The organism is Streptomyces rimosus subsp. rimosus (assembly GCF_000720725.1).
Classification (GTDB): domain Bacteria; phylum Actinomycetota; class Actinomycetes; order Streptomycetales; family Streptomycetaceae; genus Streptomyces; species Streptomyces rimosus_A.
The window spans coordinates 56428-144960 of sequence record NZ_JOCQ01000009.1 but is presented as its reverse complement, the minus strand read 5'-3'; the positions used below and the strand labels follow the sequence as shown (position 1 = coordinate 144960).

Here is an 88533-nt window from a genome sequence, read left to right as displayed (position 1 = left end):
CCGGCTCGGCGGGTCCGCGGGCTGGGGCAGGGCGGGTCCGGTCCGTGGGCTCGCCGTAGCGGCGCCCGGCGTCCGGTGTACCGCTGCCGAAGCCGCGGATTCCCGGAAGACACCCGGTTCCCGTGGTTCCCGCCGCCCCCTCCGGGTATCCCCCCACCGGGGGGACGATCACGTTCGATTTGACCAATAGGGCCGCGCTTCCGCTCACCCGGCCGGGAGCGGGCGGTGGCCCGCGCCGGGAGTGTCCGGCCCCTCCGCCGGGAGTGTCCGGCCGCCCCCCCCGCCGCGAGCGTCCCGCGGTCCCCGCCAGGAGTCTCCGGCCGCCCCCGCCGGGAGCGTCCCGCGACCCCCGCCAGGAGCGTCCGGCCGTACCCGCCAGGAGTGTCCGGCCGTACCCGCCGGGAGCCTCCCGCGCCCCCGCCGACAGCGTCCCGCAACCCCCGCCGGAAGCCTCCCGCGATCCCCCGCCCGGACCCGCCCGACCGGCCGGGGGAGACCGGGGCCCGTACGCTCGGTGCATGTCCGAGCTGTACTCGGCCCGGCGTACGCGGCTGCGCGACCGCTGCGCCGCAGCCGGAAGCGCCGCGGCGCTGATCTCGCGTCCCGCCAACGTCCGCTACCTCACCGGTTGCGCGCCGCCCGGCGCGGCCCTGCTGCTCGGCCCGGCCGACGACCTGCTGCTGACCGGGGGGCCGCTGAGCGGGGACCCGTCGGAGGGGCGTCCGACGGAGGAACTGCGGATCTCCGAGCTGCCGACCCGGGACGGCGACCCGGTCGTGGCCGCCGCGGACGAGGCCGCGCGGGCCGGGGCCGGCTCGCTCGCCGTCGAGGAGCACCATCTGACCGTCGCCCGGCACCGCGCGCTCGCCCAGGTCGCCCCGGGGCTGCGGCTCGCCGACCTCGCCCGCGCCGTCGAGGCGCAGCGGGTCGTCAAGGACGACGAGGAGATCTCCTGCCTGCGGATCGCCGCCGAGATCACCGACCAGGCCCTCGGCGAGCTGCTGGAATCGATCCTGGTGGGCCGTACGGAACGGCACCTGGCGCTGGAACTGGAGCGCCGCCTCGTGGACCACGGCGCGGACGGCCCCGCCTTCCCCACCTCGGTCGGCACCGGCCCGAACGCGGGCCGCACCGGGCATCCGCCCACCGACCGGCGCGTCGAGGAGGGCGACTTCCTCTCCGTCAACCTGGGTGCGAATTACCGGGGTTACCGCTGCGAGATCGGCCGTACGTTCGTCATCGGCACCACGCCGGCGGACTGGCAGATCGAGCTGTACGATCTCGTTTTCGCAGCCCAGCGGGCCGGGCGGGAGGCGCTGGCGCCCGGTGTGGAGTGCCGTGAGGTGGACCGCGCGGCGCGCCAGGTCCTGGTCGGCGCGGGGCACGGGGAGCGGCTCGGGCCGGGCACCGGACACGGTGTGGGCCTGGAAATCGACGAGGACCCTCGGCTGTCACCTGCGGCCATGGGTAAACTGGACGCTTGCGTGCCGGTCACCGTCGATCCGGGGGTTCACATCCCGGGCCGCGGCGGCGTCCGGATCGACGACACACTCGTCGTCCGCCCCGAGGCGGACGGCGGGCCCGAGCTACTCACGATCACGACCAAGGAGCTGCTCGCCCTTTGAGCCTTGACAGGCTCGGAGCGTGCTCTTCCGGGTCCCACCACCTGCAGTCCAGGAGATTCCGCAACCGTGGCTTCCACGAACGACCTCAAGAACGGCCTGGTGCTCAAGCTCGAAGGCGGCCAGCTCTGGTCCGTCGTCGAGTTCCAGCACGTCAAGCCCGGCAAGGGCCCGGCCTTCGTCCGCACCAAGCTCAAGAACGTGCTGTCCGGCAAGGTGGTGGACAAGACCTTCAACGCCGGTGTGAAGGTCGAGACGGCCAACGTCGACAAGCGCGGCATGCAGTTCTCGTACATGGACGGCGAGTACTTCGTCTTCATGGACATGGACACCTACGACCAGCTGCACATCGACCGCAAGACCGTCGGTGACGCCGCCAACTACCTGCTCGAAGGCTTCGAGGCCGTGGTGGCGCAGCACGACGGCTCGGTGCTCTACGTCGAGCTGCCGGCCGCGGTCGAGCTGACCATCAAGGAGACCGAGCCCGGCGTCCAGGGCGACCGCTCCACCGGTGGCACCAAGCCCGCCACGCTGGAGACCGACCACCAGATCCAGGTCCCGCTGTTCATCACGACCGGCGAGAAGATCAAGGTCGACACCCGCTCCGGTGAGTACCTCGGCCGGGTGAACAGCTAACCGTGGCCGCCCGCAACAAGGCCCGCAAGCGCGCCTTCCAGATCCTCTTCGAGGCCGACCAGCGCGGTGCCGACGTGCAGTCCGTGCTGGCGGACTGGATGCGTCACGCCCGGACCGACCCGCGGCAGCCGCCGGTCAACGAGTACACCCTGCAACTGGTCGAGGGGTACGCGGAGCACGTCGAGCGCATCGACGAACTGCTCGGCACCTACTCCGTCGGCTGGACGCTGGACCGGATGCCGACGGTGGACCGCAACGTCCTGCGGCTCGGCGCCTACGAGCTGATCTGGGTGGACGAGACCCCGGACGCCGTGGCCATCGACGAAGCGGTGCAGCTGGCCAAGGAATTCTCCACGGACGAGTCGCCGGCCTTCGTCAACGGCCTGCTCGCCCGTCTGAAGGAACTGAAGCCGAGCCTGCGGCGCGAGGCGCGCTGAGGCGGCGGTGGATCGTGAAAGGGCCCGGAGCGGGACGCTCCGGGCCCTTCGCATGCCGCCCCGCACTTGAGGTGGCGCAGACAGAAAACCGCCGCTCCGGAAGCCTCCGGAGCGGCGGTACGTTTCTGCAGGTGACGCCGGTGCCGTCAGATGTCCTCGTGCTGCACCGCGCGGCGCGCATCGGCGTCCAGCACGCCCCAGCTGATGAGCTGCTCGGTCAGCACGGAGGGCGACTGGTCGTAGATCACCGCGAGGGTCCGCAGGTCGTCCTGGCGGATCGAGAGGACCTTGCCGTTGTAGTCGCCGCGCTGGCTCTGGATCGTGGCGGCGTAGCGCTGCAGGGGGCCGGCCTTCTCGGCGGGGACGTGGGCCAGCCGCTCCAGGTCGAGGACCAGCTTCGGCGGCGGCTCGGCGGCGCCGCCCGGGGTCGTGCCCGGGAGCAGTTCCTGCACCGGCACTCCGTAGAAGTCGGCCAGCTCGGCCAGGCGCTGCACGGTCACGGCACGGTCGCCGCGCTCGTACGAGCCCACCACCACGGCCTTCCAGCGGCCCTGGGACTTCTCCTCGACACCGTGGAGAGAGAGGCCCTGCTGGGTGCGGATGGCGCGGAGCTTGGCCCCGAGCTGTTTGGCGTATTCGCTGGACATAAAGCTCCCCGGACGCTGTGTAGGCGTGCGGCGCGGCCGCGCGCTGGTAACTCACTGTGAGGTTACGCAGCGTAATTCGGCATCGTCAAGCCGAATGAGTCACACGGTGGTCCCGAAGGGGTGTTGTCGGACCACGCCGCGGGTGCTGATACCGTGGACGGCGTAATTCCGACGTCCTTTAAAGTCCGTCCTGTGAGGCGGAGAAGGAGGTCCGTTCGTCATGGACGCCCCCAGCTCCAACGCTGCGCGTCCGGTCCTCGAAGGCCCGGACATCACGCGCATGCTCACCCGCATCGCCCACGAGATCGTCGAACGCGCCAAGGGCGCCGGCGACGTGGTGCTGCTCGGCATCCCCACCCGCGGCGTCTTCCTCGCCCGCCGGCTGGCCGCCAAGCTCGAAGAGATCACCGGCCGCCCGGTCCCGGTCGGCTCGCTCGACATCACCATGTACCGCGACGACCTGCGCCTGGGCCCGGCCCGCGCGCTCGCCCGCACCGAGATCCCCGGTGACGGCATCGAGGGCCGGGTGGTCCTCCTCGTCGACGACGTGCTCTTCTCCGGCCGTACGATCCGTGCCGCCCTCGACGCCCTGAACGACATCGGCCGCCCACGCGCCGTGCAGCTCGCCGTCCTGGTCGACCGCGGCCACCGCGAGCTGCCGATCCGTGCCGACTATGTGGGCAAGAACCTCCCCACGTCGTTGCGGGAGACGGTCAAGGTCCAGCTCACCGAGGAGGACGGCCGGGACGCCGTGCTGCTCGGCGTCAAGCCGACCGCCCCGGCCGGCGAGCAGTAGCACACCCCCGTACGGACCCGGTGCCGCCGGGCCCGTACCCGTGCCTGCTCGACGGACATACCCGTACACCTCCATCACTCACGGAGAAAACCGGATGAAGCGTCATCTCATCTCGGCCGCCGACCTCACCCGCGACGATGCCGTCCTGATCCTCGACACCGCCGAGGAGATGGCCCGGGTGGCGGACCGGCCGATCAAGAAGCTCCCCACGCTGCGCGGACGCACCGTCGTCAACCTCTTCTTCGAGGACTCCACGCGCACCCGCATCTCCTTCGAGGCCGCCGCGAAGCGGCTCTCGGCGGACGTCATCAACTTCTCCGCGAAGGGCTCGTCCGTCTCCAAGGGCGAGTCACTGAAGGACACCGCGCTGACCCTGGAGGCGATGGGCGCGGACGCCGTCGTCATCCGGCACGGCGACTCCGGCGCCCCGCACCGCCTGGCCACCTCCGGCTGGATCGGCGGCTCGGTCGTCAACGCCGGCGACGGTACGCACGAGCACCCCACCCAGGCCCTGCTGGACGCCTTCACCATGCGCCGGCACCTGACCGACGGCGCCGGCCAGGACCTCTCCGGCCGCCACATCACCATCGTCGGCGACATCCTGCACAGCCGGGTGGCCCGCTCCAACGTCCACCTGCTGACCACGCTGGGCGCCGAGGTGACGCTGGTCGCGCCGCCCACGCTGGTGCCGATCGGCGTCGAGCGGTGGCCCTGCGAGGTCAGCTACGACCTCGACGCGGTGCTGACCAAGTCGGATGCGGTCATGATGCTGCGCGTCCAGCGCGAGCGCATGAACGCCGCCTTCTTCCCCACCGAGCGGGAGTACGCCCGGCGCTACGGCCTCGACGGCGACCGTATGGGCCGGATGCCCGACCACGCCATCGTGATGCACCCCGGCCCGATGAACCGCGGCATGGAGATCACCGCCGAGGTCGCCGACTCGCCGCGCTGCACCGCCGTCGAGCAGGTCGCCAACGGGGTCAGCATCCGGATGGCCGTCCTGTACCTGCTGCTGGGCGGGAACGAACCCGCCGTCACGACCACTGCCGCCCCTGCCGCGCGTATTGAGGAGAGCAAGTAATGAGCAAGACCCTGATCCGCGGGGCGAAGGTCCTGGGCGGCGAGGCGCAGGACGTCCTGATCACCGACGGCACCATCATCGCCGTCGGCACGGACGTGACCGTGTCCAGTGCCGAGGGCGCCACCGTCGTCGAGGCCGCGGGCCAGGTCCTGCTGCCCGGCCTGGTCGACCTGCACACCCACCTGCGCGAGCCGGGCCGCGAGGACTCCGAGACGGTCCTGACCGGCACCAAGGCCGCCGCCGTCGGCGGATTCACCGCCGTACACGCCATGGCCAACACCTTCCCCGTCGCGGACACCGCCGGCGTGGTCGAGCAGGTCTGGCGCCTGGGCAAGGAGTCCGGCTACTGCGACGTGCAGCCGGTCGGCGCCGTGACGGTCGGCCTGGAGGGCAAGCAGCTCGCCGAGCTGGGCGCCATGCACGACTCCGCGGCGGGCGTACGGGTCTTCTCCGACGACGGCAAGTGCGTGGACGACGCGGTGATCATGCGGCGCGCGCTGGAGTACGTGAAGGCCTTCGACGGCGTGATCGCCCAGCACGCCCAGGAGCCGCGGCTGACCGCCGGCGCCCAGATGAACGAGGGCATCGTCTCCGCCGAGCTGGGCCTGGCCGGCTGGCCCGCGGTGGCCGAGGAGTCGATCATCGCGCGGGACGTGCTGCTCGCCGCCCACGTCGGTTCGCGGGTGCACATCTGCCACCTGTCCACCGCGGGCTCCGTCGAGATCGTCCGCTGGGCCAAGTCCAAGGGCTGGAACGTCACCGCCGAGGTCACGCCGCACCACCTGCTGCTGACCGACGAGCTCGTACGTTCCTACAACCCCGTCTACAAGGTGAACCCGCCGCTGCGTACGGAGGCCGACGTGCTCGCGCTGCGCGAGGCGCTGGCCGACGGCACGATCGACTGTGTCGCCACCGACCACGCCCCGCACCCGCACGAGGACAAGGACTGCGAGTGGGGCGCGGCCGCCATGGGCATGGTCGGCCTGGAGACGGCGCTGTCCGTCGTCCAGCACACCATGGTCGACACCGGCCTGCTCGACTGGGCGGGTGTCGCGGACCGGATGTCGTTCCGCCCCGCCGAGATCGGCCGTCTCAAGGGCCACGGCCGCCCCGTCTCGCCTGGCGAGCCCGCCAACCTCACGCTGGTCGATCCGGCATACCGTGGACCCGTGGACCCCGCGGGCTTCGCCTCCCGCAGCCGCAACACGCCCTACGAGGGCCGTGAGCTGCCGGGTCGCGTGACCCACACCTTCCTGCGGGGCCGGGCAACGGTCGTGGACGGGACTCTGGCGTGACACCTTCATTCATCCAACTGGCCGCGGAACAGAAGTCCGCCGAGGTCACCGACTGGGCCGCGCGCATCGGCTGGGTCGTCGGGCTGCTCCTGTTCATCGCGCTCCTCTACTGGCTGATGCGCGAGGGCTGGAAGTGGCGCGGCACGCTCCAGGGCGGCCTGCCCGAGCTGCCCACCGCCCCCGAGGCCCCCGGCGAGCCGCGGCTGACGATGACCGGCCGCTACCACGGCTCCACCACCGCCGGGCAGTGGCTGGACCGCGTCGTCGCGCGCGGTCTGGGCACCCGCAGCCGTGCCGAGCTGACCCTGACCGACGCCGGCGTGGACGTCGTACGGCCCGGCGCCGAGGACTTCTTCGTCCCGGCCGCGGCGCTGCGCGGCGCCCGCCTGGACAAGGGCATCGCCGGCAAGGTCCTCCCGGAGGGCGGCCTGCTGGTGATCACCTGGGCGCACGGCGAGACGGAGATCGACTCCGGCTTCCGGTCCGACCGGGCCGCCGAGCACACCGCCTGGGTCGCCGCTCTGACCGACCTGACCAGCAAGAACAGCAAGACCACCGAAACGGAAGGCGCACGATGACGACCTCCACCGGGGCAGCCGTGAAGGCTCCCGCCATACTCGTCCTGGAGGACGGCCGCACCTTCCGCGGCCGTGCTTACGGGGCCGTGGGGGAGACCTTCGGCGAAGCGGTGTTCTCCACCGGCATGACCGGCTACCAGGAGACCCTGACCGACCCCTCGTACCACCGCCAGGTGGTCGTCATGACCGCCCCGCACATCGGCAACACGGGCGTCAACGACGAGGACCCCGAATCCGCCCGCATCTGGGTCTCCGGCTTCGTCGTACGCGACCCCGCCCGCACCCCGTCCAACTGGCGCTCGGCCCGCACCCTCGACGACGAGCTGGCCGCCCAGGGTGTCGTCGGCATCAGCGGCATCGACACCCGCGCGCTCACCCGCCACCTGCGCGAGCGCGGCGCGATGCGCGTCGGCATCTTCTCCGGCCCGGCGCTCGACGGCCCGGCCGGCACCGGCCTCGCCGACGAGGCGGCGCTGCTCGCCAAGGTGCAGTCGGCCCCGCAGATGAAGGGCGCCGACCTGTCCGCCGAGGTGGCCACCAAGGAGGCGTACGTGGTTCCCGCGCAGGGCACCAAGCGCTTCACCGTCGCCGCGGTCGACCTGGGCATCAAGGGCATGACCCCGTACCGCATGGCCGAGCGCGGCATCGAGGTGCACGTGCTGCCCGCCACGGCGAGCGCCGAGGACGTGTACGCCGTCAACCCGGACGGGGTGTTCTTCTCCAACGGCCCGGGCGACCCGGCCACCGCCGACCACCCGGTCTCCGTCATGCGGGCGGTGCTGGAGCGCGGTACGCCGCTGTTCGGCATCTGCTTCGGCAACCAGATCCTCGGCCGCGCGCTGGGCTTCGGCACGTACAAGCTCAAGTACGGGCACCGCGGCATCAACCAGCCGGTGCAGGACCGTACGACCGGCAAGGTCGAGGTCACCGCGCACAACCACGGCTTCGCCGTGGACGCGCCGCTCGACAAGATCTCCGAGACCCCTTACGGACGCGCCGAGGTCTCCCACGTCTGCCTGAACGACAACGTGGTGGAGGGGCTCCAGCTCCTCGACCGGCCGGCCTTCAGCGTCCAGTACCACCCCGAGGCCGCCGCGGGCCCGCACGACGCGGCCTACCTGTTCGACCGCTTCGTCCAGCTCATGGAGGGCCAGCGTGCCTAAGCGCACCGATATCCAGTCCGTCCTGGTCATCGGCTCCGGCCCGATCGTCATCGGCCAGGCAGCCGAGTTCGACTACTCCGGCACCCAGGCGTGCCGGGTCCTGAAGGCCGAGGGCCTGCGGGTCATCCTGGTCAACTCCAACCCGGCCACGATCATGACCGACCCGGAGATCGCCGACGCCACCTACGTCGAGCCGATCACCCCGGAATTCGTCGAGAAGATCATCGCCAAGGAGCGCCCGGACGCCCTGCTGCCCACCCTGGGCGGCCAGACCGCGCTGAACACCGCGATCTCGCTGCACGAGGCGGGCACGCTGGAGCAGTACGGCGTCGAGCTGATCGGCGCCAACGTCGAGGCGATCAACAAGGGCGAGGACCGCGACCTGTTCAAGGAGGTCGTCGAGGCGGTCCGCCGCAAGATCGGCCACGGCGAGTCCGCGCGCTCCTACATCTGCCACTCCATGGACGACGTCCTGAAGGGCGTCGAGGAGCTGGGCGGCTACCCGGTCGTCGTGCGCCCCTCCTTCACCATGGGCGGCGCCGGCTCCGGCTTTGCCCACAACGAGGAGGAACTGCGCCGTATCGCCGGCCAGGGCCTGACCCTGTCGCCGACCACCGAGGTGCTCCTGGAGGAGTCCATCCTCGGCTGGAAGGAGTACGAGCTGGAGCTGATGCGCGACCGGAACGACAACGTCGTGGTCGTCTGCTCCATCGAGAACTTCGACCCGATGGGCGTGCACACCGGTGACTCGATCACGGTGGCCCCGGCGATGACGCTCACCGACCGCGAGTACCAGACCCTGCGCGACATCGGCATCGCCGTGATCCGCGAGGTCGGCGTGGACACCGGCGGCTGCAACATCCAGTTCGCCGTCAACCCCGTCGACGGCCGGGTCATCGTCATCGAGATGAACCCGCGCGTCTCGCGCTCCTCGGCGCTCGCCTCCAAGGCCACCGGCTTCCCGATCGCGAAGATCGCCGCCCGGCTGGCCGTCGGCTACACGCTCGACGAGATCCCCAACGACATCACCGAGCAGACCCCGGCGTCCTTCGAGCCGACCCTCGACTACGTCGTGGTCAAGGTCCCGCGCTTCGCCTTCGAGAAGTTCCCGGCGGCGGACGCCCGGCTGACCACCACCATGAAGTCGGTCGGCGAGGCGATGGCCATCGGCCGCAACTTCACCGAGGCGCTCAACAAGGCGCTGCGCTCCCTGGAGAAGAAGGGCAGCCAGTTCGACTTCACCGGCGACCCGGGCGACAAGGCGGAGCTGCTGGTCAAGGCCGAGATCCCCACCGACGGCCGGATCAACACCGTCATGCAGGCGATCCGGGCCGGCGCCACCCAGGAGGAGGTCTTCGACGCCACGAAGATCGACCCGTGGTTCGTCGACCAGCTCTTCCTGGTCAAGGAGATCGCCGACGAGATCGCGGCCGCCGACCAGCTCGGCCCCGAGGTCCTGGCGTACGCCAAGCGGCACGGCTTCTCCGACAGCCAGATCGCCGCGATCCGCGGCCTGACCGAGGACGTCGTCCGCGAGGTCCGGCACGCCCTCGGCGTCCGCCCGGTCTACAAGACGGTCGACACCTGCGCCGCCGAGTTCGCCGCGAAGACCCCGTACTTCTACTCGTCCTACGACGAGGAGAGCGAGGTCGCGCCGCGCGAGAAGCCCGCGGTGATCATCCTGGGCTCCGGCCCGAACCGCATCGGCCAGGGCATCGAGTTCGACTACTCCTGCGTCCACGCCTCCTTCGCGCTGTCCGACGCGGGCTACGAGACCGTCATGGTCAACTGCAACCCGGAGACCGTCTCCACCGACTACGACACCTCCGACCGGCTCTACTTCGAGCCGCTCACCCTGGAGGACGTGCTGGAGATCGTGCACGCCGAGCAGCAGGCGGGCCCGGTCGCCGGCGTCGTCGTCCAGCTCGGCGGCCAGACCCCGCTGGGCCTGGCGCAGGCGCTCAAGGACAACGGCGTACCGATCGTCGGCACCTCGCCGGAGGCCATCGACCTGGCCGAGGAGCGCGGCGCGTTCGGCCAGGTGCTGACCGAGGCGGGCCTGCCCGCCCCCAAGTACGGCACCGCCTACTCCTTCGACGAGGCCAAGGGCATCGCCGCCGAGATCGGCTACCCGGTCATGGTCCGGCCGTCCTACGTCCTCGGCGGCCGCGGCATGGAGATCGTCTACGACGAGCCCTCGCTCGCCGCCTACCTGGAGCGGCACGCCGGCCTGATCGACCAGCACCCGGTCCTCATCGACCGCTTCCTGGACGACGCCATCGAGATCGACGTGGACGCCCTCTACGACGGCCACGAGCTCTACCTCGGCGGCGTCATGGAGCACATCGAGGAAGCCGGCATCCACTCCGGCGACTCCGCCTGCGCGCTGCCGCCCATCACCCTCGGCGGCTATGACATCAAGCGGCTGCGCGCCTCCACCGAGGCCATCGCCAAGGGCGTCGGCGTCCGCGGACTGATCAACATCCAGTTCGCGATGGCGGGCGACATCCTGTACGTGCTGGAGGCCAACCCGCGCGCCTCCCGTACGGTCCCCTTCACCTCGAAGGCGACCGCGGTACCGCTGGCCAAGGCCGCCGCCCGGATCTCGCTGGGCGCCACCGTCGCCGAGCTGCGCGCCGAGGGCATGCTGCCGAAGAGCGGCGACGGCGGCACGCTGCCGCTGGACTCGCCGATCTCCGTCAAGGAGGCCGTCATGCCCTGGTCGCGGTTCCGCGACGTCTCCGGGCAGGGCGTGGACACCGTGCTGGGCCCCGAGATGCGCTCCACCGGCGAGGTCATGGGCATCGACTCGGTCTTCGGCACGGCGTACGCCAAGTCGCAGTCCGGCGCGTACGGCGCGCTGCCCACCAAGGGCCGGGCGTTCGTCTCGGTCGCCAACCGCGACAAGCGCGCGATGATCTTCCCGGCGCGGGAGCTGGTCGCCCACGGCTTCGAGCTGCTGGCCACCTCCGGCACCGCCGAGGTCCTCAAGCGCAACGGCATCAACGCCACCGTCGTACGCAAGAAGAGCGAGGGCGAGGGCCCCAACGGCGAGAAGACCATCGTCCAGCTCATCCACGACGGCGAGGTCGACCTCATCGTCAACACGCCGTACGGCACCGGCGGCCGGCTCGACGGCTACGACATCCGCACCGCCGCCGTCGCCCGCGCCGTGCCCTGCCTGACCACGGTCCAGGCGCTGGCCGCCGCGGTCCAGGGCATCGAGGCGATGTCCCGCGGCGACGTGGGCGTGCGCTCCCTCCAGGAACACGCGCGGCAGCTGACCGCGGCCCGCGAGGAGTAAGGGCCCCGAGGGGGACACCGTCCGCGGTGTCCCCCTCTTCATGAGCCCGTTCCCCCCGACCTCCTCGACCCGCGGAAGGCCCCGCCCGCTCGTGTACTCCCTGTTCTTCAACCTGATCTTCCGGCGCATGGACCCCGAGAAGGCCCACCACCTGGCCTTCCGCTGGATCCGGCTGGCCGCGCGCATCCCGGTGCTGCGCACCTTCGCCGCGGCCGTCCTGGCCCCCCGCTACGAGGAGCTGCGCGTCGAGGCCCTGGGCCGCCGCATGCATGGCCCCTTCGGGCTGGCCGCCGGCTTCGACAAGAACGCCGTCGCCATCGACGGCATGGCCATGCTCGGCTTCGACCACGTCGAGATCGGCACGGTCACCGCCGAGCCGCAGCCCGGCAACCCCAAGAAGCGCCTCTTCCGCCTCGTACCGGACCGCGCGCTGATCAACCGCATGGGCTTCAACAACGACGGCTCGGCGGCCGTGGCGGCCCGCCTGGCCGCCCGCAACCCGGTCTTCCGCACGACGCTGGGCGTCAACATCGGCAAGACCAAGGTCGTCCCCGAGGACCGGGCGATCGCCGACTACGTGTCCTCCACGGAGCGGCTGGCCGCGCACGCCGACTACCTGGTCGTCAACGTCTCCTCGCCGAACACCCCCGGCCTGCGCAACCTCCAGGCCGTCGACCACCTGCGCCCGCTGCTCAGTGCGGTCCGCGAGGCCGCCGACCGCACCGTCACCGGGCGGCGCGTCCCGCTGCTGGTCAAGATCGCGCCGGACCTCGCCGACGAGGACGTGGACGCGGTCGCCGACCTCGCCGTGGAACTGGACCTGGACGGCATCATCGCCACCAACACCACCATCGCCCGGGAGAGCCTGGGCCTGGTCTCCGACCCGGCCCTGGTCCAGGAGACCGGCGGCCTGTCCGGAGCACCGGTCAAGGAACGCTCCCTGGAGGTGCTGCGGCGCCTGTACGCCCGCGTCGGCGACCGGGTCACCCTGATCGGCGTGGGCGGCATCGCGACCGCCGAGGACGCCTGGCAGCGCATTCTCGCCGGCGCCACCCTGGTGCAGGGCTACAGCGCCTTCATCTACGAGGGCCCGTTCTACGCCCGCGCCATCCACAAGGGCCTCGCCGCACGCCTGCGCAACAGCCCGTACGCCACCCTCGCCGACGCGGTCGGCGCCGAGCACCGGAAGGTGACCTCCCGATGAGCCCCCTCGTGAGCCCCGAACCCTTCGGCGCCCGCCTGCGGGCCGCCATGGACGCCCGCGGCCCGCTCTGCGTCGGCATCGACCCGCACGCCTCGCTGCTGGCCGACTGGGGCCTGAGCGACGACGTGGCGGGCCTGGCGGCCTTCTCGCGCACCGTCGTCGAGGCGCTGGCCGACCGCGTCGCCGTCCTCAAGCCGCAGTCGGCCTTCTTCGAGCGCTTCGGCTCGCGCGGCATCGCCGTCCTGGAGGAGACCGTCGCGGCGGCCCGGGAGGCCGGTGCCCTGGTCCTGATGGACGCCAAGCGCGGCGACATCGGTTCCACCATGGCCGCGTACGCCGCCACCTACCTGGACCCGGCCTCGCCGCTGTTCTCGGACGCGGTCACGGTCAGCCCGTACCTGGGCTTCGGGTCGCTCGCCCCGGCCGTCGACCTGGCCCGGGAGAACGGCTGCGGCCTGTTCGTCCTCGCGCTGACCTCGAACCCCGAGGGGCAGGAGGTCCAGCACGCAGTACGGGCCGACGGCCGCAGCGTCGCCGCGACCGTGCTCGGCCACCTGAAGGCCGCGAATGCCGAGGCCGCCGCCCGGGGCGGGCTGGGCTCGTACGGGGCCGTCGTCGGCGCCACGCTCGGCGACCTGTCCGCGTACGACCTGAACATCGGCGGGCCGTTGCTCGCACCCGGCATCGGAGCCCAGGGCGCCACCCCCGCGGACCTCCCGCGGGTCTTCGGGGACGCGGTCCGGGACGTCGTGCCGAACGTCAGCCGGGGGGTGCTGCGGCACGGTCCGGACGTCGCCGCACTTCGCGAGGCAGCCCTCCGATGTGCCGACGAGGTGCGGACAGCGGTCGAACGGCGGGGACTTTAGTCCCGATATGTCCTGGTCAGCAGAGTCTGACCAGGACTTTTCGCTTGTTCTCGCTGACTCCGGGCGCCTTGGCCGCTAGTCTCCGACGAGAGCAGTGCACGTAAGCGCGTTGCTCGTTGCCCCGCAGGTGCGGGGCGACTAGGTTCCACACCGGTCCGTATCCGACAGTTCGACATCCGAGGTGACGTAGGCGTGGCTCTTCCGCCCCTTACCCCTGAACAGCGCGCAGCCGCGCTCGAGAAGGCCGCCGCGGCTCGCCGGGAGCGCGCCGAGGTCAAGAATCGGCTCAAAAATGCCGGCGCCTCCCTTCATGACGTCATCAAGCAGGGCCAGGAGAACGACGTCATCGGCAAGATGAAGGTCTCCGCCCTCCTTGAGTCCCTGCCCGGCGTCGGCAAGGTCCGCGCCAAGCAGCTCATGGAGCGGCTGGGCATCTCCGAGAGCCGCCGGGTCCGCGGTCTGGGCACGAACCAGATCGCCGCCCTGGAGCGCGAGTTCGGCGAGAAAGCCGGCTGAGTTTCCTGGCAGCGCCGGGGAACTGGAATAATCGCCATATGGCTGCAACACCCCGGGGGACGTCCCCCGTATCCCCGGACGCCCGTCCGCGGCTGACCGTGCTCTCCGGCCCCTCCGGGGTCGGCAAGAGCACGGTCGTCGCCCATATGCGCAAGGTCCACCCCGAGGTCTGGCTCTCGGTGTCGGCCACCACGCGCAAGCCGCGCCCCGGGGAGCGGCACGGCGTCCAGTACTTCTTCGTGGACGACGAGGAATTCGACAAGCTCGTCGCCAACGGCGAACTGCTGGAATGGGCCGAATTCGCGGGCAACCGCTACGGCACCCCCCGCAAGGCCGTCCAGGACCGCCTGGAGGCCGGGGAGCCGGTCCTGCTGGAGATCGACCTCCAGGGCGCCCGGCAGGTGCGCGAGTCCATGAAGGAAGCCCAGCTGGTCTTCCTGGCCCCGCCGAGCTGGGAGGAGCTGGTCCGCCGGCTCACCGGCCGCGGCACCGAGGCGCCCGAGGTCATCGAGCGCCGCCTGACGGCCGCCAAGGTCGAGCTGGCCGCCGAGGCCGAGTTCGACGAAACCCTGGTCAACACCTCCGTCGAGGACGTCAGCCGTGAGCTGCTAGCCTTGATGAAGGTTCTTTGATCTTTACACCTGTTTACACCCCCCTTCGGAAGGCAGAGAGTGTCCTCTTCCATCACCGCGCCCGAGGGCATCATCAACCCGCCGATTGATGAGCTTCTCGAGGCCACCGACTCGAAGTACAGCCTCGTGATCTACGCCGCCAAGCGCGCCCGTCAGATCAACGCGTACTACTCGCAGCTCGGCGAGGGCCTGCTGGAGTACGTCGGCCCGCTGGTCGACACCCACGTCCACGAGAAGCCCCTGTCGATCGCGCTCCGCGAGATCAACGCGGGCCTGCTGACCTCCGAGGCCGTCGAGGGCCCGGCTCAGTGAGCAACCGGGCGTCCCGGTGTCCCGAGGACCCCGGCACGGCGCCTTGACCAAGGGCCCGGCAGCGCCGCTGCCGGGCCCTTGGTGTGTCATGGGGGAGTAACGACCGGGCCGACCTGGCCGACCGGGTCCGCACCCCACCAGGGGCGGAACCCACGGAGTGGGGAGAGAACGCGATGGGCAAGCCGACACAGCCGCAGCGGGCCGCCGGGACGGCGGACGGAGCCGAGGCCGCGGTACGGGCCGGGACGGCAGTCCGGGCCGAGGCGGCGGACAGCGGTCCGGCGCGCCGGCCCCGGGTCGTCCTCGGGGTCAGCGGCGGCATCGCCGCGTACAAGGCGTGCGAGCTGCTGCGCCGGCTCACCGAGTCCGGGCACGACGTCCGGGTCGTGCCGACCGCGGCGTCCCTGCACTTCGTCGGCGAGGCCACCTGGGCCGCGCTGTCCGGCAACCCGGCCTCCACCGAGGTGTGGGAGTCGGTCCACGAGGTCCCGCACGTCCGCATCGGCCAGTCCGCCGACCTGGTCGTGGTGGCCCCCTGTACGGCCGACATGCTGGCCAAGGCCGCCCACGGCCTCGCCGACGACCTGCTGACCAACACCCTCCTCACCGCGCGCTGTCCGGTGATCTTCGCCCCGGCGATGCACACCGAGATGTGGGAGCACCCCGCCACCCAGGAGAACGTCGCCACGCTGCGCCGCCGCGGCGCCGTCGTCATCGAGCCCGCCGTCGGGCGGCTGACCGGCGTGGACACCGGCAAGGGCCGCTTCCCCGACCCCGCCGAGATCTTCGAGACCTGCCGCCGCGTCCTGGCCCGCGGCCCGCTGGGGCTCGTCCAGGACCTCGCCGGGCGGCACGTCGTCATCAGCGCCGGCGGCACCCGCGAGCCCCTCGACCCGGTCCGCTTCCTGGGCAACCGCTCCTCCGGCAAACAGGGGTACGCGCTCGCCCGCACCGCCGTGGCCCGCGGCGCCCGCGTCACCCTCGTCGCCGGCAACAGCGAGCTGCCCGATCCGGCCGGGGTGGACGTGGTGCACATCGGTACGGCCGTCCAGCTGCGCGAGGCCGTGCTGAAGGCGGCGGCGGACGCCGACGCGGTGGTGATGGCGGCCGCCGTGGCCGACTTCCGCCCCGCCGCGTACGCCACCGGCAAGATCAAGAAAAAGGACGGCCAGGAGCCCGAGCCGGTGGCCCTCGTCCGTAATCCGGACATTCTCGCCGAGATCTCCGCGGACCGCCCCCGCCCCGGCCAGGTGATCGTCGGTTTCGCCGCCGAGACCGACGACGTCCTCGCCAACGGACGCTCGAAACTCACTCGAAAGGGTTGTGATCTGCTGGTCGTCAACGAGGTCGGCGACCACAAGGCGTTCGGCTCGGCACAGAACGAGGCGGTGATCCTGGCCGCCGACGGCGCCGAGACACCCGTACCGTACGGACCGAAGGAGGCCCTCGCCGACACGGTCTGGGACCTCGTGGCCCCTCGCCTGACCGCCCCGCAGTTCCCTTCCACCCCTCCTACCTCTTGATCGAGACCCGCCGCCCTGGCTTCCGCCGGAACGAGATCTTCCTCTCCCCGGCACGGTGTCCCAGGTCACGGCGGGTCCATAAATCGAGACTGCGTGCCCGAACGCCTCTCATGACCGATAAACTGGCCGCGGATCGTGCCGAGCGCAGCTCTCGGCCCTTCCGCCAATGATCAGCCAGCAGCCGCTGCAACCCCAGGGAGCGATGTGTCCCGCCGCCTGTTCACCTCGGAGTCCGTGACCGAGGGTCACCCCGACAAGATCGCTGACCAGATCAGCGACACCATTCTCGACGCCCTCCTGAAGGAGGACCCGGCCTCCCGGGTCGCCGTCGAGACGTTGATCACCACCGGCCTGGTCCACGTGGCCGGCGAGGTGACGACGAAGGCGTACGCCGACATCCCCAACCTCGTGCGCAACAAGATCCTCGAAATCGGCTACGACTCGTCGAAGAAGGGCTTCGACGGCGCCTCCTGCGGCGTCTCGGTCTCCATCGGCGCGCAGTCCCCGGACATCGCCCAGGGCGTCGACACCGCCTACGAGAAGCGCGTCGAGGGCGACGAGGACGAGCTGGACAAGCAGGGCGCCGGCGACCAGGGCCTGATGTTCGGCTACGCCTGCGACGAGACCCCGGAGCTGATGCCGCTCCCGATCCACCTCGCGCACCGCCTGTCGAAGCGCCTGTCCGAGGTCCGCAAGAACGGCACCATCCCGTACCTGCGCCCCGACGGCAAGACCCAGGTCACCATCGAGTACGACGGCCACAAGGCCGTCCGCCTCGACACGGTCGTCGTCTCCTCGCAGCACGCGTCGGACATCGACCTGGACTCCCTCCTGGCGCCCGACATCCGCGAATTCGTCGTCGAGCACGTCCTCAACCAGCTCGTCGAGGACGGCATCAAGCTGGACACCGACGGCTACCGCCTGCTGGTCAACCCCACCGGCCGCTTCGAGATCGGCGGCCCGATGGGCGACGCCGGCCTGACCGGCCGCAAGATCATCATCGACACCTACGGCGGCATGTCCCGCCACGGCGGCGGCGCCTTCTCCGGCAAGGACCCGTCCAAGGTCGACCGCTCGGCCGCCTACGCCATGCGCTGGGTCGCCAAGAACGTCGTGGCGGCCGGGCTGGCCGCCCGCTGCGAGGTCCAGGTCGCCTACGCCATCGGCAAGGCCGAGCCGGTCGGCCTGTTCGTCGAGACCTTCGGCACCGCCACCGTCGACGTCGACAAGATCGAAACCGCCATCGCCGAGGTCTTCGACCTCCGCCCGGCCGCCATCATCCGCGACCTCGACCTCCTGCGCCCCATCTACTCCCAGACCGCCGCTTACGGCCACTTCGGCCGCGAGCTGGAGGACTTCACCTGGGAGCGGACGGATCGGGTGGAGGCGCTGAAGACGGCTGCGGGGTTGTAGAGCTCGCGTCGCACAGCAAGAAGCCCGCCCCTTTCGGGGCGGGCTTTTTCGCGTGTAGACCGATCTGCTGCTTCGACGGGGCACGCAGACGGCATTCGCGCCACCCGCGCCATTTTCACCCGGGCCGCGTCACCGGTCCTCGGGTGCTGTGGAATCGGCGCCATCCGGCTCATCCGATGTCTCCTCGCCGGAATCACTGGTGGATTCGGGGGAGTCGAAATGCCGGCGGATGGCCGACGCGGCTTCGTCGCACCCCTCGACGGCCAGGTAATCCGCGATCCGACGGGCACAGAGGGCCCGTATGTGCTCGTCGCGGGCGAGCCCGGCGTCATCCATGAACGACTCCAGAACGGTGGGAACGTCCGGCTTCTCCGGGGCCTCGCCATTGTGGAACGGCTGCCCGTCCGGGCCGAGGAACGACGAAAGTCCTGCGTCGCGAGACGCGGTGCTGCCGTCCATCGGCGCCCCGTGCGGAGTGAACGAAGGGCTGTCGGACGCGTCGGGGCTCGCAATCAGATGCCGGAACAGTTCCGGTACCTCTCGGTTGTTGGCGGCAGAGGAAAGCTGTGCCAGTGGGCCTATCAGGTCCACCGTCTTCTCGATCCGGTCGTCGTGTTTGGCCATCCACCAGACCACGGCGCTGCCGGTGTCCTTCAGCACTTCGGTGCCCAGGTAGGCGCGCTTGCTGCGCTCGTAGTTGCGTTCGTGCTCCCAGACATCCTCGTCCTTGCGGACGGTCGAGAGTTTGGTGAGGCGCTCCCGGTCCGCGTCGGAAAGCTGCAGCGTGACGTTCTCGGCCATGGCCTCGACCCGGGCCGTCACGTCGGGCTCCATGGTGCCCAGGGCTCCGTCGAGCTGGTGCTGGGCCAAGGTGCTGTGGTGCGGGTTCTGCCGCGCGGTGATGTCACGTGCCCGGGCGAGGACGGCGTCGACCGCCAGCCCGCCCGCGTTCACCCGAGGAGCGTCCACCGCGGCACCGAGCGGACGCCAGCGGATCGTGGCGGAGAACAGGAAGTCGTAGTCCGGGACGGAGCTGGGGAGGGCCACCCCCGCCACCGTGCGTTCCCAGCGTTCGACCGGTGGGACCGGCAGGTCGGGGTGGGCGGGATGTTCCCAGGCTCCGTGCGCCGGGCGCCGGGAATCGAACCAGAAGGCCGTGGCCGCCCCGGTGATCAGCACGGCTGTCGACAGTGACCAGGCCCAGGTGGGCCACCGCAGGCTCAGACCCGCGATGACCAGGAGCAAAGCACAGATGACGGTGAGGAAGACCGTGGCGGTCTTGTAGCCGGAACTCATGGCGATCTCCCGGTGCCGAGCCGGTCACAGGCTGGGAACGGTGGGCGCGATACCGTGCGCGGCGTCGATCCGGCGTTCGAGCACGGCGAACAGCGCTCGGCGTTCCCCCGCTTCGGCGGGGACGGCCGGGACCCAGTCACGGGCGACGGTGTGCAGGCGGGCGAGGCTGCCGGAATTCCGTGCGGCGGCTTCGACCACGACAGCGAGTAGGTGTTCCTGGTACGGGCCGGCGTCCAGTGCCGCCGTCAGCCAGTCCGCCAGCGGATCGCGCCACTCCTCATAGGAGCGGTGACGCAGCACCGAGGCCCAGCCATCGGTCAACCGTTCCCGAACCGTCGGGCTGGTGAACAGAGCGCGGGTACGGGAAGCCACCGAAGCCATGGCCAGCAGGATCGCCGCGTCGGTCGGCCACCGTTCCGGCTCCAGGCGGCCGAGCAGCATGCGGAAGAGCCGACGGCCTTTGCGCACGAGGGCGAGCAGTGCTTCGGAGGCGGCGCGGTCGTCGGAGCCGGCGGCCCGGGCCAGGTGATGCAGGCGCACCAACGCCTGGTCCGGGTGCCGCACGGCCATCACCTGGGCGCAGACGAGGACGAGTGCTTGGCGCAGATCCTTGGGCAGCCCCGGTGTGAGGGACCACTCGTAGATCTTCTGCCGGAACGCGCGGCCGAACGCGTCGCTGTTGAGACCTTCTGTCAGGGCTTGGCAGATGTCGGCCAGCAGCCGCCCGGCGTGGCGCCCGCCCCACTGCTCGGCCAGCCACCACAGGTCGTAGGGGCGCCCACTGGCCAGGCACTGTTCCGCGAACCAGCGGATCAACTCGGTCCGGTTCCGTTGCGGAAGGTCGTGCCAGGTGACGCAGTCGCGCACCCACTCGCGGAAACGCTGGCGCAGATCGGACAAGTACGTCCAGAAATGGGCGCGTATGGCCGCGTCGAATCCCATGGTGAGGAAGCGGACTCCGCCGTCCTTGTCGGTACCGGCTTTGACAACCTTGAATTCCGCTGTGAGGTCAGTGTGGTCGAGGCGGGGACGGTCGTCACCGGGATGCCCGAGAAGGTCCTGCAGGGAGTTGGCCGCCCGCAGCACGATGGCGGGGGCGCAACCGTGGAACATCGCCAGGGTCAGAGCCAGGGCGCGCTGGCGGCCGGTTAGGTCGGCGATGAAATCGGCGACTTGAGGCCTGCGGCTGTCGGCCCGCTCAGCCAACGCCCGGTCACACCAGTGGCGGAAGTCGCCGCCCGAGCCTCCGGCATCCCGCGCGCGCCGGATCAGGCCGGCGAGTTCGGCGAGGTCCCGCATCGCAGCGCCTGCCGTGTACTGGGTGAGCTGTGGCGTGCTGAGATCGTCCGGACCCGGGCGGATGCCGTCCTTGCGCAGGTACCGCACCAGCAGCCTCCTGCCCTCCGGACGGTCGATCTCGGTGGTGAGCCAGCGCAGCTCCTGGCGTCGGAGATAGTCGAACTGCTGGGGCAGGACGACCACGAGACGCGCGGAACGGGCCTCCACCACGGACCGGAAGTCGGAGAGCTCGGCCTGCACGGCGTTGTACCGTTCGGCGTCGCTGCTCGACAGATCCAGCAGCATCCGGTCGTGCTCGCCGATCAGTGCGGTGTCCAGAGCCCGGTCGGCGGTGTCGTCCTGAGTGTCGGGAAGTTCGTGAAAACTGCCCGCCCCCTCGGAGAGTTCGTGCAGCAGCATCAGTGCGGCGGCCCGTCGGCCGCTGCCGGGCTGTCCGGTGATCAGGACGGTGCCGTGGTCGCGCAGCAGATTTCGCGCGTTGCGGAAACCGGACGGGTAGACGAAGCGCTGGTAGAGCCAGTGGCGGTCGTCATACGCGATGGCGAGGGACGTCCTCGCCCTGTCGGCCAGGCGGGATACGGCTTCCCGCAGATAGAAGTTGAACTGGGGGCCGTCCCCGGTGCTCAGCGGGGCGTGCGCCTGGTGGACGTAGGAGCCGAAGTGGCCCTCGACGCGTTCGGTCATCGTTCGCCGTCCCGGTACCGGGGGGACGAGCCGAACCGATGGCTGATCGGTACGTGGGCGTGGTCGCCGGAGACCTGTGTCGTTCCGTCGCCGTTGATCTTCGTGCCGCCGGTGCCGATCTGATCTCCGGTTCCGGTGTGCATCGGCGCGTTGGACTCGTTGACGAAGGTACCGACGGTGCCGCGCACGGCTCCGATACCACCACGCTGTCCCTCGTTGCGCACCGACGGGTCGGGCTCGTGCCGCGATCCCTGGCGGGCGCGCTCAGCGGAAGGCTTCGCCGTGTCCAAGGAAGCCAACTCGGCAACCTGCGCCACCAGACGGTCACCGAGCCGCGCGACATCTGTCCGACCGTCCCGCCACCACAGCCGCTCGTACTGGCACTCCGCGAGCTCCGCCAGGGAGGGCGGCAGGGACTTCGGGTCGAGCTGCTCCACGCGCCGGCCCAGCAGCAGCGGTACGACCAGGACCCCGCAGTCGAGCGCTTCCTCGATCTCACGGCGTACCCAGTCGTCCTCGTTGTCCAGGGCCCGCCGCTCCGGTTGCTGCCGGTCGGGGGCGTCCAGCCAGCGCTCGCCTATCAGAACGAGGAGGACACAGCTGCGCCGGACGGCGCCGAGCATGACCTGGCTGAATTTCGATCCCGGGGGGATCGACCTCTCGGCGAGGAAGGTGCTGTTCCCGCCGAAGCGTTCATTCAGCGCTTCGGCAAGACGCTGCGCGGATTCCTTGCCGTCGCCGGTGCGGTAGTTGACAAAGATTTCGTGCATGGCTGAGTGACCTTCCTGATGCGGTCGGGTGAGTTGGGTGGATCGCGGCCTGCCGCGCGGACGCGGGCGGCGCCTAGTGGGAGGCCGCAGCCAGCGCTGTGGAGAGTTCCGGGCTGAGTTCCCGGACGGAGGCGTTGCGGTGGTGGCGCCCCAGCGTGCGCGCCAACCGTCGCAGGTCGGCGGTGATCGTCGCGGATTGGACGACACAGATGGTGGGGAGCAGGCCTCGGGCCACCTGGCAGGCGAGTTCGATCTCGCCCGCCGCCGCATACGCGAGCGCGCGCCGGAGTTCGTACCGGGAGCGGGTCCGCAGGGCGTGCGCGGGAAGCCGGGCGGTCTCCCTCCCGAGGATCTCCGCGGCTTTCCGCGGCCGTCCCAGTTCGTAGAGGCACCAGCCGGTGAACATCGCCGCCACGTCGGGCAGGTGGGAAGCGCCGATGACCGGTTCCCGCGGGTCGCGGTGTGCGAGCGCGAGGAGCTCCCGGGACCGGTCCAGGCTGCGCATACAGGCGTCGTAGTCGCCGTTGACGGCTTGGCTCTGCGCCAGCTTCTGCGCGGCCAGGCCCCTGATCCGCGGCGGCGCGGGACTGTCGAGTGCTTGCGAGGCCAGCCCGATGGCCCCGTCCGTATCTCCGCGGAAGAGGCTGATCAGCGCACGACGGGCCGACGCGTACGCGGTCAGACTGTGGTCGTTGCCGGAGTCCGCGAGTTCCACGGCACGGTCGGTCCACCACAGCGCGGCCGTGTCGTTCCCCGATTCCTGGGCCATCCAGCCCGTGTACTCGGCGAACCGGGACGCGAGTACCAGAAGCGCCTGACGGGTGCGTGTGCCGCTACGAGCCGCCAGCTGCTGCAGGCTGTGGGTCTGGGAAATCAGCTGCGGTAATAACGCGCCGGGACCCGACACCTGGCCGAGCCGCCGGTACTGGCCGAACAGCGTCCGTGACGCGTCGACCAGCGTCATGGCCCCGGTCTCCGTCGTGACGTGCATCCCGCCCATCCCGATCCCCAGGACCGAGGCCGCGCCGGCGCCGATCACCCGGCGGCGGCCGATCGGCTGGAACGAGCCGGACCCGTCCTTGTCCAGATGCATCAACCACACCTCACCCTCATGACTGGTAGGAGGAACATCGCCCGCCGGCGCGGCCACCGGAACGAGGCCGGCCAGCGCTCCCAGCGCACCGAGTTCTTCGTCGCAGAGCCGTGCGAGCTGCGGAGTCGGGGGCTTGAGGCCCCGCTCCACCTTGCTCAGCTGTCCTTTGCTGTAGTGGACCCGTCGGCCCAGCTGGTCCAGCGAAAGATCCGCTGCCAGGCGGCGTCTGCGGAGTTCCTGTCCGAACGCATGGGGCTGCTGCGGAAGCATTCCATCCTCCGTATCCGTCCGTCCGGGCAGCCGGCGAGCGTTGCGTGTCAGCGTGCGCCGGGTGGCACGGCGGAACAAGGCGAACAGGGCCGTTTCCCGTTTCCACCTGGGAGCGAATCGGATGGGGCGACGGCTGTCGAGACCACCGGACGGTCCCCCCGGCCCCGGCTGCACTGTCACCCCCATCTGCTAAACCTGACCCCGTGACCAGGAAAGACGATGACCACAGCGCGGGCGGGGAGCAGCTTGCGCTGATTCGGGAGGCGGTGCGGGGGCGGCAGGGGGAGCGGGCGCGGCCGCGGACCTGGCGGGGGGCCGAGTTGGCGGAGGGGTTGCCGGTGGCTCGGGTGCTGGTGGACAAGGGGCTGGTGCACCTGGACCGGTATTTCGATTACGCGGTGCCGGCCGCCATGGATGCGGAGGCGCAGCCCGGGGTGCGGGTGCGGGTGCGGTTCGGGGCCGGGGAGAAGGGGGGCCGGCGGGAAGGGGGGAAGCTGGTCAACGGGTTCGTGGTGGAGCGGGTGGCGGAGAGCGAGTTCCGTGGGGTGCTCGCGCCGATCGCGCAGGTGCTGTCGCCCGAGCGGGTGCTGACGCCGGAGTTGCTGGGGCTGTGCCGGGCCGTCGCCGACCGGTATGCGGGCACGCTCGCGGATGTGGTGCAGCTGGCGGTGCCGCCGCGGCGGGCGAAGGTGGAGGGGAAGGATTCCGGGGCCCCGTTGCCGCCGAATGGGATGCCCGGGGCCGGGAGTTGGGGGAGGTACGGGGCGGGTCCCGGCTTCTTGGAGGCGTTGGGGCGGGGGGAGTCGCCGCGGGCCGTGTGGACGGCGTTGCCGGGGCCGCACTGGCCGCAGGAGCTGGCGCGGGCGATGGCCGCCGCGATGGCGTCCGGGCGCGGAGCGCTGGCCGTCCTGCCGGACGGGCGGGCCGCCGCGCGGGTGGACGCGGCGCTGGGGGAGCTGGTCGGGTCCGGGCGGCATGTGGTGCTGAGTGCCGACGCCGGGCCCGAGGAGCGGTACCGGCGGTGGCTGGCGGTCAGCCGCGGCGCGGTACGGGCGGTGATCGGGACGCGGGCGGCGATGTTCGCGCCGGTGCGGGATCTGGGGCTGGCGGTCATCTGGGATGACGGGGACGGCAGTCACAGTGATCCGCACGCGCCGCAGCCTCACGCGCGGGAAGTGCTGTTGCAGCGGTCGGTGACCGAGCGGGCCGGGTTCCTGCTGGGCGGGCTGAGCTGCACGGTCGAGGCGGCGCAGCTGGTGGAGACGGGCTGGGCGCGTCCGCTGACGGCCGACCGTGAGCAGGTGCGGGCCGCGGCGCCGCTGGTCCGTACGGTCGGTGACGCCGACGAGGCCCGGGACGCGGCGGCGCGGGCCGCGCGGCTGCCGACGCTGGCGTGGCAGGTGGTGCGCGAGGGGCTCAAGCACGGGCCGGTGCTGGTGCAGGTGCCGCGGCGGGGTTACGTCCCCCGCCTGGCGTGTGAGCGCTGCCGGGAGCCCGCGCGGTGCCGGGCGTGCGCGGGGCCGCTGGAGGCGCGCGACGCGGGCGAGCTGCGGTGCGGCTGGTGCGGGCGCGAGGAGGCCGACTGGCGCTGCGGGGAGTGCGGGGGGACGCGGCTGCGGGCCCGGATCGTGGGTGCGCGGCGGACGGCGGAGGAACTGGGGCGGGCGTTTCCGGCCGTACCGGTGCGGACGTCGGGGCGTGATCATGTGCTGGACACGGTGCCGGGCGTACCGTCCCTGGTGGTGAGTACGCCGGGCGCGGAGCCGGTCGCCGAGGGCGGGTATGCCGCTGCGCTGCTGCTGGACGGGTGGGCACTGCTGAGCCGGCCCGATCTGCGGGCGGGAGAGGAGGCGTTGCGGCGCTGGCTCCAGGCTGCCGCGCTGGTACGGGGGCACGCCGAGGGCGGCACGGTCGCCGTCATTGCGGAGGCGACGCTGCGCCCCGTACAGGCGCTGGTGCGGTGGGACCCGGTCGGGCACGCGGTGCGCGAGCTGGCGGAACGCGCCGAGCTGGGTTTTCCGCCGGTGTCCCGGATGGCGTCGGTGACGGGCCGTCCCGAGGACGTGGCGGAGATGCTGGCCGCGGCCGGGCTCCCGGAGGGCGCCGAGGTGCTGGGGCCCGTACCCGTACCGCCGCCCGACGCGGGGCGCCCGCGCCGGCCGGGGGACCCGCCGCCCGGGGAGGAATGGGACCGGGCACTGGTACGGGTCCGCCCCGGCCAGGGCGCCGCGCTGGCGGCGGCCCTCAAGACGGCGCAGGCGGCGCGGCTGGTCAAGCGGGAGGGGGAGGCGGTGCGGGTACGGGTGGATCCGCCGGACCTTGGGTGAGAGGACCGGCCGGCCCAGGGAAGACGCCGGGTCTCGGATGGGAAGACCGGCCCAGGGGAAAGCCCGCCGGGAGCCGTCCTGGGGGGAAGAGAAAGGAGCCGCCCCGGGGGAGGGGCCGGGGCGGGGTGTGGGGGCGGTCAGCCGTTGCGGGGGCCGGGGAAGGCGCCGGGGCGGGCTTCTTCGCGGGACGGGACCGGGGACTGGCCCGGGAGCGTACGGGCGGCGGGCACCGACGGCGCGCTCGGCAGACCGGGGGAGACGGCCAGGCTGCGGGCGCCGGACGGCTCGGCCGTACGGACGCCCTCGCCGTTCTCGGCGCCGGGCTGGGTGGCGGAGCGGCGGGCGCCGTAACGGCGGTGCACTGCCTGTTTCGTGACACCGAGGGCCGATCCCACCGCATCCCAGGAGAAGCCCAGCGAACGGTCGAAGTCCACCGCCGCCGTGACGAGGGTTTCGACGCTGTCGCGCAGTTCCTGGGCGAGACGTACGGTCGGGGCGGGGGCGCGCCCGTAGACGACGAAGCCCGCGGACGGGCCGGTGCGCCGCGGCCGGTAGACGTTGCCGAGCTGAGCGGTCAGGGTGCGCAGGGCGTCCACCTGCCGGCGGACCCGCTCGATGTCCCGTACCAGTAGGTGCAGGCTGGCGCGCGCCTGGGCGTCGTGGGTTGCGTGGTCGGCCATGAACAAGCCTCTCGAACCGGCGTTGGATGTGCATAGGAACGTGACAAGCAGGTAAACGAGCGGGCCGCGAGGGCGGCCCGGCTCGGTCAATGCTGCTTGACCAACGCAACAGCAGCGGCTCTGGTCACGGTATGGGGGCGTACGGGCTCCAATGTGGGGCGCGCGTCTGTTCGCGCGCCCCCTCGAAGGGGTGGCCCATAGACTGGTGCGCCGTTCCGCAGCGTGTGAGAGGTAGTACGCCACCCATGAGGCTCGTCTTCGCCGGCACCCCCGAGGTCGCCGTACCCGCCCTGGATGCCCTGATCGCCTCGGACCGGCACGAGGTCGTCGCCGTCGTCACCCGGCCCGACGCCCCCGCCGGCCGCGGCCGGCGGCTGGTCGCCAGCCCGGTCGCCGAGCGCGCCGAGGAGGCCGGCATCGAGGTGCTCAAGCCCGCCAAGCCGCGCGACGAGGACTTCCTCGCCCGGCTGCGGGAGATCGCGCCGGACTGCTGCCCGGTCGTCGCCTACGGGGCGCTGCTGCCCAAGTCGGCCCTGGACATTCCCGCGCACGGCTGGGTCAACCTGCACTTCTCGCTGCTGCCGGCGTGGCGCGGCGCGGCGCCGGTGCAGCACGCGGTGCTGGCCGGTGACGAGATGACCGGCGCCTCCACGTTCCAGATCGAGGAAGGGCTGGACTCCGGGCCGGTGTTCGGGGTGATCACGGAGGAGGTACGGCCGACCGACACCAGCGGTGACCTGCTCACCCGGCTGGCCCTCGCCGGGGCGGGGCTGCTGGCCGCCACCATGGACGGCATCGAGGACGGCACGCTGCGGCCGGTGCCGCAGCCGGGCGAGGGCGTCACCCTCGCGCCGAAACTGGAGGTCGAGGACGCGAAGGTGGACTGGACGGCGCCCGCCCTCCGGGTGGACCGGGTCGTGCGCGGGTGCGCCCCCGCGCCCGGCGCGTGGACGCTGTTCCGCGGCGAGCGGCTGAAGCTGATGTCGGTGGGTCTGGTGGCCGACCGTACGGACCTGGCGCCGGGCGAACTCGCCGTCACCAAGAAGGCCGTGTACGCCGGTACGGGCAGCCACGCGGTGGAACTGCTGTGGGTGCAGCCGCAGGGCAAGAAGCCGATGCGCGGCGCGGACTGGGCACGCGGGGTACGGATCGGAGACGGGGAGCGGCTCGGGGACTGAGGGCGGCGGGGACCGGCTCGGCCGGGAACTGACCGGGGGCCGGCCCGGCCGGGAACTGACGGGCTCGGGGACCGCGCGCCCGGTCGGCGAACGGCGCGGCCGGTCAAGGCCCCGGCAGCCGCCGCGGCCCCCCGTCCCGCCCGCCGCGTAGGCTGGGAACCGAACCTCTTCCCGTACAGCAGCGGAGCACATTTCCCGTGAGTGGCCAGTCGCGTCGTCCCAGCAAGCCCTATCGCCGCCCCAAGAAGGACCCGGTCCGGATACTCGCCTTCGAGGCGCTGCGGGCCGTCGACGAGCGGGACGCGTACGCGAACCTGGTGCTGCCGCCGATGCTCCGCAAGGCGCGGGAGAACGGGGACTTCGACGGGCGGGACGCGGCGCTGGCCACCGAGCTGGTGTACGGCACGCTGCGGTGGCAGGGCACATACGACGCGATCATCGCGCGGTGCGTGGACCGGCCGCTGCGCGAGGTGGACCCGCCGGTCCTGGACGTGCTCGCGCTCGGCGCGCACCAGCTCCTCGGCACCCGCATCCCGACGCACGCCGCGGTGAGCGCCAGCGTCGAGCTGGCCCGCGTCGTGCTGGGCGACGGGCGCGCGAAGTTCGTCAACGCCGTGCTGCGGAAGATCGCCGCGGATGACCTGGACGGGTGGCTGGAGCGGGTCGCGCCGGAGTACGACGAGGACCCCGAGGAGCACCTGGGGATCGTGCACGCGCACCCCCGGTGGGTCGTCTCGGCGCTCTGGGACTCCCTCGGCGGCGGACGCGCGGGCGTCGAGGACCTGCTGGCGGCCGACAACGAGCGGCCCGAGGTCACCCTCGTGGCCCGGCCCGGGCGGTCCACCCCCGAGGAACTGATCGAGGCCGTGGGGGAGGAGAGCGCCCTGCCGGGCCGCTGGTCCCCGTACGCGGTACGGCTCGCCGAGGGCGGCGAGCCCGGCGCCCTGGACGCGGTACGCGAAGGCCGGGCCGGCGTCCAGGATGAGGGCAGCCAGCTCGTCGCGGCGGCCCTGGCCAACGCGCCCCTCGAAGGCACCGACCGCGCCTGGCTCGACGGCTGCGCCGGGCCGGGCGGCAAGGCCGCACTGCTGGGCGCGCTCGCCGCGCAGCGCGGCGCCCGGCTGCTCGCCTCCGAGAAGCAGCCGCACCGCGCCCGCCTGGTGGCCCGTTCGCTGGCGGGCAACCCCGGCCCGTACGAGGTCATCGCGGCCGACGGCACCCGCCCGCCGTGGCGCCCCGGCTCCTTCGACCGCGTCCTGATGGACGTCCCGTGCACCGGCCTCGGCGCCCTCCGGCGTCGCCCGGAGGCCCGCTGGCGCCGCCGCCCGGAGGACCTGGACGGCTTCGCCCCGCTCCAGCGCGAACTGCTCCGCCAGGCCCTGCTCTCGGTCCGCGTCGGCGGCGTGGTCGGCTACGCCACCTGCTCTCCGCACCTGGCCGAGACACGCGCCGTGGTGGAAGACGTCCTCAAGGCACGGGGCAGCACGGACGCGACCGCGGAGTGGATCGACGCCCGCCCGCTGCTGCCGGGGGTGCCCGCCCTGGGCGATGGTCCGGATGTGCAGCTGTGGCCGCATTTGCACGGTACGGACGCGATGTATCTGGCGTTGTTGCGGCGGACGGCGTAGGCGGTTGGAAACAGTGGGGGGAGCCCGCCCGGCCGAGGGAGCCTGCGCGGATGGCGAGCCGCGGATGACGGTGGATACCGCCCTCAGCGCGCTGCGATGCCTGGCGGCCGACCGGAGTTGCGAGGACGACGGCCTCTTCGGCTGGTACGGCGGCGATCGGGCCGAGATCGTCCAAGCGGCGCTGGACGCCCTTCTCGCGGGCGTCGACTCGCCGTCCCTCGCCCTCCTGGCCGGGCTCGGACGCAATGAACTGGATGAGGTTGCCGAGCTGTTCGACGGTGTGCTGACGGAGCTGGAACTGGTTCCGCTGACCCCCGATAACGTGGCGGCGGCTCGCTGGGAGACGGCGCGATGGTGGGCCGGGCGGATCGTCCGCGGGGACCTGGACGCGGTGGACGGCGCCCGTCTGATCTGGGAGCGCGCCGCGTGCGAACTCGGGCATCCGCGTGAGCTGGCCTGCTTCGGGAGCGTTCTGCGGGAGCTGTGGGACGAGGAGGACGGTTCCGTCCCCGTGAGCCGGGAGCAGCGGGACCGCCTCGTCGCGGCGGCCCGCCGACTGGCCATGAGCTGAGGCCACCGTGCGCCCGACCCGCTTCGGCTTGTCGGGCGGGGCAGGACATACTGGAGACATGGCCTTGATCAACCCCAGCATCCTGTCCGCAGACTTCGCCCGGCTCGCCGAGGAGGCGAAGGCCGTCGAGGGCGCCGACTGGCTGCATGTCGATGTGATGGACAACCACTTCGTGCCGAATCTGACGCTGGGTGCTCCGGTCGTCGAGGCGCTGAGCAAGGCGACGGACACTCCGCTCGATCTGCATCTGATGATCGAGGACCCGGACCGGTGGGCGCCGCAGTACATCGAGGCGGGGGCCGGGTCGGTGACCTTTCACGCGGAGGCGGCGGCCGCGCCCGTGCGGCTGGCGCGGGAGATCCGGGCCAAGGGGGCGCGGGCCTCGATGGCGTTGAAGCCGGCCACGCCGATCGAGCCGTACGAGGATCTGCTGCCCGAGCTGGACATGCTGCTGATCATGACCGTGGAGCCGGGCTTCGGCGGGCAGGCGTTCCTGGACATCATGCTGCCGAAGATCCGCCGGACCCGGGAGCTGATCTCCAAGCACGGTCTGGAGATGTGGCTCCAGGTGGACGGCGGTGTCTCGGCGTCCACGATCGAGCGGTGCGCGGAGGCCGGCGCGGATGTCTTCGTGGCGGGTTCGGCGGTGTACGGCGCGGACGACCCGGCCAAGGCGGTGCGCGAGCTGCGCGCGCAGGCCGAGTCCGCGACGGCCGCGGCCGGCTGGGCCTGCGCCCACTGACGTGGCCCGTTGACGCAGGGCGCCCGCGGACCGGCCGCGGGCGCCGGCGCCGCACGTGGTGTGCCCGGGTCGCGCGCACGGACCCGCACGCCGGTGTTTCTTGGTGTCACCGCCACCGAGCGTTCACGAGGACCAGGGCGGTGATGGTCCCCGACCACCTCGGGTTTCTGCAAGGATGAGCAAAGACTCGATCAGGTGCGCACAAGGGGAGAATCTCGTGGTTGCCAGCCGCCCACAGTCCGCAATGGGCCCCGCCGAGCTGGTGCAGGCCGCGGCCATGGCCCGCCGCTTCTACCTAGAGGGCAAGTCCAAGATCCAGATCGCCGAGGAGTTCGGCGTCAGCCGCTTCAAGGTCGCCCGGGTGCTGGAAACGGCGCTGGAGCGGGACCTCGTACGGATCGAGATCCGCGTCCCGGCGGAGCTGGACGCCGAACGGTCCGACGCGCTGCGGGCCCGCTACGGCCTGCGGCACGCGGTCGTGGTGGAGTCGCCGGCGGATGCCGCCGACGACGCCCCGGACCCGGAGAACCTCGGCGAGGTCGCGGCCGATCTGCTGGGGGAGCTGGTGACCGAGGGGGACGTCCTCGGTCTCGCCTGGGGCCGCTCGACCATCCACATGGCGGCCGCGCTGCACCGCCTCCCGCCGTGCACGGTCGTGCAGCTGACCGGCGTGTACGACGCGGGCACCGCGGACCGCGGCTCGGTCGAGGCGGTGCGCCGGGCCGCCGACGTCTCCGGCGGTGAGGCGCACCCCATCTACGCGCCGATGCTGCTGCCCGACTCGGCGACCGCCGCCGCGCTGCGCGGCCAGACCGGCATCGCCCGCGCGTTCGAGTACTTCGACAAGGTCACTGTCGCCTGCGTGTCCATCGGCTCCTGGGCGCCGGGCATCTCGACGGTCTACGACATGCTCTCGGAGGAGGAGCGCGAGCACTATGCCTCGCTGGGCGCCGCCGCCGAGATGTCCGCGCACCTCTTCGACGCCGAGGGCCGCCGGATCGGGCGGGACCTGGGCGAGCGGTGCATCACCGTCGAGGCGGACCGGCTGCGCCGTATCCCCGAGGTCGTGGCCATCGCGGGCGGCCGGCGCAAGGCGGCGGCGATCGGCGCGGTGCTCCGGTCCGGGCTGGTGACCAGCCTGGTGACCGACACGGCCGCCGCCGATCATCTGCTGCTGGAGACCGGTCCGGGCCCGCGCCCGGCGCTGGAGCGGGCGGACCCGGACGGGGCGTGAGCCCCGCCGGCGGCCGCCATGCGATCTTGCAAGGTCGCGCAGGTGATCTTGTGCGGACGCGGACGGGCACCCCGTGCCGCCCTGTGACAGCATTCGGCGCATGGTGATCCGTTCCGCTCCCCGTGCGGCCGCCGGCGTGCTCGCCGCGCTGCTGGCCTGCGTTCTGCTGTTGGTGTCCGGCTGCTCCAAAGGCGGCGGACAGGGGAGCGCGAAGCCCACGCACGGGGCGCCCTCGGCGGGCGCCACCGCGCCGGACTGGGCCCGGGGAATGGCGACCGTACCGGCCGGGCGGCTGCCGGTGCAGGCCCGCGAGACGCTGCGGCTGATCGACGCGCACGGCCCGTACCCGTACCCGAAGGACGGCACGGTCTTCGGCAACCACGAGCGGCAGCTGCCCCGGCAGAAGCGGGGCTACTACCACGAGTACACGGTCCCCACCCCGGGTTCGAAGGACCGCGGCGCGCGCCGGATCGTCACCGGCGACAGCCACGAGACGTACTACACCGACGACCACTACCGGACCTTCAAGGCGGTGCTCCGATGACGGCTCCCGTGCCCCGGCCGCTCGCGGCGGTGCTCGACGGCGGAACGCCCCCCGGGGTGGTGCCCTGGCCGCACGACCGGCCCGCGCGGGAAGCGCTGGAAGCGGCGCGCGCGGCCGGGTGGGAGGGTGCTCTGCTCGACCTCGAAGGGGTCATGGACAAGGCGGAGTTCATGGACCGCAGCGCCCGCGCGCTGCGGCTGCCCGACTGGTTCGGCCGCAACTGGGACGCGCTCGCGGACTGCCTGACCGACCTTTCGTGGTGCCCGGCCGACCGCGGCCGGGTGCTGGTGGTGTGCGGCTGGCAGGGCTACGCGGCTGCCGCGCCGGACGACTGGAGCATCGCTGAGGAGATCATCGCCGACGCGGTGGGCTTCTGGCGCGATACGGACACCGGGCTGGTCGTCGTGATGGCGCGGGGCCGGGAGCCGGGGACGCCGGCAAAGTGACGTACGGGGGAGCGCAGCGGTACGGGGCGGCGCGTACGCGCCTGGTGGCGGGCGCGGCGGCGCTGCTGACCGTCGCCGCGGGGCTCGGCGTGCGGGCCGGGGCGGCTCGCGCCGGACTGGGGCCGGAGGTCGCCAAGTACGCGGGGGACGCGCTGTACACCGTGCTCGTGCAGACGCTGGTGGTGCTGGCCGCGCCGCGCGTCCGGCCGCCGGTCGCGGCCGGTGTGGCCCTGGCTGTCAGCTGGGCGGTGGAGTTCGCGCAGCTCAGCGACGTACCGGCGGAGCTGTCCCGGCGCAGCGCGGTGGCGCGTCTGGTGCTCGGCTCGACGTTCAACGCGCCGGATCTGTTCTGGTACGCGGTGGGCGCCGCGTGCGCCTGGGCGGTGCACGGGTGGCTGCGGGGGCGGAGCCGTACGGCCGCGGCCTGAACCGGTACGGGCGCACCCGCCACGACCCGGACCCGCTGTCCGGCCCGCCACCGCCCGATGTTTCACCCGTCCCCCGCCGGGCACCGAGGTGCGGCGGGAGGTGACGCGGTGGCCGAGGTGCTGCTCCTACTGGTGGCGTTGGCGCTCACGCTGGCCTGTGCCGTGTTCGTGGCGGCGGAGTTCTCGCTGACGACGGTGGAACGCAGCGCGGCGGAGCGCGCGGCGGAGGCGGGGGAGCGGGGCGCCGAGGGGGTGCTGGACGCGGTGCGCGCGCTCGCGTTCCAGCTGTCCGGCGCCCAACTGGGCATCACCGTGACCTCGCTGGTCATCGGCATGCTCGCGGAACCGTCGCTGGCGGCGCTGCTGCGCGGTCCGCTCGCGGCGGCCGGGCTGCCGGGCACGGTGGCACCCGGCGTTGCGTCGGCGCTCGGGGTGGGTGTGTCCACGGTGGTGCTGATGGTCGTCGGCGAACTGGTGCCCAAGAACTGGGCGATCTCCCGGCCGCTGGCCGTGGCCCGGCTGGTGGCCGGCCCGCTGCGCGCCTTCAGTGCCGTCTTCGCGCCGTTCATCCGCCACCTGAACCGGTCCGCCAACCGGATCGTCCGGCGCTTCGGACTGGAGCCCGCCGAGGAGTTGGCGTCCTCCCGCAGCCCGGCCGAACTGGTCGCGCTGGCCCGCTACTCGGCACAGGAGGGTGCTCTGCCGGCCGACTCCGCGGAACTGTTCGTACGGACCCTGCACCTGGGCGAACTGACGGCCCAGAACGTCATGACGCCGCGCGTCGACGTCCGCGCCCTGGAAGCGCGGGCCACCGCCGCCGACGCGGCCACGCTGACCCTGGCCACCGGCCTGTCCCGCTTCCCCGTGTACCGGGGCGGCCTGGACGAGATCATCGGCACCGTCCACGTCCGCGACGTCCTCGCCCTCGACCCCGCGGAGCGGACCGCCACCACCGTCGCGGAGCTGGCCACCGACCCCCTGCTGGTGCCGGAGTCGCTGCCCGTCGACCGGCTGCTGGACCGGCTGCGCACCGTCCGGACGATGGCCGTGGTGATCGACGAGTACGGCGGTACGGCAGGGATCGTCACCCTGGAGGACATCGTCGAGGAGATGGTCGGCGACGTACGGGACGAGCACGACCCGGTCGAGGGCCCGGACCTGCTGCGGACCGGGGCGCGGACCTGGGAGGCGGACGGCGGGGTGCGTCTGGACGGGCTGGCCGGGATCGGCCTGGAGGTCCCCGCAGGGCCGTACGAGACGCTGGCCGGGCTGCTCGCGACCCGGCTGGGGCGGATTCCGGAGCCCGGCGACGAGGTGCGCGCCGGGGGCTGGCGGCTGACGGTGCTGGACGTACGCAGGCACCGGGCCGAGCGGGTACGCCTGACCGCGCCCCCCGGCGCGTCCTCACCGGCGGCCCGGGCCGACGACGGCGGGAGGGAACGGTCATGACCGACGACGGCGAAAGGGAACGGCCATGACCGCCGTACAGTTGGCCGTCGCCGCGCTGACCCTGGTCAGCAACGCCTTCTTCGTCGGCGGCGAATTCGCGATGATCTCCGTACGGCGCAGCCAGATCGAGCCGCGCGCCAAGGGCGGGGACCGGCGGGCCGAGCGGGTGCTGTGGGGCCTGGAACACCTCTCCGAAATGCTCGCGACCGCCCAACTGGGCGTCACCGCCTCCTCGTTGGTCCTCGGCGCGATGGCCGAACCCGCCATCGCGCACCTCGCCGAGCCGGTCTTCACGGCGGTGCACGTCCCGCACGGACTCGTGCACCCGGTCGCGTTCGTCCTGGCGCTGGCCCTGGCCACGTACCTGCACATGCTGGTCGGGGAGATGGTCCCCAAGAACATCGCGCTGGCCGCGCCGGAGCGCTCCGCGCTGCTGCTGGGGCCGCCGCTGGTGGCCCTCACCCGCGCGCTGCGCCCCGTCGTCGTGAGCATCAACGCCCTCGCCAACGCGCTGCTGCGGCTCGTGCGGATCGAGCCGCGGAACGAGGTCGCCGCCGCCTTCACGGACGAGGAACTCGCCCGTATCGTCCAGGACTCCCGGCACGCCGGGCTGCTCTCGGACACCGGCGGCGAACGGCTGCGGGACGCCCTGGAACTGGGACAGCGGCCGGTCGGCGACCTGCTCGTCCCGCTGCCGGACATGGTCACCGTCGATCAGCACGTGACCCCGGACGAGCTGGAATGGACCGCGGCGCGCGCCGGGTTCTCCCGGCTCCCGGTCACCGGACCGGCCGGTACGGTCCTCGGCTACCTGCACATCAAGGACACCCTCGGCGTCATCGAGCGCGACCGGCCGTTCCCCCGGGAGGCGCTGCGCCCCGTGCCTTGGGTGCACCGCGAAACCCCGCTGGACGACACCCTGACCACGATGCGGGCGGCCGGCACCCAGCTGGCCGCGGTGGGCGGCGAGCAGGGTGTGGTGCTCGGCTTCGTCACCATGACGGACGTGCTGGGCGAGTTGGTGGGCCCGCCCGCCCCGGACCGGGCCCGGGGTGCGGCCCAAGGAGCGGAACGGTAAGCGGATAGAGGGAGGGCCGGGGAGCGGGGCTGTCGCTGCCGGGCGTCAGTCGGACACCGCGGCCGAGGACGAGGGGCAGGCCGGTTCGCGGGGCTCGCCGGGCCGCTCGGCGCTGGTGGCCGTGACGGCGGGCGGGGTGTGGGCGTGGTGCTGACGGGGCAGGCTCGGCTCCAGCTCGACCAGGACGAGGGCGACATCGTCGTCCTGGGCGCCGTGGGTGTGCCGGCACATCGTCGACAGCACCGCCTCGATCGCGTCGTTGAGATCGGGCAGCGAGCAGGCCGGCAGCAGGCCGGCCAGATCGATCATCGTGCCGTCGGGGTCCCGGGCCTCGGCGAGTCCGTCGGTGTAGAGCAGCAGGCGGTCGCCGGGGGACAGCTCCACCTCCTGGACGCGGGGCATCGGATACAGCCCGATCGGCGTGGTCGGCTCGGCCGGGGTGAGCAATACGGGCGGGCCGGTGGCGGGCAGGTGCAGGGGCGGGTGGTGACCGCAGTTGACCAGCCGCAGCCGGCCCGGGGATATCTCGGCGATCACGGCGGTGATGAAGTCCTCCGGGCCGAGGTCGTCGATCAGCCGCCGGTCCACCTCCTCGACCACCTCGGCGAGGTTGCTGCGGGTGTAGGCGCAGTCGCGGAAGTGCCCTATGGCCGCCGCGGACAGGCGCACCGCCTCCAGGCCCTTGCCGCGTACGTCGCCGATCAGCACCCGCAGGCCGCTCGGGGTGTCGGCGAAGGCGTACAGATCGCCGCCGATGACGGCGCGCGGCGCGGCGGAGCGATAGCGGGCGCACACCGACGCGCCGCTGACCCGGAACGAGGTCGGCCGCAGGATCGCGCGCTGCGCGGCGGCCGCGACCCCGGCGAGCTGGCTGTCCATCGCGGCCTGCCGGTCGGAGGCCCAGGTCGCGTAGGCCGCCGCGGCGGCGAGCACGGTCAGGGACAGCAGCTGGTCGGGGCGGCTCAGGGTGTGTTCGCGAGCGGCGATGGCCACCCCCAGGAGCAGGGCGGCGAACGAGACCGCGGCCGTGCACGCCCCTTCGAGTCTGGTGGCGGCGACCAGCGGGCCGATCATCAGCAGCCCGGCCAGGCTGACGTCCGGCCCCAGCGCCAGGTCCCCGGCCGCGACGGCGGCCCCGGCCAGGGCCGTGAGCAGCAGCAGGGCGCCCTGTCGGACTTCGCGCATGTCCTCCCCTTCCCCCACGGCCGAGGCGGGCCCGCCCTGACCGGCCGGGCGCCACCGCGTGGCGCGGTTACTGTACGTATTCATTTGCGAAGTGATCGCCCAGGCTCCCGTCGGCCCGGCGGCCCCTGCGGATCGACACCCGAAGCGGCCTGTACACGGTTCTACCCACCTGCTGGCCAGGGAGAACCTATAGATCTGTCATATGGTCGCATCGGCGTCGAACCGCAGGTGACCGGCTGTCCGAACCAGGGAAGACCGGCGAAGTCCGCTACGTAGAGTAACGAAACTGCGGTGGGTGAGAGTTCCCGTCGGGGGCTTCGATGCCGCTCCGGCGGAGACGGGCGGGCGGGGCGGTGGGAACACCGGTTCGCCCCGAGCCGCATTCATCAGGGATGATGTCCTAGGAGCCGCTGCCTGGCCGGTGCCGGTCCGTTGGCTGACTCCCCACCCGCCCGAGCAGTGAATCCGCAGGTGAGAGAGCCAGTATGAAGTTTCTGAACGATGCCAAGCCGCCGTACGACCTGACGTACGACGATGTGTTCATGGTGCCGGGCCGCTCCGCGGTCGGCTCCCGCCAGGGTGTGGACCTGGCCTCGCCGGACGGCACCGGCACGACCATCCCGCTGGTGGTCGCCAACATGACCGCCATCGCCGGGCGCCGGATGGCCGAGACCGTGGCCCGCCGCGGCGGCCTGGTCGTCATCCCGCAGGACATCCCGATCGAGGTCGTCACCGACGTCGTCGGCTGGGTCAAGCGCCGTCACCTGGTCCTGGACACGCCGATCGTGCTGTCCCCGGTCTCCACCGTCGCGGACGCCCTGGCGCTGCTGCCCAAGCGGGCGCACGGCGCCGGGATCGTCGTCGAGGGCGGCCGCCCGGTCGGCATCGTCACCGAGCACGACCTGACCGGCGTGGACCGCTTCACGCAGGTCTCCGAGGTCATGTCCAAGGACCTGCTGGTGCTGGACGCGGACATCGACCCGCGCGAGGCGTTCAACCGGCTCGACGCCGCCAACCGCAAGCTGGCCCCCGCGGTCGACGCGGACGGCATGCTGGCGGGCATCCTGACCCGCAAGGGCGCCCTGCGCGCGACGCTGTACAAGCCCGCCACGGACGCCGACGGCAAGCTGCGCATCGCCGCCGCCGTGGGCATCAACGGCGATGTGGCCGGCAAGGCCAAGGCCCTGCTGGCGGCCGGTGTGGACACGCTCGTGGTGGACACCGCGCACGGCCACCAGGAGTCGATGATCAGCGCGGTCAAGGCCGTGCGCGCGCTGGACCCGCAGGTGCCGATCGTGGCGGGCAACATCGTCGCCGCCGCGGGCGTGCGCGACCTCATCGAGGCCGGCGCGGACATCATCAAGGTCGGTGTGGGCCCGGGTGCCATGTGCACCACCCGCATGATGACCGGTGTGGGCCGCCCGCAGTTCTCGGCCGTCCTGGAGTGCGCCGCCGAGGCGAAGAAGTACGGCAAGCACGTCTGGGCGGACGGCGGCGTGCGCCACCCGCGCGACGTGGCGATGGCGCTGGCCGCCGGCGCCTCCAACGTCATGATCGGCTCCTGGTTCGCCGGTACGTACGAGTCGCCCGGCGACCTCCAGCACACCGCCGACGGCCGCCCGTACAAGGAGAGCTTCGGCATGGCCTCGGCGCGTGCGGTCCGCAACCGTACGAGTGAGGAATCGGCGTACGACCGGGCGCGCAAGGGCCTCTTCGAGGAGGGCATCTCCACCTCGAAGATGTTCGTCGACCCGGCCCGCCCCGGCGTCGAGGACCTGATCGACTCGGTCATCGCGGGCGTGCGCAGCTCCTGCACGTACGCGGGCGCGGCCTCCCTGGAGGAGTTCGCGGAGAAGGCCGTCGTCGGCGTGCAGAGCGCCGCGGGCTACGCGGAGGGCAAGCCGCTGCACGCCAGCTGGAGCTGATCCCCCGCCGCCCCCGAACCGGGGAACACGGCCGTCCGGCCCCGCACCGATCGCCTCGGTGCGGGGCCGGACGCGTTTGTGCGCCGTGATGTACGGGAACGTCCAACCGATGAGATTTGTCGTTTGTGTGCAACGAACGACCGCTCGCGGACCAGGTGCGCAACAAATGTTCACGGTTGCGCAAGGAACCTGCATTACGGCATCTCATGACCGCCCCGTACAGTCATGCGCTGTACGTGGAGTGGCGGGGACCGCCTGCTCGGCGGTCCCCCCTTCCTTGTCGCGGGTTGTTTCGTCGTACCCGCGCACGGGGACCGCTGTCGGTCGTCCGCCACCTTGACCGGCAGCGATGAAGGAGCCACCCCTGTGTTGGAGCACGGCGCAGCCCCGCCCACGGCGGGCAGCGACCCCCGGCCCCCCTCTCCCTCCGGGGGCCTCGGCACCCGTCTGATGCGGCGCAAGCCCGTCGAACGGCTGGTGGCCGAGGGCGGTCAGGGCGAGGGCGGCACCCTCCGCCGCTCGATGGGCATGTGGCAGCTGACCATGATCAGCATCGGTGCCACGCTGGGCACCGGCATCTTCGTCGTGCTGGGCGACGCGGTCCCCAAGGCCGGCCCGGCCGTGATCATCTCGTTCGTCATCGCCGGCGTCACCGCCCTGTTCTCCGCGCTGTCCTACGCGGAGCTGGCGGGCTCCATCCCGGTCTCCGGCTCGTCGTACTCCTACGCCTACGCGACCCTCGGCGAGCTGGTCGCCTGGGTCTGCGGCTGGTGCATGATCCTTGAGTACGGCGTCTCGGTCGCGGCCGTCGCGGTCGGCTGGGGCGAGTACCTCAACGAGTTCCTGTCCGGCACGATCGGCGTCACCCTCCCCGAGGCGCTGTCCGCGCCGCCCGGCAGCGGCGGGATCTTCAACCTCCCGGCGCTGATCGTCGTCATGCTGGCCATGGTCTTCCTGCTGGGCGGCGCCAAGGAGAGCGCCCGCGCCAACACGATCATGGTGGCCGTCAAGATCGTCGCACTGCTGCTGTTCTGCGGCGTCGCCGCCCAGGGCATCAGCTCCGGCAACTACGCCAACTTCATGCCGCTGGGCATCGCCGGCGTCAGCGGCGCCGGGGCCACGCTCTTCTTCTCGTACATCGGCTTCGACGCCGCCTCCACCGCGGGCGAGGAGGCCAAGAACCCGCAGCGGGACCTGCCGCGCGCGATCATGCTCTCGCTGATCATCGTCACCGCGCTGTACTGCCTGGTCGCCGCGGTGGCCGTGGGCGCCAAGCCCTGGAAGGGCTTCGAGGGCTCGGAGGCCGCGCTCGCCGGCATCATGAAGGAGGTCACCGGTCAGAGCTTCTGGGCCGTGCTGCTGGCCGCCGGCGCCGTCATCGCCATCGCCAGCGTCGTCCTGACGGTCCTCTACGGCCAGACCCGCGTCCTGTTCGCGATGTCCCGCGACGGCCTGGTGCCGAAGGTGTTCTCCAAGGTCCACCCGAAGACCGGCGTCCCGCGCGCCAACACCGTCATCGTCTCGCTGTTCTGCGGCATCCTGGCCGCCGCCGTCCCGCTCGGCCAGCTCACCGACGCCACCAGCATCGGCACGCTCTTCGCCTTCGCGCTGGTCAACATCGCGGTGATCGTGCTGCGCTTCACCAAGCCGGACATGCCGCGTTCCTTCCGCACGCCGCTGGCGCCGGTCTTCCCCGCGATCGGCTTCCTGCTGTGCCTGTACATGATGTTCAGCCTCGGCACGGTGACCTGGGTGGTCTTCGGTGTCTGGATGGCCGTCGGGCTCGTGGTCTACTTCGTCTACGGCATGCGCCGCTCCCGATTGGCCACCGCAGAGAAGTGATCCACCCGCAGTGCGACAGATGAACGAACTCGACCAGCGCATCGTCCACGCCCTGGCGGAGGACGCCCGACGCTCCTACGCCGACATCGGGGCGGAGGTCGGACTCTCCGCCCCGGCGGTCAAACGCCGGGTGGACCGGCTGCGGGCCGAGGGCGCCATCACCGGGTTCACCGTCCGGGTGGACCCGGCGGCGCTGGGCTGGGAGACCGAGGGGTTCATCGAGCTGTTCTGCCGCCGCAACACCTCGCCGGACGCCATCCACCGGGGTCTGGCGCGCTATCCGGAAGTGGCGTCCGCCTCCACCGTCACCGGTGAGGCGGACGCCATCGTCCAGGTCTTCGCCTCCGACATGCGCCACTTCGAACGGGTGCTGGAACGCATCGCGGGCGAGCCGTTCGTGGAACGCACCAAGTCGGTCCTGGTCCTGTCGCCGCTGCTGCGGCGGTTCAGCTCGGGGTCGCCGGGATGAAAGGGCGCCGGTTCCCGGAACCGGCGCCGACCGCCGGGGCCCGGCTCCTCGGCTCCCCGGGCCCGGTCGGCGGGCCGCAATATTCGATTGGGCCTGCGGGCCGCAATTCTCGATCATGGCGGCATGACCGCCTTCTACCATGTGTGCTTCGCCGTCCCGGACATCGAGCGGGCCATGCGGGACTTCAGCCGCGCCACCGGGACCGAGTGGCGCGAGCCGGTGTCCGACCGGATCGGCGAGTGGGACTTCCGCATCGTCTTCACCGGCGGCGGGCCGCCGTTCGTCGAACTCATCGAAGGTCCTCCGGGTAGCCCCTGGGACGCGTCCGGGGGCGCGAGATTCGACCACATCGGGTTCTGGACCGGCGATGTGGAAACCGGTTCGCGGCGGCTGGCCGAGCAGGGCGTGCCCGTCGACTTCTCCGGCTGTCCCTACGGGCGGCCGTTCGCCTATCACCGTATGGACAGCATCGGAGCACGCGTCGAGCTCGTCGACGTGAGCCGGCAGCCCGCATTCCTCGACCGGTGGCACCCGGGCGGCGCCCCGATGCCCGCCCTCGACGAGACGTCCGGCGACTGATCCTGTACGCGGGCCCCCGCCGCGGCCTCAGCCCCGACCGCTCCACCACGCCAGCACCCCGCCCAGCACGAGCAGGGCGCAGATGCCCAGGTTGACGAGCTTGTAGGAGAGGAAGACCGCGGCGAATTCACGGATGGTGGCGCTCGGCCAGAAGTAGGCGGCGGTGGGGGCGCCGACGACCTGGCCGTTGATGCCGGCGTGGCGGGCCAGGATCGCGGCGCGCAGGACGTGGTAGTTGTTCGTGACGATCACGCAGCGGTGGTCCGGCACCGTCCGCTCCATGATCGCCTTGCTGTACGCCAGGTTTTCCTCCGTCGTGCGGGACTGCTCCTCGCACAGGATGCGGTCCGCCGGGAAGCCGCGTTCGATCAGGTAGTCCGCCATCGCCCGGGACTCCGGGAGCTGCTCGTCCGGCCCCTGTCCGCCGGAGGTGAGCAGCAGCGGCGGGTTGCCGCGCCGCGCCTGGCGCTCGTAGACCGCGCGGGCCCGCTCCAGCCGGTTGGCCAGCAGCGGCGGTACGCGCGTGCCGCCGATCAGCCCGGAGCCCAGCACCACCACGAAGTCCGCGTTGCGGCGCACCCGTAGGCGCCCGTAGAGGAACGCGTAGCCGACGAAGCACAGGAAGAGGAAGGAGATGTAGCCGAGGACGAGCAGGGTCGTGGCGGAGACCACGATCAGGGTGCGCGATCCGGTGCCGGCGGCCGTGATCAGCAGGGCGACCACCGCGAAGATCCCCAGTCCGGCCAGCAGCGACAGCAGGTTCGCCAGGCTGCGGCCTTCCTTGCGGACCATTTTCACGCCGTTGAGGATCAGGAAGACGCCGAGGACGAGGACGCCGACGGTGGGCAGCAGCAGGATGAGCGCGGCGGCCGCCACGGCCACCGCCGTATGCGTCCGGTGCAGTTGTATGAGCAGGGCCGGGATCAGGAACACGACGGTCAGGCCCAGATGGACGGCGTTGCTGAAGCGGCGCCGGTCGCGCAGCACACCGACGAGGAACAGGACGAAGAAGAGAGCCGGCAGGGCGTACGCGAGCATGGCGACATCGTAAGCGGGGCGATCATGGGCCTGTCCGGCACCGCCCGCGGCGGGCACCGGCCGGCCTGCCCGGCGCCCGCCGCGGGACGCGGTCAGCCCACCGGCACGTCCCACGGGACGACCGTGAAGTCCCCGCGCTCGACCGTCTCGAACGGCGCCGAACTGACGCACTTGGGCAAGTCCTTGGTGGCCGTCGGGTCGTTGGTGGACGCCCAGCTGTATCCGAGCCGGTCGGCCCGGCCCGGCCCCATGTCGTGGACGGAGAAGCCGACCCGCTTGCCCTTGAGGTTGGGGACGTCGGTCGCGGTGACGATGCCGCTGGCGACCGCGACCTTGCCACCGGTCACCAGGCAGTCGATACGGCCCTTCGCCCAGCCGCTCGTCGCCGTGCTGCGGTGCTGGAACGCGAAGGTGCCCCGGGCCTTGTCGGGCATCTCGCCCTGGCGGAAGCGCGCGTCGAAGGAGAAGCGGACGTCGTCGCCGCCGGCGCGGCGGAGCTTCGCGGACCCGGTCAGCCGCGGGTCGCCGGGCTGGTGGGTGGCGCTCTGCGCGGTGGTGGCGCGCGGCACCGGGTGCGCCGCGTCGGGCGGGGGCACGGCGAGCGCGGAGCCGCCCGCCCCCGCGGCCAGCAGGACGGCCGCCGAGACTGCGGCGATACGGAGGTATCTGCGGGCGGTGGTGTGCCTCCTCGCGCGGGTGGTGTGCGTACTGGGGTCGCGGTCGAAACGGCGCATGGCGGATCTTCCCCCGGCAGGGTCGTGAGCGTTCACCCGGCTTTTCCGGGCGCCTCACACGATGCCGCCCGGCTGCGCGTGCCACATCGCACCCGGGAGCGACCCCGGCTCCGCCGCGCGGCGGGCCGCCGTACGACCACAGGTGGACGGGGGAGCGGTCGGCGTTCCGCTACGGCCGCGCGGGACCGGCCGCACCCGCCGGAATCCGGGGTGCGGCACATTCCCGTACCGGCCGCACAAGCCGGGCGCAACGAATCGCCGTACCAGCCGTACAACACGCAACGAAACAGCCATCGGCACGCAATGGTGACGCCTTGTACGGGTGGTTCGGCGGACCGTACCGTCTAGGCGTCCCGCCGATCTCCGGGCCACGGCCGCACCGCCACGGTGCCGGGCCGGCCGCCGATCGTCCGTACGTGTCCTTTGAGGGGTCCCATGTCGTCGCTGCGCACCGCCCTGCTCCAGAGTTCGGGACGGCCCGGCGACGTCGCGCACAACCTGCGGGCCGTCGAGGACGCCGCGCGCGAGGCGGCGGCGGGCGGCGCCGGGCTGCTGGTCTGCCCGGAGCTGTTCCTGACCGGCTACGCCATCGGCGCGGACCTGCACCACCTCGCCGAGCCCGCCGACGGCCCGGCCGCCCGTACGGTGGCCCGCGTAGCCGCCGAGCACGGCATCGCGGTGCTCTACGGCTACCCGGAGCGCGACGGCGCGACGGTCTACAACTCCGCTCAGCTGATCGGCCCCGACGGGCAGCCGGTCACCAACTACCGCAAGACCCACCTCTTCGGCTGTTTCGAGCGCGAGTGGTTCACGCCGGGGGACGAGCCGATCGTCCAGGCGGAGCTGGGCGGTCTGCGGATCGGCCTGATGATCTGCTACGACGTGGAGTTCCCGGAGAACGTCCGCGCCCACGCGCTGGCCGGCACCGACCTGCTGCTGGTGCCCACCGCCCAGCTGCACCCCTTCCAGTTCGTCGCCGAGTCGCTGATCCCGGTACGGGCCTTCGAGAGCCAGCTCTACATCGCCTACGTCAACCGGACCGGCCCGGAGGGCGAATTCGAGTTCGTCGGGCTGAGCTGCCTGGCCGGGCCGGACGGCACCGTGCGCGCCCGCGCCGGACGCGGCGAGGAACTGGTCTTCGCCGAGGTGGACGCCGGTCTCCTCAAGAGGTCGCGGGAGGACAACCCGTACCTCGCCGACCGGCGGCCCGGTCTCTACGGCTCGCTGACCTGACACCCCTGACACCGGCCTGACGCAACCCCCACAGCGGCGCCACCGCGCCGCCTGCACGCCTGCCCGCGCGCACCCACACCCCCCTGAAGTACCTGCCGCAAGGAGTCCGTACCGATGACCGTGCCCACCGCCGCCCAGCACGCGGACGCCCAGCCGCCCATCACCATGTTCGGGCCGGACTTCCCGTATGCGTACGACGACTTCCTCGCCCACCCGGCGGGCCTCGGCCAGGTGCCCGCGACCGAGCACGGCAAGGAGGTCGCCGTCATCGGCGGCGGCCTGTCCGGGATCATCACGGCCTACGAGCTGATGAAGATGGGCCTCAAGCCCGTCGTCTACGAGGCCGACCAGATAGGCGGCCGGCTGCGTACGGTCGGCTTCGAGGGCTGCGACCCCGGGCTGACCGCCGAGATGGGCGCGATGCGCTTCCCGCCGTCCTCCACGGCGCTCCAGCACTACATCGACCTCGTCGGCCTGAAGACCAAGCCGTTCCCCAACCCGCTCGCGCCCGACACCCCGTCGACCGTCGTCGACCTCAAGGGCGAGTCGCACTACGCGCGCACCGTCGAGGACCTGCCCGAGGTCTACCACCAGGTCATGGACGCCTGGAACGCCTGCCTGGAGGAGGGCGCGGACTTCTCCGACATGAACCGCGCCATCCGCGAGCGCGACGTGCCGCGCATCCGGGAGATCTGGTCGCGGCTGGTCGAGAAGCTCGACAACCAGACCTTCTACGGGTACCTCTGCGACTCCACCGCCTTCAAGTCCTTCCGGCACCGCGAGATCTTCGGCCAGGTCGGCTTCGGCACCGGCGGCTGGGACACCGACTTCCCCAACTCCATCCTGGAGATCCTGCGCGTCGTCTACACCGAGGCCGACGACCACCACCGCGGCATCGTCGGCGGCAGCCAGCAGCTGCCGCTGCGCCTGTGGGAGCGCGAGCCGGAGAAGCTCGTCCACTGGGCGCCGGGCACCTCGCTGTCCTCCCTGCACGACGGCGCGCCGCGCCCCGCGGTCACCCGGCTGCACCGTACGGCCGGCAACCGCATCACCGTCACCGACGCCGGCGGCGACATCCGTACGTACGAGGCGGCCGTGTTCACCGCGCAGTCCTGGATGCTGCTGTCGAAGATCGCCTGCGACGACGCGCTGTTCCCCATCGACCACTGGACGGCGATGGAGCGCACCCACTACATGGAGTCCTCCAAGCTGTTCGTCCCGGTCGACCGGCCGTTCTGGCTGGACAAGGACGAGGAGACCGGCCGGGACGTGATGAGCATGACGCTCACCGACCGGATGACCCGCGGCACCTACCTGCTGGACGACGGCCCCGACAAGCCGGCCGTCATCTGCCTCTCGTACACGTGGTGCGACGACAGCCTCAAGTGGCTGCCGCTGAACGCCAACGACCGTATGGAGGTCATGCTCAAGTCGCTCTCGGAGATCTATCCGAAGGTCGACATCAGGAAGCACATCATCGGCAACCCGGTGACCGTCTCCTGGGAGAACGAGCCGTACTTCATGGGCGCGTTCAAGGCCAACCTGCCGGGCCACTACCGCTACCAGCGGCGCCTGTTCACCCACTTCATGCAGGACCGGCTGCCCGAGGACAAGCGCGGCCTCTTCCTCGCGGGCGACGACATCTCCTGGACGGCCGGCTGGGCCGAGGGCGCCGTGCAGACCGCGCTGAACGCGGTGTGGGGCGTGATGACCCACTTCGGCGGCGCCACCGACGCGGCCAACCCGGGCCCCGGCGACCTGTACGACGAGATCGCGCCGGTCGAGCTGCCGGAGGACTGACGGAAAGCGGGTCCCGTACGGGACCCGCTTCTTCTCATCCCAGGGGCGTCAGCAGACAGCGGCCGACCAGACCCACACCCGAGTCGAGCCGTTCGGCGAACTCCTCGGCCGTCTCGGGCAGGCCGCGCAGGCTCCACAGCACCCGGGCCGCCGCCCAGGCGCCGTCCCGGGCCATCTCCAGGCTCCAGGAGCCGGCCAGGTGGGTGAGCGGGTCGGCGACGTCCAGCAGGTCGGGGCCGGGCATCAGGCTCTCCCGGATGCGCTCCTCCAGGCCCGTCAGCAGATCGCCGACACGGTCGAAGTCGGCGGCCAGCGCCCCCGGTTCGCACCCCAGGGCGCGGCAGGTGTCCACCACGGCCAGCGCCAGGTCGTGCCCGATGTGGGCGTTGATCCCGGCCAGCGCGAACTGCAGGGGCCGTACGCCCGGGTGGCGGCGCAGCTGGAACAGCGGACGCCAGCAGGCCGGTACGGTCAGGCCGGCGCCGGCCGCGTCCACCGCGGCGAGGTAGCGCCGGGCGAACACCGCGTCCAACTCGCCCGCCGCCGCGGGGTCCTGGAAGCCGTCCGTGCCGAGGCGCCGGGCGATCTCCTCCGTGACGGAGAGGTACACCCGGTTGAAGACCGCGATGCCGTCGGCGGGCGGAAGCGTCGCCTCCACCACGCGCATCCGCGCCAGGACCGCGGCCACGGAGGCCGGGGGAGCGGGGCCCCGCTCGGCGGCCGGGCCCGGCCGGGCCACGTCAGGGCACACTGCCGGGCCGCCCGGGGCCTGGTGAGTCGTCGTCATCCGCACAGCGTGACAGCCGGACACACACCGTAGAGGCGGCCCGGCGGCGGATGACCGGATCGGGGTAACCGGCGGCGTGCCCCCTTGTCCGCGCGCCACCCGGCCGCTGATCACTGTTCAACCAAAACCCCACCGAAGGTCGTCGGAACTGATTATTTTCAGCCTCCGAGGAGCGGCCCGATCCTGCCGAAGGGCCGCCGCGTCCCCGGAGGTTGAAGGATGTCCCGAAGACTCGCCGCCGCCCTGTCCGCCTCGGCCATGACCGTCACCGCGCTGGTGGCGGCCGCCGCCCCGGCCCAGGCCGTCCCCGCCGACAAGACCAAGGTGCTGGCCGGCTGGACGCAGACCGACGCCGGCAGCTACAGCGGCTGGCTCGCGGCCCGCGGCAACCAGGCGAAGTGGGCGGCGTACCAGTTCGACTGGAGCACCGACTACTGCTCCAAGTCGCCCGACAACCCCTTCGGCTTCCCCTTCGAGACCTCCTGCGCCCGCCACGACTTCGGCTACCGCAACTACAAGAAGGCCGGCACCTTCCCGGCGAACAAGGCGCGCCTGGACAGTGCGCTGTACGAGGACCTCAAGCGGGTCTGCGCCAAGTACAGCAACGCCAAGAAGACCTCGTGCAACGCGCTCGCGTGGACGTACTACGAGGCGGTCAAGAACCTCGGCTGACCCGGGGCCCCGGGCGGGCGCCCCGGGCTTCCGGGGCGCTGTGACCGGGCGCTCCAGCCGGGCCCCTCGGCTCTTGAGCCGGCCAGGCCGGGCATCAGAGGCGGCCGAGGGGCTTGACCTTGGAGCCGGGTCGAAGGTTTACCGTCGGCGGCATGGGCACCCTGCGGATTTCCCAGCTGGCCGAGCGCTGCGGCGTTCCGGCCACCACGCTGCGCTTCTACGAGAAGGCCGGACTGCTGGCGGCCGACCGCACTTCCGCCGGCTACCGGGTGTACGGCGAGGAGGCGATCGAACGCCTCGGCTTCATCGGAGCAGCCAAGCATCTGGGCCTGCCGCTGGCGGAGATCGGCGAGCTGCTGGCGGTCCGGGAGTCCGGGGCCTGCCGTGAGGTGAAGGCGGACCTGCGCCCGCGGATCGCCGCCCGGCTGGCCGAGGCGGAACAGCGCGCTGCCGAGCTGGCCGCATTCACCACCTCCTTGCATGCCGCCCTGGACCACCTGGACGCCCTGCCCGATCGCGCCGAGCGCTGCGACCCGCGATGCGGCTTCCCCGTCACCGCCCGGCCACCCGCCTTCTTCCGTCCGGTCGGGGACAGCCTCTCGACCGGACCGGAAGCCGCCGGGGAGGAACGGGAGCAGTGGCGCATCGCCCCGGTGGCCTGCTCCCTCACCGAGAACGCTATGGCGGACCGCGTCGGTCGATGGCGCGCTGCCGTCGCCGATGCCGTACGGGCGGACCTACCGGACGGGGTACGGCTGACGCTGCCCGCCGACCGCACGGCCATGATCGCCGGCCTCGCCGCGGCCGAGCAGCGGTGCTGTCCCTTCTTCGACTTCCGCTTCCACCTGGACGGCGCAGTCGTGCACCTGGAGGTCCGAGCGCCCGCCGACGGACGCGAGATGCTCCTCGAACTGTTCGCCGCCACCGTCTGACCCGGCCCCTCTGCTGTGCAGAAGGCCCCCCACCGCGCTTGTTGCCCGCTGCGTCGCCCCTGCTCGGCGTCGCCGCGCTGTGCGCGAGATCGGAGGTGCTTGGCCGGTCTGGCAGGGGGAGGCGCCTGGCCGGTCTGGCAGGGGGAGGTGCCTGGCCGGTCTGGCAGGGGGAGGTGCCTGGCCGGCCAGGCAGGGGCTGCGCGGGCACGAGGGCTGGATCCCGTATGCCCGCCGGTCCTCCTTTCACCCGCTCAGGGCAGCCCCTGGCCCGGCCGGCTCGGTTTGCCCCCGTCGAAGTGTTGAACTACTAATCACTTCGGCCCTGTGACGTGCGGGGCATCGAACAGCTGGAGAGTGATCATGGCGGGCTTCGGGTGGAAGCTGCATGGCGACGGTAAACACCTGAAGCCGGGGGAGGTGGTGAAGCCGGACGAGCGGCTGAACTGGGGGCGGACGGTCGGTCTCGGGGCGCAGCACGTCGTCTCGATGATCGGCGCCTGCTTCGTGGCCCCGGTCCTCATGGGCCTGGACCCGAACCTCGCCCTCATGGCGTCCGGTGTCGCCACCGTCCTCTTCCTCCTGCTGACGCGCGGGCGCATCCCCAGCTACCTGGGCTCCTCGCTGTCCTTCGTGGGCGTCTCCGCGGTCATCGCCGGCCAAGGCGGCGACGCCAGCACCCTCACCGGCGCCCTGCTCGTGGTCGGAGCCGCGCTGGCGGTCTGCGGCATCATCATCCACACCCTCGGCGCACGGGTGATCCACGCGGTGCTGCCGCCGGTGGTCACCGGTGCCGTGGTCATGCTGATCGGCTTCAACCTCGCTCCGGTGGCAGCGGGCACCTACTGGCCGCAGGACCAGTGGAGCGCCCTCGCGACCATGCTGTTCACCGGGCTGGCCCTGGTCGTGCTGCGGGGCTTCTGGTCGCGGATCGCGATCTTCCTGGGGCTGGTCTTCGGTTACGTACTCTCCTGGATCCTCGACCGGACCACAGGGAAGATCCATTCGGCGAACGGGGCCGGCCAGGTCGTCGACCACTGGCGCATCGACTTCTCCGGCGTCGCCAAGGCGGACTGGATCGGCCTGCCCAACCTGCACGCCCCCACCTTCTCCGCCTCGGCGATCCTGGTCGCCCTGCCGGTACTGGTCGCCCTGGTCGCCGAGAACGCCGGCCACGTGAAGGCCGTCGGCGAGATGACCGGCGACACCCTGGACGACAAACTGGGCACGGCCATCGTCGCGGACGGAACCGCCACCATGCTCTCGACCGCCGTCGGCGGCCCGGCCACCACCACATACGCCGAAAACATCGGCGTGATGGCCGCGACCCGCATCTACTCCACCGCGGCCTACTGGGCGGCGGCCGGTTTCGCGCTGCTCTTCGGCCTGTGTCCCAAATTCGGCGCGGTGGTGGCCGCGATCCCCGGCGGCGTACTGGGCGGCATCACCGTCATCCTGTACGGCATGATCGGCCTGCTCGGCGCGCAGATCTGGGTACGGAACAAGGTGGATTTCGCGCAGCCGCTGAATCTGGTGCCGACCGCGGCGGGCGTCATCGTCGGTATCGGCGGAGTGTCGCTCAAGTTCACCGACAACTTCGAGCTGAGCGGCATCGCGCTGGGCACGTTGATCGTACTCACTGGCTATCACGTGCTGCGCTGGCTTTCCCAGGCGTCGAAGCGGCGGGAGGGGCAGCTGCTGGATGGTGGTACGAGTGAGTATGACCGGGGGGTCGAGGCGTCGGAGTGAAGGTCTTGCAGCACCACGCTCGAAGGGGCACTCCGGCGCGGCAAGCGCCGCGCAGCCGTAGTGGCGGGACGTACGCTCCGGTGACATGGCCGAGCCTTTCGTTGCCGAAGACGAGCCGAACCATCCGGCGTGCGGCATCGGCCCGTCCCGCCGGTACCCGCTCGGGCAGTTCGACGTAAGCGAACGGCCCACGAAGGAATGCCCCTTCGATCCCGCGGACGGCCACCGGTACACGGCAGCCGGTGTGCCTGTCTGCGTCCACCCGGAGAAAGTCGGACTTCCTGCGGCCCGGTACAAGTCCGAGGGGGCACCGGTACCGCAGCCCCCGGACCTTCAGCTGCCGGCAGACGCGGATGACCTGGTTCCGTACCTGCGCGAGCTGCTGTACGGCGCAGCGCCTGCCATGGTCGAATCGATCATCGACCGGGCGTCAGCCGAGATCCCACGAGCCTTTCCGGAGATCGACGCTGTTACGGCGCTGCGCCTGGCGCTCGGTCAGCGTGCCTGGGCGAAGCCGGGAAGGAAGCGGCGGCCTCCGTCGAGAATGCCCATGGTCTGGTACTTCGCCATGACGGCCGCCCTGCGCTTGGCGGTCTCTTCTTTCCCGAACCAACAGCGTTGGTTCATGGTCGGGCCCCAGGCCGCGCGGTAGACCTGATGCGTGTAATCGCCGTGGTCCCATTCACCGATGGCATATCCCATGAAAGAGGTCCAGTCCTCGTCGTACTTCGCGCACGCAGTGCGCAAGCGGCTGAACTCTGGATCCGCTTCGATGGTTGCCGGCATGGCGCGGGCCGGTTTCACCACCTTTTCGGGGGCCGGGCGGACGAGATTGACGTTCACTACTGCACTTCCTTCCTGGGAGAGGTACTGACGTGGACTTGTGACCCGCCCGACCGCAGCCTGTGGCCGCGATCAGCGCGAGCGCGTTCAGGTGCTCTTGTCACGGAGTTCGGTGGCGGCTGTCACGCCTGCCGGGCGTTGACGAATTCGGCCCAGACGGTCTTTCCGAAGGGGCGCGGTTCGGTGCCCCAATGGGCGGCCAGCTCATCGACCAGGACGAGGCCGCGCCCCCTGGCGTCGTCTGCGTTCGGCGTGCGCAGGACGGGCTGGACGAAAGACCGGTCGGTGACGGCGATGAGCACGCGCGAGGGGGCGAGCCGGCTGATGCGCAGGCGAAAGTGGCGGCCTTTCGCATGCTGCACGGCGTTGGTCACCAACTCGGAAGCAGCCACCGTCACGTCGTCGGTCAGGCCGCTGAGCCCCCACGTCCGTAAGGCCGTGTCAACGAGCTGACGGGCGCGGTGGACGGACTCCGGCGTGCACGGCAGCGTTTCGCTGTAGCCGGGCACGCCGATCGCATGAGATCTGGGCGCGATTACGGACACGGGGACTTCCCTCCGAGCGGTGGACCGCTCAGCCCCGCCGGGGCAGCGCCGAGTGGTCTCCTCCAAGCCGCCGTGCGCCGGACGTGAACGCTGGGTCCGGCTCGGCGGGTCCGCCCAGTCAACGCCGGGGCATCACCACGGGGAGTAGGCAGCGTGTGGGGCGTATCTTCGTGTTGGCTTTCGGCGTTGGCTTCTACGCGAGGTTCCGGTCGAACACGTCCGAGGGGCGGGACTATGCGAGAGCACGCGATCGGTCCGCTGTTGAGGGAACTGCGCGAGAGCTCGGGCCGCTCCCAGCAGGACCAAGCCGACGATCTGAACCGCCGGACCGGACGCCATGTCGACCGGCATCAGGTCTCGGACTGGGAACGGGGGGTCATCCCCGGTCCCTACTGGCGCGCGCACATGGCGGATTCGTTCGGTGTGCCGGCTGACCTCTTGAACAGGGCCGCGGTCGCCGCCCGGCGACGGCGCAGGTTGGACCGGCTCTCGGTACAGGCACACGACGACGGAACGGAGGGACAGGTGGAGCGAAGGAAGTTCTTGGGGACGGCAGCGGTGGCCGCGGGCGCGGCAGCGGAGCCTTGGGGGCGGCTGGCCGCCGCTCTCTCCGGCGGAAACGTGGACGCGAAAACGTCGGGGCAGCTCGTCGGGGCGACAGCGAAGTTGTACGCCGATGAGGAGCACGTACCCGCCCCCTTGTTGTCCGCGCGCATCATTACTCACCTCGATGCCGTCACGTCGGTCATCCCCCGCGCCGGCCGGCACCGGCCGGCACTGATCATCACGGCCGGCGAAACCGCGGCTCTCGCCGGGTGGGCCGCATGGGACCGCGGAGAGTACGAGACCGCCGCGCACTACTACCGGACGGTCCGCGATGCCGCCAAGGAGACCGGACATCGCCCGCTGGACGCGCTTGCGCTGGCGTATGCCTCGTACGCGGCAGGCAGTCCCGCGCGAGCTGCCCAGATGCTCGGTGAGGCGCAGGAGTGTGTCAGTGGGCCCGGGTACGCCACCGCGCACGCATGGACGGCGGCAAGGGAAGCGGAAGAGCGCGCCCGGGCCGGGGCAGGCGATGCCGCGGTACGGGCGCTCGAACGTGCGCGAACCGCCTATCAGTTCGCCACTCCCGGGACCGAGCAGCCATGGGTACGCTTCCTGCGTCCTGCGCGCCTCGACTCGATGGCGGTCTCGACGTACACCCGCCTGCGGCACTCGGAGGCCGTCGTCCAGGCGGATCGCTCCGTGGAGCGTCTGGACACCGGCAATCCGAAAGTGAACGTGGCAGTTCTGTGCGACGCCGCGATGGCCCACCTGACGACCGGGGACGGTGAGCACGGGGTGGACCTTGCCCGGCAGGCGCTCGACACCGCCCTGGCCCACAACTACGCAGGGGTCACCATGGTCGACGTGCGGATGCGGGAACTGAGGCGCGCCCTGCCGGACAGCGCAACGGCGCGGAGCCTGCGGGAGGAGATCCGCGCCGCGGCCGGATAACGGTCAGCTCCGGGTTTCCGCCGTCACCCAGGCGAGGTAGCCGGGCGAGCCACCCGTGACCGGCAACGAGATGATCTCCGGTTCGTCGTAGTCATGGTGCTCGGCGATGAACGTGGAGAGCCGGTCGACCAGGCCGCCACGCGTCTTGAAGTCGATCCGCCACTCCTGGTCCTGCTCGACCTTCCCCTCCCACCGGTAGATGGACGAGATGGCGTACACCTGGGCGCACGCGGCGAGCTTCGCGTTCACCACCGCGCCCGCCAGAACACGGGCCTTGGCCTCGGAGTCCGTCGTCGTGATCACTACGGCGTGGTCGCTGTTCGTCATGACCGCGAGCCTAGGGGCGCGGTGGTGAGCGCAGTAGGGCGGTAGCGCGGGGTCGCCCGTCGCGGTGAGGGCCGGCCTGCTGCCGCGAAGCGATCGGGTGCGCAGACCGCCCCCGCCCCGCCACCACCGCCTTCCGGCCAGCCGCATACGATGGCTGGGTTCACTTCTTGAACGATCAACAGCAACAACATCAGGCGGCGCCCACCACACCCCGCCGCCCACCGCCACAGAACCAGGAGCACCACCCCGTGAGCGTCGAAGCCCTTGAGGCCGTCCCCGCCGTCCCGTACGGACAGCTGGTCCCCGTCACCGTGCACTTCGACGACCTCGACGCGCTCGGGATGCTGCACAACTCGCGGTATCCGCTGCTCGTCGAGCGGGCCTGGGCCGAGTTCTGGCACGGTCGTGGGTTCGGGTTCGACGGGGACTGGGCGGCGGCCGGGGACATGTGCAATGTGATCAAGGAGATGAAGGTCTCGTACGAGCAGCCGGTCACCCGGCCCGGGTACTACGCCGCCCACCTGTGGGTCGAGCGGCTGGGGCGGACCGGGCTGACGTACGGCTTCCGGCTCTGCTCCGCCGACGGCGAGCAGACCTACGCGCGCGGCCACCGCGTCCTGGTGCGCGTCGACCCGCAGGCGCTGCGGCCCACGCCGTGGTCGGACCACGCCCGTGAGATAGCCGCGGAGCTGCTGCATCCGGAGGCGCAGCAGGCCGCCTGAGGCATGGGGCTCAGCGCTCCAGGTTGCCGGTCGGTACGGTCTCGGGAGCCGTGGCGCCCCGGTCCGGCACCCGTAGTACCCCGGCGCCCAGGACCAGCCCGCCGGCCAGCGCCGTGACCAGCAGGAACGAGCCGGTCAGCGAGGTGGCCTGGGCGATCGAGCCGATGAGGGACGGGGCGATCAGGCTGGAGGTGTACGTGACCGTGGCGACGCCCGCGATGGCCTGGCTGGGGGCCGGGCCGCTGCGGCCCGCCGCCGCGAACGCCAGTGGCACCACGACCGCGATGCCCAGTCCGATCAGCGCGAACCCGGTCACCGCCATCGCCGGGTGCCGGGCCAGCACGATCAGCAGGCCGCCGACCGTCGCCAGCGCGCCGCTGGTGCGTACGGTGCGGACCGGGCCGAAGCGGGCGACCACCGCGTCCCCCGCCAGCCGGGCCGCCGCCATGGTGCACGTCAGGGCGGTGGTCGAGGCCGCCGCCAGGCCCGGGTCGGTGCCCAGCACGTCGCGCAGGTAGACCGCCGACCAGTCGAGGCTGGCGCCCTCCGCGAACACCGCGCAGAACCCGACCGCGCCGATGATCAGCGCGGACTTCGGGGGCAGCGCGAAGCGCGGCGGCGGGTGCTCGTCGGCGGTGCTGCGCAGGTCCAGTACGCCCCGGCAGGCGAGGAAGCCCAGGGTGGCGGAGATCATCGCGGCGACGGCCAGGTGCAGCCGGGCGTCGGTGGCGGCATGTGCCGCGGCCGTACCGGCCGCCGAGCCCAGCAGGGCGCCCACGCTCCACATGCCGTGCAGCCCCGACATGATCGGTTTGCCGAGCCGGTTCTCGGTCTCCACCCCCAGCGCGTTCATCGCCACGTCCGCCGTGCCCGAGGTCGCGCCGTAGACCAGCAGGCCGCCGCACAGGCCGTACAGGTTGGGGGAGAGGGCGGGGAGTGCGAGGGAGAGGGTCCACAGGGTGAGGAGCAGGCGCAGTGCGGCTCGGGCGCCGAGGCGGTGGCTGATCCGGCCGGCCAGGGGCATGGCGAGCGACGCGCCGATCGCGGGGAAGGCGAGGGCGAGGCCCAGCTGTCCCGCGCCGATCTGGGCGTGGTCCTGGATCCAGGGGACGCGGGTGGCGAAGCTGCCGGCCACCGAGCCGTGTACGAGGAAGACCACGGCCACGGACCAGCGGGCGCGGCGCAGCCGGGCCGGGGAGAAGCGCGGTCCGGAGGCCGGTTCGGGGGGTGGGGCGGCCGTGGAAGCCGCGTCGGGAACGCCTGAGCCATCCATGCGCGTTAAATTATCAGGAACCCTGCCTGATAAAAAGAAGATTCCCCGGCGGTACCGCGGCGCTGTCCGCCCGGAGGGGTCTGGAAGGATCCGGTCATGGACGAGACGCGCGGAACCGCTCCCGGCCGCCCCACCGCACCGGCCGCCGTGCACGCCGTCGTACGTGCCACCGCACCGGCCGCCGTACGCGCTGCCCCGCGCACCGCCTCGCCGAGTACCGCACGGGCGATCAACGACCGGCTGGCCCTCCAACTCCTGCTCAATGAGGGGCCGTTGACCGCGGGAGAGCTGAAGGCGGGCACCGGGCTGTCCCGGCCGACCGTCGCCGACCTCGTCGAGCGCCTCCAGGCCGCCGGGCTGATCGCGGTGGTCGGCGAGTCCGGCGCGCGGCGGCGCGGCCCCAACGCCCGGCTGTACGGGATCGTCGCCGGCCGGGCCCACCTGGCCGCGGTGGACCTGCGCACGGACAGCGCCACGGTCGCGGTCGCCGATCTGCTCGGCCGGGTGCAGGCCGAGACCGCCGTCCCGGTGGAGCCGGGCATGGACCCCGCGCAGGCCGCGGCGAACGGTGTCGCCGCCCTGGAGAAGCTGCTCGGCGCCGCCGGGGCGGCCCGGCCGCACACCGTCGCCGTCGGCGCGCCCGGCCTGGTGGACCCGGCCACCGGGCGGTTCCGCGGCACCGAATGGGTGCCCGCCTGGCACACCGCGCTCGTCACGGCGCTCGGCGCGTGGCCCGCCGCGCCCGTCCTGCTGGAGAACGAGGTCAACCTCGCCGCCATCGCGGAACAGCGCGACGGCTCCGCGCGCGACCGCGACACCTTCGTCCTGCTCTGGCTCGGCCACGGCACCGGCGCCGCCGTCGTCCTGGACGGCCGGCTGCGGCGCGGCGCCTCGGGCGGCACCGGCGAGATCGGCTTCCTGCCCGTACCCGGTACGGGCGGACTGCCCACCGCCGCGGGCTGCGACGGCGGCTTCCACTCGCTGGCGGGTTCGGCGGCGGTGTGCGAACTGGCCGCCGAGTACGGGATCGAGGGAGCCGGGTTCTCCGATACGGCCGACCCCGGCGCGCCCCCCGCCGAGGCGCTGGTCCGTGCCGCCGTCCGCGCGGGCGGTGCCGGTGCCGCCTTCCTCGACGCGCTGGCCGCCCGGCTCGCCCTCGGGGCCGCGGCCGTCTGCGCCGTACTGGACCCGGGCTGCGTGGTCCTCGGCGGTGAGACCGGCCGCGCGGGCGGCGACGCGCTGGCCGAGCGGGTCGCCGACCACCTCGCCCGGATGTCCCCGCTGCACACCGAGGTGCGCGCGGGCACGGTCGGCGGCCGGGCGGTGCTGCGCGGCGCGGTGCTCGCCGCGATGGACGCGGCGCAGGACGATCTCTTCGGGCCTGCGGGCTGAGGCAGCGGCACGCTGCGAGCCCTGAAGGGCCTACCGCCCCGCAGCCGCCTTCCCGGCCTTCCCGCCGCGCGCCGCCAGGAAGTCCCCGTATCCCACCGTCCCGTCCGCGTGATCAAGCGCCAGGTTCTCGCCCCGCCGCAGGGCCCCGAACAGCCTGCCCGGCAGCCACACCGGTACGAGCAGGCGCCGCCGCCCGCCGGCCCGCAGGGTGTCCCGTACGAGGGCGTGGGCGCTGCGGGCCTCCGGGCCGCCCATGTCCGGCACCCGGCCCGCCGGTTCGCCGTGGGCCAGCGCGACCAGCCGGTCGGCGACCTCGCGTACGTCCACCGGCTGGAGCCGGACACCGGCCGGCACCGGGATCACCGGCAGCCGGGCACCGGCCTTGACCATCGACAGCACCAGGTCGTGGAACTGGGTGGTGCGCAGCACGGTCCAGCCCAGCCCGGAGTCCGCGATCAGCCGCTCCACGTCGCGCTTGGCGCGGTAGTAGCCCAGCGGTACGCGGTCCACGCCGACGATGGAGATGTAGGCCAGGTGGCGTACCCCGGCGGCCCGGGCCGCCTCGATGAGCCGGCCCGCGGCCTCGGTGTCGCCGGTCGGCGCCGACGCGCAGTGGATCACCGTGTGCACGCCCGCCAGCGCCGGGGCCAGCCCCGAGCCGTCGCGCAGGTCCACCGCGTACGAGCTGAGCCGGGGCCGCTCGGTGCCGGTGCCGGGGCGGCGGCTGAGGGTGCGCACGTCATGGCCGTCGGCGAGCAGCCGCTCGACCACGGCGCGGCCGAGCGTGCCGGTGCCGCCGGTCACCAGAATCGTCGTCATCGCGATCAGTCCTCGCAGGTAGGGGATGGGGCGTCGGTGCCGGGCCCGCGAGGCCCGGCACCGTACCGACCGGGCGCCGGGCCGGAACGTGACACGCGCGCCGGACCCTGTGAGGCACCCCACAGGCCGCCGCCCGCATGGCCGACGATCAGACGTGGCAGACTGAAGCCGTACTGAATTGACATACGCAGCGCACTCCGGGGTCGGTGAAAGTCCGAACCGGCGGTAACAGTCCGCGACCCGGCCGCCTCCAGCGGCCGGTTGAGCAGGTGGAATTCCTGCACCGACGGTTAAAGTCCGGATGGGAGGCAGTGCGCGGCGGGCGAGCAGCGGTACACCGCCGCCGGCGGTCGTCCTCGCGTTCACGCGTGGCGGCCCCCTTTTCGGCCTCGGTGTCCCCGTTGTCCCGTTCCCGTTTTTCCTGTCCTTCGTGACAGCCCCGGAGTCCGTGCCTTCACAGGCAGGAGGACCCGGTGGCCACCCCAGCCCCCGCGCAGACCGCGGCGATGCGCCGAGCCATCCAGCTTGCCGCGCACGGTCTCGGGCACACCAGCCCCAATCCCGTCGTCGGCTGTGTCGTCCTCGACGCCGCCGGGCACGTCGTCGGGGAGGGCTGGCACGAACGGGCCGGCGGTCCGCACGCCGAGGTCAACGCGCTGCGCCAGGCGGGCGAGCGGGCCCGCGGCGGCACCGCCTTCGTCACCCTGGAACCCTGCAACCACACCGGCCGTACGGGACCGTGCGCGCAGGCCCTCATCGAGGCGGGCATCGCCCGGGTGCACTACGCCGTCCCGGACCCGAACCCCACCGCCACCGGCGGCTGCACCACCCTGGCCGAGGCCGGGATCGAGGTCGAGGGCGGACTGCTCGCCGACGAGGCGGCGGCCGGCAACGAGGCGTGGCTGACCGCCGTACTGCGCCGCCGCCCGTTCGTCCTGTGGAAGTACGCCGCCACGCTCGACGGCCGGATCGCCGCCGCCGACGGCACCAGCCGCTGGATCAGCTCGGCCGAGTCCCGCGCCGATGTGCACCGGCTGCGCGCCCAGGCGGACGCGGTGATCGTCGGCTCCGGCACCGCCCGCGCCGACGACCCGCACCTGGGCGCCCGGCTCGCGGGCCTGGCCGACGCCGAGGTCAGCCAGCCGCTGCGGGTCGTGATCGACACCGGCGCCGCCGTCGTCAAACCCGGCGCCCGCGTCCTGGACGGCACCGCCCCCACCCTGATCGCGGTCGCCGAGGACGCCGACGCCGGCCACCTCGAAGGCCTCGCACCGATCGTCCGCCTGCCGCGCACCGCCGACGGCACCGGACTGCACATCCCCGCCCTGCTCGACGCCCTGTACGCCCGCGACGTGCGCTCCGTGCTCCTGGAAGGCGGCCCGACCCTGGCCGGTTCCTTCCTGGCCGCGCACGCCGTCGACAAGGTCGTCGGCTATCTCGCGCCCGTCCTGCTCGGCGCCGGACCCGCCGCCCTCGGCGACGCCGGAATCGGCACGATCGACCAGGCGTTGCGCCTCGATGTGACCGCCACCGACCGGCTCGGACCGGATCTGCGCATCACCGCCGTCCCGGCCGCGCGTGCCCTGAACCCCGGCACGGACCCCGGCACGGACCCCGCCCCGAACGCCGCCCTGAACGAGGAGAACTGACGTGTTCACCGGAATCGTCGAAGAACTGGGTGAGGTCGCCGCCGTCGAGAACCTCGGCGACAGCTCCCGGTTCACCCTGCGCGGCCCGCTCGTCACCCAGGACGCGAAACACGGCGACTCGATCGCCGTCAACGGCGTCTGCCTGACCGTCGTCGACACCGGCGACGGCACCTTCACCGCCGACGTGATGGCCGAAACGCTCAACCGCTCCAGCCTCGGTGCCCTCGCCGCCGGCTCCCGCGTCAACCTCGAACGCCCGATGGCGCTCGGCGGACGCCTGGGCGGCCACCTCGTCCAGGGCCACGTGGACGGCACCGGCACGATCGTCGCGCGGACGCCCGGCGAGAACTGGGAGATCGTGAAGGTCGCGCTGCCCGCCCACCTCGCCCGCTACGTCGTGGAGAAAGGCTCCATCACCGTCGACGGCGTGAGCCTGACCGTGGTCGAGGCGGCCGACGACTTCTTCACCATCAGCCTGATCCCCACCACTCTTGCCCTGACCACCCTCGGCATCAAGCAGCCCGGCGACCCGGTCAACCTGGAGGTCGACGTACTGGCGAAGTACGTGGAGCGGCTGCTGGGCCAGGGCCGGGGCACCGCGACGGCCGCCGCGGCCGTGGAAGAGAGCCTGCGGTGAACCTCCTCGACTGGCTGAACGGCCCGGCGTTCTCCGCCTTCGGGCAGCAGGTCATCTGGTCCGACATGGTCGGCAACACCATCGGCCTGGCCGCCCTCGCCTTCGGCTGGCGGCGCTCCATATGGACCTGGCCCGCCCAGTTCCTCTCCGGCCTGATCCTCGTCTCCGCATACGCCTACGCCCACCTCAGCGGCGGCGTCGGCAAGCAGCTGCTGGTCATCGGCGTGGCGCTGTGGGGCTGGCGGCAGTGGCAGCGCGGCCGGCGGCAGGCCCAGGACGGCTCCATCGCCGTCCGCTTCGCCACCTGGCGCGAGCGCGCCCTGCTCGTCGCGGGCACCGCCGCCGGCACCGTCGCCGTCGGCGCGCTGTTCGCCCTCGTACCGCAGCTGTCCTGGAACCCCTGGCCCGACGCGTACATCTTCGTCGGCACCCTGGCGGCGATGGTCGCCCAGGCCCGCGGCCTGGTCGAGTTCTGGTTCGCCTGGCTGCTCGTCGACATCGTGGGCGTCCCCCTGGCCTTCAGCAGCGGCCTGGCCTTCTCCGGCCTGGTCTACGTCGTCTATCTCGGCCTCGTCCTGTGGGGCATGCGCGACTGGTGGCTGCGTTCCCGTACGAATCCGCAGCCCGTCCTGGAAGGAGCGGCGGCATGACCGCACTGCAGAGCTGGTACGACCCCGAGGGCGCCCCCGACGCCGCGCTGGTCCTGGACCCCGTCGAGCAGGCGGTCGCGGACATCGCCGCCGGCCGTCCGGTCGTGGTCGTGGACGACGAGAGCCGGGAGAACGAGGGCGACCTCGTGGTGGCCGCCGAACGCGCCACCCCGGAAATCCTCGCCTTCATGATGAGCGAGTGCCGCGGCCTGATCTGCGCCCCCATGGACGGCGCGGAACTGGACCGCCTGGCGCTGCCGCAGATGGTCGAGCACAACACCGAGTCGATGCGCACCGCGTTCACCGTCTCCGTCGACGCCACCGCGGCGCACGGCGTCAGCACCGGCATCTCCGCCGCCGACCGCGCCACCACCCTGCGCCTGCTCGCCTCCGGCGACGCCGCCCCCGCCGACTTCGTACGGCCCGGCCACATCTTCCCGCTGCGCGCCCGCGAGGGCGGCGTCCTGGAGCGCAACGGCCACACCGAGGCCGGTGTGGACCTCGCCCGGCTGGCCGGGCTGCGGCCCGCCGCCGCGATCGTGGAGATCGCCGGCGAGGACGGCACGATGCTGCGGCTGCCCGAGCTGGTGCCGTTCGCCCGCAAGCACGGCCTGTCGATCATCTCCATCGAGGACCTGATCGCCTACCGCCGGAGCTCGGAGCCGACCGTCCGCCGCGAGGCGACCACCCGGCTGCCCACCCGCCACGGCGAGTTCACCGCGTACGGCTACCGCTCCACCGTCGACGGCGTCGAGCACGTCGCGCTGGTGGCCGGGGAGATCGGCGACGGCGAGGACGTCCTCGTACGGGTCCATTCGGAGTGCCTGACCGGCGACATCTTCCACTCGCTGCGCTGCGACTGCGGCCCCCAGCTGGAGGAGTCGCTGCGGCGCGTCCAGGAGGCGGGCCGCGGCGTGGTGATCTACCTGCGCGGCCACGAGGGGCGCGGCATCGGGCTGCTGTCCAAGCTGCGCGCGTACGAGCTCCAGGAGCGCGGTGTCGACACTCTGGACGCCAACCTGGAGCTGGGCCTGCCCGCCGACGCCCGGGACTACGGCGCGGGCGCCCAGATGCTGACCGACCTCGGCGTGCGGTCGCTGCGGCTGATGACCAACAACCCCGAGAAGACCGACGCGCTCGTCCGGTACGGCCTCAAGGTCACCGGCCGGGAGCCGATGCCCGTCCAGGCGGGCGAGCACAACCTGCGGTACCTGCGCACCAAGCGGGACCGGATGGGGCACGACCTGCCCTGGCTCGACGCGGAGCGCGCGTCGACCTGCGGCAACCAGTAGCACCGCGGCCGGACCGCCGGCCGTCCCACCCGTACGTACACGAACACCACGAGGAGAACCGTGAGCGGCAAGGGCGCACCCGAACTGTCCGTGAAGAACTGTGGCGACCTGCGGGTGGCCGTCATCGCCGCCCAGTGGCACGAGAAGGTGATGGACGGCCTGGTGGACGGCGCCCTGCGCGCCCTGTCCGAGCTGGGCATCGACGAGCCGACGCTGCTGCGCGTGCCCGGCAGCTTCGAGCTGCCGGTGGTCGCCAAGGTCCTCGCCGGCCGCGGCTACGACGCGATCGTGGCGCTCGGCGTCGTCATCCGCGGCGGCACCCCGCACTTCGACTACGTGTGCCAGGGCGTCACCCAGGGCCTGACGCAGGTCAGCGTGGACACCGGCGTACCGATCGGGTTCGGCGTGCTGACCTGCGACACCGAGGAGCAGGCGCTGGACCGGGCCGGAATTTTCGGCTCCACCGAGGACAAGGGCCACGAGGCGGTGACCGCCGCCGTCGCGACCGCCGCGACGCTGCGCACCGTCGCCGAGCCCTGGCGCTGAGCGGCGCTCCGCGACCGCGTAGGGTGGGGCCCATCATGTCCAAGAAGACGTTCGAGGAGCTGTTCACCGAGCTCCAGCAGAAGGCCTCCGGCGACCCCGCCACCTCCCGCACCGCCGAACTGGTCCGGTCCGGCGTCCATGCGATCGGCAAGAAGGTCGTCGAGGAGGCCGCCGAGGTGTGGATGGCCGCGGAGTACGAATCCGACGAGGCCGCCGCCGAGGAGATCTCCCAGCTCCTGTACCACCTCCAGGTGATGATGGTCGCCAAGGGCCTCACCCTCGACGACGTCTACGCCCACCTCTGAGCCGCCCGGCTCACCCCGCACCACCCCCTTTCCCTGTCACCACCTCGTACGAAGGAAGTCACCTCTCATGCTGCGCATCGCCGTCCCGAACAAGGGTTCACTGTCCGAGCCTGCGTCGGCGATGCTCCATGAGGCCGGCTACCGCCAGCGCAAGGACCGCAGGGAGCTGGTCCTGGTCGACGCGGAGAACGAGGTCGAGTTCTTCTTCCTGCGCCCGCGCGACATCGCGGTCTACGTCGGCTCCGGCAAGCTGGACATCGGCATCACCGGCCGGGACCTGCTGCTGGACTCCGGCGCGCAGGCCGAGGAGATCATGCAGCTCGGCTTCGCCGGCTCGACCTTCCGCTACGCCACCCGCCCGGGCACCGCCAAGGATGTCACCGACTTCGACGGCATGACGGTCGCCACCTCCTTCTCCGGCCTGGTCACCCAGCACCTCGCCGACAACGGCGTGAACGCCTCCGTCGTCCACCTCGACGGCGCGGTCGAGACCGCCATCCAGCTCGGCGTCGCCGAGATCATCGCCGATGTGGTGGAGACCGGCACCACCCTGCGCAACGCCGGACTGGAGATCATCGGCGAGCCCATCCTGAAGTCCGAGGCGGTCGTCATCCGCGGCAAGGACGCGCCCGAGGACGACCCGAAGGTCCGCCAGTTCCTGCGCCGCATGCAGGGCGTCCTGGTCGCCCGGCGCTACGTGATGATGGACTACGACATCCGCGTCGAGCACGTCGAGAAGGCCGTCGCGCTCACCCCGGGCCTGGAGTCGCCGACCGTCTCCCCGCTGCACCACGAGGGCTGGGTCGCGGTCCGCTCGATGGTCCCCGCCAAGGACGCCCAGCGCATCATGGACGAGCTGTACGAGCTGGGCGCCCGCGCCATCCTGACCACCGGCATCCACGCCTGCCGCCTCTGATCCGGCGGCCCGGCCGCCGCCGACGGGCGGCGGCCGCCTCCGCCGCCGGCCCGCGCCGGCGGCCCGTACGAAAGAGCCCAGCGACGTGTCCGCGCCTGCCCCCGCGCCCCTGCCCGCCCTCCCGGTGACGTTCCGGCCCGGCCGTACCCGGGCCGTGCTGTACGGCGTCGGTATCGCCCAGCTCGCCGTGCTCACGGTGATCGCCGTGCTGCTGCCGAAGCTGGGCCCCGGCGAGCGGATCAGCTTCGTGTTCACGGGACTGATCGTGCTCGGCGTGCTGCTGCTGCTCGCCCGCCCCAAGGTGGTCGCCCACCAGGACGGCATCACGGTCGTCAACCTCACCACCAAGCGCGAGCTGGCCTGGGCGCAGGTGCTGCGCGTCAACCTGCGCCAGGGCGACCCGTGGGTGCACCTCGACCTGGCCGACGGCACCAGCTTGCCCGCGATGGGCATCCAGCCCGGCATCGCGCGCGACCAGGCGATCCGGGACGCCCGTACGCTCCGGGCGCTCGCCGACAGCCACGGCACCGGCAGTCAACCCAACCGGTGACCTGCCCTTACCGGGGCCCGGCTGTTTACCCTGGTGCCCAGGGCGCGCCCGCGCCCCGCCCCGGCCCGGGGCCCCAGCGACCTGAGGAGTGACTCCCTCCAGCAATGGACGGATCGTCCGGTAGTACCTGCGCCGCCCCTTCCTCGGAACCCCCGCATACGGGGGAATTCCGCTTCCCGACGGAGGCGGCGGCATGACCGCCAGTCTGCTGCTGCTCGCGGCGGCACTCGTCCTGATCCTCGCCAACGGCTTCTTCGTCGCCGCCGAATTCGGCCTGGTGACCGTGGAGAAGGCGGAGGCCGAACGGGCCGCCGCCGCAGGCGACCGGCGCGCCCGCACCGTCGTCTCCGCGCTGCGCGAACTCTCCTTCCAGCTCTCCGGCACCCAGCTCGGCATCACCATCACCTCCCTGGTGGTCGGCATGCTCGCCGAGCCCGCCCTCGCCCATCTGCTGTCCGGGCCGCTGACCGCCGCCGGGCTGCCGGCCGGCGCCGTACCGGGCGTCGCCGTCGTCATCGGGATGCTGCTGGCCTCCGCCGTGCAGATGGTCCTCGGCGAGCTGGTGCCCAAGAACTGGGCGGTTTCCAAGCCGCTCCAGGTCGCCCGCTTCGTCGCGGGCCCGCAGGGCGCCTTCTCGCGGTTCTTCCGCCCGGTGATCTCCCTGCTGAACACGGTCGCCAACCGGCTCGTACGGGCCCTGGGCGTCGAGCCGACCGACGAGCTGGCGTCCGCCCGCACCCCCGGCGAACTGGTCTCGCTCGCCCACCACTCGGCCCGCGCCGGAGTGATCGAGCAGGACACCGCCGACCTGTTCGTCCGCACCCTCTCGCTCGGCGGGCTGACCGCCGAGAACGTGATGACCCCACGGGTACGGGTCAGCGCGCTCCAGGCGTCCGCGACCGCCGAGGACGTCCTCAACCTCACCCGCGCCACCGGCCTGTCCCGCTTCCCCGTCTACCGCACCCGGCTGGACGAGGTGGTGGGCATGGTGCACCTCAAGGACGCCCTCGCGGTGCCCGAGCACGAGCGGCTGCGCACCCCGGCGGGCCGGATCGCCGTACCGCCGCTGCTGGTGCCCGAGACACTGCCGGTGCAGCCGCTGCTGGAGCGGCTGCGCAGCGAGCAGCCGATAGCCGTGGTCGTCGACGAGTACGGCGGCACGGCGGGCGTGGTCACCCTGGAGGACATCGTCGAGGAACTGGTCGGCGAGGTCCGCGACGAGCACGACCGGGCGGCCCTGCCCGAGCTGGCGCAGGCACCGCCCGAGGACGGCCGCCCGGCCTGGGACGCGGACGGCGGCTGCCGGGTCGACACACTGCGCCGGATCGGCCTGGACGCGCCCGACGGCCCGTACGAGACGGTGGCTGGACTGGTGGCGCACATACTCGGGCGGGTGCCCGCCCCCGGCGACACCGCTGAACTGGACGGCTGGCGGCTGCGGGTGCGGTTGGTGTCCCACCACCGCGCCGCGCGGGTGCGCATCATACGCACCGCGAGCGCCGCCGTTCCCGCTCCGCTGCTCGCGGAGGTGGCCCGGTGAGTTTCCTCCAGCTCCTGTTCGCCGCCTTCCTGGTCCTGGTCAACGGCTTCTTCGTGGGCGCGGAGTTCGCGCTCGTCTCGGTGCGCCGCAGCCAGATCGAACCGCTGGCCACCGCGGGCTCCAAGCGGGCCCGCAAGGTGCTGCACGGCCTGGAGAACCTGCCGCAGATGATGGCGGCGGCCCAGTTCGGCATCACCGTCTGCTCCCTGACGCTCGGCGCGGTCGCCGAACCGACCGTCGCCCGCCTCCTGGAGCCCCTCTTCCACGCGGCCCACCTCCCGGGGCCGCTGATCCACCCGCTCGGCTACGTCATCGCGCTGGCCGCGGTGGTCTTCCTCCACCTCGTCATCGGCGAGATGGTCCCGAAGAACCTGGCGATGGCCGCGCCGGAGAAGACCGCGCTGTGGTTCAGCCCCGGCCTGGTCGCCTTCGCGCGGCTGTGCCGCCCGGTCACCGCCCTGCTCGGGGCGTGCGCGCGCGGTGTGCTGCGGCTGTTCCGCGTCGAGCCGAAGGACGAGGTCGAGGCGGTCTTCACGAGCGAACAGCTCACCCACCTCGTCGAGGACTCCAAGCAGGCCGGGCTGCTGGCCCCCGCCGAGCAGGAGCGCCTGTCCGACGCGCTGGAGCTGGGCAGCCGCCCGGTCACCGACGTGCTCCTGGACCCGGCCGGACTGGTCACGGTCGATCCGGCGGTCACCCCGCGCCAGGTCGAGGAGCTGACCGTCAAGACCGGCTACTCCCGTTTCCCGGTGTCCGCGCCCGGCGGCGCGTACATGGGCTATCTGCACGTCAAGGACGTACTGGACCTGGAGGAGGGCGACCGCGCGGTGCCGCAGCACATCTGGCACCCGATGACGACGCTGCGCGCCGAACTCCCCCTGGACGACGCGCTGACCGCGATGCGCCGCTCCGCTTCCCACCTGGCCGCCGTCGCCGACGCGACCGGGCGGGTGCTCGGTCTGGTCGCGCTGGAGGACGTACTGGAGAAGCTGGTGGGGGAGGTGCGCGATCCGTCGCACCGGCAGGAGGACCTGCCGCCCGTGGCGGCGTTCGGCGCGCAGGGCACCCGGATCCCCGAGGCGCCGGGGCCGGCCAGGGAGGACCGGGCGCTGGCTGGGTGAGGCGCCGGTGATGTACGGGGTGAGCCCGCGGCCGGTCCGCGGGCTCACGCTGTTTGCGGCCGGTCCGCGGGCTCACGCCGTCTCCGGCCGGTCCGCGGACTCACCCCGTTTCCGGCCGGTCCGCGGGCTCACGCCGTCTCCGGCCAGTCCCAGCCGAGCTGCGCGAACATGCCCAGCCGGTCGCTGACCGCCCGGATCTCCGCGATCTTCCCGTTCCGTATGGTGAAGATCCATATCTGCTCCACCGCGAACCGCCGGTGAGTGGGCCGCGGCATCCGTGGATGCGCCCCGGTGTGCACCCCGCTGACCAGCAGCCGGGCCACCACGCGGTCGCCCTCGGCGATCAGCTCGCGCGGCTGCATCCGCGCTTCGGAGAAGGCGTCGAGCTGCTGCCGGAAGCCGTCGAAGGCGGCTCCCGGGGCGTCCGGCTCGCCGTGGATGATCTTGTTGTGGTCGAGCACGTCCGCCGCCAGGTACCTGGGCAGATCCGCCGTCCGACGTGCGGTGATCGCCGCGAACAGGTCGGTGACGAGCTGCTTGTTCCGGTCCGTGCGGGTCGCGTCCATGCCGGCACCCCTCTTTTCTTACGCTGTAAGTAACGGGTCGCCGGGTAGAATCGCCTTACGTCGTAAGAAAGTCAAGGAGGGATGGCCGTGGCCAAGGGGCACAAGCGGGCGCGAGGCGAACGGGCGGGGCTGTCCCGGCAGCGGGTGCTGGACGCGGCGCTCGCGCTGGTCGACCGCGACGGGCTGGCCGCCCTCTCGATGCGCCGGCTCGGCGCCGACCTCGGCGTCGAGGCCATGACGCTCTATCACTACGTCCCGAACAAGGACGCGTTGCTGGACGGCCTGGTGGAGCGGGTGTTCGAGCAGGCGGCGCCGCTCACGGCCGACGGCGCGCGCTGGCGGCCCGCCCTGGAGCGGTACGCCGGGTCGCTGCGCCGCACGCTGCTGCTCCACCCCGCCGTACTGCCCCTGGCGATGAGCCGCCCCGCGGTGACGCCGCAGACCCTCGGCGCGGTCGAGAGCGGCCTGCGGATGCTGCGGGACGCGGGCTTCCCGCTCGGCCGGGCGCTGGACGTGCTGAACGCGCTCACCGTCTTCGTCATCGGCCACGCCGCCGTCGAGGCGGCCACCGCCCGCGTCAACGAGCAGGGCGCGCCCGGCTCAACGGCGTACCTTGCGCAGTTGGACGCCGCCCGTTTCCCGCTGCTCGTGGAGGCCGGGCAGGGCGGTCACGGGGCCGACGACGCGGCGCGCTTCGACTACGCCGTACGGGCGCTGCTGGCGGGCTTCGACGGCGGGGCCTGAGAGCGCCGGGGTCCGGGGCGCCGGGGCCTGAGCGGGCCGGGCGTTCCGTCAGAGCGGCGGCGGCATGTCCGGGCCCGGTCCGATGGCCGGGCCGCGCCCGGAGAGGACCTCGCCGTACGCCTGCATCAGGTCCGGCAGGCGCAAGGTGGCCAGGTCGTCGCGGGACGGGGTGCCGGACCAGGTGGACAGCCGCAGGTCGCGGTAGGCGCAGCTCTTCTCGTACAGGGTGCGCAGGAAGCGGCCGTTGCCCAGCTCGTCGATCCAGCCCTGCTCGACCACATGTCCGCTGATGCTGCGCAGCTCCTCCAGCGACTCCTCGTCCCAGTGGTCGCCGTTCTCGGCGGCCAGCACCTCGCCGATGGCGGTCAGCTCCGGCGGTCGGTAGCTCGGGAAGTCGACGCGCGAGGTGAAGCGGGAGGACAGGCCGGGGTTGGCGGCCAGCAGGCGGTCCATGCCCTCCGGATAGCCGGCGAGGATGACGACGAGCCGGTCGCGGTTGTCCTCGGCCCGCTTGAGCAGCACCTGAAGGGCCTCGTCGCCGTACGCGTCGCCCTTGCTGTACGCGGAGTTCGACAGGCTGTACGCCTCGTCCACGAACAGCACCCCGCCCAGCGCCGAGTCGATCAGCTCGTTCGCCTTCACGGCGGTCTGGCCCAGGAATTCGCCGACCAGGTCGGCCCGTTGCGCCTCCACGAGGTGATCGCCGCCCAGCAGGCCGAGTGCGTAGAACACCCGGCCGAGTATCCGGGCCACCGTGGTCTTGCCGGTGCCCGAGGGGCCGGAGAAGACGAAGTGTCGTTTCGGCGGCTGCACCGGAAGGCCCTGGCCCGCCCGCAGCCGCGCCATCCGCAACTGCGCCGACAGCGCCCTGACCTGACGCTTCACCGGCTCCAGCCCGACCATCCGCTCCAGCTCGGCGAGCGCCTTCTCCAGCAGTACGGGGTCGGACGGGCCGGCCGGCAGCTGATCGGCGCCGCGCGGCCCGCCGGGCGCGGACTTCTCCCGTACGGCGGGGCCCGCGTCCCCCGGGGAGCCGCCCGCCAGGTCACTGTCCGGGCCCTCCGGCTCGGTCGTGGCCAGCAGCTCCCGCCCGTCCACCGGGTCGAGCGGGGAGAGCGGGTCGAGATCGCCGCCCGCCTCCTGGCCGAGGCCGGCGGCGGAAACGGCCGCGAGGTCCGTGCCCTCCTCCAGGCCGTCGCCCTCGGCTATGGCCGCCAGCCGGGCCGAGGTATCCATGAACGCCGGGTCGACGCGGTGCACCGCGCGGTACAGCGGCAGCGCCGCCGCGCTGCGGCCGGTGCCCTCGTGGGCGCGGGCGAGCCAGTACCGCAGCTCCTTGCGCTGCGGCTGCTCGCTGCGGCAGCGCATCAGGGCGGCCGCCAGCAGCGGCTCGGCCTGCCCGTACATCTCCTGGCGCACCCGCGCCATGCCGCCGAACAGCCCGGCCTCGATGCCGAGCAGCGGGTCGTCCAGCAGCGGTTCGGTGTGCCGGACGAGCTGGTCCCAGTCCTTGACGAGATAGGCGCGGCAGGCGTGCAGGAAGCGCACCTGCGGGTCGGTGTCCACCGGCGGGCAGCCCGCCAACGCCTGGTCCAGCTCGGCCACATGGCGGCCGTCGAGCCAGTGCGAGGCGTGCGCCAGCAGCAGGTCGCGGCCGGTCTCCAGCACCGGCTGCACCCACCACCCGAGCCAGTACCAGGAATTGAGTGTGCGCCGGTGCCGGGCCCGCTGTTCCCCGAAACGGTCGCGGTGCCGGTGCATGCGCAGCAGCGCGGTCGAGGTGTCCGCACGCAGCGCGTGCAGGCCGAGCCAGCCGTCGGCCATCGTCGGATCCATCCGCACCGCGGCCCGGAACTCCTCCTCCGCCTGCGGGTACGCGCCCACCGTGTAGGCGTCCACCGCGCGCAGCCAGGCGAGTTCGGCCGGGGCGTGTGTGCCCTGGGTGCCGAAATCCATCACGTCCCCCACAAAACGTCCCCCGTGGTGTGCCGCCGGGCGAGTGCCAGGCCGCAGCGTTTTCGAACCGCCGTACCGTGGACGGGCGTTGCTCGCCGTCCGGGCACTTCGGTGCTCTTCGGTATGCGTCCTTCGGTGGCACGGACTCGCATCGTACCTGCGGTATCGGCGCAGGCCGAAGAGGGCGGCAGGGAGGAAGACGAGGCTCCGCGGCGCGAAGGGAGCGGTGACATAGGGTGAGGGACGGACGGCGTCGGCGCGCGCCGGGCGCGCGGGTCACAGAACGAAGCCCCCGATCACGGGGGAACAACCGGGGGCTTCGCGTCTGCGGGCGGTCCGTCAGAACCGCACATTGAGAACGTAAGTCCTGTACGCCCCCCAGGTCAAGCCGAGTTGAGGCAGTCGGCGGTACGCGCACGGCGACGATCTGCGTACCGCCCGTGGTTCGTCACGGACGGTGACAATTCAGGGGGTCCCGTCCGTCCCGCCAGGCCCCGGCAGCACCTCGTACCCCTCGGCGCGCCCGCGTACCAGCAGGCCGGCGTACGGACGCGAGGGGTCCGCCGCGAAATGGGCGCGTTCCGCAGGAATCCAGTCATCCCAGAACCCTTCGAGAGCCTGTCCGTCCCGCAGCCTTCCCCGTTCCCAGGAGTGACCGGCCGTCAGGTCCATCCACAGCAGGCACGCCAGGTACGGGCGCAGGGAGCGCCGGCCCGCGCCCACGCCCTCCACGACGACGGCGTGCGCCGGTGCCAGCTCCCGGCGCGCGGTGAACTCCCTGCGCTCCCAGTCGTACACCCGGTACCGCGCGGACTCGCCACGCGACAGCGGTGCCAGGACCTCGGCGCGGAACCGGTCCGTCCAGGCGAACAGTTCGTCGTGGGTGGCGATGTCGTCCAGCCGGACGACCGGGGCGCCGCCCAGCGCCGCGGCCAGGTGCCGCGCGAATGTGCTCTTCCCGGACCCGGCATGCCCGTCCACCGCGATCAGCCGCACCGGGCCGCAGGACGGGGGCAGCGCGCGCAGCCGGGCGGCGAGGGCGCCCAGGTCGCCCGGCGCGCGGGACGGCGCCGCCCCGGACGGGAACGGCCGGAACGGCTCTTGACTCACGCTGCTGCCTGTCTGACGGGGCTGGAGGAACGCGGCAAGATTACCGTTACGGGTCTTCCGGCCCCGCGGGCGTCACGGCCCCCCACCCCGCCGCGGAAGCGCCCCGGCTGCCGCAATCAGATGATCCCTTCCGCGACGCGCGACGAACCGCTGGCCGAAGGGCGTGCGCGGGGCAATAGTTGAGCCACGGCCGCCGTACGGGCAGCCCCTGGACCGCCCGTGCCCGGCCCACCGCACCGCCCGCTCTCCGCTCCACCGGCCGTCCGGCCCGACCGGCGGCCTGTCCCACCGGCCACCCGCCCGACCGCTCCACCGTTCCGCCGGCTCACTCCATCGCATCCGACTGGGGGACCCACCGATGAACAGACCCACGCCCCGGCGTACCGTTCTGGCCGCCGCCCTCGCCGTAGCGGCAGGCGCGGCCGCACCCCTGGCGCACGCCGCCTCCCCTTCCGAACCGTCCGCCGCACCGAAGGCGAAGCGTCTCGTGGACTACCGAGCCTGGCACACCGCAGCCGAGTGGAAGCAGGGCGTCGCGAACGGCACCCGCGTGGTGAACGGGAGCCGCCCCGGCGTGGCCATCGACCGCCCCGCCGGCTCGGCCGAGTACCGCGACCCGCACACCGGTACCACCGCCACCTGGGAGTACGCGGTCTGGACGTCCCCGGCCCGCACTCTGAAGATTCCGTCCACGGAAGCCGTCGTCTCCTGGAACGCCCACACCCCGGCCGGCACCTGGATCACCGTCGAGATGCGCGGCACGTACAGCGACGGCGGGCGCACCCCGTGGTACGTGATGGGCCGCTGGGCCGCCGGGGACGGCGACATCCGCCGTACCTCCGTCGACGGCCAGAAGGACGGCAGGAGCAACATCTCCACCGACACGTTCGCCATCGACACCCCGGCGAGCGGCCTGCGGCTGGCCTCCTACGAACTGCGCGTCACCCTCCACCGCAGGCCCGGCACCACCCTCACCCCCACCGTGTGGCGCCTGGGCCTGATGGGGTCGGCCGTCCCCGACCGCTTCGACGTGCCGGCCTCCAAGCCCGGCGTGGCGACCGGCCGGGAACTGACCGTGCCGCGCTACTCCCAGGAGATCCACAAGGGCCAGTACCCCGAGTACGACAACGGCGGCGAGGCGTGGTGCAGCCCCACCTCCTCCCAGATGATCATCGAGTACTGGGGCCGCAAACCCACCGCCGCCGACCTGGCCTGGGTCAACCCGGCCTACGCCGACCCCCAGGTCTGCCACGCCGCCCGCTTCACCTACGACTACCAGTACCAGGGCTGCGGCAACTGGCCCTTCAACACGGCCTACGCGGCCACCTACCGGGACATGGAGGCCGCCGTCACCCGCCTCGGCACCCTCTCCGACGCCGAGACCCTGGTCCGCGCCGGCATCCCCGTCATCACCTCGCAGTCCTTCCTGGCCACCGAGCTGACCGGGGCGGGCTACGGCACGGCCGGCCACCTGATGACCGTCATCGGCTTCACCAAATCCGGCGACGTGATCGCCAACGACCCCAACTCCCCGACCAACGCCGCCGTCCGCCGCGTCTACAAGCGTCGTGAGTTCGAACGCATCTGGCTCCGCACCAAGCGCAAGAACGCCGAGGGCAAGGTCGTCAGCGGCACCGGGGGAATCTGCTACGTGTACTTCCCGACGGAGGTCACGGCCGCTCAGCGGGGTGCGCTGGCGGTGGTGGGGATCAGCTGATCCCGCCGTATACCCCTCCTCCGTCTCGCGCCCGCCCTCTACCGGTCACCCGAAACCTGTGGCGCAATGGACCGGCGGGGCCGACGGGGCTCCGGTGGCCGTGAGTTGGGGGAGGGGCCCATGTCCGTAGCGGTGTGTTCGTTGCTCTGGGACGCGGCGAAGCACGGGGCGGGGACGCAGAAGATCTCGTACGACGATGACGGGTACCACCTCGTGCGCTTCCCGTACGCGGCGGACGCCGAGTCGTACGACCCATGGAAGATGCACGATCCGGCCAACGGGGGCGGCACGCCGTCCACGTTCCCCGACGCGCGGTCGGGGCTGATCTGGCCGAGCCACGAGGGCTGGGGCGTGCTGTCCGCGATGGTCTTCTGGGACGCGGACGACCGGCCGAACGAGTACCGGGCCCGGTTCGTACGCGATCCGCTCGGGCCCGGTTACGACTCGACGGCCACCACCGACACGTGGAAGACCGGGGGCGGCCAGTACAAGACGTATGTGTGGCAGATGTTCGTCCACCGGGGGACACCGGTCGGGCTGAAGATCTCCGCGCGCGGGGCCGGGGACGCCAAGGTGCCGACCGCGATCACGCACGCGCAGTTCAAGCTGGCGATCCATACGGATGTGGTGCGGCCGTAGAAGGGACGGTGGGCGGGTCAGCCGGCCAGGTCGAGCGCGGGGCGCAGGCCGTCCGGGCGCTCGGCCACCGGCACGTGGTCGACGGGCAGGTACGCGCAGCCCAGCGCCGTCGCCGCCCCGTCCGCCGTCCGGTCGTCGCCCACCATCAGGACATCCGTGGGCGCCAGCCCCAGCTCCTCGCACGCGATCTCGAAGAGCCGCAGGTCCGGCTTCTGCATGCCGTGCTCGTACGACAGGACGTAGCTGTCGACGAAGCGGTCGAGCCCGTGGGCGCGGAGCACCGGGCGCAGGTCCCAGCCGATGTTGCTGACCACGCCGATGCGCAGGCCGCGCCGCCGGAGTCCGTCCAGGACCTCGGCGGCGTCCGGGTACGGCGCCCACGCGGCGGCGGTCATGTGCCGCTCGTACAGCGCGTCGTACAGCCTTTCGTCGGGCAGCGGCACCTGCCGGGCCAGGCCGGTGTACAGCTCGCGGTGCCGGTCCGCGCTGCGGTCCCGGACCTCCCACAGGGCGGCCAGGCCGGGCGGCAGCCGCTCCGGCGAGGGGCCGCCGGGCAGCGCGCCCGCCCGGCCCAGCTCCGCCGCGAGGCGTACGGTCTCCGCCTCCGGGAGTTCCGTTCCGGTCTCCGCGAGCACCGCGCGCAGCCAGCTCTCCGGCGGTTCGATGCGCAGCAGCGTCCCGGAGAAGTCGAAGAGCACACCCTTGATCGTCATACTGCCATCCTGTCGTGCCGACGGCCCGCCGTCATCGACGCGCCTCGTACCGGGTCGGGGGCCGGGCCCCGCAGCGGGTCTCGTACCGACTTCCGTACCGCCGGACGTACGCGAGCCCCGCGGCCGCCACCAGGGCACCGCCCAGCAGCCAGCCGCCCAGCACATCCGTGGCCCAGTGGACCCCCAGATACACGCGGGTCAGGCCGACGCCCGCCACGGACACCGCGACCAGCGCCGTGGCGGCCCACCGCCAGGCCCGGCGCGCCCCGTACAGCCGCAGCAGCCACAGCGCGAGACCGCCCGCGACCGCCGCCGTCATCGCGTGCCCCGAGGGGAACGCCGCGTAGCTCGCCGAGTCAAGGGGGTCCGGCCACACCGGGCGGGGCCGGCCGACCAGGGCCTTCAGCGCCTGTTGGAGTGCTGTGCCCAGGGCTGCCGTGACCGCGACCCAGCAGCCGGGCACCCACTGCCGGCGGCACAGGAGGGCGATGACCGCGACGGCCAGGAGGGCGCGCAGGGTCCAGGGGTCCCAGACCCAGTCGGAGAGGATCCGGTTGGCCTGTGTCAGACCGGGGTCCGCGACGGCCGTGCGGTGGAAGGCCGTGGCCAGGGACCGGTCGAGGGCGAGCAGGGGGCTCCAGCGGGCGGCGACGAGGGCGAGGAGGGCGGTGAAGGGGAGGAGCAGGAGGAGAGGGAGGAGGGTGGGGGAGAGGGAAGAGCGCGGCGGTGCGGAGGGTGGCCTGGAGGGCATGGGGGAATCTTCGCTTAGGGGAAGCGGGGAGGGCCAGGGAGTCCGGTAGGGAGGTGCGCTCGTACGTGTGCGCGCTCTCGGGTACCTTCGAACTCCCGTAGGTCTTCAGTACGTCAGTGCGCTCAGCCCCGGCATGAACGTCACCAGCAGCGGGACCGCCGGGACCAGCGCCGCGATCGCCGTCATCCGCAGGCGCCGGCCGGGCGTGAAACGCGGCGCGGGGGCCAGCAGCCTGTCCACGCGGTCCGGGAGCTCGGTGCACTGGGTGGGGCACGGGCCGAACACCCCGCGGTCCTCGTTGAGTTCGACAAGGGCCAGGGCGATCGTCAGCCGCCCGAAGCGGCGCGAGGCCACGTCGTCGGCGGCCAGCTCGACCAGCCGGTGCACCTGGTCGCGGAACGCGGCGAAGACCGGGACCTGCGGGAAACCGGCCGCCAGGGCCGAGGCGCAGTGCAGCAGGACATCGTGCCGGGCCCGTGCGTGGCCCTGCTCGTGGGCGATCAGCGCATCGAGCTGACGTCCCTTCAGGCGGCGCAACGCCGCGGTGGTGATCACCAGTTGGGGTGTGGCGCCGGTCAGCCACCACGCCTCGGGGCGGTCGCCCTCCAGGACGACGAGCCGGTCGGCGGTCCGCTCCTCGCCGGGCAGCAGCGGGGCACGCCGCACCAGGTCCGTACGCCGCTGCCGCCGCCGGGCACGGGCGCCGCGCACCTCCCGGGTGAGCATGACGGCCGTCCAGGCGCCGCCGCCCGCCAGCACCCCGGCCAGCACGCCGGACCAGGGCCCGTACGCCTTGAGCGCGTACGCCTCGACGACGACGCGCGGAGCATGGCCGAACAGATGGCTGCGCACGGCTTCCCAGGCGGCGGCGCCGCTGAGCGACATCGCGAGGACACAGCACAGCAGAACGGCGGCGACCACGCACTGCCACACCCACAGGGCGAGCACCGGTTCGCGGTCGGGCCAGTCGGCGCGGGCCATCAGGCGCGGCGCCATCGCCGCAGCCAGCGCGCCGAGCATCATCAGCGCGAGGGGGACCATCATGGGCGTCAGCCTATGAGCGCGCGCCTGCCGCCAGGTATGGAACGGCGCCGGAAGTGACGTATACCACCGGAACCGGGGGAGCGGGTGGTGCGCGAGGGACGGACGGCGGCCCAACCGGCCCTGGCGCGCGCGGGGTCGGGGTGTCGCTCTCCCGGAGAGGATGTCAAGTGACCGGGGTACGTCAAAGGGCCAACAGCATCGCGAACATCCCGATGCCCATCGCGACCCGGCACGCGCCCACCACCTCCGGCCACGCGGCCCGCACGGGCGCGGCCACGGCGTCCGCCGTAGCCGGAGCGGCCGAGGGAGCCAGCCGTACCCCCGCGGCTACGACGTACACGGCGTAGTACGCCAGCAGCAGCCCGGTGAGCAGCGGCAGCCCGCCAGGCCCCATGGAATCCATCCCCTCCATGCCTTCTGTGTGCGCTGCGTGCCCGCCGCTCAGCGGGCCGCCGCCGGGGACGGCCACCATCGCCAGCGCCATGTAGACCATCGCCGCCGCCCCCACCGCGTGGTGCGGGTGGCGCCGCAGCAGCGCCCACAGGCCCGCCGTGCCGAAGACGACGGCGAACACCCACGGCGTCCAGGACGGCTGTGCCACCGTGGCAGCGGGCAAGGCCATCACCGCCATGCCGAGCCCCATCAGCGCCTCGCCGCGCGCTTCCCGGCGCTGCGCGGCCGTACCCCGGCGCACACTCGACAGGCAGTACGCGCCCGCCCCGGTGCACAACAACACCAGCAGCCAGCCGACCCATGGCGGTCCGTGCACGGCGTCCTCCCCGCAAGCCCGTACGGCGGTCGCGTGCGGGACACGCGCACAGTGCGCGCCGTCACGCGGAGCCCGGTACAGCCGCATGGTGCCCCGCGGGCGGCCCGGGAACGCCCGCCGGAAACGGGGAACGGGGAGCGCACGGGCGCAAGAGGGGAGCGCGGCGACCAGGGAGGAGGCCGTGGGTACGGACGTGGTCCGCCGACGCCCTCAGATGCCGGGGCGGTAGCGCAGCGGATGGTCCGCCGGGACCTCCGTCAGCACGATCCGGTGGCCGTCCGGGTCCGCGATCCACATCTCGATCAGGCCCCACGGCTCCTGGACCGGCGGGCGCAGGATCTCCACGCCGCCGGCCTTCAGCTCCTCGTGCGCGGCGGCGGCATCGGCGACCTGGAGCCACAGCTGGAGCGTGGCGGTAGGGGGTTCTGAGGAGCGGCCGGAGACCTCCAGGAAGCCGCCGCCGAGGAAATACACCGTGCCGCGTTCGGGGCCGGTACCGAATTCGCGGTAGACCTCCAGGCCCAGCGCGCGCCCGTAGAACTCCCGCGACCGCTCGGGGTCGGACGGCCGCACCAGCACCCTGCTGCTCAGTACATGCACCATGCTGCGGACCCTACGCCGCCGGGCCCGCGGACCACGGCCGCGGGGCCGGAACCCGCCCGCCCGAGTCGTCGCGCGCGGACCGGGCCGGGCGGCGGGCCCGTGGCTCTTGTTAGCCTCCGGTACGGCCGTACGCGTGCACCGCCCCGCACCCCGGTCCGTACCGCCGCGCCGAGCCACCGGAAAGGACGTCCGCCCATGACGACCGTCGAGCTGACCTACCGAGCCGCCACCGAGGCCGACGTCCCGGCGCTCGTCGCGCTGATCGAGTCCGCCTACCGCGGCGACGCCAGCCGCGCCGGCTGGACCACCGAGGCGGACCTGCTGGAGGGGCAGCGCACCGATCCGGAGGGTGTCGCGGCCGTGGTCGGCGCCCCGGACAGCGTGCTGCTGGTCGCCGAGAACGCGGGCGACCTGGTCGCCTGCTGCCAGCTCGAACACCGCGGCGACCACGTGTACTTCGGCATGTTCGCGGTCCGCCCGACCCGCCAGGGCGGCGGCCTCGGCAAGGTCGTCATGGCGGAGGCGGAGCGCACCGCCCGCGCCCGGTGGAACGCCGCCGAGATGCGGATGACCGTCATCCGGCAGCGCTCCGACCTGATCGCCTGGTACGAGCGCCGCGGGTACCGGCGTACCGGCACGATGTTCCCGTTCCCCTACGGCGACGAGCGGTTCGGCATTCCGCAGCGCGCCGACCTGGAGTTCGAGCTGCTGGTCAAGACGCTCGACTAGCACCGCGGGACGGACCGCCGCAGACCCGCCTCACGCCGTGAACCGCACCGCCCGCCGGATCTCGGGGAAGTCGGTGATCACACCGTCCAGCCCGAGCCCGCGGCTGAGCCGCAGCTCGTCGTGGGTGTTCACGGTCCAGCCCAGGACGCGCAGGTCCGCCGCGTGCGCCCGCTCCACCAGCTCCAGGGTGAGCCGGCGGATGTCGAGCGAGAGCGCCGAGGCGCCGACGGCCAGCGCGCGGTCCACCACGTCGGTGCCGTAGTGCTCGGCGACCAGCGCGGTCCGTACGCCGGGCAGCAGCTCGCCGACGGTGGCCAGCGCCGCGTCGTGGAAGGAGATCACCTCGACCCGGGCGGTCAGGTCGCGGGCGCGCAGCACGTCCACGAGCGCCCGGGCGGCGGCCACGTCCTTGATCTCCGCCTGGAGGGGCGCCCGCACCGCGTCCACGATCTCCTCGAACACCGGGACGCGCTCGCCGTAGCCCGCGTCCAGGTCGCGCAGCTCGGCGAGGGTGCGGTCGGCGACCGGTCCCGTCCCGTCGGTCGTGCGGTCCAGGTCCGCGTCGTGCATGACCACGAGCGCGCCGTCCTTGCTCAGGTGCAGGTCCAGCTCGATGACGTCGAGACCCTCGCGTTCGGCGCGGACGAACGAGCGCAGGGTGTTCTCCGGCTCGACGCCCATCATCCCGCGGTGTCCGATGGTGAGAAAGGACAAGGCTGCCTCGTTTCTGTCGGTGTGCTGCCGGACCGGTGCCGTCCGCCGGACACGGCTGCCCCGCCTGCGCCGCGCGTGGACCACCGGCTGCTCTCGAAACGGCGCACAGCCTAACGGGCACCCGGAAGCGCGGAACCGATGTCGGACAGCCCGGTGACATGGCCGGAACGGGGGCTTGCCACATCCGGGGCGGGCGCCGGGGGAGCCGTGGAAATCCGGGGCCGGTACGGGTGTCCGCGCGCCGTGGGCGCAGTGGGCCGGGCGGCACCGTCCGATCCGTCCGGGGTGTCCGGCGCCGCGTCGGGGTCACCCGTGCGTGGGCGAGTCCACCGGGTGCTGACGCGCCCGTACGGTGGCATGGCCGGCCTCGCCCCAGGAGTCCTCCGGAGCACGGAACCGGTCAGGGACAACAGCCGGGGACCGGGGCGGCCGCCCGACGGGCGGCCGGAATTCGACCGGATCAGGCCGCTTCCCGACCACAGTCCGACCGCTGCTGAGCGTCCCGCGTCCGTAGTCGCCGCGCCCGGCCCCGTATACGGCGGCCGATCCCGGGTACGTGCTGCAGGATGCGCGGCAGGCATGGTCCCACCGGACAGAAACTTCCGCATCTTCTCCGGCAGGCAGGAAAAAGGTGCGTGACCATGGGGGTACGGCAGAACAATTTCCTCTGTGGCTCTTGAGAAGTCGAAGACCCCCTGGATACCGTGTCCGCACAACAGGATCTCCTGCCGGAGGGTAGTCATGACGGAAATTCTTTCGCCTGTGGGTGCCCCAGGCGCCACCGCCACCGCAGAGCGTGTGGTGCAGCACCCGGCGTGGCCGGTGCTGAAGGACGCCATCGAGACCATCCGCCCGTGGCAGTCCCAGGACGGCTCGGTCGACCTCGCCGCCGAGGGCGCGCCCGCCGCCGGCACCGTTCGGCGCGAGGTCGAGCGCGCGATATCGGCCATCGAGGAGCTGGCGCCGCTGGTCCCGCACGACGCCGCCTACCACCGGGCGCTCGTCGCGGACCTGCGCCGCTGGGCCGACGGCGGCTTCGCCGTACCGGACTTCCTCGACTCCCTGCTGGCTTTCCACCCCGCGCGGCAGCGCTCCGACGGCCTCCAGCACCTGGTCGTCTTCCCCATGTACACGCAGAACGGCAACCCGGACCGCAACTTCGAGGCGGTCGTGCTGCGCATGGTCTGGCCCGAGTGGCTGGCCGACCTGGAGCGCACCCGCTACGACAACCCGCTGTTCTGCGGCATCACCTTCGAGGACTTCACCGCCGGATACGACACCAACTCCGCGGTCCTCTTCCCCGAGACCATCGCCGTGCGCGAGGCGCCCGAGCGCTTCACCTGGGGCGGCATCTTCTGCGACCGCGAGGCCGCCCGCTTCCGCCGGGTCAGCGAGGCCGCGGTGGCGACGCTGGGCGTCGAACTGCCCGACGACATCCGCGGCATGCTCGCCGACCAGCAGCGCTGCCAGGAGGCGTTCGTCCTGTGGGACATGGTCCACGACCGCACCCACAGCCACGGCGACCTGCCCTTCGACCCCTTCATGATCAAGCAGCGGCAGCCGTTCTGGATGTACGGCCTGGAGGAGCTGCGCTGCGACCTGACCGCCTTCAAGGAGGCCGTGAAGCTGGAGGCGGAGGGCGTGCGCCAGGCCCGCGACGTCCAGTACGCGGTCATCTTCGACCGGCTGTTCCGCTTCCCCGTCACCGGTGACCGGGTGCGCAACTACGACGGCCTCGGCGGCCAGCTGCTCTTCGCCTACCTGCACCGGCACGACGTCGTACGCTGGACGGACAACACCCTGCACATCGACTGGGAGCGGGCCCCGCAGGTCACCAACCAGCTGTGCGGCGAGATCGAGAAGCTGTACCGGGACGGCATCGACCGGCCCAAGCTGGTCCACTGGTTCGCCGCCTACGACCTCGTCTCGACCTACCTCGCCCCGCACCCCGGCTCCGTCTGGGCCAAGGGACCGGACGCGCTCGACCTCGACAAGCCGCCGCGCAAGCTCGTCGACGACGTCCTGCCGGACGAATTTCCGCTCAGCATGTTCTACGAGGCCCTCGCCAAGAAACTGCGCGGCGTGATTGCCTCCACGAAGGGCATCACGGCCCACAGCGACGTGCCGGTGGCGGTGTGAGCGCCGGCGGCACCCAGGGCAGGCCGGAGCACGAGGAGACGAGGGACATGAGTACTGCGACCAACGGCCAGGGGCCACTGGAAGGCGCGGTCATCGCGGTGGCCGGGGCGGCGGGCCCCGCGGGGCGGGCGACGCTGCTGCGGCTGGCCGAGGCGGGCGCGACCGTGGTGGCCGCGGACGCGGACGCCGCGCGGCTGGCGGAGGCCGTGGACGCCGCGCGGTACGCGCACGGCGGCGCGACCGTCACCGGCGACACCGTCGATCTGCTGGACCTCGACGCGACGCGCGCCTGGGCCGACCGTACGGAGAAGGAGTTCGGCCGCATCGACGGGCTGGTGCACCTGGTCGGCGGCTGGCGCGGCTCCGCGTCGTTCGCGGAGACCGACCTCGCGGACTGGGACCTGCTGGAAAAGCTCCTCATCCGTACGGTCCAGCACACCTCGCTGGCCTTCCAGGCCGCGCTGGAGCGGTCCGGCAACGGCCGGTTCCTGCTGGTCAGCGCGGCGGGCGCGAGCAAGCCGACGGCCGGCAACGCCGCGTACTCCGCGTCCAAGGCCGCCGCCGAGGCCTGGACGCTGGCCCTCGGCGACGCCTTCCGCAAGTCCGGGGGCGAGGAAGGGCCGAAGGCGGCGGCTGCCATCCTGGTGGTCAAGGCGCTCGTCAACGACCAGATGCGCGCCGAGCGCCCGAATGCCAAGTTCGCGGGCTTCACGGACGTCAAGGACCTGGCCCAGGCCGTCAGCGGCGTCTGGGAGCGGCCCGCCCAGGAAGTGAATGGAAAGCGTCTGTGGCTGACCCCCGAAGCGTGACCGAACGGCGGACCGACGCCCAGCGGCGCCACGACCCGACGGTGCGCGGCTTCGCCAGCGACAACTACGCGGGTGTCCACCCCGAGGTGCTGGCGGCCATCGCCCAGGCCAACGGCGGCCACCAGGTCGCCTACGGCGAGGACCAGTACACCGAACACCTCCAGCGTGTCATCCGCAGCCACTTCGGGCAGACCGCCGAGGCGTTCCCGGTCTTCAACGGCACCGGCGCCAACGTGGTCGCCCTCCAGGCGATGACCGACCGCTGGGGCGCGGTGATCTGCGCCGAGAGCGCGCACATCCACGTCGACGAGTGCGGCGCTCCCGAACGCGTCGGCGGGCTGAAGCTGCTGACCGTACCGACCGAGGACGGCAAGCTCACGCCCGAGCTGATCGACCGGCAGGCGTACGGCTGGGACGACGAGCACCGCGCCATGCCGCAGGTCGTCTCGATCACCCAGAACACCGAGCTGGGCACGGTCTACACCCCCGACGAGGTGCGGGCCATCTGCGAGCACGCCCACGAGCGCAACATGCTCGTGCACCTGGACGGGTCGCGGATCGCCAACGCGGCGGCGTCGCTGGACGTCCCGATGCGGGCGTTCACGAACGCGGTCGGGGTGGACGTGCTCTCCCTCGGCGGCACGAAGAACGGCGCCCTGTTCGGCGAGGCCGTGGTGGTCATCAACCCGGACGCGGTGCGCGCGATGAAGCACGTACGCAAGATGTCCATGCAGCTGGCCTCCAAGATGCGCTTCATATCCGCGCAGTTCGAGGCCCTGCTGGCCCGCGACCTGTGGCTGCGCAACGCCCGGCACGCCAACACGATGGCCAAGCGCCTCGCCGCCGGCGTCCGCACGGTCGACGGCGTGGAGATCCTCTACCCGGTGCAGGCCAATGCCGTCTTCGCGCGCCTGCCGCACGACGTCACCGAGCGCCTCCAGAAGCGCTACCGCTTCTACTTCTGGGACGAGGCGGCCGGTGACGTCCGCTGGATGTGCTCCTTCGACACGACGGTGGAGGACGTGGACGGGCTGGTGGAGGCTCTGCGGGAGGAAATGCGGCGGTAGGCCGCACGGTGAGCGCCGCGCCTGGCGGATGACCGCGGTCATCCGCCAGGCGCGGCGTCATGCGGTACGCAGTGCCGCGCTGTCCAGCGCAGTGCAGTGCACTGGACCGTCCAGTACGGTTTGCTGAACCATGACCCGCTGTGCTCCAATGCCTCCCGGAGGCCGCCGACCGGTCCCGAAGCCCGTGGCGGCCGCGTCCCCGCCGCCCGGTGCTTCCGCCCGACGATCCCCGAGGCACGTGACGATGACTCTCCCCCTGCACGTCTCCGACGAGGTACGCGCCCTCGCGCCCGGCTTCGGCTACGTCGCCGTCGAGGCGTACGGCCTGACCAACGGGCCCAGCGACGAAGCCTCTTCGGCGCTGCTGGACGCCGCCGCCCGGCGGCTCGCGGAGCGGCTGGACGGCCGGGCGCCGCAGGACGACCCGCACATCGCCGCCTGGCGCGCCGCGTACACCGCCTTCGGCACCAAGCCGTCCCGTACCCGCAACTCGGCCGAGGCGCTGGCCAAGCGGGCCCTCGCGGACGGCGGGCTGCCGCGCATCAACCGCCTCGTCGACCTCTACAACGCGATCAGCGTGGCCCACCTGATCCCGGTCGGCGGCGAGGACCTGGACCACATCCGGGGCGGTATGCGGCTGGTGCGGGCCACCGGCGCGGAGCCGTTCGTGACCGCGGCCGGCGGCGAGCGGGTGATCGAGCACCCGGAGCCCGGCGAGGTGGTGTGGTGCGACGGTGAGGGGGTGACCTGCCGCCGCTGGAACTGGCGTCAGGGCGTACGCACGCGGCTCACCGACTCCTCCGTGAACGCGCTGTTCCTGCTGGAGCGGATGGCGCCGATGACCGCTGCGGAACTGACCGCCGCGGCGGCCGAACTCGCCGAGGCGCTGGAGAAGACCTGCCCCGACGCGCGCGTCGAGGTGGGGGAGCCGCGGCTCTTCGGCTGAGCCGCGGCCCCCGCCGGGTCAGGCCGTGGCGCCCGGCGCCGGTGCCGTGCCCCCGAGGTGCGCCGGGACCCACCAGGTGTCCTCCGGGCCCTTGGGGCGTACCGGATACGCGCGCTGCGCCGCCTCCAGCAGGTCCTGCACGCGGGACCGCAGCCGGTCGGTGATCTTCTCGGTCTGCTCGTCCGGCGACGCCTCCACCGGCTCGCCGACCCGGATGGTGATCGGGAAGTGGTTGCGGCCCAGGTCCCGCTTGTGCCCCTTGGTCCACAGCCGCTGGGTGCCCCACAGCGCCATCGGTAGCAGCGGCACGCCCGCCTCCTGCGCCAGCCGGGCCGCACCCGACTTGAAGGTCTTGAGCGTGAAGGACTCCGAGATCGTCGCCTCCGGGAAGACCCCGATGATCTCCCCGCCGCGCAGCGCGCTCAGCGCGTGCTTGTAGGCGTGGACGCCCTGCGTGCGGTCCACCGGGATGTGCTTCATCGCGCGCATCAGCGGCCCCGACACCTTGTGCCGGAAGACCGACTCCTTCGCCATGAAGCGCACCAGGCGCTTGGCCGGGCGGGCGGCCAGGCCGCAGAAGATGAAATCCAGGTATCCGATGTGGTTGCTCACCAGGACCGCGCCGCCGCGCCGGGGTATGTGGTCGGCCCCGGCGATGTCGAACTTGAGGTCGAGCGCCTTGAACGCCGCACGGGCGGCGCCGATGACGGGCGGGTAGACGAGCTCTGCCATGTCGGGGACCCCTTTTCTGTGCCTGGGGAGGGTTCTCCCGGCGAAGACGTTACGCAGCCGTAAGTATGCGGCTTTCGGGAGATCGTGCCCGATCCGCGGCCCGGGGGCCACCGTACGGGCCCCCGCCGCCGGGAGATCCTCGTCACGTGGTGGTCACCTGGAGCGATTTCCCCTCACCGCGGACGGTACACCGGGCATCCCGGGCGGTATACGGGGCACCCCGGCCACGGGAATGATTGCGGCCCCGCGGACGCTGCACCGGACGACAGCAGGGCCGGGTACGTGAACGGGAGGGTGAGGTTTGCGAGGGCAGGACGTGGGGACGCGGCTGGGAGCCGCCGCGGTGGGCGCGGAGCTGGGGGAGCGGGCCACGCTCGTGCAGTTCTCCAGCGCCTTCTGCCAGCCCTGCCGGGCCACCCGGCGCACCCTGGCCGAGGTGGCGGACATGGTGGACGGGGTGGCCCACGTCGAGATCGACGCCGAGGCGCACCTGGACCTCGTACGGATGCTGCGCATCGAGCGCACGCCCACGGTGCTGGTGCTCGACGGTGACGGCACGCTGGTGCGCCGCGCGGCCGGACAGCCCCGCAAGGCCGACGTCATCGCAGCGCTGGGGGCCGCCGTCCGTGATTGATCTCCCAGATTTCCGGCGTTACTTGACTGCCCGCCACACGCATCGTCAGGGTGACGTCATGCGGCCAGGACCCCTTCTTCACGGACGCGCGCCCGCGGACCCTCCGTACGCCGTCGGCGAGCGCTGTCCCCGTACGTGAGCGGCGACGACTTCCGCGGTGCCGGTGACGGCGCCGCGCCGGCCCGGTCCCCACGGCAGAAGGACACCATCATGACGGTACCGACCGACCTCGGTACGCCCCGTGCCGCCACTCCCGACCTGCTGCGCTCCGTCTTCCGGCAGCACGCCGCCGGCGTCGCCGTGATCACCGCGCCCGGCGGCCGCCCGGCCGGCTTCACCGCCACCTCGCTGACCTCGGTGGCCGCCGACCCGCCCCTGCTCTCCTTCGGCATCAGCACCGGCTCCTCCTGCTGGCCCGCGGTCTCCGAGGCCGGCCACATCGGCGTCCACATACTCGGCGAGCACCAGCGGGAGCTGGCCACCACGTTCGCGCGCAGCGGCGCCGACCGCTTCGCCCCGCCGACCTCCTGGCGTCCGGGGCCGCACGGCGTGCCGCTGCTGGACGGTGTGCTGGCGTGGCTGGTGTGCGAGGTGGTGGCCCGGGTGCCCGCCGGTGACCACCGGATCGTGCTCGGGAAGGTCGTCGAGGGCGACCCGGAGGGCTACGCCGGGACGGCCGGGCGCAGCCGTCCGCTGCTGTACCACGAGGGCCGCTTCAACGCGCTGCGCGACTGAGCCCCGCCGGGCTCCCCGCGCGGCCGGCTCAACGCTTCGCGCGGCCCGCCGGTTCCGTGTCGGCGGCTCCCGCGCCCCATCCGTATCCGTTGGCAACGTCACAGTTCAACGGCCTTGCTTCCGGGGAAAGGGGTGGGTGTACTGGCGAGTAATATTTCGGTCGGCGCGGGAACCCCATCCGGCCGGAAGCCGCCCCAACAGGCGCCTATGCTGCCAGCACAAGGCAGTTCGGAAGAGTCGAAGCAGGTAGGAGAGCCGGCGTGAGCCTGAGGATCGTTGTCTGTGTGAAGTACGTGCCCGACGCCACCGGCGACCGGCACTTCGCCGAGGACCTGACCGTCGACCGCGACGACGTGGACGGCCTGCTCTCGGAGCTCGACGAGTACGCGGTCGAGCAGGCCCTGCAGATCAAGGAAGCCGCCGACGACGACGCGGAGATCACGGTCCTGACCGTCGGCCCCGAGGACGCCAACGACGCGCTGCGCAAGGCCCTGTCGATGGGCGCCGACAAGGGCGTGCACGTCGAGGACGACGACCTGCACGGCACCGACGCGCTCGGCACCTCCCTGGTACTCGCCAAGGCCATCGAGAAGACCGGCTACGACCTGGTCGTCTGCGGTATGGCCTCCACCGACGGCACGATGGGCGTGCTGCCCGCGCTGCTCGCCGAGCGGCTGGGCGTGCCGCAGGTGACGCAGCTGTCCGAGGTCTCCGTCGAGGGCGGCACGGTCAAGGGCCGCCGGGACGGCGACACCGCCACCGAGCAGCTGGAGGCGTCGCTGCCGGCCGTCGTGTCGGTCACCGACCAGTCCGGCGAGGCCCGTTACCCGTCCTTCAAGGGCATCATGGCCGCCAAGAAGAAGCCGGTGGAGTCCCTGGACCTGGACGACCTGGACATCGAGGCGGACGAGGTCGGCCTGGAGGGCGCCTGGACCAAGGTCGACGAGGCGGCCGAGCGTCCGGCCCGCACCGCGGGCACGATCGTCAAGGACGAGGGCGAGGGCGGCAAGCAGCTCGCCGAGTTCCTCGCGGGCCAGAAGTTCATCTGAGCCCCGGCAAGCCCGCCTTTCCCACCGCCCTCATTCTTCCCGCAGGAGAGCAATCCCATGGCTGAAGTCCTTGTCTACGTCGACCACGTGGACGGCGCCGTCCGCAAGCCCACCCTCGAACTGCTCACCCTCGCCCGCCGCATCGGCGAGCCGGTCGCCGTGCACCTCGGCCCCGGCGCCGACACCGCCGCCACGACGCTCGCCGAGCACGGCGCGGTCAAGGTCCTGACCGCCGACGCGCCGGAGTTCGCCGACTACCTGGTCGCGCCGAAGGTCGACGCGCTCCAGGCCGCCTACGAGGCCGTCTCCCCGGCCGCCGTGCTGCTGCCGTCCTCCACGGAGGGCAAGGAGATCGGCGCCCGCCTCGCGGTCCGCATCGGCTCCGGCATCATCACCGACGCCGTCGACCTGGAGGCCGGCGACGAGGGCCCGGTGGCCACCCAGTCCGTCTTCGCGGCCTCGTACACCACCAAGTCCCGCATCACCAAGGGCACCCCGGTCATCACCGTCAAGCCCAACTCCGCGGCCCCGGAGGCCGCGCCGGCCGCCGGTACGGTCGAGCAGCTCGCGGTGACCGTGGCCGAGTCCTCCAAGGGCACCAAGGTCGTCTCGCGCACCCCGCGCGAGTCCACCGGCCGCCCGGACCTCACCGAGGCCGCGATCGTGGTCTCCGGTGGCCGCGGCGTCAACGGCGCCGAGAACTTCCCGGTCATCGAGGCCCTCGCCGACTCGCTCGGCGCGGCCGTCGGCGCCTCGCGCGCCGCGGTGGACGCGGGCTGGTACCCGCACACCAACCAGGTCGGCCAGACCGGCAAGTCGGTCTCCCCGCAGCTGTACATCGCCGCCGGCATCTCCGGCGCGATCCAGCACCGGGCCGGCATGCAGACCTCGAAGACCATCGTCGCCATCAACAAGGACGCCGAGGCGCCGATCTTCGACCTGGTCGACTACGGCGTGGTCGGCGACCTGTTCGAGGTCGTCCCGGCCCTCACCGACGAGGTCAAGGCCCGCAAGGGCTGACCCCGCCGGGTGCGGCACGGTGGGGCCGTGCCGCACCCG

The 88533-nt window shown here is 72.3% G+C and carries 86 protein-coding genes and 1 riboswitch; of the genes, 61 read left to right on the top strand and 25 right to left on the bottom strand.

The genetic code is table 11. The features are described 5' to 3' along the window. The first annotated feature begins 518 nt into the window (after nucleotides 1-518). From IH45_RS0107395 to nusB, 3 genes are all read left to right on the top strand, one after another. Nucleotides 519-1625 (top strand): aminopeptidase P family protein, encoded by a 1107-nt coding sequence (locus IH45_RS0107395; RefSeq protein WP_030663251.1) that lies wholly within the window; start codon nucleotides 519-521, stop codon nucleotides 1623-1625. A 66-nt stretch (nucleotides 1626-1691) separates the two neighbouring features. Beyond that, complete coding sequence (efp, locus tag IH45_RS0107390) at nucleotides 1692-2258, top strand: elongation factor P (RefSeq protein WP_030663247.1); 567 nt, start codon at nucleotides 1692-1694, stop codon at nucleotides 2256-2258. Between the two features lie 2 nt (nucleotides 2259-2260). After that, nucleotides 2261-2695 carry a transcription antitermination factor NusB gene (gene nusB / locus IH45_RS0107385; RefSeq protein ID WP_030663245.1) on the top strand — a complete coding sequence of 145 codons (435 nt, stop codon included), beginning with the start codon at nucleotides 2261-2263 and terminating at the stop codon, nucleotides 2693-2695. A gap of 146 nt (nucleotides 2696-2841) precedes the next feature. On the opposite strand, the gene bldD is transcribed toward nusB, so the two are convergent. Continuing rightward, the gene (bldD, locus tag IH45_RS0107380; protein WP_003982726.1) at nucleotides 2842-3342 is read right to left on the bottom strand and encodes a transcriptional regulator BldD; all 501 of its coding nucleotides are present in this window, start codon (nucleotides 3340-3342) and stop codon (nucleotides 2842-2844) included. A 220-nt stretch (nucleotides 3343-3562) separates the two neighbouring features. On the opposite strand from bldD, the gene pyrR reads away from it, so the two are divergent. The 13 genes from pyrR (at nucleotide 3563) to metK (ending at nucleotide 18025) form a co-directional block, all read left to right on the top strand. Next, nucleotides 3563-4138: a bifunctional pyr operon transcriptional regulator/uracil phosphoribosyltransferase PyrR gene (pyrR, locus tag IH45_RS0107375; protein ID WP_030663243.1), complete on the top strand. Its 576-nt coding sequence runs from the start codon at nucleotides 3563-3565 to the stop codon at nucleotides 4136-4138. Nucleotides 4139-4232: 94 nt separating this feature from the next. Next, nucleotides 4233-5219, top strand: a complete 987-nt coding sequence (locus IH45_RS0107370) for an aspartate carbamoyltransferase catalytic subunit (protein WP_030663241.1) — start codon at nucleotides 4233-4235, stop codon at nucleotides 5217-5219. Further along, entirely contained in the window at nucleotides 5219-6514 is a 1296-nt protein-coding gene (locus IH45_RS0107365; protein ID WP_030663238.1) for a dihydroorotase, read from the top strand. Before IH45_RS0107370 ends, IH45_RS0107365 begins: the two co-directional genes overlap by 1 nt. After that, on the top strand, nucleotides 6511-7092 hold the full coding sequence (locus tag IH45_RS0107360; protein WP_030663235.1) for a PH-like domain-containing protein: 582 nt from the start codon (nucleotides 6511-6513) through the stop codon (nucleotides 7090-7092). Before IH45_RS0107365 ends, IH45_RS0107360 begins: the two co-directional genes overlap by 4 nt. Further along, complete coding sequence (gene carA / locus IH45_RS0107355; RefSeq protein ID WP_030663231.1) at nucleotides 7089-8255, top strand: glutamine-hydrolyzing carbamoyl-phosphate synthase small subunit; 1167 nt, start codon at nucleotides 7089-7091, stop codon at nucleotides 8253-8255. The genes IH45_RS0107360 and carA overlap by 4 nt, the downstream gene beginning before the upstream one ends. Next, nucleotides 8248-11559 (top strand): carbamoyl-phosphate synthase large subunit, encoded by a 3312-nt coding sequence (gene carB / locus IH45_RS0107350; RefSeq protein ID WP_030663228.1) that lies wholly within the window; start codon nucleotides 8248-8250, stop codon nucleotides 11557-11559. The genes carA and carB overlap by 8 nt, the downstream gene beginning before the upstream one ends. Nucleotides 11560-11650: 91 nt before the next feature. Continuing rightward, entirely contained in the window at nucleotides 11651-12763 is a 1113-nt protein-coding gene (locus tag IH45_RS0107345) for a quinone-dependent dihydroorotate dehydrogenase (protein WP_030663225.1), read from the top strand. After that, nucleotides 12760-13629, top strand: a complete 870-nt coding sequence (gene pyrF / locus IH45_RS0107340; protein ID WP_030663222.1) for an orotidine-5'-phosphate decarboxylase — start codon at nucleotides 12760-12762, stop codon at nucleotides 13627-13629. The genes IH45_RS0107345 and pyrF overlap by 4 nt, the downstream gene beginning before the upstream one ends. 192 nt (nucleotides 13630-13821) lie before the next feature. After that, nucleotides 13822-14145: an integration host factor gene (locus IH45_RS0107335; protein WP_030663218.1), complete on the top strand. Its 324-nt coding sequence runs from the start codon at nucleotides 13822-13824 to the stop codon at nucleotides 14143-14145. A gap of 38 nt (nucleotides 14146-14183) precedes the next feature. Further along, nucleotides 14184-14777, top strand: a complete 594-nt coding sequence (gene gmk, locus IH45_RS0107330) for a guanylate kinase (RefSeq protein ID WP_050514607.1) — start codon at nucleotides 14184-14186, stop codon at nucleotides 14775-14777. 39 nt (nucleotides 14778-14816) lie between these two features. Continuing rightward, entirely contained in the window at nucleotides 14817-15089 is a 273-nt protein-coding gene (rpoZ, locus tag IH45_RS0107325; RefSeq protein ID WP_003982715.1) for a DNA-directed RNA polymerase subunit omega, read from the top strand. Between the two features lie 173 nt (nucleotides 15090-15262). After that, the gene (coaBC, locus tag IH45_RS0107320) at nucleotides 15263-16612 is read left to right on the top strand and encodes a bifunctional phosphopantothenoylcysteine decarboxylase/phosphopantothenate--cysteine ligase CoaBC (protein ID WP_234440445.1); all 1350 of its coding nucleotides are present in this window, start codon (nucleotides 15263-15265) and stop codon (nucleotides 16610-16612) included. Nucleotides 16613-16816: 204 nt separating this feature from the next. After that, nucleotides 16817-18025, top strand: a complete 1209-nt coding sequence (metK, locus tag IH45_RS0107315) for a methionine adenosyltransferase (RefSeq protein WP_030663210.1) — start codon at nucleotides 16817-16819, stop codon at nucleotides 18023-18025. A 129-nt stretch (nucleotides 18026-18154) separates the two neighbouring features. Here metK and IH45_RS0107310 read toward each other — a convergent pair whose 3' ends face one another. From IH45_RS0107310 to IH45_RS0107295, 4 genes are all read right to left on the bottom strand, one after another. Then, entirely contained in the window at nucleotides 18155-19321 is a 1167-nt protein-coding gene (locus IH45_RS0107310; protein ID WP_050514606.1) for a hypothetical protein, read from the bottom strand. A gap of 24 nt (nucleotides 19322-19345) precedes the next feature. Continuing rightward, on the bottom strand, nucleotides 19346-21304 hold the full coding sequence (locus tag IH45_RS0107305) for an nSTAND3 domain-containing NTPase (RefSeq protein WP_030663204.1): 1959 nt from the start codon (nucleotides 21302-21304) through the stop codon (nucleotides 19346-19348). Then, nucleotides 21301-22074, bottom strand: a complete 774-nt coding sequence (locus IH45_RS0107300) for a toll/interleukin-1 receptor domain-containing protein (protein WP_050514605.1) — start codon at nucleotides 22072-22074, stop codon at nucleotides 21301-21303. Before IH45_RS0107300 ends, IH45_RS0107305 begins: the two co-directional genes overlap by 4 nt. Before the next feature lie 73 nt (nucleotides 22075-22147). After that, entirely contained in the window at nucleotides 22148-23437 is a 1290-nt protein-coding gene (locus IH45_RS0107295; RefSeq protein ID WP_030663197.1) for a helix-turn-helix domain-containing protein, read from the bottom strand. Nucleotides 23438-23640: 203 nt separating this feature from the next. On the opposite strand from IH45_RS0107295, the gene IH45_RS0107290 reads away from it, so the two are divergent. Beyond that, complete coding sequence (locus IH45_RS0107290) at nucleotides 23641-25764, top strand: primosomal protein N' (RefSeq protein WP_030663194.1); 2124 nt, start codon at nucleotides 23641-23643, stop codon at nucleotides 25762-25764. A gap of 137 nt (nucleotides 25765-25901) precedes the next feature. Here IH45_RS0107290 and IH45_RS0107285 read toward each other — a convergent pair whose 3' ends face one another. Next, nucleotides 25902-26444 (bottom strand): hypothetical protein, encoded by a 543-nt coding sequence (locus tag IH45_RS0107285; RefSeq protein WP_030663179.1) that lies wholly within the window; start codon nucleotides 26442-26444, stop codon nucleotides 25902-25904. A gap of 245 nt (nucleotides 26445-26689) precedes the next feature. On the opposite strand from IH45_RS0107285, the gene fmt reads away from it, so the two are divergent. The 10 genes from fmt (at nucleotide 26690) to IH45_RS0107235 (ending at nucleotide 35742) form a co-directional block, all read left to right on the top strand. Then, nucleotides 26690-27622: a methionyl-tRNA formyltransferase gene (fmt, locus tag IH45_RS0107280; RefSeq protein ID WP_030663176.1), complete on the top strand. Its 933-nt coding sequence runs from the start codon at nucleotides 26690-26692 to the stop codon at nucleotides 27620-27622. Between the two features lie 197 nt (nucleotides 27623-27819). Next, entirely contained in the window at nucleotides 27820-29250 is a 1431-nt protein-coding gene (locus IH45_RS0107275) for an RsmB/NOP family class I SAM-dependent RNA methyltransferase (RefSeq protein WP_030663174.1), read from the top strand. A 64-nt stretch (nucleotides 29251-29314) separates the two neighbouring features. Next, nucleotides 29315-29821 (top strand): hypothetical protein, encoded by a 507-nt coding sequence (locus tag IH45_RS0107270; RefSeq protein ID WP_030663171.1) that lies wholly within the window; start codon nucleotides 29315-29317, stop codon nucleotides 29819-29821. A gap of 58 nt (nucleotides 29822-29879) precedes the next feature. Next, entirely contained in the window at nucleotides 29880-30563 is a 684-nt protein-coding gene (gene rpe, locus IH45_RS0107265) for a ribulose-phosphate 3-epimerase (RefSeq protein ID WP_030663168.1), read from the top strand. A gap of 244 nt (nucleotides 30564-30807) precedes the next feature. After that, nucleotides 30808-31797, top strand: a complete 990-nt coding sequence (locus IH45_RS0107260; protein ID WP_030663165.1) for a sugar-binding transcriptional regulator — start codon at nucleotides 30808-30810, stop codon at nucleotides 31795-31797. Between the two features lie 100 nt (nucleotides 31798-31897). Then, nucleotides 31898-32341, top strand: a complete 444-nt coding sequence (locus IH45_RS0107255; protein ID WP_030663162.1) for a guanyl-specific ribonuclease — start codon at nucleotides 31898-31900, stop codon at nucleotides 32339-32341. Continuing rightward, entirely contained in the window at nucleotides 32338-32787 is a 450-nt protein-coding gene (locus tag IH45_RS0107250) for a barstar family protein (protein ID WP_030663160.1), read from the top strand. The genes IH45_RS0107255 and IH45_RS0107250 overlap by 4 nt, the downstream gene beginning before the upstream one ends. Next, entirely contained in the window at nucleotides 32784-33215 is a 432-nt protein-coding gene (locus IH45_RS0107245) for a ribosomal maturation YjgA family protein (RefSeq protein ID WP_032916930.1), read from the top strand. Before IH45_RS0107250 ends, IH45_RS0107245 begins: the two co-directional genes overlap by 4 nt. Nucleotides 33216-33323: 108 nt before the next feature. Then, a complete protein-coding gene (locus tag IH45_RS0107240; RefSeq protein WP_030663154.1) occupies nucleotides 33324-34664 on the top strand; it encodes a hemolysin family protein in 1341 nt (446 codons plus the stop codon). A 25-nt stretch (nucleotides 34665-34689) separates the two neighbouring features. Beyond that, nucleotides 34690-35742, top strand: a complete 1053-nt coding sequence (locus IH45_RS0107235; RefSeq protein WP_030663140.1) for a hemolysin family protein — start codon at nucleotides 34690-34692, stop codon at nucleotides 35740-35742. A 45-nt stretch (nucleotides 35743-35787) separates the two neighbouring features. On the opposite strand, the gene IH45_RS0107230 is transcribed toward IH45_RS0107235, so the two are convergent. Further along, entirely contained in the window at nucleotides 35788-36927 is a 1140-nt protein-coding gene (locus IH45_RS0107230; RefSeq protein WP_050514604.1) for a PP2C family protein-serine/threonine phosphatase, read from the bottom strand. 485 nt (nucleotides 36928-37412) lie between these two features. On the opposite strand from IH45_RS0107230, the gene IH45_RS0107225 reads away from it, so the two are divergent. The 4 genes from IH45_RS0107225 (at nucleotide 37413) to IH45_RS0107210 (ending at nucleotide 41742) form a co-directional block, all read left to right on the top strand. Further along, entirely contained in the window at nucleotides 37413-38852 is a 1440-nt protein-coding gene (locus IH45_RS0107225) for a GuaB1 family IMP dehydrogenase-related protein (protein ID WP_030663136.1), read from the top strand. A gap of 366 nt (nucleotides 38853-39218) precedes the next feature. Then, entirely contained in the window at nucleotides 39219-40694 is a 1476-nt protein-coding gene (locus IH45_RS0107220) for an amino acid permease (protein WP_030663135.1), read from the top strand. A gap of 19 nt (nucleotides 40695-40713) precedes the next feature. Then, nucleotides 40714-41163 carry an Lrp/AsnC family transcriptional regulator gene (locus IH45_RS0107215; protein ID WP_003982694.1) on the top strand — a complete coding sequence of 150 codons (450 nt, stop codon included), beginning with the start codon at nucleotides 40714-40716 and terminating at the stop codon, nucleotides 41161-41163. A gap of 123 nt (nucleotides 41164-41286) precedes the next feature. Beyond that, nucleotides 41287-41742 carry a VOC family protein gene (locus tag IH45_RS0107210; RefSeq protein ID WP_030663133.1) on the top strand — a complete coding sequence of 152 codons (456 nt, stop codon included), beginning with the start codon at nucleotides 41287-41289 and terminating at the stop codon, nucleotides 41740-41742. A 27-nt stretch (nucleotides 41743-41769) separates the two neighbouring features. Here IH45_RS0107210 and IH45_RS0107205 read toward each other — a convergent pair whose 3' ends face one another. Both IH45_RS0107205 and IH45_RS0107200 read right to left on the bottom strand, forming a co-directional pair. Then, complete coding sequence (locus tag IH45_RS0107205) at nucleotides 41770-42780, bottom strand: YdcF family protein (RefSeq protein WP_030663131.1); 1011 nt, start codon at nucleotides 42778-42780, stop codon at nucleotides 41770-41772. A 92-nt stretch (nucleotides 42781-42872) separates the two neighbouring features. Then, entirely contained in the window at nucleotides 42873-43514 is a 642-nt protein-coding gene (locus tag IH45_RS0107200; protein WP_050514603.1) for a hypothetical protein, read from the bottom strand. Between the two features lie 435 nt (nucleotides 43515-43949). Here IH45_RS0107200 and IH45_RS0107195 point away from each other — a divergent pair, with 435 nt between their 5' ends. Both IH45_RS0107195 and IH45_RS0107190 read left to right on the top strand, forming a co-directional pair. Continuing rightward, complete coding sequence (locus tag IH45_RS0107195) at nucleotides 43950-44747, top strand: carbon-nitrogen hydrolase family protein (RefSeq protein ID WP_030663128.1); 798 nt, start codon at nucleotides 43950-43952, stop codon at nucleotides 44745-44747. A 114-nt stretch (nucleotides 44748-44861) separates the two neighbouring features. Continuing rightward, nucleotides 44862-46547, top strand: coding sequence for a flavin monoamine oxidase family protein (locus IH45_RS0107190; RefSeq protein WP_030663126.1), 1686 nt, complete (start codon nucleotides 44862-44864; stop codon nucleotides 46545-46547). 34 nt (nucleotides 46548-46581) lie between these two features. On the opposite strand, the gene IH45_RS0107185 is transcribed toward IH45_RS0107190, so the two are convergent. Next, nucleotides 46582-47334 carry a DUF5995 family protein gene (locus tag IH45_RS0107185; RefSeq protein WP_267885130.1) on the bottom strand — a complete coding sequence of 251 codons (753 nt, stop codon included), beginning with the start codon at nucleotides 47332-47334 and terminating at the stop codon, nucleotides 46582-46584. Nucleotides 47335-47553: 219 nt separating this feature from the next. Between IH45_RS0107185 and IH45_RS0107180 the strand changes: the two genes are divergently transcribed. The 3 genes from IH45_RS0107180 (at nucleotide 47554) to IH45_RS0107170 (ending at nucleotide 50684) form a co-directional block, all read left to right on the top strand. Further along, nucleotides 47554-48006 carry a phospholipase gene (locus IH45_RS0107180; RefSeq protein ID WP_030663121.1) on the top strand — a complete coding sequence of 151 codons (453 nt, stop codon included), beginning with the start codon at nucleotides 47554-47556 and terminating at the stop codon, nucleotides 48004-48006. 152 nt (nucleotides 48007-48158) lie between these two features. Beyond that, complete coding sequence (locus IH45_RS0107175) at nucleotides 48159-48938, top strand: MerR family transcriptional regulator (protein ID WP_030663120.1); 780 nt, start codon at nucleotides 48159-48161, stop codon at nucleotides 48936-48938. Between the two features lie 360 nt (nucleotides 48939-49298). Then, the gene (locus tag IH45_RS0107170; protein ID WP_030663117.1) at nucleotides 49299-50684 is read left to right on the top strand and encodes a uracil-xanthine permease family protein; all 1386 of its coding nucleotides are present in this window, start codon (nucleotides 49299-49301) and stop codon (nucleotides 50682-50684) included. 495 nt (nucleotides 50685-51179) lie between these two features. Here the strand turns inward: IH45_RS0107170 and IH45_RS1000000148605 are convergent, their stop codons facing one another. Then, a complete protein-coding gene (locus IH45_RS1000000148605; RefSeq protein WP_030663116.1) occupies nucleotides 51180-51527 on the bottom strand; it encodes a hypothetical protein in 348 nt (115 codons plus the stop codon). A gap of 122 nt (nucleotides 51528-51649) precedes the next feature. After that, on the bottom strand, nucleotides 51650-52072 hold the full coding sequence (locus IH45_RS0107160) for an ATP-binding protein (RefSeq protein ID WP_030663115.1): 423 nt from the start codon (nucleotides 52070-52072) through the stop codon (nucleotides 51650-51652). Between the two features lie 558 nt (nucleotides 52073-52630). Here IH45_RS0107160 and IH45_RS0107155 point away from each other — a divergent pair. Continuing rightward, a complete protein-coding gene (locus IH45_RS0107155; protein WP_158812954.1) occupies nucleotides 52631-53569 on the top strand; it encodes a transcriptional regulator in 939 nt (312 codons plus the stop codon). A gap of 3 nt (nucleotides 53570-53572) precedes the next feature. On the opposite strand, the gene cutA is transcribed toward IH45_RS0107155, so the two are convergent. Then, a complete protein-coding gene (gene cutA / locus IH45_RS0107150) occupies nucleotides 53573-53896 on the bottom strand; it encodes a divalent-cation tolerance protein CutA (protein WP_030663112.1) in 324 nt (107 codons plus the stop codon). A gap of 248 nt (nucleotides 53897-54144) precedes the next feature. Here cutA and IH45_RS0107145 point away from each other — a divergent pair, with 248 nt between their 5' ends. After that, complete coding sequence (locus IH45_RS0107145) at nucleotides 54145-54618, top strand: acyl-CoA thioesterase (protein WP_030663110.1); 474 nt, start codon at nucleotides 54145-54147, stop codon at nucleotides 54616-54618. A gap of 10 nt (nucleotides 54619-54628) precedes the next feature. Here the strand turns inward: IH45_RS0107145 and IH45_RS0107140 are convergent, their stop codons facing one another. Next, nucleotides 54629-55891: an MFS transporter gene (locus IH45_RS0107140; RefSeq protein WP_030663108.1), complete on the bottom strand. Its 1263-nt coding sequence runs from the start codon at nucleotides 55889-55891 to the stop codon at nucleotides 54629-54631. Nucleotides 55892-55987: 96 nt separating this feature from the next. Between IH45_RS0107140 and IH45_RS0107135 the strand changes: the two genes are divergently transcribed. Continuing rightward, on the top strand, nucleotides 55988-57283 hold the full coding sequence (locus tag IH45_RS0107135; RefSeq protein ID WP_078897318.1) for an ROK family transcriptional regulator: 1296 nt from the start codon (nucleotides 55988-55990) through the stop codon (nucleotides 57281-57283). Between the two features lie 30 nt (nucleotides 57284-57313). On the opposite strand, the gene IH45_RS0107130 is transcribed toward IH45_RS0107135, so the two are convergent. Next, a complete protein-coding gene (locus IH45_RS0107130; protein WP_030663104.1) occupies nucleotides 57314-58102 on the bottom strand; it encodes an SDR family oxidoreductase in 789 nt (262 codons plus the stop codon). Nucleotides 58103-58290: 188 nt separating this feature from the next. Beyond that, nucleotides 58291-58421: riboswitch (FMN riboswitch) on the top strand. A 187-nt stretch (nucleotides 58422-58608) separates the two neighbouring features. Here IH45_RS0107130 and ribD point away from each other — a divergent pair. The 10 genes from ribD to IH45_RS0107080 all read left to right on the top strand — a co-directional run bounded on the left by ribD (nucleotide 58609) and on the right by IH45_RS0107080 (nucleotide 67308). Further along, nucleotides 58609-59751 (top strand): bifunctional diaminohydroxyphosphoribosylaminopyrimidine deaminase/5-amino-6-(5-phosphoribosylamino)uracil reductase RibD, encoded by a 1143-nt coding sequence (gene ribD / locus IH45_RS0107125; protein ID WP_030663102.1) that lies wholly within the window; start codon nucleotides 58609-58611, stop codon nucleotides 59749-59751. Between the two features lies 1 nt (nucleotide 59752). Continuing rightward, nucleotides 59753-60388: a riboflavin synthase gene (locus tag IH45_RS0107120; RefSeq protein WP_030663099.1), complete on the top strand. Its 636-nt coding sequence runs from the start codon at nucleotides 59753-59755 to the stop codon at nucleotides 60386-60388. Beyond that, entirely contained in the window at nucleotides 60385-61038 is a 654-nt protein-coding gene (locus IH45_RS0107115) for a nicotinamide mononucleotide transporter family protein (protein ID WP_030663095.1), read from the top strand. Before IH45_RS0107120 ends, IH45_RS0107115 begins: the two co-directional genes overlap by 4 nt. Continuing rightward, nucleotides 61035-62330, top strand: a complete 1296-nt coding sequence (locus IH45_RS0107110) for a bifunctional 3,4-dihydroxy-2-butanone-4-phosphate synthase/GTP cyclohydrolase II (RefSeq protein ID WP_030663092.1) — start codon at nucleotides 61035-61037, stop codon at nucleotides 62328-62330. The genes IH45_RS0107115 and IH45_RS0107110 overlap by 4 nt, the downstream gene beginning before the upstream one ends. A gap of 60 nt (nucleotides 62331-62390) precedes the next feature. After that, complete coding sequence (gene ribH / locus IH45_RS0107105) at nucleotides 62391-62876, top strand: 6,7-dimethyl-8-ribityllumazine synthase (protein WP_003986918.1); 486 nt, start codon at nucleotides 62391-62393, stop codon at nucleotides 62874-62876. 35 nt (nucleotides 62877-62911) lie between these two features. Further along, nucleotides 62912-63181: a phosphoribosyl-ATP diphosphatase gene (locus IH45_RS0107100; RefSeq protein WP_030663089.1), complete on the top strand. Its 270-nt coding sequence runs from the start codon at nucleotides 62912-62914 to the stop codon at nucleotides 63179-63181. Between the two features lie 67 nt (nucleotides 63182-63248). After that, complete coding sequence (gene hisG, locus IH45_RS0107095; protein WP_030663087.1) at nucleotides 63249-64097, top strand: ATP phosphoribosyltransferase; 849 nt, start codon at nucleotides 63249-63251, stop codon at nucleotides 64095-64097. Nucleotides 64098-64182: 85 nt separating this feature from the next. Next, nucleotides 64183-64647 (top strand): PH domain-containing protein, encoded by a 465-nt coding sequence (locus IH45_RS0107090; RefSeq protein WP_030663084.1) that lies wholly within the window; start codon nucleotides 64183-64185, stop codon nucleotides 64645-64647. A 193-nt stretch (nucleotides 64648-64840) separates the two neighbouring features. Further along, a complete protein-coding gene (locus tag IH45_RS0107085; protein WP_030663081.1) occupies nucleotides 64841-66187 on the top strand; it encodes a hemolysin family protein in 1347 nt (448 codons plus the stop codon). Further along, complete coding sequence (locus IH45_RS0107080; RefSeq protein ID WP_030663079.1) at nucleotides 66184-67308, top strand: hemolysin family protein; 1125 nt, start codon at nucleotides 66184-66186, stop codon at nucleotides 67306-67308. Before IH45_RS0107085 ends, IH45_RS0107080 begins: the two co-directional genes overlap by 4 nt. A gap of 128 nt (nucleotides 67309-67436) precedes the next feature. Here IH45_RS0107080 and IH45_RS0107075 read toward each other — a convergent pair whose 3' ends face one another. Next, nucleotides 67437-67874 (bottom strand): ester cyclase, encoded by a 438-nt coding sequence (locus IH45_RS0107075; RefSeq protein ID WP_030663077.1) that lies wholly within the window; start codon nucleotides 67872-67874, stop codon nucleotides 67437-67439. Between the two features lie 81 nt (nucleotides 67875-67955). Between IH45_RS0107075 and IH45_RS0107070 the strand changes: the two genes are divergently transcribed. After that, nucleotides 67956-68618 carry a TetR/AcrR family transcriptional regulator C-terminal domain-containing protein gene (locus IH45_RS0107070; protein WP_030663074.1) on the top strand — a complete coding sequence of 221 codons (663 nt, stop codon included), beginning with the start codon at nucleotides 67956-67958 and terminating at the stop codon, nucleotides 68616-68618. 48 nt (nucleotides 68619-68666) lie between these two features. Here the strand turns inward: IH45_RS0107070 and IH45_RS0107065 are convergent, their stop codons facing one another. Continuing rightward, entirely contained in the window at nucleotides 68667-70574 is a 1908-nt protein-coding gene (locus IH45_RS0107065) for an AAA family ATPase (protein WP_030663071.1), read from the bottom strand. A gap of 465 nt (nucleotides 70575-71039) precedes the next feature. Next, nucleotides 71040-71684 (bottom strand): uridine kinase family protein, encoded by a 645-nt coding sequence (locus IH45_RS0107060; RefSeq protein WP_050514601.1) that lies wholly within the window; start codon nucleotides 71682-71684, stop codon nucleotides 71040-71042. Between the two features lie 358 nt (nucleotides 71685-72042). Between IH45_RS0107060 and IH45_RS0107055 the strand changes: the two genes are divergently transcribed. After that, complete coding sequence (locus IH45_RS0107055; protein ID WP_030663065.1) at nucleotides 72043-73401, top strand: peptidase C39 family protein; 1359 nt, start codon at nucleotides 72043-72045, stop codon at nucleotides 73399-73401. Between the two features lie 120 nt (nucleotides 73402-73521). Next, nucleotides 73522-74040 (top strand): hypothetical protein, encoded by a 519-nt coding sequence (locus IH45_RS0107050; protein ID WP_030663062.1) that lies wholly within the window; start codon nucleotides 73522-73524, stop codon nucleotides 74038-74040. A gap of 17 nt (nucleotides 74041-74057) precedes the next feature. Here the strand turns inward: IH45_RS0107050 and IH45_RS0107045 are convergent, their stop codons facing one another. From IH45_RS0107045 to IH45_RS0107025, 5 genes are all read right to left on the bottom strand, one after another. Then, nucleotides 74058-74753 (bottom strand): HAD family hydrolase, encoded by a 696-nt coding sequence (locus IH45_RS0107045; RefSeq protein ID WP_030663059.1) that lies wholly within the window; start codon nucleotides 74751-74753, stop codon nucleotides 74058-74060. 31 nt (nucleotides 74754-74784) lie between these two features. Next, entirely contained in the window at nucleotides 74785-75504 is a 720-nt protein-coding gene (locus tag IH45_RS0107040) for a phosphatase PAP2 family protein (protein ID WP_050514600.1), read from the bottom strand. Nucleotides 75505-75609: 105 nt separating this feature from the next. After that, nucleotides 75610-76548, bottom strand: coding sequence for a M56 family metallopeptidase (locus IH45_RS0107035; protein WP_030663053.1), 939 nt, complete (start codon nucleotides 76546-76548; stop codon nucleotides 75610-75612). A 181-nt stretch (nucleotides 76549-76729) separates the two neighbouring features. After that, a complete protein-coding gene (locus IH45_RS0107030) occupies nucleotides 76730-77317 on the bottom strand; it encodes a DUF5134 domain-containing protein (protein WP_030663040.1) in 588 nt (195 codons plus the stop codon). Nucleotides 77318-77527: 210 nt separating this feature from the next. Then, nucleotides 77528-77920: a VOC family protein gene (locus IH45_RS0107025; RefSeq protein WP_030663037.1), complete on the bottom strand. Its 393-nt coding sequence runs from the start codon at nucleotides 77918-77920 to the stop codon at nucleotides 77528-77530. A gap of 195 nt (nucleotides 77921-78115) precedes the next feature. On the opposite strand from IH45_RS0107025, the gene IH45_RS0107020 reads away from it, so the two are divergent. Beyond that, complete coding sequence (locus IH45_RS0107020) at nucleotides 78116-78649, top strand: GNAT family N-acetyltransferase (RefSeq protein ID WP_030663034.1); 534 nt, start codon at nucleotides 78116-78118, stop codon at nucleotides 78647-78649. Between the two features lie 30 nt (nucleotides 78650-78679). Here IH45_RS0107020 and IH45_RS0107015 read toward each other — a convergent pair whose 3' ends face one another. After that, nucleotides 78680-79363 (bottom strand): glycerophosphodiester phosphodiesterase, encoded by a 684-nt coding sequence (locus IH45_RS0107015; protein ID WP_030663031.1) that lies wholly within the window; start codon nucleotides 79361-79363, stop codon nucleotides 78680-78682. 741 nt (nucleotides 79364-80104) lie between these two features. On the opposite strand from IH45_RS0107015, the gene IH45_RS0107010 reads away from it, so the two are divergent. The 4 genes from IH45_RS0107010 (at nucleotide 80105) to IH45_RS0106995 (ending at nucleotide 84324) form a co-directional block, all read left to right on the top strand. Beyond that, entirely contained in the window at nucleotides 80105-81502 is a 1398-nt protein-coding gene (locus tag IH45_RS0107010) for a DUF6421 family protein (RefSeq protein ID WP_030663028.1), read from the top strand. Between the two features lie 47 nt (nucleotides 81503-81549). Next, on the top strand, nucleotides 81550-82311 hold the full coding sequence (locus IH45_RS0107005) for an SDR family NAD(P)-dependent oxidoreductase (protein ID WP_030663025.1): 762 nt from the start codon (nucleotides 81550-81552) through the stop codon (nucleotides 82309-82311). After that, nucleotides 82290-83378 (top strand): threonine aldolase family protein, encoded by a 1089-nt coding sequence (locus tag IH45_RS0107000; RefSeq protein ID WP_030663022.1) that lies wholly within the window; start codon nucleotides 82290-82292, stop codon nucleotides 83376-83378. Before IH45_RS0107005 ends, IH45_RS0107000 begins: the two co-directional genes overlap by 22 nt. 244 nt (nucleotides 83379-83622) lie before the next feature. After that, a complete protein-coding gene (locus tag IH45_RS0106995; RefSeq protein ID WP_030663020.1) occupies nucleotides 83623-84324 on the top strand; it encodes a B3/B4 domain-containing protein in 702 nt (233 codons plus the stop codon). An 18-nt stretch (nucleotides 84325-84342) separates the two neighbouring features. Here the strand turns inward: IH45_RS0106995 and IH45_RS0106990 are convergent, their stop codons facing one another. Beyond that, complete coding sequence (locus IH45_RS0106990; protein WP_003986781.1) at nucleotides 84343-85056, bottom strand: lysophospholipid acyltransferase family protein; 714 nt, start codon at nucleotides 85054-85056, stop codon at nucleotides 84343-84345. Nucleotides 85057-85357: 301 nt separating this feature from the next. Between IH45_RS0106990 and IH45_RS0106985 the strand changes: the two genes are divergently transcribed. The 4 genes from IH45_RS0106985 to IH45_RS0106970 all read left to right on the top strand — a co-directional run bounded on the left by IH45_RS0106985 (nucleotide 85358) and on the right by IH45_RS0106970 (nucleotide 88494). Next, nucleotides 85358-85690, top strand: coding sequence for a thioredoxin family protein (locus IH45_RS0106985; RefSeq protein ID WP_030663017.1), 333 nt, complete (start codon nucleotides 85358-85360; stop codon nucleotides 85688-85690). 210 nt (nucleotides 85691-85900) lie between these two features. After that, nucleotides 85901-86425, top strand: coding sequence for a flavin reductase family protein (locus IH45_RS0106980; RefSeq protein WP_030663014.1), 525 nt, complete (start codon nucleotides 85901-85903; stop codon nucleotides 86423-86425). A gap of 260 nt (nucleotides 86426-86685) precedes the next feature. After that, a complete protein-coding gene (locus tag IH45_RS0106975) occupies nucleotides 86686-87474 on the top strand; it encodes an electron transfer flavoprotein subunit beta/FixA family protein (protein WP_078897316.1) in 789 nt (262 codons plus the stop codon). A gap of 57 nt (nucleotides 87475-87531) precedes the next feature. Further along, nucleotides 87532-88494: an electron transfer flavoprotein subunit alpha/FixB family protein gene (locus tag IH45_RS0106970; protein WP_030663012.1), complete on the top strand. Its 963-nt coding sequence runs from the start codon at nucleotides 87532-87534 to the stop codon at nucleotides 88492-88494. The last annotated feature ends 39 nt before the right edge of the window (nucleotides 88495-88533 follow it).

Excerpts from the sequence above, each read along its gene's own strand:
- IH45_RS0107395 (WP_030663251.1), top strand. The coding sequence starts at position 519 with ATGTCCGAGCTGTACTCGGCCCGGCGTACGCGGCTGCGCGACCGCTGC.
- bldD (WP_003982726.1), bottom strand. The coding sequence starts at position 3,342 with ATGTCCAGCGAATACGCCAAACAGCTCGGGGCCAAGCTCCGCGCCATC.
- pyrR (WP_030663243.1), top strand. The coding sequence starts at position 3,563 with ATGGACGCCCCCAGCTCCAACGCTGCGCGTCCGGTCCTCGAAGGCCCG.
- IH45_RS0107370 (WP_030663241.1), top strand. The coding sequence starts at position 4,233 with ATGAAGCGTCATCTCATCTCGGCCGCCGACCTCACCCGCGACGATGCC.
- IH45_RS0107365 (WP_030663238.1), top strand. The coding sequence starts at position 5,219 with ATGAGCAAGACCCTGATCCGCGGGGCGAAGGTCCTGGGCGGCGAGGCG.
- carA (WP_030663231.1), top strand. The coding sequence starts at position 7,089 with ATGACGACCTCCACCGGGGCAGCCGTGAAGGCTCCCGCCATACTCGTC.
- pyrF (WP_030663222.1), top strand. The coding sequence starts at position 12,760 with ATGAGCCCCCTCGTGAGCCCCGAACCCTTCGGCGCCCGCCTGCGGGCC.
- gmk (WP_050514607.1), top strand. The coding sequence starts at position 14,184 with ATGGCTGCAACACCCCGGGGGACGTCCCCCGTATCCCCGGACGCCCGT.
- coaBC (WP_234440445.1), top strand. The coding sequence starts at position 15,263 with ATGGGCAAGCCGACACAGCCGCAGCGGGCCGCCGGGACGGCGGACGGA.
- IH45_RS0107310 (WP_050514606.1), bottom strand. The coding sequence starts at position 19,321 with ATGAGTTCCGGCTACAAGACCGCCACGGTCTTCCTCACCGTCATCTGT.
- IH45_RS0107305 (WP_030663204.1), bottom strand. The coding sequence starts at position 21,304 with ATGACCGAACGCGTCGAGGGCCACTTCGGCTCCTACGTCCACCAGGCG.
- IH45_RS0107300 (WP_050514605.1), bottom strand. The coding sequence starts at position 22,074 with ATGCACGAAATCTTTGTCAACTACCGCACCGGCGACGGCAAGGAATCC.
- IH45_RS0107295 (WP_030663197.1), bottom strand. The coding sequence starts at position 23,437 with ATGCTTCCGCAGCAGCCCCATGCGTTCGGACAGGAACTCCGCAGACGC.
- IH45_RS0107285 (WP_030663179.1), bottom strand. The coding sequence starts at position 26,444 with ATGGCCGACCACGCAACCCACGACGCCCAGGCGCGCGCCAGCCTGCAC.
- fmt (WP_030663176.1), top strand. The coding sequence starts at position 26,690 with ATGAGGCTCGTCTTCGCCGGCACCCCCGAGGTCGCCGTACCCGCCCTG.
- IH45_RS0107270 (WP_030663171.1), top strand. The coding sequence starts at position 29,315 with ATGACGGTGGATACCGCCCTCAGCGCGCTGCGATGCCTGGCGGCCGAC.
- rpe (WP_030663168.1), top strand. The coding sequence starts at position 29,880 with ATGGCCTTGATCAACCCCAGCATCCTGTCCGCAGACTTCGCCCGGCTC.
- IH45_RS0107260 (WP_030663165.1), top strand. The coding sequence starts at position 30,808 with ATGGGCCCCGCCGAGCTGGTGCAGGCCGCGGCCATGGCCCGCCGCTTC.
- IH45_RS0107255 (WP_030663162.1), top strand. The coding sequence starts at position 31,898 with ATGGTGATCCGTTCCGCTCCCCGTGCGGCCGCCGGCGTGCTCGCCGCG.
- IH45_RS0107250 (WP_030663160.1), top strand. The coding sequence starts at position 32,338 with ATGACGGCTCCCGTGCCCCGGCCGCTCGCGGCGGTGCTCGACGGCGGA.
- IH45_RS0107235 (WP_030663140.1), top strand. The coding sequence starts at position 34,690 with ATGACCGCCGTACAGTTGGCCGTCGCCGCGCTGACCCTGGTCAGCAAC.
- IH45_RS0107230 (WP_050514604.1), bottom strand. The coding sequence starts at position 36,927 with ATGCGCGAAGTCCGACAGGGCGCCCTGCTGCTGCTCACGGCCCTGGCC.
- IH45_RS0107225 (WP_030663136.1), top strand. The coding sequence starts at position 37,413 with ATGAAGTTTCTGAACGATGCCAAGCCGCCGTACGACCTGACGTACGAC.
- IH45_RS0107215 (WP_003982694.1), top strand. The coding sequence starts at position 40,714 with ATGAACGAACTCGACCAGCGCATCGTCCACGCCCTGGCGGAGGACGCC.
- IH45_RS0107210 (WP_030663133.1), top strand. The coding sequence starts at position 41,287 with ATGACCGCCTTCTACCATGTGTGCTTCGCCGTCCCGGACATCGAGCGG.
- IH45_RS0107205 (WP_030663131.1), bottom strand. The coding sequence starts at position 42,780 with ATGCTCGCGTACGCCCTGCCGGCTCTCTTCTTCGTCCTGTTCCTCGTC.
- IH45_RS0107200 (WP_050514603.1), bottom strand. The coding sequence starts at position 43,514 with ATGCGCCGTTTCGACCGCGACCCCAGTACGCACACCACCCGCGCGAGG.
- IH45_RS0107195 (WP_030663128.1), top strand. The coding sequence starts at position 43,950 with ATGTCGTCGCTGCGCACCGCCCTGCTCCAGAGTTCGGGACGGCCCGGC.
- IH45_RS0107190 (WP_030663126.1), top strand. The coding sequence starts at position 44,862 with ATGACCGTGCCCACCGCCGCCCAGCACGCGGACGCCCAGCCGCCCATC.
- IH45_RS0107185 (WP_267885130.1), bottom strand. The coding sequence starts at position 47,334 with ATGACGACGACTCACCAGGCCCCGGGCGGCCCGGCAGTGTGCCCTGAC.
- IH45_RS0107180 (WP_030663121.1), top strand. The coding sequence starts at position 47,554 with ATGTCCCGAAGACTCGCCGCCGCCCTGTCCGCCTCGGCCATGACCGTC.
- IH45_RS0107175 (WP_030663120.1), top strand. The coding sequence starts at position 48,159 with ATGGGCACCCTGCGGATTTCCCAGCTGGCCGAGCGCTGCGGCGTTCCG.
- IH45_RS0107170 (WP_030663117.1), top strand. The coding sequence starts at position 49,299 with ATGGCGGGCTTCGGGTGGAAGCTGCATGGCGACGGTAAACACCTGAAG.
- cutA (WP_030663112.1), bottom strand. The coding sequence starts at position 53,896 with ATGACGAACAGCGACCACGCCGTAGTGATCACGACGACGGACTCCGAG.
- IH45_RS0107140 (WP_030663108.1), bottom strand. The coding sequence starts at position 55,891 with ATGGATGGCTCAGGCGTTCCCGACGCGGCTTCCACGGCCGCCCCACCC.
- IH45_RS0107135 (WP_078897318.1), top strand. The coding sequence starts at position 55,988 with ATGGACGAGACGCGCGGAACCGCTCCCGGCCGCCCCACCGCACCGGCC.
- IH45_RS0107130 (WP_030663104.1), bottom strand. The coding sequence starts at position 58,102 with ATGACGACGATTCTGGTGACCGGCGGCACCGGCACGCTCGGCCGCGCC.
- ribD (WP_030663102.1), top strand. The coding sequence starts at position 58,609 with ATGCGCCGAGCCATCCAGCTTGCCGCGCACGGTCTCGGGCACACCAGC.
- IH45_RS0107110 (WP_030663092.1), top strand. The coding sequence starts at position 61,035 with ATGACCGCACTGCAGAGCTGGTACGACCCCGAGGGCGCCCCCGACGCC.
- IH45_RS0107100 (WP_030663089.1), top strand. The coding sequence starts at position 62,912 with ATGTCCAAGAAGACGTTCGAGGAGCTGTTCACCGAGCTCCAGCAGAAG.
- hisG (WP_030663087.1), top strand. The coding sequence starts at position 63,249 with ATGCTGCGCATCGCCGTCCCGAACAAGGGTTCACTGTCCGAGCCTGCG.
- IH45_RS0107085 (WP_030663081.1), top strand. The coding sequence starts at position 64,841 with ATGACCGCCAGTCTGCTGCTGCTCGCGGCGGCACTCGTCCTGATCCTC.
- IH45_RS0107075 (WP_030663077.1), bottom strand. The coding sequence starts at position 67,874 with ATGGACGCGACCCGCACGGACCGGAACAAGCAGCTCGTCACCGACCTG.
- IH45_RS0107070 (WP_030663074.1), top strand. The coding sequence starts at position 67,956 with ATGGCCGTGGCCAAGGGGCACAAGCGGGCGCGAGGCGAACGGGCGGGG.
- IH45_RS0107065 (WP_030663071.1), bottom strand. The coding sequence starts at position 70,574 with ATGGATTTCGGCACCCAGGGCACACACGCCCCGGCCGAACTCGCCTGG.
- IH45_RS0107055 (WP_030663065.1), top strand. The coding sequence starts at position 72,043 with ATGAACAGACCCACGCCCCGGCGTACCGTTCTGGCCGCCGCCCTCGCC.
- IH45_RS0107050 (WP_030663062.1), top strand. The coding sequence starts at position 73,522 with ATGTCCGTAGCGGTGTGTTCGTTGCTCTGGGACGCGGCGAAGCACGGG.
- IH45_RS0107045 (WP_030663059.1), bottom strand. The coding sequence starts at position 74,753 with ATGACGATCAAGGGTGTGCTCTTCGACTTCTCCGGGACGCTGCTGCGC.
- IH45_RS0107040 (WP_050514600.1), bottom strand. The coding sequence starts at position 75,504 with ATGCCCTCCAGGCCACCCTCCGCACCGCCGCGCTCTTCCCTCTCCCCC.
- IH45_RS0107035 (WP_030663053.1), bottom strand. The coding sequence starts at position 76,548 with ATGATGGTCCCCCTCGCGCTGATGATGCTCGGCGCGCTGGCTGCGGCG.
- IH45_RS0107025 (WP_030663037.1), bottom strand. The coding sequence starts at position 77,920 with ATGGTGCATGTACTGAGCAGCAGGGTGCTGGTGCGGCCGTCCGACCCC.
- IH45_RS0107020 (WP_030663034.1), top strand. The coding sequence starts at position 78,116 with ATGACGACCGTCGAGCTGACCTACCGAGCCGCCACCGAGGCCGACGTC.
- IH45_RS0107010 (WP_030663028.1), top strand. The coding sequence starts at position 80,105 with ATGACGGAAATTCTTTCGCCTGTGGGTGCCCCAGGCGCCACCGCCACC.
- IH45_RS0107005 (WP_030663025.1), top strand. The coding sequence starts at position 81,550 with ATGAGTACTGCGACCAACGGCCAGGGGCCACTGGAAGGCGCGGTCATC.
- IH45_RS0106995 (WP_030663020.1), top strand. The coding sequence starts at position 83,623 with ATGACTCTCCCCCTGCACGTCTCCGACGAGGTACGCGCCCTCGCGCCC.
- IH45_RS0106990 (WP_003986781.1), bottom strand. The coding sequence starts at position 85,056 with ATGGCAGAGCTCGTCTACCCGCCCGTCATCGGCGCCGCCCGTGCGGCG.
- IH45_RS0106980 (WP_030663014.1), top strand. The coding sequence starts at position 85,901 with ATGACGGTACCGACCGACCTCGGTACGCCCCGTGCCGCCACTCCCGAC.
- IH45_RS0106970 (WP_030663012.1), top strand. The coding sequence starts at position 87,532 with ATGGCTGAAGTCCTTGTCTACGTCGACCACGTGGACGGCGCCGTCCGC.